97 protein-coding genes (1 of these 97 running past the window's edge) are annotated in these 115,343 nt (G+C 62.4%); 60 read left to right on the forward strand and 37 right to left on the reverse strand.

What is annotated here, in order from left to right:
• Window positions 1–104 precede the first annotated feature (104 nt).
• Entirely contained in the window at window positions 105–806 is a 702-nt protein-coding gene (locus tag QD172_RS08295) for an ACP phosphodiesterase (protein WP_279855451.1), read from the reverse strand.
• Window positions 807–876: 70 nt separating this feature from the next.
• Here QD172_RS08295 and selD point away from each other — a divergent pair, with 70 nt between their 5' ends.
• Complete coding sequence (gene selD, locus QD172_RS08300; RefSeq protein WP_279855452.1) at window positions 877–3,276, forward strand: selenide, water dikinase SelD; 2,400 nt, start codon at window positions 877–879, stop codon at window positions 3,274–3,276.
• 190 nt (window positions 3,277–3,466) lie between these two features.
• On the opposite strand, the gene QD172_RS08305 is transcribed toward selD, so the two are convergent.
• Window positions 3,467–4,189, reverse strand: a complete 723-nt coding sequence (locus QD172_RS08305) for a DUF3581 family protein (RefSeq protein WP_077376644.1) — start codon at window positions 4,187–4,189, stop codon at window positions 3,467–3,469.
• A gap of 291 nt (window positions 4,190–4,480) precedes the next feature.
• Here QD172_RS08305 and QD172_RS08310 point away from each other — a divergent pair, with 291 nt between their 5' ends.
• The 3 genes from QD172_RS08310 to puuE all read left to right on the forward strand — a co-directional run bounded on the left by QD172_RS08310 (window position 4,481) and on the right by puuE (window position 10,212).
• Complete coding sequence (locus tag QD172_RS08310) at window positions 4,481–6,319, forward strand: VRR-NUC domain-containing protein (protein ID WP_279855453.1); 1,839 nt, start codon at window positions 4,481–4,483, stop codon at window positions 6,317–6,319.
• Window positions 6,316–9,138, forward strand: a complete 2,823-nt coding sequence (locus QD172_RS08315) for an ATP-dependent DNA helicase (protein WP_279855454.1) — start codon at window positions 6,316–6,318, stop codon at window positions 9,136–9,138. The genes QD172_RS08310 and QD172_RS08315 overlap by 4 nt, the downstream gene beginning before the upstream one ends.
• A 120-nt stretch (window positions 9,139–9,258) precedes the next feature.
• Window positions 9,259–10,212 carry an allantoinase PuuE gene (gene puuE / locus QD172_RS08320; RefSeq protein WP_191236971.1) on the forward strand — a complete coding sequence of 318 codons (954 nt, stop codon included), beginning with the start codon at window positions 9,259–9,261 and terminating at the stop codon, window positions 10,210–10,212.
• 113 nt (window positions 10,213–10,325) lie between these two features.
• On the opposite strand, the gene QD172_RS08325 is transcribed toward puuE, so the two are convergent.
• The 6 genes from QD172_RS08325 to QD172_RS08350 all read right to left on the reverse strand — a co-directional run bounded on the left by QD172_RS08325 (window position 10,326) and on the right by QD172_RS08350 (window position 16,307).
• Complete coding sequence (locus tag QD172_RS08325) at window positions 10,326–11,603, reverse strand: amidase family protein (RefSeq protein WP_279855455.1); 1,278 nt, start codon at window positions 11,601–11,603, stop codon at window positions 10,326–10,328.
• A gap of 64 nt (window positions 11,604–11,667) precedes the next feature.
• Window positions 11,668–12,486, reverse strand: a complete 819-nt coding sequence (locus QD172_RS08330) for an amino acid ABC transporter ATP-binding protein (RefSeq protein WP_136937856.1) — start codon at window positions 12,484–12,486, stop codon at window positions 11,668–11,670.
• Window positions 12,470–13,123 carry an amino acid ABC transporter permease gene (locus QD172_RS08335; protein WP_279855456.1) on the reverse strand — a complete coding sequence of 218 codons (654 nt, stop codon included), beginning with the start codon at window positions 13,121–13,123 and terminating at the stop codon, window positions 12,470–12,472. Before QD172_RS08335 ends, QD172_RS08330 begins: the two co-directional genes overlap by 17 nt.
• Complete coding sequence (locus QD172_RS08340) at window positions 13,120–13,845, reverse strand: amino acid ABC transporter permease (protein WP_279855457.1); 726 nt, start codon at window positions 13,843–13,845, stop codon at window positions 13,120–13,122. The genes QD172_RS08335 and QD172_RS08340 overlap by 4 nt, the downstream gene beginning before the upstream one ends.
• A 47-nt stretch (window positions 13,846–13,892) precedes the next feature.
• Window positions 13,893–14,747, reverse strand: a complete 855-nt coding sequence (locus tag QD172_RS08345; RefSeq protein WP_176493257.1) for a transporter substrate-binding domain-containing protein — start codon at window positions 14,745–14,747, stop codon at window positions 13,893–13,895.
• A gap of 645 nt (window positions 14,748–15,392) precedes the next feature.
• Entirely contained in the window at window positions 15,393–16,307 is a 915-nt protein-coding gene (locus tag QD172_RS08350) for a MurR/RpiR family transcriptional regulator (protein ID WP_205632693.1), read from the reverse strand.
• A 424-nt stretch (window positions 16,308–16,731) separates the two neighbouring features.
• Here QD172_RS08350 and QD172_RS08355 point away from each other — a divergent pair, with 424 nt between their 5' ends.
• The gene (locus tag QD172_RS08355; RefSeq protein WP_279855458.1) at window positions 16,732–17,088 is read left to right on the forward strand and encodes a hypothetical protein; all 357 of its coding nucleotides are present in this window, start codon (window positions 16,732–16,734) and stop codon (window positions 17,086–17,088) included.
• The gene (locus QD172_RS08360; RefSeq protein WP_279855459.1) at window positions 17,085–17,660 is read left to right on the forward strand and encodes a hypothetical protein; all 576 of its coding nucleotides are present in this window, start codon (window positions 17,085–17,087) and stop codon (window positions 17,658–17,660) included. The genes QD172_RS08355 and QD172_RS08360 overlap by 4 nt, the downstream gene beginning before the upstream one ends.
• A gap of 140 nt (window positions 17,661–17,800) precedes the next feature.
• Here QD172_RS08360 and QD172_RS08365 read toward each other — a convergent pair whose 3' ends face one another.
• Window positions 17,801–18,478, reverse strand: a complete 678-nt coding sequence (locus tag QD172_RS08365) for a TetR family transcriptional regulator C-terminal domain-containing protein (RefSeq protein WP_279855460.1) — start codon at window positions 18,476–18,478, stop codon at window positions 17,801–17,803.
• A gap of 340 nt (window positions 18,479–18,818) precedes the next feature.
• Here QD172_RS08365 and QD172_RS08370 point away from each other — a divergent pair, with 340 nt between their 5' ends.
• From QD172_RS08370 to QD172_RS08410, 9 genes are all read left to right on the forward strand, one after another.
• Window positions 18,819–20,375, forward strand: a complete 1,557-nt coding sequence (locus QD172_RS08370; RefSeq protein WP_279855461.1) for an FAD binding domain-containing protein — start codon at window positions 18,819–18,821, stop codon at window positions 20,373–20,375.
• On the forward strand, window positions 20,353–22,767 hold the full coding sequence (gene xdhB, locus QD172_RS08375; protein ID WP_279855462.1) for a xanthine dehydrogenase molybdopterin binding subunit: 2,415 nt from the start codon (window positions 20,353–20,355) through the stop codon (window positions 22,765–22,767). Before QD172_RS08370 ends, xdhB begins: the two co-directional genes overlap by 23 nt.
• The gene (gene xdhC / locus QD172_RS08380) at window positions 22,764–23,762 is read left to right on the forward strand and encodes a xanthine dehydrogenase accessory protein XdhC (protein ID WP_279855463.1); all 999 of its coding nucleotides are present in this window, start codon (window positions 22,764–22,766) and stop codon (window positions 23,760–23,762) included. Before xdhB ends, xdhC begins: the two co-directional genes overlap by 4 nt.
• Window positions 23,759–25,303 (forward strand): guanine deaminase, encoded by a 1,545-nt coding sequence (gene guaD / locus QD172_RS08385; RefSeq protein WP_279855464.1) that lies wholly within the window; start codon window positions 23,759–23,761, stop codon window positions 25,301–25,303. Before xdhC ends, guaD begins: the two co-directional genes overlap by 4 nt.
• Before the next feature lie 186 nt (window positions 25,304–25,489).
• Window positions 25,490–26,149: an oxygen-insensitive NAD(P)H nitroreductase gene (nfsB, locus tag QD172_RS08390; RefSeq protein WP_077376681.1), complete on the forward strand. Its 660-nt coding sequence runs from the start codon at window positions 25,490–25,492 to the stop codon at window positions 26,147–26,149.
• A gap of 173 nt (window positions 26,150–26,322) precedes the next feature.
• Entirely contained in the window at window positions 26,323–26,631 is a 309-nt protein-coding gene (locus QD172_RS08395) for a putative quinol monooxygenase (protein WP_084208749.1), read from the forward strand.
• Window positions 26,632–26,904: 273 nt separating this feature from the next.
• Window positions 26,905–28,335 (forward strand): solute carrier family 23 protein, encoded by a 1,431-nt coding sequence (locus tag QD172_RS08400; RefSeq protein ID WP_279855466.1) that lies wholly within the window; start codon window positions 26,905–26,907, stop codon window positions 28,333–28,335.
• A gap of 351 nt (window positions 28,336–28,686) precedes the next feature.
• A complete protein-coding gene (ushA, locus tag QD172_RS08405; protein ID WP_279855467.1) occupies window positions 28,687–30,402 on the forward strand; it encodes a bifunctional UDP-sugar hydrolase/5'-nucleotidase UshA in 1,716 nt (571 codons plus the stop codon).
• A 190-nt stretch (window positions 30,403–30,592) separates the two neighbouring features.
• Window positions 30,593–31,045, forward strand: a complete 453-nt coding sequence (locus QD172_RS08410; protein WP_077376692.1) for an Lrp/AsnC family transcriptional regulator — start codon at window positions 30,593–30,595, stop codon at window positions 31,043–31,045.
• A gap of 20 nt (window positions 31,046–31,065) precedes the next feature.
• Here the strand turns inward: QD172_RS08410 and QD172_RS08415 are convergent, their stop codons facing one another.
• Window positions 31,066–32,013 (reverse strand): hypothetical protein, encoded by a 948-nt coding sequence (locus tag QD172_RS08415; RefSeq protein WP_279855468.1) that lies wholly within the window; start codon window positions 32,011–32,013, stop codon window positions 31,066–31,068.
• A gap of 726 nt (window positions 32,014–32,739) precedes the next feature.
• Here QD172_RS08415 and dctP point away from each other — a divergent pair.
• The 6 genes from dctP to QD172_RS08445 all read left to right on the forward strand — a co-directional run bounded on the left by dctP (window position 32,740) and on the right by QD172_RS08445 (window position 40,044).
• A complete protein-coding gene (gene dctP / locus QD172_RS08420; protein ID WP_077376697.1) occupies window positions 32,740–33,831 on the forward strand; it encodes a TRAP transporter substrate-binding protein DctP in 1,092 nt (363 codons plus the stop codon).
• A gap of 138 nt (window positions 33,832–33,969) precedes the next feature.
• Window positions 33,970–34,512: a TRAP transporter small permease subunit gene (locus QD172_RS08425; protein ID WP_279855469.1), complete on the forward strand. Its 543-nt coding sequence runs from the start codon at window positions 33,970–33,972 to the stop codon at window positions 34,510–34,512.
• Window positions 34,509–35,837 (forward strand): TRAP transporter large permease subunit, encoded by a 1,329-nt coding sequence (locus tag QD172_RS08430; RefSeq protein ID WP_136937865.1) that lies wholly within the window; start codon window positions 34,509–34,511, stop codon window positions 35,835–35,837. The genes QD172_RS08425 and QD172_RS08430 overlap by 4 nt, the downstream gene beginning before the upstream one ends.
• A 245-nt stretch (window positions 35,838–36,082) precedes the next feature.
• On the forward strand, window positions 36,083–36,922 hold the full coding sequence (locus QD172_RS08435; protein ID WP_054556070.1) for a sulfite exporter TauE/SafE family protein: 840 nt from the start codon (window positions 36,083–36,085) through the stop codon (window positions 36,920–36,922).
• Between the two features lie 79 nt (window positions 36,923–37,001).
• On the forward strand, window positions 37,002–38,702 hold the full coding sequence (locus tag QD172_RS08440; protein WP_279855470.1) for a gamma-glutamyltransferase family protein: 1,701 nt from the start codon (window positions 37,002–37,004) through the stop codon (window positions 38,700–38,702).
• A gap of 283 nt (window positions 38,703–38,985) precedes the next feature.
• Window positions 38,986–40,044, forward strand: coding sequence for a type II asparaginase (locus tag QD172_RS08445; RefSeq protein WP_219815816.1), 1,059 nt, complete (start codon window positions 38,986–38,988; stop codon window positions 40,042–40,044).
• A gap of 97 nt (window positions 40,045–40,141) precedes the next feature.
• On the opposite strand, the gene QD172_RS08450 is transcribed toward QD172_RS08445, so the two are convergent.
• Window positions 40,142–40,804, reverse strand: a complete 663-nt coding sequence (locus tag QD172_RS08450; protein ID WP_279855471.1) for an NAD(P)H-dependent oxidoreductase — start codon at window positions 40,802–40,804, stop codon at window positions 40,142–40,144.
• A 675-nt stretch (window positions 40,805–41,479) separates the two neighbouring features.
• Between QD172_RS08450 and QD172_RS08455 the strand changes: the two genes are divergently transcribed.
• From QD172_RS08455 to QD172_RS08475, 5 genes are all read left to right on the forward strand, one after another.
• Window positions 41,480–42,199: a hypothetical protein gene (locus QD172_RS08455; protein ID WP_279855472.1), complete on the forward strand. Its 720-nt coding sequence runs from the start codon at window positions 41,480–41,482 to the stop codon at window positions 42,197–42,199.
• 197 nt (window positions 42,200–42,396) lie between these two features.
• On the forward strand, window positions 42,397–42,816 hold the full coding sequence (locus QD172_RS08460) for a hypothetical protein (protein WP_279855473.1): 420 nt from the start codon (window positions 42,397–42,399) through the stop codon (window positions 42,814–42,816).
• Window positions 42,817–42,841: 25 nt separating this feature from the next.
• On the forward strand, window positions 42,842–43,051 hold the full coding sequence (locus QD172_RS08465; RefSeq protein WP_136937870.1) for a hypothetical protein: 210 nt from the start codon (window positions 42,842–42,844) through the stop codon (window positions 43,049–43,051).
• Between the two features lie 2 nt (window positions 43,052–43,053).
• A complete protein-coding gene (gene sodN, locus QD172_RS08470) occupies window positions 43,054–43,554 on the forward strand; it encodes a superoxide dismutase, Ni (RefSeq protein ID WP_176493247.1) in 501 nt (166 codons plus the stop codon).
• Window positions 43,555–43,612: 58 nt separating this feature from the next.
• The gene (locus QD172_RS08475) at window positions 43,613–43,909 is read left to right on the forward strand and encodes a S26 family signal peptidase (protein WP_279855474.1); all 297 of its coding nucleotides are present in this window, start codon (window positions 43,613–43,615) and stop codon (window positions 43,907–43,909) included.
• Between the two features lie 57 nt (window positions 43,910–43,966).
• Here QD172_RS08475 and QD172_RS08480 read toward each other — a convergent pair whose 3' ends face one another.
• The gene (locus tag QD172_RS08480) at window positions 43,967–44,194 is read right to left on the reverse strand and encodes a hypothetical protein (RefSeq protein ID WP_347882028.1); all 228 of its coding nucleotides are present in this window, start codon (window positions 44,192–44,194) and stop codon (window positions 43,967–43,969) included.
• Between the two features lie 216 nt (window positions 44,195–44,410).
• On the opposite strand from QD172_RS08480, the gene QD172_RS08485 reads away from it, so the two are divergent.
• Window positions 44,411–44,950 carry a GNAT family N-acetyltransferase gene (locus QD172_RS08485; protein ID WP_279855475.1) on the forward strand — a complete coding sequence of 180 codons (540 nt, stop codon included), beginning with the start codon at window positions 44,411–44,413 and terminating at the stop codon, window positions 44,948–44,950.
• Between the two features lie 83 nt (window positions 44,951–45,033).
• Here QD172_RS08485 and QD172_RS08490 read toward each other — a convergent pair whose 3' ends face one another.
• Window positions 45,034–47,130, reverse strand: coding sequence for an NADH:flavin oxidoreductase (locus tag QD172_RS08490; protein ID WP_279855476.1), 2,097 nt, complete (start codon window positions 47,128–47,130; stop codon window positions 45,034–45,036).
• Window positions 47,131–47,396: 266 nt separating this feature from the next.
• Here QD172_RS08490 and QD172_RS08495 point away from each other — a divergent pair, with 266 nt between their 5' ends.
• Complete coding sequence (locus QD172_RS08495) at window positions 47,397–48,041, forward strand: TetR/AcrR family transcriptional regulator (RefSeq protein WP_271303006.1); 645 nt, start codon at window positions 47,397–47,399, stop codon at window positions 48,039–48,041.
• Window positions 48,042–48,124: 83 nt separating this feature from the next.
• Here QD172_RS08495 and QD172_RS08500 read toward each other — a convergent pair whose 3' ends face one another.
• Together QD172_RS08500 and uraH are read right to left on the reverse strand one after the other, a co-directional pair.
• The gene (locus tag QD172_RS08500; RefSeq protein ID WP_279855477.1) at window positions 48,125–49,372 is read right to left on the reverse strand and encodes a urate hydroxylase PuuD; all 1,248 of its coding nucleotides are present in this window, start codon (window positions 49,370–49,372) and stop codon (window positions 48,125–48,127) included.
• A gap of 9 nt (window positions 49,373–49,381) precedes the next feature.
• On the reverse strand, window positions 49,382–49,738 hold the full coding sequence (gene uraH / locus QD172_RS08505) for a hydroxyisourate hydrolase (protein ID WP_279855478.1): 357 nt from the start codon (window positions 49,736–49,738) through the stop codon (window positions 49,382–49,384).
• Between the two features lie 293 nt (window positions 49,739–50,031).
• On the opposite strand from uraH, the gene uraD reads away from it, so the two are divergent.
• Window positions 50,032–50,565, forward strand: a complete 534-nt coding sequence (gene uraD, locus QD172_RS08510) for a 2-oxo-4-hydroxy-4-carboxy-5-ureidoimidazoline decarboxylase (protein ID WP_170877430.1) — start codon at window positions 50,032–50,034, stop codon at window positions 50,563–50,565.
• Window positions 50,566–50,599: 34 nt separating this feature from the next.
• On the opposite strand, the gene QD172_RS08515 is transcribed toward uraD, so the two are convergent.
• Together QD172_RS08515 and QD172_RS08520 are read right to left on the reverse strand one after the other, a co-directional pair.
• Window positions 50,600–51,934 carry an allantoate amidohydrolase gene (locus QD172_RS08515; protein WP_279855479.1) on the reverse strand — a complete coding sequence of 445 codons (1,335 nt, stop codon included), beginning with the start codon at window positions 51,932–51,934 and terminating at the stop codon, window positions 50,600–50,602.
• Window positions 51,931–53,190 (reverse strand): alanine--glyoxylate aminotransferase family protein, encoded by a 1,260-nt coding sequence (locus QD172_RS08520; protein ID WP_279855480.1) that lies wholly within the window; start codon window positions 53,188–53,190, stop codon window positions 51,931–51,933. The genes QD172_RS08515 and QD172_RS08520 overlap by 4 nt, the downstream gene beginning before the upstream one ends.
• Window positions 53,191–53,697: 507 nt before the next feature.
• Between QD172_RS08520 and QD172_RS08525 the strand changes: the two genes are divergently transcribed.
• Window positions 53,698–54,522 carry an inositol monophosphatase family protein gene (locus QD172_RS08525; RefSeq protein ID WP_279855481.1) on the forward strand — a complete coding sequence of 275 codons (825 nt, stop codon included), beginning with the start codon at window positions 53,698–53,700 and terminating at the stop codon, window positions 54,520–54,522.
• Between the two features lie 82 nt (window positions 54,523–54,604).
• Here QD172_RS08525 and QD172_RS08530 read toward each other — a convergent pair whose 3' ends face one another.
• From QD172_RS08530 to QD172_RS08540, 3 genes are all read right to left on the reverse strand, one after another.
• A complete protein-coding gene (locus tag QD172_RS08530) occupies window positions 54,605–55,612 on the reverse strand; it encodes a ParA family protein (protein ID WP_347882029.1) in 1,008 nt (335 codons plus the stop codon).
• Between the two features lie 76 nt (window positions 55,613–55,688).
• Window positions 55,689–56,354 (reverse strand): 7-cyano-7-deazaguanine/7-aminomethyl-7-deazaguanine transporter, encoded by a 666-nt coding sequence (locus QD172_RS08535; RefSeq protein ID WP_077376751.1) that lies wholly within the window; start codon window positions 56,352–56,354, stop codon window positions 55,689–55,691.
• A gap of 233 nt (window positions 56,355–56,587) precedes the next feature.
• The gene (locus QD172_RS08540; protein ID WP_136937883.1) at window positions 56,588–58,039 is read right to left on the reverse strand and encodes a sodium:alanine symporter family protein; all 1,452 of its coding nucleotides are present in this window, start codon (window positions 58,037–58,039) and stop codon (window positions 56,588–56,590) included.
• 511 nt (window positions 58,040–58,550) lie between these two features.
• Between QD172_RS08540 and QD172_RS08545 the strand changes: the two genes are divergently transcribed.
• On the forward strand, window positions 58,551–60,152 hold the full coding sequence (locus tag QD172_RS08545; RefSeq protein ID WP_279855482.1) for a Na+/H+ antiporter NhaC family protein: 1,602 nt from the start codon (window positions 58,551–58,553) through the stop codon (window positions 60,150–60,152).
• A gap of 120 nt (window positions 60,153–60,272) precedes the next feature.
• On the opposite strand, the gene QD172_RS08550 is transcribed toward QD172_RS08545, so the two are convergent.
• Complete coding sequence (locus QD172_RS08550; protein ID WP_279855483.1) at window positions 60,273–62,243, reverse strand: acetate--CoA ligase; 1,971 nt, start codon at window positions 62,241–62,243, stop codon at window positions 60,273–60,275.
• A gap of 506 nt (window positions 62,244–62,749) precedes the next feature.
• Between QD172_RS08550 and QD172_RS08555 the strand changes: the two genes are divergently transcribed.
• On the forward strand, window positions 62,750–63,064 hold the full coding sequence (locus QD172_RS08555) for a metalloregulator ArsR/SmtB family transcription factor (RefSeq protein ID WP_077376763.1): 315 nt from the start codon (window positions 62,750–62,752) through the stop codon (window positions 63,062–63,064).
• Between the two features lie 231 nt (window positions 63,065–63,295).
• On the opposite strand, the gene sohB is transcribed toward QD172_RS08555, so the two are convergent.
• Window positions 63,296–64,390 carry a protease SohB gene (gene sohB / locus QD172_RS08560; RefSeq protein WP_077376765.1) on the reverse strand — a complete coding sequence of 365 codons (1,095 nt, stop codon included), beginning with the start codon at window positions 64,388–64,390 and terminating at the stop codon, window positions 63,296–63,298.
• A 329-nt stretch (window positions 64,391–64,719) separates the two neighbouring features.
• On the opposite strand from sohB, the gene QD172_RS08565 reads away from it, so the two are divergent.
• Window positions 64,720–65,037, forward strand: coding sequence for an SCP2 sterol-binding domain-containing protein (locus tag QD172_RS08565; protein WP_077376768.1), 318 nt, complete (start codon window positions 64,720–64,722; stop codon window positions 65,035–65,037).
• 118 nt (window positions 65,038–65,155) lie between these two features.
• Here QD172_RS08565 and nudC read toward each other — a convergent pair whose 3' ends face one another.
• The 4 genes from nudC to QD172_RS08585 form a co-directional block, all read right to left on the reverse strand.
• Entirely contained in the window at window positions 65,156–65,929 is a 774-nt protein-coding gene (gene nudC, locus QD172_RS08570) for an NAD(+) diphosphatase (RefSeq protein WP_077376771.1), read from the reverse strand.
• The gene (gene dnaQ, locus QD172_RS08575; protein ID WP_077376774.1) at window positions 65,929–66,702 is read right to left on the reverse strand and encodes a DNA polymerase III subunit epsilon; all 774 of its coding nucleotides are present in this window, start codon (window positions 66,700–66,702) and stop codon (window positions 65,929–65,931) included. Before dnaQ ends, nudC begins: the two co-directional genes overlap by 1 nt.
• A gap of 156 nt (window positions 66,703–66,858) precedes the next feature.
• Window positions 66,859–67,359: a ribonuclease HI gene (gene rnhA / locus QD172_RS08580; protein ID WP_255303235.1), complete on the reverse strand. Its 501-nt coding sequence runs from the start codon at window positions 67,357–67,359 to the stop codon at window positions 66,859–66,861.
• A gap of 191 nt (window positions 67,360–67,550) precedes the next feature.
• The gene (locus QD172_RS08585; RefSeq protein WP_077376780.1) at window positions 67,551–68,396 is read right to left on the reverse strand and encodes a methyltransferase domain-containing protein; all 846 of its coding nucleotides are present in this window, start codon (window positions 68,394–68,396) and stop codon (window positions 67,551–67,553) included.
• A gap of 420 nt (window positions 68,397–68,816) precedes the next feature.
• Here QD172_RS08585 and gloB point away from each other — a divergent pair, with 420 nt between their 5' ends.
• From gloB to QD172_RS08635, 10 genes are all read left to right on the forward strand, one after another.
• Window positions 68,817–69,605, forward strand: a complete 789-nt coding sequence (gloB, locus tag QD172_RS08590) for a hydroxyacylglutathione hydrolase (protein WP_176493235.1) — start codon at window positions 68,817–68,819, stop codon at window positions 69,603–69,605.
• Between the two features lie 177 nt (window positions 69,606–69,782).
• Entirely contained in the window at window positions 69,783–71,201 is a 1,419-nt protein-coding gene (locus tag QD172_RS08595; protein ID WP_176493234.1) for a LysM peptidoglycan-binding domain-containing protein, read from the forward strand.
• Window positions 71,202–71,718: 517 nt separating this feature from the next.
• Window positions 71,719–73,485 carry an extracellular solute-binding protein gene (locus tag QD172_RS08600; protein WP_347882030.1) on the forward strand — a complete coding sequence of 589 codons (1,767 nt, stop codon included), beginning with the start codon at window positions 71,719–71,721 and terminating at the stop codon, window positions 73,483–73,485.
• Between the two features lie 170 nt (window positions 73,486–73,655).
• Complete coding sequence (locus QD172_RS08605; RefSeq protein ID WP_084208776.1) at window positions 73,656–74,744, forward strand: microcin C ABC transporter permease YejB; 1,089 nt, start codon at window positions 73,656–73,658, stop codon at window positions 74,742–74,744.
• Window position 74,745: 1 nt separating this feature from the next.
• A complete protein-coding gene (locus QD172_RS08610; RefSeq protein ID WP_279855487.1) occupies window positions 74,746–75,855 on the forward strand; it encodes an ABC transporter permease in 1,110 nt (369 codons plus the stop codon).
• A gap of 8 nt (window positions 75,856–75,863) precedes the next feature.
• Window positions 75,864–77,507 (forward strand): dipeptide ABC transporter ATP-binding protein, encoded by a 1,644-nt coding sequence (locus tag QD172_RS08615; protein ID WP_279855694.1) that lies wholly within the window; start codon window positions 75,864–75,866, stop codon window positions 77,505–77,507.
• A 286-nt stretch (window positions 77,508–77,793) separates the two neighbouring features.
• Window positions 77,794–79,104 carry an imelysin family protein gene (locus QD172_RS08620; RefSeq protein WP_136937889.1) on the forward strand — a complete coding sequence of 437 codons (1,311 nt, stop codon included), beginning with the start codon at window positions 77,794–77,796 and terminating at the stop codon, window positions 79,102–79,104.
• A gap of 206 nt (window positions 79,105–79,310) precedes the next feature.
• Window positions 79,311–80,783: a di-heme oxidoredictase family protein gene (locus QD172_RS08625; protein ID WP_279855488.1), complete on the forward strand. Its 1,473-nt coding sequence runs from the start codon at window positions 79,311–79,313 to the stop codon at window positions 80,781–80,783.
• 86 nt (window positions 80,784–80,869) lie between these two features.
• The gene (locus QD172_RS08630; protein WP_279855489.1) at window positions 80,870–82,027 is read left to right on the forward strand and encodes an imelysin family protein; all 1,158 of its coding nucleotides are present in this window, start codon (window positions 80,870–80,872) and stop codon (window positions 82,025–82,027) included.
• Between the two features lie 37 nt (window positions 82,028–82,064).
• A complete protein-coding gene (locus QD172_RS08635; protein WP_279855490.1) occupies window positions 82,065–83,231 on the forward strand; it encodes a DUF1513 domain-containing protein in 1,167 nt (388 codons plus the stop codon).
• Window positions 83,232–83,365: 134 nt separating this feature from the next.
• On the opposite strand, the gene QD172_RS08640 is transcribed toward QD172_RS08635, so the two are convergent.
• The 3 genes from QD172_RS08640 to QD172_RS08650 form a co-directional block, all read right to left on the reverse strand.
• Window positions 83,366–85,429, reverse strand: coding sequence for a TonB-dependent siderophore receptor (locus tag QD172_RS08640; RefSeq protein WP_279855491.1), 2,064 nt, complete (start codon window positions 85,427–85,429; stop codon window positions 83,366–83,368).
• 359 nt (window positions 85,430–85,788) lie between these two features.
• Complete coding sequence (locus QD172_RS08645; protein WP_279855492.1) at window positions 85,789–87,546, reverse strand: multidrug ABC transporter permease/ATP-binding protein; 1,758 nt, start codon at window positions 87,544–87,546, stop codon at window positions 85,789–85,791.
• 260 nt (window positions 87,547–87,806) lie between these two features.
• Entirely contained in the window at window positions 87,807–90,224 is a 2,418-nt protein-coding gene (locus tag QD172_RS08650) for a DNA polymerase II (RefSeq protein WP_279855493.1), read from the reverse strand.
• A gap of 289 nt (window positions 90,225–90,513) precedes the next feature.
• Between QD172_RS08650 and QD172_RS08655 the strand changes: the two genes are divergently transcribed.
• From QD172_RS08655 to copD, 6 genes are all read left to right on the forward strand, one after another.
• A complete protein-coding gene (locus QD172_RS08655; RefSeq protein ID WP_279855494.1) occupies window positions 90,514–91,905 on the forward strand; it encodes a diguanylate cyclase in 1,392 nt (463 codons plus the stop codon).
• Between the two features lie 207 nt (window positions 91,906–92,112).
• Window positions 92,113–93,204, forward strand: coding sequence for a GlxA family transcriptional regulator (locus QD172_RS08660; protein WP_240499531.1), 1,092 nt, complete (start codon window positions 92,113–92,115; stop codon window positions 93,202–93,204).
• Between the two features lie 127 nt (window positions 93,205–93,331).
• Window positions 93,332–94,555, forward strand: a complete 1,224-nt coding sequence (locus QD172_RS08665; RefSeq protein ID WP_279855495.1) for a TauD/TfdA family dioxygenase — start codon at window positions 93,332–93,334, stop codon at window positions 94,553–94,555.
• Window positions 94,556–94,843: 288 nt separating this feature from the next.
• Complete coding sequence (locus QD172_RS08670) at window positions 94,844–95,650, forward strand: sulfite exporter TauE/SafE family protein (RefSeq protein WP_279855496.1); 807 nt, start codon at window positions 94,844–94,846, stop codon at window positions 95,648–95,650.
• A gap of 167 nt (window positions 95,651–95,817) precedes the next feature.
• On the forward strand, window positions 95,818–96,183 hold the full coding sequence (gene copC / locus QD172_RS08675; protein ID WP_136937901.1) for a copper homeostasis periplasmic binding protein CopC: 366 nt from the start codon (window positions 95,818–95,820) through the stop codon (window positions 96,181–96,183).
• Window positions 96,117–97,064 carry a copper homeostasis membrane protein CopD gene (gene copD, locus QD172_RS08680; RefSeq protein WP_141392086.1) on the forward strand — a complete coding sequence of 316 codons (948 nt, stop codon included), beginning with the start codon at window positions 96,117–96,119 and terminating at the stop codon, window positions 97,062–97,064. Before copC ends, copD begins: the two co-directional genes overlap by 67 nt.
• A 179-nt stretch (window positions 97,065–97,243) precedes the next feature.
• Here copD and QD172_RS08685 read toward each other — a convergent pair whose 3' ends face one another.
• The gene (locus QD172_RS08685; protein WP_279855498.1) at window positions 97,244–98,710 is read right to left on the reverse strand and encodes an aldehyde dehydrogenase family protein; all 1,467 of its coding nucleotides are present in this window, start codon (window positions 98,708–98,710) and stop codon (window positions 97,244–97,246) included.
• A 136-nt stretch (window positions 98,711–98,846) separates the two neighbouring features.
• Between QD172_RS08685 and QD172_RS08690 the strand changes: the two genes are divergently transcribed.
• Complete coding sequence (locus tag QD172_RS08690; RefSeq protein ID WP_052384432.1) at window positions 98,847–99,059, forward strand: DUF3820 family protein; 213 nt, start codon at window positions 98,847–98,849, stop codon at window positions 99,057–99,059.
• A 17-nt stretch (window positions 99,060–99,076) separates the two neighbouring features.
• On the opposite strand, the gene QD172_RS08695 is transcribed toward QD172_RS08690, so the two are convergent.
• Entirely contained in the window at window positions 99,077–100,165 is a 1,089-nt protein-coding gene (locus QD172_RS08695; protein WP_279855499.1) for an NAD-dependent epimerase/dehydratase family protein, read from the reverse strand.
• Window positions 100,166–100,223: 58 nt separating this feature from the next.
• Complete coding sequence (locus tag QD172_RS08700; protein WP_077376856.1) at window positions 100,224–100,607, reverse strand: hypothetical protein; 384 nt, start codon at window positions 100,605–100,607, stop codon at window positions 100,224–100,226.
• A 216-nt stretch (window positions 100,608–100,823) separates the two neighbouring features.
• Here QD172_RS08700 and QD172_RS08705 point away from each other — a divergent pair, with 216 nt between their 5' ends.
• From QD172_RS08705 to QD172_RS08725, 5 genes are all read left to right on the forward strand, one after another.
• A complete protein-coding gene (locus tag QD172_RS08705) occupies window positions 100,824–101,228 on the forward strand; it encodes a helix-turn-helix transcriptional regulator (protein WP_176503692.1) in 405 nt (134 codons plus the stop codon).
• Window positions 101,221–101,652 carry an arsenate reductase (glutaredoxin) gene (gene arsC / locus QD172_RS08710; RefSeq protein WP_279855500.1) on the forward strand — a complete coding sequence of 144 codons (432 nt, stop codon included), beginning with the start codon at window positions 101,221–101,223 and terminating at the stop codon, window positions 101,650–101,652. The genes QD172_RS08705 and arsC overlap by 8 nt, the downstream gene beginning before the upstream one ends.
• Before the next feature lie 51 nt (window positions 101,653–101,703).
• Window positions 101,704–102,438 carry an arsenical resistance protein ArsH gene (gene arsH, locus QD172_RS08715; protein WP_279855695.1) on the forward strand — a complete coding sequence of 245 codons (735 nt, stop codon included), beginning with the start codon at window positions 101,704–101,706 and terminating at the stop codon, window positions 102,436–102,438.
• Between the two features lie 61 nt (window positions 102,439–102,499).
• Window positions 102,500–103,813, forward strand: a complete 1,314-nt coding sequence (locus QD172_RS08720) for an arsenic transporter (RefSeq protein ID WP_279855501.1) — start codon at window positions 102,500–102,502, stop codon at window positions 103,811–103,813.
• A 262-nt stretch (window positions 103,814–104,075) separates the two neighbouring features.
• Window positions 104,076–104,945, forward strand: coding sequence for a DUF1989 domain-containing protein (locus tag QD172_RS08725; protein WP_271303039.1), 870 nt, complete (start codon window positions 104,076–104,078; stop codon window positions 104,943–104,945).
• 92 nt (window positions 104,946–105,037) lie between these two features.
• Here QD172_RS08725 and QD172_RS08730 read toward each other — a convergent pair whose 3' ends face one another.
• The 3 genes from QD172_RS08730 to QD172_RS08740 all read right to left on the reverse strand — a co-directional run bounded on the left by QD172_RS08730 (window position 105,038) and on the right by QD172_RS08740 (window position 109,051).
• Window positions 105,038–105,520, reverse strand: a complete 483-nt coding sequence (locus QD172_RS08730) for an HD domain-containing phosphohydrolase (RefSeq protein WP_279855502.1) — start codon at window positions 105,518–105,520, stop codon at window positions 105,038–105,040.
• Window positions 105,521–105,741: 221 nt separating this feature from the next.
• Entirely contained in the window at window positions 105,742–106,644 is a 903-nt protein-coding gene (locus QD172_RS08735; protein WP_077376882.1) for a LysR family transcriptional regulator, read from the reverse strand.
• A 226-nt stretch (window positions 106,645–106,870) separates the two neighbouring features.
• The gene (locus QD172_RS08740; RefSeq protein WP_279855503.1) at window positions 106,871–109,051 is read right to left on the reverse strand and encodes a TonB-dependent siderophore receptor; all 2,181 of its coding nucleotides are present in this window, start codon (window positions 109,049–109,051) and stop codon (window positions 106,871–106,873) included.
• A gap of 385 nt (window positions 109,052–109,436) precedes the next feature.
• Here QD172_RS08740 and QD172_RS08745 point away from each other — a divergent pair, with 385 nt between their 5' ends.
• Window positions 109,437–109,958 (forward strand): TetR/AcrR family transcriptional regulator, encoded by a 522-nt coding sequence (locus QD172_RS08745; protein WP_279855504.1) that lies wholly within the window; start codon window positions 109,437–109,439, stop codon window positions 109,956–109,958.
• Window positions 109,955–111,019: an alcohol dehydrogenase family protein gene (locus QD172_RS08750; protein WP_279855505.1), complete on the forward strand. Its 1,065-nt coding sequence runs from the start codon at window positions 109,955–109,957 to the stop codon at window positions 111,017–111,019. The genes QD172_RS08745 and QD172_RS08750 overlap by 4 nt, the downstream gene beginning before the upstream one ends.
• 114 nt (window positions 111,020–111,133) lie before the next feature.
• On the opposite strand, the gene yghU is transcribed toward QD172_RS08750, so the two are convergent.
• Window positions 111,134–111,997, reverse strand: a complete 864-nt coding sequence (gene yghU, locus QD172_RS08755; RefSeq protein WP_077376888.1) for a glutathione-dependent disulfide-bond oxidoreductase — start codon at window positions 111,995–111,997, stop codon at window positions 111,134–111,136.
• Between the two features lie 407 nt (window positions 111,998–112,404).
• Here yghU and QD172_RS08760 point away from each other — a divergent pair, with 407 nt between their 5' ends.
• The 3 genes from QD172_RS08760 (at window position 112,405) to QD172_RS08770 (ending at window position 114,547) form a co-directional block, all read left to right on the forward strand.
• Window positions 112,405–112,938 (forward strand): manganese efflux pump MntP family protein, encoded by a 534-nt coding sequence (locus QD172_RS08760; protein WP_347882032.1) that lies wholly within the window; start codon window positions 112,405–112,407, stop codon window positions 112,936–112,938.
• 183 nt (window positions 112,939–113,121) lie between these two features.
• The gene (locus tag QD172_RS08765; RefSeq protein WP_279855506.1) at window positions 113,122–113,661 is read left to right on the forward strand and encodes a redoxin domain-containing protein; all 540 of its coding nucleotides are present in this window, start codon (window positions 113,122–113,124) and stop codon (window positions 113,659–113,661) included.
• Between the two features lie 436 nt (window positions 113,662–114,097).
• Window positions 114,098–114,547, forward strand: coding sequence for a DUF3455 domain-containing protein (locus tag QD172_RS08770; RefSeq protein ID WP_240499534.1), 450 nt, complete (start codon window positions 114,098–114,100; stop codon window positions 114,545–114,547).
• A 284-nt stretch (window positions 114,548–114,831) separates the two neighbouring features.
• Here QD172_RS08770 and QD172_RS08775 read toward each other — a convergent pair whose 3' ends face one another.
• Window positions 114,832–115,343: the final stretch of a hypothetical protein gene (locus QD172_RS08775; RefSeq protein ID WP_279855508.1), read on the reverse strand. The gene runs 526 nt beyond the window's last position; 512 of the gene's 1,038 nt are visible here — the last part of the coding sequence; the start codon falls outside the window, past its right edge — the gene reads right to left on this strand; it ends in the stop codon at window positions 114,832–114,834.

Below are 115,343 nucleotides of genomic sequence, written 5' to 3' on the forward strand. Positions count from 1 at the left end.
GCATGGTCGCCACGGTGGACATCGAGACCGGCGAGCGCAGCGTGCTCTCGTATCTCCTGAGGCCCTTCACGCGCCTAGAGCTGCGCTGAGCGCAAGCCTGATCATCAGATAACGGGCATCTGGCGCAATGCCAGCATGTCCGGCCACAACCGCGCGAAGCTGTCCTCAAGCATCGCGCGGTTATCCGTCAGCCACGGCGTCATGTCCGCCAGCGGATTGGCGCCTGCTTCCAGATCCCCCATCTTGTGCCTACGCCTTCCGCTTCGCGTATCACTTTGCCTTCGTGAATCACTTTGCCTTCGTGAATCACTTTGCCTTCGTGAATCACTTTGCTGGCGAGGATCACTTGTCTGGCGTAACCGGCGTCTGGCCGTCATGCGCTCGCCGATGCTGGCAATGGTCGAGAGCGTGAACTCCAGCTCCTGATAGCGCCTGAGCGCATCGCGCACCTGAATCCACTCGATGAGGCTCGACAGGCGTGACGGCACCTCCTCACGCGCCAACAGGCGATAGAGGCGCTCGATATCGTCATCGTGCATCTCACCAGCCAGCAGGTGATCCCACATCATGTCGAAGGCGATGCCGGCCACACGACGTGACGCGGGCGGTACCTGAGTCAACAGCCAGCGAGTCTCGGGATGGGCATCGATCACCGCATCACAGCGGCGATGGAAACGGATGCCGGCTTCTATCTCAGGCGACCAGCCGCTCAGGTCACTGCCGCGCACGCCGTCGGCAATCAGGTTGCCAAACAGGAAGTTATCGCTGCCCGCCAGACTCAGGTGCGCATGACCGAGAAAGTTCAAGTTGCTAGACTCCTGATATCATTACTCATTATTCAATATCCCCGTCCTCTTCTGACTATCGAGACCTCTGATGCCATCTGCGTCCATACCTGCCAAGGCGCCCATCGTGCGCGATATCGTCCTGATCGGCGGGGGACATAGCCATGTTGGCGTGTTGATGCGTTTCGCCATGCAGCCTGAGCCTGGCGTACGCCTCACCGTCATCTGTCGCGACACCGACACGCCCTACTCCGGCATGCTACCCGGTTACGTGGCGGGGCATTACACCTTTGATGATGTGCATATCGACCTGCGTCGGCTGTGTCAGTTCGCCGGCGCACGCTTCTATCGAGATCAGGTAATCGATATCGACCGCGGCCAGCGCCGCGTGATCTGCGCCGAGCGCCCGGCGGTGGACTATGACCTGCTGTCGATCAATATCGGCTCCACGCCTCGCCTGTCCCACATCGACGGTATCGGTGATCCCGAAGCGGCTGATGCCCCCGTGGTGGCGGTCAAACCGATCAGCACCTTCCAGCAGCGCTGGCTGAGCCTGCTTGAGCGCGCAAAAAGCGCCGAGCGGCCTCTCGACATCGTGCTGGTCGGCGGCGGTGCCGGCGGGGTCGAGCTGCTGCTGGCCATCCAGCAGCGCCTCGCCGCCGAGTTGCCCGCTGCGCTCGCGCCGAACCTGACGCTGATCACCCGCGGACAGCGCCTGTTGCCGACGCATTCTCCTGAGGTCAGCGCTGCACTCGCCACCACCGTGCATGAACGCGGTATCCAGGTGCATTTCGGTGAGGAGATCACCGCTGTCGATGCTTCCACGGCGTCATCCCAGCGCCAGCTGATCAGTGCCAGCGGCAGCCACTATCCGGCCGACGAGGCCATCTGGGTGACACGCGCCGGAGGGGCACGCTGGCTGGAGAAGACAGGACTGAGCCTGGATGAGGATGGCTTTCTCAAGGTGCGCGATACCCTACAGACACTCGAGGATGATGCCATCTTCGCCGCGGGCGATATCGCGCATCAGGTCAATCATCCGCGTGAAAAGGCCGGCGTATTCGCCGTGCGCCAATCACGGCCGCTGGCTGACAACCTGCGCCGCGCCGTGCGCGGAGAGTCACTACATCCCTATATTCCGCAGTCCCGCTGGCTGGCCCTGATCAGCACCGGGGATCGTGATGCCATTGCCTCACGCGGCAATCTGGGGCTGGTGTCGCCGTGGCTGCGTCCGTGGCTGTGGCGCTGGAAGGACCATATCGACCGCCAGTTCATGGCACGCTTCAATGAACAGCCCAGCATGCAGGACGTCGCGGATACCGGCGGCCTTGCCGGGTTGCAACAGCGTATCAGCGCTGCCTGGCAGGCGCTCAAGGGCGGCGATGGCAGGCTCCACCCGCGCCTGACCGCCGAGCTGGATGAGCAGGAAGCGCATCAGGCCCTGTCCGCGCTGGCGATGCGCTGCGGCGGCTGTGGCGCCAAGGTCGGTGCCAGCGTGCTGTCGCGAGCGCTGCAGAGCCTTGCCCCGCGCGAGAACGCGGACGTGCTGGTCGGGCTGCATGCCCCGGATGATGCCGCCATCGTGCGAGTGCCCGAGGGTCAGGCACTGGTACACAGCGTCGACTTCTTCCGCGCCTTCATCGATGACCCTTACCTGTTCGGGCGCATCGCTGCCAATCACGCCCTGGGGGATCTCTACGCCATGGGCGCTACGCCCCACACCGCCACCGCCGTCGCCACGGTGCCGCAGGGGATCGAGCGCAAGGTCGAACCGCTGGTGCGCGAGCTGATGCAAGGCGCCACCGAGGTGCTCAACGAGGCAGGCTGTACGCTGGTCGGCGGACATACCGGCGAGGGTCAGGAGCTGGCGCTGGGCTTCGCCCTCAATGGCCTGGTGGTGGAGAATCTGGCCGGCGTCACCTGCAAAGGCGGCATGCAGCCAGGCGAGGTACTGATCCTCACCAAGGCCATCGGCACCGGCACCCTGCTGGCAGCGCACGCACGCCTGGAAGCGCGAGGCCGCTGGATCGACGCCGCACTGGACAGCATGCAGCAATCCAGTCAGCAGGCGGCAAATATCCTGCGCGCCCATCAGGCGAGCGCCTCCACCGATGTCACCGGCTTCGGCCTGCTCGGCCATCTGGTGGAGATGACCCGCGCCAGCGGCGTGGATGCCGAACTCGAGATCGACGCCCTGCCGATACTGGACGGCGCCGAGGACTGCGTCGCCCGCGGGGTGGTCAGCTCACTGCAACCGGCCAACCTGCGTCTCAAGCGGGCCCTGAAGGATCAGGCCGGCGTCATTGATCACCCGCGCTATCCGCTGCTGTTCGATCCACAGACCGCCGGCGGCCTGCTGGCCAGTGTGCCTCTCGATCAGGCCGAGTCCTGTGCTGCCGCGCTCAAGACCGCCGGCTATCACGCCAGCGCCGTCATCGGGCGCATCCTGCCACAGGGTGATGCGCTGGCGCCGATCAGCATCAAGCGCTGAACGCGGCGAGACAACTCACCGACGACGTCAGCCGCCCCCTTGCCGCCGGTCTTTTGCCCCCCACGACAAGACGCCCGTCAGATCTCTCTGGCGGGCGTCTTGATCTCTGTAGCACGCAAGTCCGAGAGCTAGCTCACTTCGGCCATCTCACCTTCGACTGGCTCCGTTCGGCCATCTCGGTTCGACCGGCTCAGGCTTCGGCTTCGCGCTTGAGCGCCTCGAAGCTTTCCACGAAGGCATCCATCGTCTCGGCACAGTAATCCCGCAGCCCACTGACGACCAGCTTCTTGGAGCCACTGCCGATGCACTGCTCGCCATCATGGATGCCGAATTCGAGCAGGGTATCGCCACGCTTGCCGTTGACCTCAAGCGAGGAGCGCACGAAGTCGAGATGCAGATCGGCGATATCGAGCCGTTCGAAACAGAAGCCCATGCTGTCATAGATCACCAGCGGGCGTGCCGGATTGAACATCACGCCCTTCTCCAGCATCAGCGGCTGCAGGAAGTGCGGGAAGTTGCGCCCGGAGAAGGCGATATACTGGCGAGTGAAATTGGCGACCACTTCCTCGTCATGGGTGGTATCACCGCTGCGCTCGACCGTCAGATAGACCTTGCCGGCTTCATCGCGCACCAGCAGGGACACGCCATTCTCGTCGGGTTCTTCCAGCGCTTCGAAGATCAAGGGCACATCATTGCCGACCATGCCGCAGAAACGGATGGTCATGCACTGTGAAAGGCCGAATTTCGCCAACAACAGGGAGAACAGCAGGTCGCCGGGCACACAGAAGCGTCGCGCATCCGGGTCATGAATGGGGTTGTAATCCCCCGCCATCTGCTTGGCGAAGCGACTGGCCTGCTCGGCGGTGATCCGCACGCGGCCATCTTCGACCCGGTGAAACTGATCAAGAAACATGGACTGCCTTCCTGCCCTGCTTGAATGATGATCGATGGCCCGTCCTGAACCATCGCGGAAATGCCTCCGAGGGGAGGAATCAAGGATGACACGCTTTCACGCCTGTCCAGCAGACGTGCCATGAGGCTGCCATGACACGTCGATCACGGGATTTTACCACTTGCTGACAGGCAGATGGTGACTCGTGACAGGCTTTGCAAGAGTTTGCAGCCCGACAGATGGCCATATACTGTATATAACCCCATGCTTTCGGGCAAACCGCTGCACTGCCCGCCACTTCGACAGGTCGCCATGCAAGCCGCTCCCCTCGACAATCCGCGCTACTACCTGGCCAACTTCGATACCCTGCTCGATTGGGTCTGCCAGTGCCACGCCGATCTGCTGACAGAGGCGGAGCGTGCCACGGTGGACGCCATCACGCGCCTGCCGGAGCCTTCACGGGCCCTGCTGGTCCGCCTGCTGATGCGCAAGGGCGATCATTTCGAGGTCACGCAGCTGCATTATGCCGAAATCGGTGACATCGAGGCCGCAAGCCAGCCTCTGATCACACCGATCGCCGACAGTGCCACGCCTGATGGGCTGTGCCGCCTGAACGCTGACCTGAGCCTGGAGGAAATGCTGTCACTTGTGACACTGCCGCGCTTGAAGGACGCCTTCCCCGAGCTGCCAAGAAGCACGCCCAAACGCCGGATGCCGGATGCCCTCAGCGAGCTGCTGGGCGATACCACGCCACGGTCACTGCCCGAGTGGCTGAATGACCCCACCGCCAACACGCTGAGTGTTGGGCTTGGTGAGCTGTCGCGACGCCTGAGCCTGATGTTCTTCGGCAACCTGCGCCAGACTCTGTCGGACTTCGTGCTCAGTGAACTGGGCCTGCTGCGCTGCGAGGCGGTCGCGCTTTCCCCAGACTCGCGCGCCTTCACCCAGCGTTGGGAGGTGGATCGTTATCTGGCCCTGGAGCAGCTGCGTGAGGACTGGCAGGCGGCCAGGGAGCGTCTGAATCGTGAGACGGCGCATGCTGAACTGGAGCCGCATTGGCAGCGCATCATCTCGGCCCTGGACGAGCCGACATCGTCAGAAGCCGACGCGACAGAGGCGAATCGCGCCAATGCCTGGCTGGCCCAGCGGCGTGACCGGCTGCGTTTCTCGCTGGCGCGCGATGCCGAGCGTCAGGGCTGGCATCACGCAGCCGCACTGCAGTACGCCTGTCTCGAGGACTCCGCCTATGCGCCGCGTGCCATGCCGCGCCGAGTGAGAGCGCTGGAGCTTTCCGGCGATATCAGCGCAGCCCACGCGCTTGCCTGCGAGCGTCTGGCGCGTACTGATATCACGCTGGATGAGCAGCTGGCACTTGAGCGCGCCCTGCCTCGCCTGTGCCGTGGCCTTGGCTTGCCCGCGCCCAGACGCACCAAGGCGCCGGCCACGCCGCAGATCACCCTTACGGTGCCGGACCTTGCCACCTCGGCCGCCGCCGGCATCCATGGGGTCGAGCGTGCGGCCGCCCATGCACTGGCCACGCCCGAGGCACCGGTCTTCTATGTCGAGAATGGTCTGCTCCCCGCGCTCTTCACCCTGTTGTGCTGGGACGTGCTGTTCGCGCCCTTGCCGGGAGCCTTCTTCCACGCCTTTCATACCGGCCCGGCGGACCTCTACCGGCCTGACTTCGTCAACCGTCGCCAGGCCGCTTTCGAGGACTGCTTCGCGCGCCTGTCCGATGGCCGCTACCGAGAGACGATTCGTGAGCGTCATCAGCAGAAACAGGGTATTCAAGCGCCCTTCGTGCATTGGCCGCTGTTGAGCGAGGAGCTGCTGTCCCACGCACTGGACTGCATCCCCCCGGCACATCTGGAGGCCTGCTTCCGACACCTGCTGGCCAATCCCCGCGAGCATCGCGCTGGCCTGCCGGACCTGATCCAGTTCTTCCCCGAGAACAGCCGCGAACGTTACCGGATGATCGAGGTCAAGGCACCCACCGACCGCCTGCAGGACAACCAGCGCCAGTGGCTGGCCCTGTTCGCCCGCCATGCGATTCCGGCGCTGGAGTGCCGTGTCGAATGGCAGACCATAAACGCCTCTGATGCGTCCGCCGAGGACGAGGCCACGGCACGCAAGGCACCGACTGCGCGATGATCACGGCCGACACTTCAAGCAGCGCGACCGAGCGTTACAGAATCGCGGTACGCGAGCTGTGCGCCTTCGCCGCACGCGAGGGCGATCTGGATCTGCGCTTCACGCCCTCGCCCACCGCTCAACAGGGCATTCGCGGCCATCAGCGCATCGTGCGTCGGCGGGGCAAGGACTACGAAAGCGAGATATCGCTCTCCGGCTGCATCGGCAATCTCGAGATTCGCGGCCGCGCCGATGGCTATGATCCCAGGCGCAACTGTCTCGAGGAGATCAAGACCCACCGTGGTGACCTGTCCCGTCAGCCCGCGAATCACCGCGCCCTGCACTGGGCCCAGGCGCGTGTCTACGGTGCCCTGATGTGCCGCAGTCGCGATCTCGAGGGCATCACGCTGGCGCTGGTGTATCTGGATATCGCCGCGGACGCACCAGCCAGCGCTGCCAAGGATGAACCGGAATCCGGCGGCGACTCCATCGGGGCTTCACAGGATGAACAACGCCTGGAAGCCTGGTGGAGCCGCGAGGCGCTGGAAGCGGAGCTTGCACGTCTGGCCGCACGCTTCAGCGAGTTCGCCGCCAATGAACTGGCGCATCGCCGCGCCCGTGACAGCGCCCTTGGCACGCTTGCCTTCCCCTGGCCTGCCTGGCGCCCCGGTCAACGCCAGCTGGCCGAGCATGCCTACAAGGCGGTGATGACCGGACGCGAGCTGCTGGCCGAGGCGCCGACCGGTACCGGCAAGACGCTGGCGACGCTGTATCCTGCGCTGCGTGCGATGCCCAGAAACGGCACGGACAGACTCTTCTACCTCACCGCCCGCACTCCGGGCCGGGCCTTGGCGCTGGACGCGCTGACCACCCTGGTGCCAGAGGTGGTCGAGAACGCGGAATCACCGGACACGCCTGCCGCAGCGCTGCGCATTCTGGAACTCGGCGCGCGCAGCAAGACCTGTGAGCACCCGACTCTCGCCTGTCATGGTGAGTCCTGCCCGCTGGCACGCGGCTTCCATGATCGTCTGCCTGCGGCACGCTCTGCCGCGCTTGCCGACCACCAGCCACTGACGCTGGCGACGACACGCCGACACGCCCTGGCCCATGAGATCTGCCCCTACTTTCTCGCCCAGGAGCTCTCGCGCTGGGCGGATGTGATCATCGGGGATCACAACCACTACTTCGACAGTCATGCGCTGCTGTTCGCCCTGACCCAGGCCAATGACTGGCGCTCCGTGGTGCTCGTCGATGAAAGCCACAACCTCATCGAACGCGCCCGCGGCATGTACAGCACCGAACTCGACGCCCGACAGTTCCACTTTCTGCTCAAGCAGTTGAGTCGCACGGGCCATCCGGCCCCGCTGCGCTCGGCCTCCCGCACGCTGGCCCGGCAGTGGCGAGCGCTGGAGCAGCTCGGGCCGGAAAACGGCAGCTCAGGGAATCCAAGCAGCGGGAACGGCAGCACCGATGACGGCAGTCAACAGGCACGTCTTGCGCTGGAGACGTTGCCCGGCGACTTCCTCAAGGCGCTGACGCAATGGACGGGCGCGATGGGCGACTGGTTGGCGGAGCCTGACAAGGCCGCAACCCCTCCTGCGGCCAGACAACAGGCAGCGCGAGCCACGGCCACACAAGCCCCCGAACAGCTGGGCCTGATCGCAAGCGATACCACCACCCTGGCCTCAAGCACCACCCCGTCAGACTCCAGTCCGACATCCACCGCGGCCAGCCGCCGCGTGGAGCCTGACGTCGAGATGATGGAGGCCTATTTCGCGGCGCTGACGCTCACGCGACTCGCGGAAGGCTTTGGCGATCACTCGCTGTTCGAGGTCGAACTCGCCGCCACGAAACCACCGCGTCAGGCAACGCTCTCCAGCGGTTCAAGCTCACGCTCCGGCGCAGCATCGGCTGCAGGAGCAGAAGCAGAAGCAGCAGCCCGGCCTCGCAAGCCCCGAGGGCGCAGCGTGCGCCAGATTCAGCCGCGACTGCGCTGCGTCAGCCCGGCGCCGTGGCTGGCCCCCCGCCTGCGCGCCAGCCACGCCACCCTATTGTTCTCGGCCACGCTCAATCCGCCGGCCTATCATCACCGCCTGCTGGGACTGGCGGACAACGCAGTCTGGTTGAGTGTCGAGTCGCCGTTCAGGGCGACACAGGTACAGGTCAGTCGCCATCGACTCTCGACCCGCCTGCGGGACCGCGAGGCCTCCTGCCGGCCCATCGCCGAACTGATGGCCCGCCAATATCAGCAGCGCCCGGGCAACTATCTGGCCTTCTTCTCGAGCTTCGCCTATCTCGAGCAGGTCGCCAGCACCCTGCAACAGCTGACGCCGGAGATTCCCCAATGGCGCCAGACCCGTGCCATGACGGAAGCGGAGCGCACCACCTTCATTCAGCGCTTCACCCCCGACGGCCAGGGCATCGGTTTCGCGGTGCTGGGCGGTGCCTTCGGCGAAGGGATCGATCTCCCGGGGTCGCGTCTGATCGGGGCCTTCATCGCCACCCTGGGGCTTGCCGGCTTCAGCCCGGAGAATGAAGCGCTCAAGCAGCGTCTGGCGCAGTGGCTGGAAAGCGATGCAAGGCGGCGTGTCGAACGACATTCGACAGACGACGCCAAGGAGGAGCGTGGCGATGAGGCAGGTCCGCTGCCCCCTGTCATCCAGCCCTTGAAGGCTGACGACTGCACCTATCTGTACCCCGGGCTCACCAGAGTGGTGCAGGCTGCCGGCCGCGTGATTCGCAACGAGCAGGATCAGGGCGTGATCCACCTGATCGATGACCGCTTCCTGCGCCCGGAAGTCGCACGACTGCTGCCGCGCTGGTGGACGCCGACAGACTGACGCGAGCAGGATGACGCCAGGCGTGCCTTTGCCCCGAGATGGCACAAAGCCTGCACGTCAATGGGCAATAGAACAGTGCCTCATCCCCTTTCCGCTCCCCGGTCGCAAGGAAGCCGAACGATGCCAGACAACGACAACGCCCTGTGGGGCGACGAGTATCCGCGTGATCTGATCGGTTATGGTGCCAATCCCCCCCATGCCAACTGGCCGGGTGGTGCGAAGATCGCGGTGCAGTTCGTGCTCAACTATGAGGAAGGCGGCGAGAACTGCCTGCTGCACGGTGACAGCGAGAGCGAGAAGTTTCTCTCCGAGATCATCGGTGCCGAGGCCTACCCCGCGCGGCACATGAGCATGGAGTCGATCTACGAATATGGCTCGCGCAGTGGCGTGTGGCGGATTCTTGATGAATTCAAGCGCCGGGAGTTGCCGCTGACGGTCTTCGGCGTCGGCATGGCGCTGGCGCGGCATCCGGACCTGGTCGCACGCTTCCTGGAGGATGGCCATGAGATCGCCAGTCACGGCTGGCGCTGGATTCATTACCAGCACATGGATGAAGCCCATGAGCGCGCCCATCTGGAACGCGCGGTGGAAAGCTATCGCGAACTGGTCGGTCATGCGCCACAAGGCTGGTACACCGGGCGCGACAGCCCCAACACCCGCCGACTGGTGGTGGAGCACGGCGGCTTCACCTATGACAGCGATTACTACGGCGATGACCTGCCGCTATGGATGGAGGTGACCACCGCCAATGGCGAGCAGGTGCCGCATCTCGTCGTCCCCTACACCCTGGACACCAATGACATGCGCTTCGCCAGCGCCCAGGGCTTCAACAACGGCGAAGATTTCTTCCAGTACCTGCGTGACGCCTTCGACGTACTCTATGCCGAGGGCGAGACAGCGCCCAAGATGCTCTCCATCGGGTTGCACTGTCGGATCGCCGGACGACCGGGACGCTTCGCGGCGCTGAAACGCTTCCTCGATTACGTCCAGTCCCACGACAGGGTATGGATCACCCGTCGCATCGATATCGCCGAGCACTGGCAGCGCGAGCATCCCTATACCCCCGCCAGCTGACATCGCAAAAAGAACGCCGCAGCCCTTTCGGGATGCGGCGTTTGTGGTTGAATCCAGCGAAGGTCAGCGATCGCACCTTCAAGGCTGCGCCAGTCAGTCTTCCAGCATGCTGGTCAGTTTTCCAACATGCAGGCCAATGCCAGCAGGCTCTCATCACGGCCCGGCAGGCCCAGCAACGAGACGCCCCAGGGCGGTGGTGCAGCCTCCTCAGGCAGGCGCGCTGCGTCATCGGTCAGCCACGGCAGACTCAATTGCGGTGCGCCATTCAAGCCGGCCAGTGCGGTGAGTCCCATCAAGCGATGACGATAGGCCTCCATCTCCTCGAGGCTTGCGCCCAGCAGCGGTGAGGCGCCCGGCGTGGTGGGCAGCACGAACACCGCCTCGCTGGTGGCCTCCGCCTGGGCATGGGCAGCCGCACTGCCATCGTCGCAGGCACTCTCGCCGCCCTCATGACTGGCTGTCAGCTGCTGGCGATACCAGCGGCGCACGGTGTCTGCCTTGGCTTCTGCTGCCTGCTCGTCAGTATCGCTGAGCGTCATGCACCATTTGAGGCGCGCCGCGATATCCGGATTCAGCTGCGGCCAGCGAGAGTCGGGGCCCTGCTCCGGTGTACTCAACCATGCCTGGTGCGTACGACGAATCTCGCAGCCCTGCAGAATCCGAAAGGCCTCACTGGCCCTCGCCATGAAGGCCTGGCTCAACATTCGCCGCTCGCAGCGAAAACCGAGTGATTCAAGACGACGCGCCAGCGGCCCCAGCAGTCGCTGATAAGACCCCGCCACCAGCCCTTCCGGCACCAGCAGGATGAGTCTCGCCGGCAAACGAGTCGCTGTCGTTGACGGCATCAACACCTCACTGACCTGCGTCAGCGTCGCGAGATCCCGCGTCATCCAGCCAATGGTATCGAAGCGCGGCGCCAGCGGCTTGAGGCCTGACATGTCAATGCGGCCATGGGTCGGCCGCAGCCCGTAGAGCCCACAGTAGCTGGACGGCACGCGAATGGAGCCACCGGTATCGGTTCCCAGCCCGATCTCCGCCTCACCGCGCGCCACCGCTACTGCAGAGCCTACGCTTGAGCCTCCCGGCAACCTCAGCGGCGCACGCGGGTTCTGCGGCGTGCCGTAATGGGCATTGGTGCCGTTGAGGCTGTAGGCCAGCTCATCGGTCGTGGTGCGCGCCCGATAATCGGCCCCCGCCTTCTGAAGCGCCAACACGCTGGGCGCCGTCCCCCGCTCGATGGGAGCGCTCGCCAGCAGGTCAGGATTGCCCTGTCCGGTGCGCTCGCCCTTGATCGCGAACAGATCCTTCACCACCAGTCGCTTGCCCTCAAGAGACCCCTCTCCCTTCGGCCCGGAGAAATGCGCCGGGGCAACATAGATACGCTTGTCCATCGGGACCGACTCCTTTCGACTCATCAGGGGGTTCGCCTTCGTGGCGTGGCGCGGTGCGGTGTGATCACAGCACCGCGCCAAGGAACTGGCGCAGCTCTTCCGTGGCTGGATTGGCAAACAGCGTCGCGGGGTCGCCTGATTCATGCACACGCCCCTGGTGCATGAAGATCACGCGATCCCCCACATCGCGGGCGAAATTCATCTCGTGGGTCACCAGAATCAACGTCATGCCCTCACGCTTGAGCTGCTCCAGCACCTTGAGCACATCGCCGACCAGCTCCGGGTCCAGCGCCGAGGTGATCTCGTCACACAGCAACACCTTGGGGTGCATCGCCAGGGCGCGCGCGATCGCCACCCGCTGCTGCTGGCCACCGGAGAGCTGGCTCGGCCAGGCATCGAATTTCTCCCCCAGCCCGACCTTGGCCAGCATCTCGCGGGCCTCGCGCTCCGCGACATCCCGTGCAACGCCCTTGACCAGCATCGGCGCCAGCATCACGTTCTCGCCGACGCGCTTGTGGGGGAACAGATTGAAGCTCTGGAACACCATGCCGACATCCTGCGCCAGAGCGGCGGCGTCCATCTCGCTACCGTCCAGCAGATTGCCGGCGACGTGGATGCTACCGCCGTCATGCTGTTCCAGCTGGTTGATACAGCGCAGCAAGGTGCTCTTGCCGGAGCCGCTGCGACCGATGATCGAGACCACCTCGCCCGGGCGCACTTCAAGATCGATGCCCTTGAGCACCGTCAGATCGCCGAAGGACTTGGTGAGCGCCGACAGGCTGACCAGCGGCGCCTTTGCCTTCTCGGAGACGGCAGCACTCTCGGTGACCGAGGAATCGGATGAGACGGTGTCCAGCGGGGAAACTTCAGCGAGCAGTGACATTGAGACGTGCCTCCAGGTGGCGAGCCAGCCGCGAGAGCGGATAGCACATGGCGAAATACAGCAACGCGACCAGCGCAAAGACGGTGAAGGGTTCCAGGGTGGCGTTGTTGAGCATGGTGCCGGCCTTGGTCAGTTCGACGAAGCCGATCACCGAGGCAAGCGCGGTGCCCTTGATGATCTGCACCGAGAAACCGACGGTCGGTGAGATGGCCATGCGCAGCGCCTGCGGCAGGATGATGTGACGCATGGTCTTCAGATAACCGAGCCCCAGCACTCGCGCCCCTTCCCACTGCCCCTTGGGCACCGCCTCGACACAGCCACGCCAGATGTCGTGCAGGAAGGCACTGCTGAACAGCGTCAGCGCGACCGCCGCCGCCGTCCAGGCCGAGACATCCAGCCCGAAGACCGCCACGCCGAAGAAGGCCAGGAACAGCTGCATCAACAGCGGCGTGCCCTGGAACAGCTCCGTATAGAGGCGACAGAAGAGTGCCGCCCCCGGCCAGCGGGTCAGGCGCAGAAAGGTCAGCGCCAGCCCGACCAGACTGCCGCCGATGAAGGCGATCAGAGACAGCGCCAGCGTCCAGCGCGCCGCCAGCAGCAGGTTGCGCAGGATGTCCCACAGCGTGAAGTCGATCATGAGTGGGCCTCTCTCAGCACATGGGAAGACAGACGCCGGCGCGGGGCTGGCGTCAGGTGGCGAAAGCCGAACAGACGACGCCCGATGCGGTTGAGCAAGGCGCGCATCGCGATGGCCAGCAGCAGGTACATGCCTGCCGTCACCACGTAGCTCTCGAAACTCAGGAAGGTACGTGACTGGATGAAGTTGGCCGCGAAGGTCAGGTCCGCCACGCTGATCTGGGAGACCACGGCGGAGCCCAGCATCACGATCACACACTGGCTGGTCAGCGCCGGATACATGCGTTCCAGCGCCGGCATCAGCACCACATGGCGATAGCGCTGCCAGGGCGTGAGACCCAGCGCACGCCCTGCCTCCCACTGGCCGCGACCGGTGGCATCGACACCGGCACGCAGAATCTCGCTGCTGTAGGCCCCCAGGTTGAGTGTCATCGCGATCACCGCGGCCATCTCGGCGCTGAGTGACAGCCCCAGCGCCGGCAGGCCGAAGAAGATGAAGAACAGCTGGACGATGAAGGGCGTGTTGCGCAGCAGCTCCACCAGCATGCCCAGCAGCCGGCTGAAGACGCTGCTCGGCGCACGATGGCGCTGCCAGACACACATCACCGCACCGAGTATCCCCAGCGTGGTGGTCAGAATGGTCAACCAGACCGTCGTCATCAGCCCGGCCAGCAGGTCGGGCAGATACGGCAGCAGGCGCGAGAAATCCGGGAGATAGTTCATCGATCAAGCCTCACGGGAAAAGGGAGTCAGGCGTGCGACAGCTCGATTCAGGCATCCAGTGACGGCAGCGGCGCCTTGAACCAGGTCTCGGAGAGCGCGTTGAGCGTGCCGTCCTCGATCCCCTGGGCGATCAGCTCGTTCACGCGTGCCTTGAGCGCCGGCGTGTCATGCCGCATGCCCACATAGCAGGGAGAGTTCTTGAGCGGCAGTACACTGACCGGCACGCGGGAGGGATTGCGTTCGGCGATGGCGGCGGTGACCAGGTTGCCGGTGGCGATCATCTCGACCTGCCCCGACAGGAAGGCTGACAAGGTCGTGTTGTTGTCTTCGAAGCGCTTCACGGTGGTCGATTCCGGCACCACCTTGCTGAGCTCCATGTCTTCCACCGAGCCACGTGTCACGCCGATGGTCTTCTCGCTCAGCCCTTGGGCGGAGTCCACCTCACTGCCCTTCTCACCGAACACGCCGAGGAAGAACGGTGCATAGGCATCGGAGAAATCGATGGCCTTCTCACGCTCCGGATTCTTGCCCAGACTCGAGATCACCAGATCGACCTTGCGGGTCTGCAGATAGGGGATGCGATTGGCCGAAGTGACCGGCACCAGCTCCAGCTTCACGTTCATCTCATCCGCCAGATAACGCGCCATGTCGATATCGTAGCCGCGTGGTTCAAGGTCCGGCCCGACTGAGCCGAACGGCGGGAAATCCTGTGGTACGGCCACCTTCAGCACTCCGCTGTCGGTGATATCGCTCAGCGCATCCGCACGGGCCGTCAGGGCCGTGGCGGCCAGCGTGCCCCAGACGGCCAGCAGAATCCCCTTGCGCAACCAGTTGCCAAGACGTTGCGTGTTGCCTGTGCGTGATGCGTGCTTGAAGGCCTTGCTCTCGTGACGCTTGCTCATCGGTCGACTCCGGTGTCAGTCAATTCCGAGCGCTGAGGAGAACGATTCATCATGCGCTCGGCGCCCTGGGGCGTTTCATTGTTGTTGGTGGTTATCGCAGTGGTGGTTCGCGAGGGCTTGTCTGGCAAGCCCTCTTCAACAAGCCCTGTCTGGTGGGCCCTATCGGACGAGTCCTGTCCGCTGACTCCTCGTCGAATTGGCGGGCAACGTGAAACTCAAATCCTGACCAATGAAACAAGTGATTCCCTTATCCATCTTTGCAACGAGTGTGCCAACGCCACGCCAGCAGGGCCCGAACGTGCACGAGGCGCTCGCCTGACAATGGTTCAGGTGATGAAGTGCAGGCGTGAAGACAGGCCAGATGACGGGCCAGATGACGGGCCTCAAGAGAGCCTGGGGCGGGCTAGAGGGCGGGCTAGAGGCCAGGCTGGAATACCAGCGGGAAGGCAGTGCGAGGGAGAGAAGTTGCGTTGCACGCCCTCGATGACGCTTCTTGGAACGCACAGTGTCCGGGCGTCATCGACATGAAAAGGGACACTGTTGGTGCAATCAGGCAGCCCATGCGCCCTGCGGGTGCGCGCAACCCGCAGGGCGAGAAGCATCGTGATGGGATAGGCGGCAGCGCAGGCATCCGCCAGGACACTGCTAACCGTCTCCCAGTTCCTCGAGTGACTCGAAGGTGTCCGTCACCCGGCGAATCTGGCTGCGACCAGCGACGAGGTCGTCATGCAGCAGGCGTGTGGCCAGCAGGTTGATCTGGCTCATGGCGGCGGCATAGCTGTCGAAGGCGCTGACACTGTCCAGCGGGCAGCGCAGCACATGCTCGATACCGGCAGGGATCTCGCTCAGGCTGTCATCGCAAACCAGCAGTACCGTGCAGGGAGCCTGGCCCAGCCACCCCAGCAGCCGTGCCAGCCCCTGCGGGCGCCGGCGCATGGCGAATATCACCACGGCGTCATTGGCGCTCAGCCGCGCGACCTCCTCCCCGAGTGACTGGCCCGGCTGGGGCAGGACCGCCACCTGCCCTCTCAATTGCAGAAGTTGCTGGCGCAGATGCAGTGCCAGCGGATAGGCGTTACGAAAGCCGATGATCTGCAAGCGTTCGGCATTGGCCAGGGTGCGGCCCAGCGCTTCCATGTCGAGCATGTCCAGCGCCGCCAGTGCCTGACGCAGGTTGCGACACTCCTGCTCATAGTGGCGCTGATGGTGGTCTGGCGTGGGCGTGCTCGAGACGACAGGCACGCCCGCATGACGCAGGCTGCGCGCCTGATCACGTGCCTCCCGGAAGTCCTGATAGCCGAGGCGGCGAAACAGGCGACTGACGGTAGCCTTGGAGACATGTGTCAGCCGTGAGAGCTCGGCGGCATTGTAGAGCGCCAGCTCATCCTGATGCGCGAGCAGAAAACGCGCGATACGCTGCTCGTTGGGGGTCAATCGCTCAAGGTGGTGAGTCAGGCGCTGATGCAGGCTCTGGCCTGCCAGCGACGCTGCCGCAGCGCGAGAAGGCATCTCGGAGTCAGTGGCTGAAGCACTGGAGTCATCACGCGTGGCTTGAGTCATGGCGAAGGGTCTCTCTGGTGTCATGGCACCCCGTGGGCCGCCACTCAGGGTCTGATATGGCAACGGGGGACTGGCGTCGCGCCCGGGGCTAAAGGATGCCCCAGACGTCATTGTGCCTCATCACAGTGCAAGCGTCGGGCCAGCGGCAAGGTGACAGTGCATCAATTGCCCTCTCGGGTGGCGGTTGACCCGGGAATTCGGCCCATCACATGAGCTGCAGGGCGGGCGATGACAGGCACGGCCTCAGCACGTGTTCACCAAGTGGTTGTTTTGGCGTAATTCTCCCTGGAGCGGCATGCAGATCGCTAAACATAAAGTGGGCACCCAGCGGGCACAGGCAATGCACCACCCGACAGGACACCCACCGAACACCAAGATGGCAAATTTACCGATCAAGCGCTCGCGTGGCGCAAGGAGTTGTCTCATGGCCACCTCTACGATGACCACTCTGCTCGATACCTGTCGGGCCATGACTCACAAGCTTGCCGCACAGACCTTCACTCCTCTGACAGTGGGCGCAGAGAAAGCCGCTGATACCCCCGCTCGCGCCTCACAACTGCTGGGCGTGATGGCAATGGGCTACGAAGCTCCGCCCCTGCTGATGTCCTCGCAGGTGAGCGACACCCGTGCGGTCGGTGATATCGACGCATCACGCGTCGCCCAGCAACAGGCCGTCTTTGACCCGAACATCAACCACAAGGTGCACGCGGATTGGGAAGCCGAGCATCGTCATCAGACCCTGTTGCGTCACAGCATGGTCCGTCGGGGCATGCTGGCATGAGTGTCTATACCATCGGCATGGAATGCGGCATGCACATCCCGCTGGAAAACTGCGCAGTGAACGCCGAACCCGTGATGCGCGTGACTTTCGACATCAACGCCGGACTGCATGCCGGCGAGCGCCTGGCGCTCGAGCGGGGCGCCATCCAGTCACTCGCCGACAGTGACAACGCGCTGCTGGCAAGCCTGGAAACCCAGCTGCCACGTCGCAGCCTCCTGTGGACCTCACGCGGCATCCTGGAAATCGGCCGTGGCTGGCGCTGGCAGACCTCCCCCGCCAGCCCCAAGGCGCCCTGGCTGGACGCCGTGCACCACAGCTGGCCAAGCCATGCGCCACGCTGGCTGCTCAAGGCGCCGGTGGTCATCGTGTGTGCAGATGCCCTGCCGATTGCCAACCGCACCCGACATCAACGTGATCTTGCCAGACTCTGGCTCATTGCCGATGCCGCACTGATCTATCTGGCGCAGGACGCCCGCGATGGCTGGCAGATGCATCAGCATTGTGAGCCGGAGCAACGCAACGGCGCCCACCTGACGAGCAAGGCCGCAAGTGCACTTGAGCTGGCCAGCTGAGCCTCCTGTTCCGGCTCCCCCTTCCCTCATCTCGACGACATTCCGATGACACGCACCAGCAGACACGACAACGCCCGCGCCGGGAACACCGGAGCGGGCGTTGTCGTGTCTGCCATGACCCATCTGGCCGAACCGATGGCTCAGCGCGGACAGAGACCATCACACAGCGTGCTGGCCACGAAGTCCGCCAGCTGTTCCCAGTCCTCATCCGTGCGCGGCGCACCGCCCAGCTGGTCGATCTGGGCGGCGAAGTCCGCGTAGTGCTGCGTGGTGGACCAGATCAGATAGATGACCCACATCGGCTCCGCCTCGCGCAGCTTGCCAGCTGCCATCCACGCCTTCATCACCTCGCAGCGCGCCTGGACCCACTGGCGCAACTCTCCACTGAGATAGGCACGCAGAAACGGCGCGCCGCTGATCACCTCCGCCGCGAACAGGCGCGATGCCTGTGGGGCCTGGCGTGCAAGCTTGAGCTTGACGCGCACCAGCGCCTCCAGCACCTCGCGCGGGTCATCATCGGCCGTGATGTCCTCAAGTGACGCATTCCAGCGCGTCAGCGTCTGCTCCAGCAGATGCACATAGAGCTTTTCCTTGGAACCGAAGTAATACAGCAGATTGGCCTTGGGCAACTCGGCCACGTCCGCGATCTGCTTGAGTGTGCTGCCACGATAGCCGTGACAGGCAAAGACACACTCGGCAGCTTCCATGATTCGACTTTCCGCCTGCTCACGGGGAGAGCTGGTCGGTGTCGGACTGAATTCCGCACTTCGGGAACGACGAACTTCGGCATACAGGGAAGAAGGAGAATCTGCAGGCATCAGCATCACTCATCAAATAGACGTTATCGTTCGAGCATCTTGACCACAGCACCGGAACATGACCTTCGATTTCGGCCTCACGTCACGATGCTGTGGTCAGAATGCTCACCCCAGGCAGGCGCGATACGCTCGATGCGTCGCTCTCCTGACGCGCACTTGCGCCACCCACGCAAAAATACCACACCATGGGCTGACCATTTGGTCAGATTCTTGCTAGAAATACAACATGAGCTGTTACATTGACACTCGAAGACGCCAATCGGGCCCGTAATGCCCAGATTCGGCTGTGCCATACGCCTGAAGGCACCACAATGACAAGACGACCTGACGGGATGCCTGCATGATCGACTTCACCTTGAACGGACACGCGCGTCAGCTGCCCGCGCCTGCACCGGGAACGACAACGCTTGAAGCCCTTCGCACCTCTCTGGGGCATACCGGCACCAAGGAAGGCTGCGCGTCCGGTGACTGCGGCGCCTGCACGATTGCCTTGCAGGTGCCGGGCCAGCCCATGACGACGGTCAATGCCTGCCTGATGCCCGCCCACCAGCTGCAGGATTGCGAGTTGATCACCATCGAGGGACTGGGGTACGAGACCGCCACCTCCTCGCTCTCCCCGGTGCAGCAAGCGCTGGTGACGACCCACGCCAGCCAATGTGGCTTCTGTACCCCGGGCATCGCCATGAGCCTGGCGGTGCTGCACGCCGATCATCAGCTGCGCACCGCAGAGGGCGAGAGTCTCGATGCCGCGCGGCGCGATCAGATGATCGACCATGCGCTGGGCGGCAATCTGTGCCGCTGCACAGGCTATCGACCGATACGCGAGGCTGCCCATCGCCTGCTGCAGGGAGAATTCGGGCCGGCCACCCTGCTGTCATCCGGGCAGGCAGCTTGTCAGCCCGCCACTGGCGAGGCGAATTCAGCGTCCCGTCGCGAGCGAGATAGCGAACTGAAAGGCTCAAGCACCTTCCATCGTCCCACCCGTCTCGAAGAGCTGCTGGCGCTGCGCGCCGCACATCCCCAGGCGCCCTTGATCGCGGGGGGCACGGATCTGATGCTCGAATACACGCAACGCCTGCGTGACTTCCCGGCACTGATCGATACCACGCGTGTCGCGGCCCTTGGCACCATCGAGGAAGGGGAACACGCCGGCCAGGCAGGCTGGTGGATCGGCGCTGCGGTGACCTACCGCCAGCTGATGCCACTGCTGCGTGAACATTATCCCGAGGGCGCGGAGCTGCTCACTCGCCTGGGCAGTGAACAGATCCGCAATCGCGGCACGCTGGGCGGCAACATCGGCAACGCCTCACCCATCGGGGACATGCCGCCGCTGTTGATCGCGCTGGAGGCCTATCTCCAGCTGATGAGTGTCGATGGGGAGCGCATCCTCAAGCTTGAGGACTTCTTCCTCGACTACAAGCGCACCCAATTGATGCCGGACGAGATCATCCATTCCCTCTTCCTGCCGCGGCCGGTTCACAATCAGCGGCTGGCGGTCCACAAGCTTTCCAAACGGCGGGATGATGACATCTCCACGCTGCTGGGGGTCTTCGCCTGGCGGCGCGATGCCAGTGGCCATGCTCAGCACTGGCGAGTCGCCTTCGGCGGCATGGCCGGCATTCCGGCACGTGCACCGCATCTCGAGGCACTCCTGAGCCGTGAAACGCTGGAATCACTCACGCCCGCCCAGCTCGACACCCTCACTCGCCACAGGATCGAGCAGGCCATCCAGGCCGATTTCTCGCCTCTCTCGGACGTGCGTGGCTCCCGCGAGTATCGTCTGCTGGCTGCCAGCCATCTGGTCCCCCGAGTGGCGCAGCGAATCCACAATGAACGTCACGCGACTGCCCCCCTCATGCCACTGGAGAGCCTCGATGCGTACCTTGCACAGTCTTGAGTCCGACCCCAGTGCCACTCCGGCCACGAACGCTTCGCCGTCACATCAGCATGAGAGCGCCGAGCGTCACGTCAGTGGCACGGCACGCTACGTCGACGACCTGCCACTCCCCGCAGGCACGCTGCACCTGGCCATCGGCATGAGCGAGGTCGCGCATGCCACTCTGGATTCCCTGGCTCTTGATGCGGTGCGGGCCGCCCCCGGCGTCGTCTGTGTGCTCAGCGCTTCAGACATCCCCGGCCACCGCGATGTCGGCCCGGTCTTCCCCGGCGACCCGCTGCTGGTCAGTGATCGCATCAGTCACCATGGTCAGGCGCTGTTCGTGGTTGCCGCCGAGAGCGAGCGGGCGGCGCGTCAGGCGGCGCGACTGGCCAAGGTGGCGGTGACCCCCTTGCCACTGACGCTTGATCCCTGCCAGGCCGCCAGTCGCGGTGATCTGGTGCGCCCGACCCATACCCAGGCACGTCTGGCCAACGGCCGGGCAGCGACACGCGAAAGCGTCAGCGAACGACTTGCCAGATCCGCCTGGCAATTGGACGGCGAGCTTGAGAGCGGTGGACAGGAACACTTCTATCTGGAGAGCCAGGCAGCGCTGGCCTTGCCGGGTGAAGACGACGAGATGCTGGTGCACAGCTCGTCCCAGCACCCCAGTGAAGTCCAGAAGCTGATCGCCGAGGTGCTGGGCGTGCCCTTCCATGCCATCACGGTGGAAACCCGTCGCATGGGAGGCGGCTTCGGCGGCAAGGAAACCCAGGCCGCGCCGGTGGCATGTCTGGCAGCCCTGATGGCGCGTCGTACGGGGCGGGCCGCCAGACTGCGACTGCCCCGCAATGACGACATGCGCCTGACCGGCAAGCGCCATCCCTTCCATCACCGCTACCAGTTCGGTGTCGATGACAGCGGGCGCATCGACACCGCCATCATCGAGCTGACCGGCGACTGCGGCCACTCGCCGGATCTGTCGGATGCCATCGTCGATCGCGCCATGTTCCATGCCGACAACGCCTATTACCTCGGCAATGCCCATGTGCGCGGTATCCGTGCCCGCACCAACGTGGCGTCCAACACCGCCTTCCGCGGCTTCGGTGGTCCGCAGGGCATGCTCGCCATCGAGGCGGCCATGGAGGATATCGCAAGGCGTCTGGGGCGCGACCCGCTGGAGATCCGCAAGCGCAACCTCTACTGCGAAGGCCGTGAGACCACGCATTATGGCCAGCACGTCAATCAGTACCCACTGCTCACCACGCTGATCGACCAGCTCGAGGCGCAGGGCGACTACTGGGCGCGTCGTGCCGAGATTCGCGCCTTCAATGCCGCCAATCCGGTGGTGAAGAAGGGGCTGGCGCTGACGCCGGTGAAGTTCGGCATCTCCTTTACCGCCAAGCACCTCAATCAGGCCGGCGCCCTGGTGCATGTCTATACCGATGGCAGCGTGCAGGTAAATCATGGCGGCACCGAGATGGGCCAGGGCCTGCACACCAAGATCACCCAGGTCGCGGCCCGTGAGCTGGGCCTGAGCGTGGACAGGGTGCGCATCACCGCCACGCGCACCGACAAGGTACCCAACACCTCACCGACCGCGGCAAGTTCGGGAGCGGACCTCAACGGCATGGCCACACGTGATGCCTGCCTGCGCCTCAAGGCGCGCCTGCTCGACTTCGCCGCCGAACATCTCGCCCAGCCACGCACCAGCCTGAGCCTCGACAATGGCGAACTGCATGGCCCGAGCGGCGTACTGATGACATGGGGGGAGCTGATCCAGGCGGCGTATCTGGAACGCATCTCGCTCTCCGAGAAGGGCTTCTATGCCACCCCGGACATCCACTACGACCGCGAAAGTGGCACCGGACACCCCTTCTACTACTACGCCTTCGGCGCGGCGCTGTGTGAAGTGGTCGTCGATACCTTGAGCGGCGAATACCGCCTAGAAAGCGCCGAGATCCTGCACGACGTGGGAGATTCGCTCAATCCGGCCATCGACATCGGTCAGATAGAAGGCGGCTTCGTGCAGGGCATGGGCTGGCTGACGACGGAGGAACTCAAGTGGAACGAGGAGGGTCGCCTGCTGACCGATGGCCCGGCCACCTACAAGATACCCGCCATCAGCGACGTACCCGACGGCGCGATCACGGTACGCCTGCTGGAAGGACATCCCAACTCGGCCGCCAGCATCTATCGCTCCAAGGCGGTGGGTGAGCCCCCCTTCATGCTCGCCATCAGCGTGTGGGCGGCGCTGCGCGATGCGCTGGCCTCGTTGACCGACTACCGCCGCGCAGTGCGCCTGGATACCCCGGCCACGCCGGAGCGCGTGATGCTGGCGGCGCGTGAGCAGCGTGATTGGCAGGAGCAGCACGCCACTGCCGGCGCAGAGCCAACGCAGGTGCCGTCATGAGTGCAATCAAGAGTGCAATCAAGAGTGCCGCGACCAGCCGCTGGTATCAGGCGCTCGCCGAGGCACAGGCAGCGCTGACGGCCCATGCCCTGGCCACCGTGGTGACGGTGGCGGGCTCCGCCCCGCGAGGTGCCGGCAGCAAGATGCTGATCACCCCGGATACGCTGCACGACAGCCTCGGCGGCGGTCGGCTGGAGCAGCTGGTGGTGGAGCGCGCTCGAGCGATGCTGGCGCAGGGACAGTCGGGCTGTCATCTCGAGGAGATCGCGCTGGGCCAGCATGCTCAGCAATGCTGTGGCGGCCACGTGCAGGTGTTGATCGAGCTGTACCCGGCGCTTGCGCCACGACTGACCCTGTTCGGCGCCGGCCATGTCGGTCAGGCCATCGTCCACCTGCTGGCGCCGCTGGACTGGCAGATCGACTGGCGGGATTCACGCGCCGAGCAGCTCGAGTCCGCCACGATTCCTGCGGGCAGTGAGGGCCGTGTGCAGCGCCAGACATTCAATATCCTGACGGACCTGCCGCTCTCGAAAGCGGCACCGGCCTCCGACTCGCTGCCAGTAAGGGCGGGCAGTCATGTGCTGGTATTGACCCATGATCACGTCGAGGACCAGGCGCTGGTGGCGGCTCTTGCACCGCGTGATGACCTGGCCTCGCTGGGGCTGATAGGCTCCAGCAGCAAGTGGGCGCGCTTTCGCCAGCGCCTGCGCGGCGATCTCGACGAGCACGAGGTCGCCCGCATTCGCTGCCCGATCGGTGTGCCGGGGATTCCGGGCAAACGCCCCGAGGAGATCGCGATCGCGGTGGTGGCCGAACTGCTTCAGTTGCAGGCCAGCCAAGCCGCTCAACAGACCGACGACGCGAACTCCCGGACCTCGTCACACCCCCCATCACTGGACGGCAATGGCCTGACGCGCAAGGGTGCCCGCCAGCTGCGCGCCCGCCTTGCCCCTGACGCGATGCACCAGACAGAACCGACACGGAAGGCCGAATGATGACTGACCAAGACACCCCGCTATCTGTGGCCTGCCACCTGGATGACCGCCGACTGACGGCGGCGCTGCGCTCGGCCGCAAAGGCGCCAGAAAGCGTCAGCCTGTTGCGTGGCGCCCTGCTGCACTTCCTGGATGAGCCTCTGGACGACCCGCAAGGAACACTTGCGTCAGGCGAGCGGGACCCCGCCATCGAGTACTACGCGGATGCCCTGCTGGTGATGCACGCCGGCAAGGTGGTGGCGCTGGGCGACTGCTCCGCCCTTGTCGCGCACAGCGACATGCACGAGCTTGTCCGCCTGAGCCCGCCGCACAGCGTCACCGGTCTGATGATGCCAGGCTTCATCGATACCCACGTGCACTTCCCGCAGCTGGATATCATCGCAAGCTATGGTCACTGCCTGATCGACTGGCTGAATACCTACACCTTCCCCGCCGAGCAGCGCTTTGCCGACCCCGCGCACGCCGCCGAGGTCGCCGAGATCTTCCTTGATGAGCTGCTGCGTCATGGCTCCACCAGTGCCCAGGTGTTTGCCACCTCGCATGCCAGCAGTGCCGATGCCCTGTTCCGGGCCGCGCGGAGCCGCGACATGCGTGTGCATGCCGGTCGCGTGATGATGGATCGCAATGCGCCGCCGGCACTGCTCGATTCAGGCGTCATCGCGCTCAAGGACGATGAGCGGCTGATCGCGGACTGGCACGGGCGTGATCGCCTCGGCTATGTGCTGACCCCGCGCTTCGCCCCGACCTCGACGCCTGAGCAACTCAAGGCCGCCGGCCAACTGCTCAAGTGCCAGCCGGACCTGCACTTGCAGACCCATCTGGCCGAGAACCTCGATGAGGTGAAGTGGGTGGCGGAACTGTTCCCCGAGGCTCGGGATTATCTGGCGGTCTATGAGGATGTCGGCCTGAGTCACGAGCGCACCACCTTCGCCCACGGCATCCACCTGGACGATGGCATGCGCCAGCGCATCGCGGATCGTGGCGCCAGCATCGCCTTCTGTCCGACCTCCAACCTGTTCCTCGGCAGCGGGCTGTTCGATCGCGCCAGCGCCCGCCATCAGGGAATCAACATCAGCATCGCCACCGATGTCGGCGGTGGCTCCAGCCTGTGTCAGCTGGAGAGCCTCAAGGCAGCCTATCAGGTCGGTCAGTTGCACGGTGCGGTCGCCCATGATGTAGCGGGGCTTGCGTCACGTGCCAACCAGCCACTGACGCCCTGGCAGGGCTTCTATCAATTGACGCTGGGCAATGCGCGCGCCATGCGGCTGGAGGACAAGGTCGGCAACCTGCGTCCGGGGATGGAGGCGGACTTGATCGTGCTCGACCCCACGGCGACTCACTTGCTGGCGCGGCGTACCCGCTGGGGACAGCCACAGCAGGTACCGCTGGGGGAGGTGCTGTTCGCCCTGATGATGCTCGGGGATGACCGCGCGATTCGCGAGGTGCATGTGGCGGGCCGCTGCCGCAAACGGCACGGCATGCTGCTGAGTGATCACACCGCTGCGAAGACACGCCCACAGGCGGAAGCATTAATGCCCTGAGGGCATCGCAGGTGTGACAACATGCTGACAAATGGTGCCAATTTATAGAATTGGTGCCATTTTTTCATCATAAAGGTGCGTGAGACATGGATACTCAACGCTGAGTCCACTCGTTATGATGGCGCCATCTTCTCCCAACGTCCTGGGCACCCTCAGAGGTGCCGACGCATTACGAGGTCCGTCATCATGACTCCCACTGCCATCATGCAACGTCGTTATTCCACCAAGGCCTTCGATCCGGCGCGCAAGATCAGCGCCGCCGACTGGCAGGAACTGGAAAACGTGATGCGCCTGAGCGCTTCCAGCGTCAATTCCCAGCCGTGGCACTTCCTGGTGCTGGAGTCTGACGATGCCAAGCAGCGCTTCGCACGTGCCGGTACGGATGACAAGTACGCCTTCAACTCGCCGAAGATCACCAATGCGTCTCACGTCGTGCTGTTCTGCACCCGCACTACCCTGGACGACGACTACCTGAACCATCTGCTGGATACCGAAGCCTCTGATGGTCGCTTCAAGAAGGATGACGAGTTCAGCGCCATGATGGACGGCGCGCGTCGTCTGTTCATCGACCTGCATCGTCATGATCTCAAGGACATGCAGCACTGGATGGACAAGCAGGTTTACCTCAACTACGGCAGCCTGCTGTATGCCGCCTCCAGCCTGAACATCGACACCGTGCCGCTGGAAGGTATCGACCCGGTGGCGCTGGACGCCGAATTCGGGCTGCGCGAGAAAGGCTTCAACGCCCTGGTCGCCGTGAGCCTTGGCTATCGCGCCGCTGACGACTTCAATGCGGAACTGCCCAAGTCCCGTCTGCCGGCAGACGAACTCTTCACTCGCCTGTAAGCGCAGGGGTCATCGAGCGGCGGGCAGCGCATTCCCCCACGGGGCTCCGTGCCTGCCGCATTGCATCCGCCCATCGGACATGACACCGTTTCTGCTCATGTCCCATCGTCTGCCGGTCACGTGGGGCATCCGCTTCACGCGTCATCATTTTCGTTCACGAAAGGATTCATGCCATGTCTCTCAAGCTTATCGCGACTCTGACCTTCCCCGCCGACCAGCAGGAAAAGGCCCGTGACATTCTCGCCGACCTGGTCGAGAAGAGTCAGTCCGACAAGGGCTGTCTGCAATATGAACTCTTCGCGGTAGACAAGCAGGTCGAGGAAGGCGAGCCGGTACCGGAAGGCGACTTCGTGGTACTGGAGGAATGGTGGGATGAAGAAGCGCTGGAAGCCCACGTGGCATCCGAGCACTTCCAGGGCTTCCTGGGGGCCTTCGCGGAAGGCGAGATCGGCCTCAAGATCCAGCGTCTGCTGACAGTCTGACGCCAGCCGCTTGACCCTGCACCCGCTTGCCCGGGCCACAGGGACGTCAATTCCAGGACCCCGCCGAGTCACGCTCGGCGGGGTCCTGCGTTATCCGGCCAGTCATCGAGTGCCTCGGCGACAAGACGTCGTGACAGCAAAAGACACCTGATATTGGTTCACTTCTTGCTTATAATTGCCCGCCCGCGAATCGCATGGCGTGATCACGCATCGTCATCCTCGATCATCAGCCCATTCCTCCCGCATTTGCCGCGAGCCGACAAGGAGCGTCCCATGACCCAAGCTTCCTCCCAGCACAAGGGGATCGACGAGCCACTGCTCGGCCTCGAGAGCTGCCCCTCCGTTCCCATCTCGGCGCTCGCCGGGGCCCAGCATCTGCTGGCTAGTCTGGCGGGCATCATTGCACCGACATTGATCATCACCAGTGCGCTATCGCTCGAGGCCTACACCGCCAGTCTGCTGTCGATGGCGCTGGTGGTCTCCGGGATCGCCACCTGGATTCAATCCCAGCGCCTGGGGCCATTCGGTTCGGGGCTGTTGAGCATCCAGGGCACCAGCTTCAGTTTCGTGTCGGCCTTGATCACCGCCGGCCTGATCGCGCGCAGCCAGAATGCCAGTGACGAACAGGTGCTGGCAGTACTGTTCGGCACCTGTCTGGCCGGCAGCCTGATCGAGATGGCATTGGGCACGGTGCTGCCATGGCTCAAGCGCGTCATCACACCGGTGGTGACGGGCGTGGTGGTGATGCTGATCGGGTTGAGTCTGATCGAGGTCGGCATGACGGATATCGGTGGCGGCTTCGGTGCCGCGGACTTCGGCGCCCCCGCCAATCTGGCGCTGGCCGGCTGCGTGCTGATCACGGTACTGGCCTGTCAGGTCTCGCGTCACCCGTGGCTGAGAATCGCCTCCATCTTCATCGGCATGGCCGTCGGCTGCATCATCGCGGCGCTGGGCGGCATGTACGATGCGCCACAACTGGCGGATGCCGCACTGATCGCTCTGCCGCATCCGGCGACGTTGAATACCGGCTTCGACTTCTCGCTGGCCGCCTTCCTGCCAGTGGCCTTCATCTTCATTATCACCGCCATCGAGACCGTCGGTGATCTCACCGGCAGCGCACGCGCCTCGGGGCTCGCCGTGGACGACGACACGCATCAGAAGCGTCTGCGTGGCGGCGTGCTCGGGGATGGCCTGAATTCCGCACTCGGCGCGCTGGCCGGCACCTTCCCCAACACCACCTTCAGTCAGAACACCGGCGTGATCCAGCTGACCGGTATCGCCAGCCGCCATGTGGGCCGCTACGTGGCGGGCTTCCTGCTGTTGCTGGGCCTGTCGCCCTTCATCGCCACCCTGCTCACGCAGATGCCGCGCCCGGTGCTCGGTGCCACCACCACGCTGATGTTCGCGCTGATCGCCGTCTCCGGCATCCGCATCCTGATGGCGCAGCCCATCGGGCGTCGCGAGATGATGATCATCGCGCTGGCCCTGGGGCTTGGTCTGGGCGTCGGCATGGTACCGGATGTGCTGAACGCGATTCCGGGGGCCTTCGCAGATGCCTTGCGCTCGCCGATCACCATGGGCGGCCTGACCGCCATCCTCGCCGAGTTGCTGCTGCCGAAGATGGAAGATGCCGAGGTGTTCAATCCCAGAGCGAGTGAGCGTGAGTCCACCGACAGCATCAGCGCGGAGCAGGAACACGCCTGAGCCGCAGGCGCCGCAATGAGACATGAAAAAACCGGCGCATCATTGGCCGGTTTTTTCATGTCGGTCGCCTCTTGAGGCCAGTCGCGCTTCTACAGGTCAGCCACACTTCTTCACGCCATTCGCTGACGTAGGCAAGCGGCGCACAGCTCGCACTTCCTGAGCAGGTCATCCAATCTCCACAATGGCAAGACAGACTCTTACAGCGGTGTGCCTTGCCATCGGTTACCCTTCACCCACTAGACATAAGCGCTTTCTCATCAACAGTCTTGCAATCGGCACCCTGACAATCAGCACTTTCAGGCTGGAAGGCGCCATAGCGCCTCGGAGCCAGACACAAGGAACGTATCGCTCATGCTGAACACTCGACTCACCTCATCAAACGCGCCGGGCTTGCGCACATCCCCCCGCTCGCGCCTGGCGCTGAAGACCCTGCTAGGGGCTGCATTGCTGAGCACGCTCAGCGCCTGCGCCAGCCATCAGGACCATGAATGGCAGGCAGACACGTCCTATCACCTGACGGTGCTGCACACCAATGATCATCACGGTCGCTTCTGGCGCAGCAGCGATGGCGAATACGGCATGTCGGCGCGCAAGACGCTGGTCGACCGTATCCGCGCCGAAGTGGAATCCGAGGGTGGCAGCGTGCTGCTGCTGTCCGGCGGAGACATCAATACCGGCGTGCCGGAGTCCGATCTGCAGCAGGCCGAACCCGACTTCAAGGGCATGAACCGCATCGGCTATGACGCCATGGCGGTGGGCAATCATGAATTCGACAACCCGCTGGACGTGCTGCTCAAGCAGCGCGACTGGGCCGATTTCCCGATGCTGGCCGCCAACATCTACGACAAGGCCACCGGCGAGCGTCTGTTCGCGCCCTACAGGATCTTCGATGAAGACGGCGTCCATATCGCGGTGATCGGCCTGACCACCGAAGACACCGTGCGCATCGGCAACCCGGAATACTTCAGCAATCTCGAGTTTCGCGATCCCAAGGAAGAGGCACGCAAGGTCATCGAGCAACTGAACGAGCACGAGCAGCCGGACCTGATCTTCGCCGTCACCCACATGGGGCATTATCAGAATGCCGAGCATGGCATCAACGCGCCGGGCGACGTCACGCTTGCGCGCTACCTGCCCACCGGTGCGCTGGACATGATCGTCGGCGGTCACTCTCAGGAGCCGGTGTGCATGGAGGGCGTCAACCGGATGGCGGACTTTGCGCCCGGCGATGATTGCCAGCCGGACCGTCAGAACGGCACCTACATCGTGCAGGCACACGAGTGGGGCAAGTACGTGGGGCGTGCCGATTATGAGTTCCGCAATGGCGAGCTGACCATGCTCAACTATCAGTTGATCCCGGTGAACCTCAAGAAGACCGTCGAAGTGAACGGCGAGCGTCACAAGGTGCTGGTCAAGGAGGAAATCGCCGAGGACAGTGAGCTGCTCGAGTTCCTGCGCCCCTATCAGGAGAAGGGTCAGGCGCAGCTCAATGTCACCGTCGCGCAGAGCAACGGCAAGCTGGAGGGGGATCGCGACGTGGTGCGCTTTGCCCAGACCAATCTGGGCCGCCTGATCGCCACCGCCGCCATGCAGGCCGGCAAGGCAGACTTCGGCGTGATGAACTCAGGTGGCGTGCGCGCCTCATTGCCTGAAGGAGAGATCACCTACAAGGATGTGCTGACCGTACTGCCCTTCGGCAACACCGTGGGGGTCGTCAGCATGTCGGGCAGCGAGGTGCTCGACTACCTAAATGCCGTGGCGACCCAGCCGGTGGACTCCGGCGCCTATGCCCAGTTCGCCGGTATCAGCATGCAGGTCGACCGGGCCGAGGGCAGCGTCTCTGACGTGATGATCCAGGGCCAGCCCCTGGACAGAAGCGCGCAATATCGCTTTACCGTCCCGAGCTTCAATGCCGCCGGCGGGGATGGCTATCCGAAGGTCACTGACCTGCCGGGCTACCTGGATACCGGCTTCGTCGATGCCGATGTGCTCAAGGCCTACCTTGCCGAGCAGAGCCCGATCGATGTCTCGGCGTACGCCCCGAAGGGCGAGATCGTCTATCAGTGACGCTCAACGCGTTCGCGACGCGATGTGATCGAATGAGATAGACCACTACGGGACGCCAAGGCGTCCCGTAGTCGTTTCCAGAGCCGGGATATCCTCACCAGAGGCTGACGTCGGACTATACAAGTGCGGATCGCACAGGTTTGATAAGCCTTGCGAACCACCACCACAAAGACCGTCGAGACCCTGGCCCATGAACCTCAACCGCACCGACAGCGAACTGCTCAACCTGCTGATCAAGGACGGCCGCATGTCCTATGCCGACATCGCCCGCAAGCTGGGCATCTCGCGTGCCCATGCCCGCTCACGGGTCCAGGCATTGGTCGAGAGTGGCGTGATCGAGCAGTTCACCGCCGTCATCAACCCGGACAAGCTCGGCAAGGGCATCTCCACCTTCGTGGACCTGACCGTCGCGCCCAGCGCCATCGAGCGCATCGCCGAGGAGCTTTCCGCCTGTGTCGAGGTGGTCAGCCTCTACATCATGAGCGACCTGAAAAGCCTGCACATCCACACCCTCACCGACAGCTACGAAGCCTTCGACAGCTTCGTGCGCGAACATATCTTCAATCGTGACGAGATACTCTCCGTCGACTGCAAGTCGCTGATGACACGCGTCAAGCACCGTCGTGGTGGCGCACGGCTATAAGCACGCGCCGGGGTCGCGAATCAATGCATGCGACCCAACCCACGCAGCAAGCGCATGGTGACCCACAGAAAGCCCAGCGGGAACAGCACCGTCTGGGTGATGAACAGCATGGTGAGGTCGATCACCTTGTCGGTCATGGCATCAAAGCCCTCGGTGACACTGGTGATCGGCCCACCGACCCAGCCTTCCATGCTGCCCTTGAACTGCTGCCACCAGCTGCGCTCTTCGTGCTCGCCTCCCACCTGCTTGTCCGCCACTTCCGCCAGCTGCTGCTGCGTCACGCTCAGCTGCGCCATCTGCGCATCTCGGCTGTCATCGAGAAAGGCCTGACCTGCCGCACCACTGGCCAGCGCGACACTGAGCACGGCAAAGCGCAGCGCGATGCCCCATAGCGCCAGGCGCACGAGTGCCTGCTGCCACCAGGGAGGGACGCGCCCTGCTTCGCTGTCTGTCCGCCTGCCCTCGGCCAGCAGGCCTAACACCGCCAGCAGGCAGGCCACGGTGGTCATGCTCTTGATGATCACGGAACCGGAGATGCCCAGCAGCAATTTCTGCAGCGCCAGCGAGCCGGTCGCCGCGAACATCACCCACGAGAAGCGCTCGATCATGTCATTGGCGGGGTCCAGCGCCTCCCCGGGCGAGACCTGAAATACCTGCAGGTCGATGGTCGAGGACTGCAGCACCGAGATGGTCGCGTTCAGGCCCTTGGCGATGGCGAAGGCACTGAAGGCCTGCCCCAGGGTGGCATCGATGACATCGCGTGCCCACTGCTGGGGCAACTCCCACCAGGCAAGCACTGCTATTACCAGCAGGATGGCGATCAGGAAGGCGCGGGGTATTCGCGCGTCAGTGGGTGCGCCGGGGGCGGCAGGCAGGCGCACGCCAGCATGTCTCGCGAAAGGCGTGGAGGAGACGGCAGACGTGGCCGGCGTGGGAGAAGCGGAATCGTCAGAATCATGAGGTGACATGCAAGGCTCCAACAGGGCAAAGCCGCATGATGCCACCGGGCTTGCTGACTGTCGTCATCGCCCGGCAATCACCGGCCCCATTCATGTCCCTGTCGGCTCGCTCCGCCCAGCTCTCTCTTCTCCCTGCCCCCGTCCCTATCAGCGCCCGTCCCTATCAGCCCACGCACCGCTCAGCCCTCTCGTGCCAAGCCCTTTCCTGACAGCCTCGCTCAGAGGTAATGCACCGCGATGACTCAAGCGCACCGTAATGCGGCAAGCATGACAATTGGTCATCACCACCCCACATTCGCGAGCCAGATGTCACCTTCCGTGATGCTATCGATGAACAAATGCCGCGATTGGCGTGATCTTCTGACATTTGTCAGGCACTGAACTCCGCACATCAGCGGCTCCACGGTCTCACATGTGCAACTCCGGAGACGCATGCGCGCATTCTCAACGGAAAGCAGCGCCCTCTGCCTGTACATATTTCATTGAAATAATTGGAAAAATTTCTCAGGTGGCGAAATGGCACACGGCTTGCAGAGTCATCCTCGTAGCGCGATGACAAATGACAGCCTCAAAACTGACAAATGAAAGACATCGCTACTCAAGAGCATGCAGAAACACCGACACAACAAGATCGCTGACCTCGATGTCAGCACGCCGTACAGGCTCCCCTTGCCGCATCCGCACATCCACCGCCGCAGGGGCACTACTGGTCATCCGTCCGCAGGAGAACCTCCCATGACATTCGATCGTCGCAAGTTCCTGGGTGCCGCTCTGGCAACCTCAACCGCTGGACTCGTGATGGGTGCGCCCGCCATCGTGCGCGCGGAATCCAGCAAGACCTATCAATGGAAGATGACCAATGCCTACGGCCCGGGATCGCCCTTCTATGTCGAGGGCCCCGGTAGCCCGACCGACTTCTGCCGCAAGGTGGAAGCCATGTCGGGCGGGCGCATGAAGATCCAGCACTTCGCGGCCGGTGAGCTGATACCGGCACTGGAAGGCTTCAATGCCGTCGCCAGTGGCGTGGTGGAGATGAACGCCGGCAATGCCTATTTCTGGGCCGGCAAGATTCCCGCTGCCCAGTACTTCACTACCGTCCCCTTCGGCATGAATACCCAGGGCATGAATGCCTGGCTGTATCACGGTGGCGGCCTGGAGCTGTGGCATGAGCTGTACGCCCCCAAGGGACTGATCGCCTTCCCGATGGGCAATACCGGCGTGCAGATGACCGGCTGGTTCCGCAAGCCGATCAACACGGTGGAGGACTTGAAAGGCCTGAAGATGCGTATCCCGGGGCTTGCCGGCAAGGTCTATGCCGAGCTGGGCGTCGCCGTGCGCCTGTTGCCGGGCGGCGAGATATTCCCGGCGCTGGAACGCGGTGTCATCGATGCCGCCGAATTCGTCGGCCCCTATCAGGACCGCCGTCTGGGGCTTCAGAAGGCTGCCAAGTACTACTACACCACCGGCTGGCATGAGCCGACCAACGTCACAGAACTGATGATCAACAAGGCCGCCTGGGAGAGTCTGCCGGAAGACCTGCAGGCCATCGTCAAGGCCGCCGCTCAGGCGTGCAATGTCGAGAGCCAGGCCTGGTGTGAGTCGGTGAACGCTGAAGCGCTCAATGATCTGGTGGAAAACGAGGGCGTCACCGCTCAGCCATTGCCCGATTCCGTGGTGGCGCGCCTGAAGGAAGTCACCGAGAAGACGCTGACCGACATGGCGGCCGCCGATCCGGACACTGCACGTGTGCACGAGTCGTTCATGGCCTTCCGCGATCAACACAAGGAATGGGCCGCCGTCAGCGAGAAGACCTTCCTGGCACTCTGACGGCTGACATCGAACCTCCCCCGTGGCGGTACCTGTGGCTCACGCCCCCAGTGCCAGAACGGATCACCGCTGGTGTCATCCCTGCTCCCCCTGTCTACGCCACGGCCTGTCCCGTCGTGGCGTTCGTGAGGTCATGTCATGCTGCATGTCATCCACTGTCTCGAGGGCATCATCGAGCGGCTGGGCATCATTGCCCGTTACTCGCTGTTGGCACTCGTGGTGCTGGTCGCCAGTAACGTGCTGTTGCGTTACTTCTTCAGCATCAGTCCCGTGCCACTCCAGGAATTCGAGTGGCACCTGATTTCCCCCATCGCGCTGCTGGGCATTTCCTATGCCCTCAAGCATCGCGCCGACGTTCGCGTCGATGTCTTCTATGATCGATTTTCCCCCAAGGGGCGTGCGCTGGTGGATCTGCTCGGCGCCCTGATGACCATCGCCATCGGCACGGCCATTGCCTGGCTCGGCCTGAGCTATACCGAGCAGTCGTATCAGCTGATGGAAGGCTCACCCGACCCCGGCGGCCTGCCCTATCGCTACCTGCTCAAGGCCTTCATCCCCATCGGTTTCGCCGCGCTTGCCCTGCAGGGCGTGGCGGATTGCCTGCGCGCCTTGCTGACATTGACAAACCGCATGCCCGACGCCTCTTCCATCACGTCATCCAACACCAAGGTGCCTTCATGAGTCCGAATGAGTGGATTGCCCTCAGCATGATCGGCGGCTTCCTGATCCTGATGCTGATCGGGATTCCGGTCGCGATCTCATTGGCGGTGGCCGGTTTCGTGGCGGGTCTGGCAGGCTTCGGCCCGCTGCTGTTCAGCCTGATGCCGGCACGTCTCTATGGTGTGGTCACCAATTACACGTTGCTGGCGATACCGCTGTTCGTGTTCATGGGGGTCATGCTCGAGAAATCGCGGGTCGCCGAGGACATGCTCGAGACCATCGGGCGCGCCATGGGTGGCGTGAACGGCGGCATGGGCATCGCGATCATTCTGGTCGGCGTACTGATGGGCGCCTCCACCGGGATCGTCGGTGCGACTGTGGTCACCGTCGGCATGCTGACATTGCCGACCCTGCTGCGCCGCGGCTATCACCCGGGCGTGGCCTCGGCCACCATCTGCGCCTCCGGCACCCTGGGGCAGATCATTCCGCCGAGCCTCGTGTTGATCCTGCTGTCGGAGATTCTCGGCGAATCCGTCGGTACCCTGTTCGCCGCCGCCTTCGTGCCGGGCCTGGCGATCGCGGTCATCTACATCGTCTACCTGCTGGTGCTGGGCTGGTGGAAGCCGGAACTCGTCCCGGCCATTCCAGAAGAGGAACGCGCCGCCGCTGGCGGCATGAAGGAATTGCTGAGGGATCTGGCGCGCAGCGTGATTCCGCCGCTGATGCTGGTCTTCGCGGTACTGGGCTCGATTCTGGGTGGCGTGGCCGCCCCCACCGAGGCGGCCTCGATGGGCGCACTGGGCAGTCTCGTGATCGCACTGCTGGCGCGGCGCCTCGACTTCCCGATGCTCAAGGCTTGCCTGCACTCGACCCTGACCATCACCGCCATGGTCTATTTCATCCTGTTGTGCGCGCAGCCATTCTCGCTGGCCTTCCGCGGTCTGGGCGGCGAGAACATGGTGCATGACCTGTTCAATCTGCTGCCGGGGGGAGAACTGGGCGCTCTCATCTTCCTGATGGTGATACTGTTCGTGCTCGGCTTTTTCCTGGAGTGGATCGAGATCAGCTATATCGCACTGCCGATGTTCCTGCCGGTCTTCATCGGCTATGGCACCGACATGGTATGGCTGGGCGTACTGGTGGCGATGAATCTGCAGATGTCATTCCTGACGCCTCCCTTCGGCTGGGCATTGTTCTTCCTCAAGGGGGTCGCGCCACCGGAAGTCACGACACGCCACCTGTATCTCGGCGTACTCCCCTTCGTGGGACTGCAGGCCATGGCCGTCGTGCTGCTGTTCTGCTTCCCGGGTCTTGCCACCTGGCTGCCGGACGCCATCGGCTGGTAACCCGGTCACGATGGCCAGCCTGACAGGCGACTTGACGCCACCAACGGGGCCTGGCCATCACAAGGGCATTGAAAAGATAATTCAGCAACGCGTAATGTCTTGGCTCGCCAACCCGCTCGCACTCCCTCGGAGACAGCGCGAGAGAAAGCGCTCCAGGGAGATGCCTCGACTGCCGATGTCGTCTGTCGGCAACTTTCACCAGCAATGAATGACCCCGCGCCATACGGGTACTACAAGGAAACACCATGGAACTGTTCTCAGCCTATCCACTGCACTGGATTCTCGGTCTGATCGCCGCACTCATCGTCACCGGCATGATTGCCGGCGTGATGGCCGGCTTGCTGGGGGTCGGCGGCGGTATCGTCATCGTGCCCGTGCTCTTTCACCTCTTCAGCCTGCTGGGTGTCGATGAGGCGGTCCGCATGCACCAGGCGGTCGGCACCTCGCTTGCGACCATCATTCCCACCTCGATCATGTCGGCCAGGGCCCACTACGCCAAGGGCAATCTTGACCCGGCGATACTCAAGCGTCTGCTGCCGGGCGTGATCATCGGCGTCATCATCGGCGGCCTGCTGTCCAACCTGTTCAGCGGCGCGGTCCTGATGGGGCTGTTTGCCACCGTCGCCTTCCTCGTGGCGCTCAACATGTTCCGTCGTCAGTCCACCGTGCTGGGCACTGGCCTGCCGGGCCCGCTGGGCAGTGGCGCGCTGGGTACCTTCATCGGTGGCGTCTCGACCCTGATGGGCATCGGCGGCGGCACCCTGAGCGTGCCGACCCTCAGCACCCTCGGCACTCCGATGCACCTGGCCGTGGGCACGGGCGCAGCGCTCGGGCTGGTGATCAGCCTGCCGGGCACCGCCAGCTTCCTGCTCAATGGCATCGGGGAGCCGAACCTGCTGCCGGGCTCCATCGGCTACGTCAATCTGCTCGGTTTCGCCGCCATCGTGCCGGCGACCATGCTGTGTGCGCCGATCGGTGCCAAGCTGGCCCATGCGATGGATGCCGCCAAGCTCAAGAAGGTCTTCGCCATCTTCCTGATGTTCACGGCACTGCGCATGTTCTACGACCTGTTCACCGGCAGCTGATCTCCGCCCTCAGCGCAATGACAACGGCGCAATGACAACGGCGCAATAACAACAGCGACATCCACAGGAGCAAGACGCCATGATGCATACCCGACGAGGATTCGGCGGGGCCTGCGCTGCCCCCCATCATCTGGCAGCAGAGGCCGGCCGTGACATCCTGCGTGACGGCGGCAATGCCATCGAGGCGATGGTCGCGATGGCCGCGACCATCGCCGTGGTCTATCCGCACATGAATGGTATCGGCGGCGATGGCTTCTGGCTGATCAAGCGACCCGGCCTCGCCCCCATCGCGATCGATGCCTGTGGGCCGGCCGCGGCGCTGGCCAGCCGAGAGTTCTACGCCGCGCAAGGCTACGGTGTCGCCGATGACGAGACAGGCGCTCCCCTGGTGAATGGCGACAGCATCCCCACCCGTGGGCCGCTGTCCGCCTTGACGGTGGCCGGGACCATCGGCGGCTGGCAGGAGGCACTGGCCTTCTCGGCAGACACCTCCGACGCCGAGCGCGCGCCATTGCCTCTCGCGACGCTGTTGCGCCAGGCCATCCGCCATGCCAATGACGGGGTCGCGGTCAGCGCCAGCCAGCAAGCCTTGAGCGAGAAGCACCTGGCCGTGCTGTCACGGCAACCCGGGTTTGCGCAGCGCTATCTGGGTCAGAGCGAGTCAGGGGAGCCGACGGCGCTCGAGGAAGGCGCCCGCCTGCGTCAGCCGGCGCTTGCCATGACCCTCGCCCGCCTGGCGGATGCCGGGCTGGACGATTTCTACCGAGGCGAGCTGGCGGCGCACATGGCGCAGGAACTGCAGTCCGCCGGCAGTCCGCTGCGCCTGGAGGACCTCAACGGCTATCGCGCCCAACGCGTCACCCCGCTCAAGGTACGCCTGCGCGACAGTGAGGTGTACAACCTGCCCGCCCCGACCCAGGGACTGGCGACGCTGATGATTCTGGGGCTTTACGACGAATTGAGCGCCAGGCACGGCATCAGTGAAGCGGAGGGCAATACACCGCGTCACCTGCATGCGCTGATCGAGGCCACCAAACGCGCCTTCCTGGTGCGCGACAGCCTGATCACCTCACCAGACTGCCTCGAGGGCGGGCTGGAAAGCGGCATCGCGACGCAACAGGCGCATCTTTCACAGGATGCCCTGACTCAGCAGGCGGCAATGATCGACATGCAGGCCGCCCTGGAATGGCCCCACGAGCCCGCCGAGGGCGACACCATCTGGATGGGCGCCACGGACAGCGAGGGCACTACCGTCAGCTTCATCCAGAGCGTCTACTGGGAGTTCGGCAGTGGCATGGTACTGCCGAGCAGTGGCGTGATGTGGCAGAACCGCGGGCTGGCGTTCGATCTGGCGCCCGACAGACTGCGCAGCCTGGCGCCGGGCCGCAAGCCCTTCCACACCCTCAATCCCTCACTGGCGTGTTTCGATGATGGCCGCGTGATGGCCTTCGGCACCATGGGGGGGGAAGGTCAGCCACAGACTCAGGCGGCTGTCTTCACGCGCATCGCCCGCCACGGCATGTCATTGCAGGCCGCGATCAGTGCTCCACGCTGGCTGCTGGGTCGCACCTGGGGCGATGTCAGCACCAGCCTCAAGCTCGAATCGCGCCTTGAAGGTGACGTGGCGGAGGCACTCAGGGAGCTGGGGCATGAAGTAGAGGTGCTGGAAGACGCCTATAGCGATACGCTGGGTCACGCCGGTGCGGTGATGCGTCACCCCGATGGCCAGGTCGAGGCGGCACACGATCCGCGCAGTGATGGTGGTGCAGCGCTGACCTGATGAAATCCGGCCAGCTCAGCGTCACGAGCTGGCCGGGATATTGCTGCCCAGATTGATGCTGGCAATAGTACGGTTCACCCCCCTCCCTCCCCCCGTCAGACCCCGGGGGGCAGGGATGAGACCTCGTCATGACATTAAACTTTCCTTATTCATGATTGAGGAAACCATGAGGCAAACCGCCTGCCTCTGCACAGACGCATCGGATGTTCATTGGCCAGCACGGTATCGACAGGCCATTGGCATCGATAACTCCGACAACAACGACAAAGAGCGACTCACCACAATGACCACAGCTTCCTTCATGACTCCTCGCCGCCTTGTAGCTGCCATCTCGATCGCCGCCTGTTCACTGGCCTATGGCATTCAGGCCAATGCGGCGGATCACCCGGGCGTCAAGATCTACGCGACCGGCGGCACGATAGCGGGCAGTTCAGCCTCCTCCACGGACACCACCAACTACAAATCCGGCAGCATCGGCGTGCAGGCACTGCTGGATGCCGTACCGGAACTGGCAGACGTGGCAGAGGTGACGGGCGAGCAGATCGCCAATACCGGCAGCAGCAACATCGATCAGGAAATCCTGCTAAAGCTGTCGAAATCGATCAATGAGGCGCTGGCCACCGATGCCACACATGGCGTGGTGATCACGCATGGGACCGATACGCTGGAGGAGACCGGCTTCTTCCTGGATCTCACGGTCGAAAGCGACAAACCGGTGGTGATGGTGGGTGCCATGCGTCCGGCGACCGCCATCAGTGCCGATGGCCCCTTCAATCTGCTGGAGGCGGTCACGCTGGCCGCCGATGAAGGCGCGGAGGGTCGTGGGGCGATGATCGTGCTCAACGACCGCATCGGTTCGGCGTATTACACCACCAAGACCAATGCCATCATGATGGACACCTTCAAGGCGACCGAGCAGGGCTATCTGGGCGCCTTCATCAGCGGCAAGCCGCACTTCTACTACACACCGGCGACCCCGACCGACAAGCCACACTTTGACGTGACGTCCCTCGATGGCCTGCCAAAGGTCGATATCATCTACGCCCATCAGGACATGGACCCGGCGCTGTTCACCGCGGCACTCGACAATGGCGCCAAGGGTATCGTGATAGCCGGCAGCGGCAATGGCTCCATTCCGGACACTCTGAAGCCATTGGTGAAGCAGGCGATGGAAGAGGGTCTGCCAGTCGTTCGCAGCACGCGTACCGGCAACGGCATCGTGACGGCCAAGGAAGAGGGTATCGGCAGCGGCGCACTCAACCCTCAGAAAGCGCGCATTCTGCTCTCGCTGGCGCTGACCGAAACCGATGACATGGACACCTTGCGCGCCTACTTCGAGTAAGCCATCCGCCAGATCGCATGACGCGGCGTGAGAGTGACCCGCAAAGCAACAAGGGACTGCCACGGCAGTCCCTTGTTGCTTTTCCACACTCAGTGATTCATTCAGGCGCGTTGCGCTGCGAGGGGCTGCGCGTGAACGCGCCGGGGCGTTTTTCACCCTCTTCACTCTCGTGATAGCGCTTGGCCGCATTCGCCCACCAGGCAAGTTGTTCGAAGGCCCGCTCGAGATAGCCGCTCCATTTCTGGGCATCTTGAGTCTCGGTGTAGCTGCCGTCCTCATCGAGCACGTCCTGGGCCCGGGGCACGTGGATCATCGCCGAGACCGGCAGGCAGCCCAGCTCCGAGAGGAAGGTGCGCATGTTGACCGCCGCCCGCACGCCACCCCACTGTCCTGCGGAATAGGTCGCGATCACCGACGGCTTGTAGGAGTAGAGCGAGCTGCCGAAGTGATTCAGGAGATTCGCCAGTGCCGGACTCATGGAATGGTTGTACTCGGGGCTGACCATCACATAGCCATCCGCCGACTCAATTTCCTGGGCGAGATTGAGCAAGTCCTGCGGGGCATTGCGTTGTGCATAGGAAAACAGCGGCTTGAAGGGGTCCGAGAGGTCATAATCGAGGGGGTCGATCAACACCGCTTCATGACCACTTTCCTCAAGCTTGGCCATGCAACATCTGGCGACCCGCTCTCCCAGACGTGCGGGGGATGGGGGGGAACTTGTCCGTACCGACCCCAGAAAGACCAGAATCTTGAGCGCCATTGTCAACTCCTTCAAGTGTGTCATGTAAGGTGATTCTGGCAGCGCATCACCCCTGAATCACGCATTCCCACCATGCTCCATTGCCATCTCGGCCGATTGGCAGATTGACCGCAACCCCCTTGGTGGCATCTCGTGAGCGGAAGCGACACATCAGACTCGATGTCTTCGCCATTTTGGCCCGTCACCCAGGGCTAACCTCGCGAACTCGTGATCCCTTTCGACGAATTCCTCAATAAGAAACGATACGCCATATCACCGTTTCCTCAGCACATCTCCGCCAGCAATGAGCCTTGGGTAGCGTTATGGCATATTCGAGGTTGCGCCATTTCCTTGCTGACGATGGACGACGATCCCCCCGCCACTGGCAAGGCGGAAAGATGGCTCACGATGGATGACCGCGTCCGCCGAACCACCCAGAATCATGCCATCAACCCAATTTTCGCGACATTTTTGCCAATGATATCGCCAAATATCCGACCATACCCTCTTCGCGCTTCAGTCCTGGCGTGATCCCGCAGGGCAAAGTCTCGCGCAGACCGACATCCGGCTTCCCCCATCATGAACCTGTCATGGCGACGCAACAAACATGCACTAAAACTAATAAAGTGCTAGCTTTACCATCCCACAAGCATGAGATATCTCATCCACCTCAGGAAACGAGGAGTCAGCAAGGGAATGAAAGACAGTCACGACGTCGCCGTCATCACACAGTTCACCTCTTCTTTCACGCATCAGACCCATCGAGAGACGGTGTCATTCTTCGGTCGTCGCCATCCACTCTTCCAGCAGGTCCTCAAGCTGCGTGACCAACACCATGGTGTCGCCAAGGCATATCTCAAGAAGCACACGGACCACGATGACGTGATCGACAGCAACAGTCAGCATATCTGCCTGATGGACACACAGCACGATACCTTGCTGGGCAGCATTCGCATCACACCTGGCGGTCTCGAGTCGCGCACCCTCTTTGACGACAGTGATGTCGTTTCCATCCCAGAAGGTGCCATCTATGAATTCAGCCGTCTGGTGATGGCCCCGGAGGCCAAACGTTTCGCCCATGGCAATCTGTTGATGGCTGCAGCGGCACGCCATGTGAAATCCAGAAATGGTGATGGGATTCTGGCGTTGTGCAAGCGCGCCAACATGAAGATCTTCAAGCGCTTCGGTCTGTTGCCGCTTCACGATGCCACGCTAAGGACAGACAAGCATCTGGGAGAGCTCTACATGGTCTACGCCAGCATGGAGACCATCATGCACACGGCCAGACAGCGCTATGCCTCAGCCCCGACAGCGCCGCTGACACCTGAATGTCCGACACCCTCTGCCTCACCCGGGTCTGATGGCGGCAGCGACCGTCTTCCCAAATCGTCCCCGGCGACTGCCAGTCGTCAATGAGCCCTTCCATTCAAGCTCGGTGCTGCGCTGACATCACCTGCCTGGCCCTGCCAGCCTGAGACGTATCACAGGACGTCTCTGACGGATTCTCCCTGAGCCCTTGCAGCAGTCGAGGTATTGCACCATCATTGAATGATAATGATTATCATAATCATGCAGATTGGCATACTGACGACACCTGGTCACAGGAGGGCCTCATGGACCAATGGAAGCGTGAAACCCGCTCAGGCAATGCGTTGTTCGAACAGGGCGACTACGTCATGGCAGAGCAGCACTATCTCAGTGCCTGCCACCTGGCAGACATCTTTCTGATGCCCGGTGCAGACCCGGAAGGCGGCGTCGCGGCGCTGGTGGTGAGCTATCAGAACCTGGCGGAGCTCTATCGCACCCAAGGGCAGCACCCGCAGGCGATGAGCGCCCTGCAGGCTGCCCATGCCCGCCTCTCCCATGCGCTTTCCGCCCCGGGCCTGTGCCATGCCCACCAGCAAGCCTTGCTGCGCGGCAGTGGCCAGGTGCGAATGGACATCATGAATACCGTGCAATGGCTGGGCGTCTCTCGTCAGCGGACTTATCGGCCAACCCCCGCGCGTCATGCGGCGACGCGGGTCCATCACTGATCCTCACCCCCACAGGAGATATGGCATGAAGAAACCCCTCATCGCGAGTGGACTGCTGCTGTTGACCGCCGCCAATACGGCACTGGCCCACCCGGGACATGACCACAGTGACTGGAGCAGCCCCCTCGTTCACACCCTGTTCTATGGCGCCATCGCAGCCGTCATCGGAACCGCGTTCTTTGTCATTCGTCAGTCGCGTCACAAACGTCAGACCACTCAGCAAAAGGAGGATTGAACATGCTTCATGCCCTGCTCCGCACCGTTGACCGACTGGTCTCTCTCCCTGCGGCCTCCGCGCACTGTGATATCCCCTGCAAGATCTATGACCCGTCCGCTGCGCAGATCGCCGCACTCAGCGTGATCCGCTTCATGGACCTCATCAATGAGCTGGGCCAGAAGGACAGCCTGACGCTGGCAGACCAGGCCTTGCTCGCCCGTCTGGTGGAGCAGAAGGAAAGCCACGCCGAGAAAGCCAAGCATGAGATCCGCATCATCTGGGGCGACTACATCAAGCAGCCGCAGCGTGACGCCTATCCGGACATCGATGCACTGGTCCACAGCATCATGCTGGCCGGCTCTGCCTGCAAACAGGGCATCGAGCGCGACAAGGGCGAGAAACTGCTGACCCTCATCAATGAATTCGCCGCGGCGTTCTGGGATACCAAGGGACTCACCACCTTTACCGCCACCTGCCCGTATCCGCCGTCTGAAACTGTCGTCTATCCGAAGCTGGATTGAGGCAACGACATGACGCACCAAAGAACTGATGAAGAGTGAATTGATCAAGAGTGAACGGATGCCCATCGGACTCTATCGCGTCAATGGACTCAGCATGTCTCCCGGCCTTGCGCCGGGAGATTATGTCGTCACGCTGAAACGCTGGAGATCGCGCTATCGCGTCGGGGATATCGTGGTGGCACGGCACCCCCACTTCGGCCGCATCATCAAGCGCATCCGCGCGATACAACCAGACGGCATGCTCTGGCTGGAAGGTACCCATCCTGACAGTACCTCGACTGAAAAGATGGGCTTGCTGTCTTGTCGACGGGTCAAAGGGCGAGTGATCCACACCTTCTCTCAAGACAATACGTGAGCCTTTCTTTGTCCCTTGCCATGGCTCCCCGGTGATATCCCACCTCTCTTCTCACCCTCACACCACCTTCATCAGCCTCAGCGCGTCATAGATTGCCGCGTGGGTATTGCGGGTCGCGACGGCGTCGCCGATGCGGTAGAGCTGGAACTTGCCGTCTGCTGAGCGCTCGGTGTGCTCTGGACTTGGGCCGTCTACAGGCTGGGCGAGTCCTGCGATCAAGGCGTCGTAGTCCACTGCCCCGCCATTGCGCGAGTGGGGTTTGAGTTCGAAGTAGAGATCTTCCATCGGGCGGGCGCCGTAGTTGACGACTACCTGATCGACGAGTCACTGTGCCCTTGCCTTGCGCCATGGCAGTTTGATCTAGTCATCTCGGATTGGCTATCGATTGCATGAGGTTCAATCATACTCAAGAACATGTGATCGTCGACTCATAGCGACAGAACTATATTCGTAGCTCGACAAGCTAACACAAAGTTCCTTATTGAAGCGCAGAGATATCCTATGTGTATCAACAACAAGACAACGCCTGTAAATATCCAGAACGCTACAATAAATGATTGCTTTAAAGTCGCCATACTACACGTCAAGACATGGCAACATGCATACCGCGGCATGCTCCCAGAGAGCTACCTCAATTCTTTATCCGTATCAGACCGTGAAATCATGTGGCGTCGTATGATTGAGCAGCAATCAGCTCAGTTGCTGGTCGCCCGCATTGCTGAACAGATTATTGGATTTGTCGCCTTTGGAGCCTCAAGAGATAAAGATGCTTCCATCGACCGAGCTGAAATCTGGGCGATTTATGTTGCACCTGAATCATGGTCCATGGGGATAGGCCATTCTCTGTGGGCCAGTGCTCAGCAGGAAATAATCGCCAAAGGTTATACCTCAGCCAGTCTATGGTTACTTGCAGATAATGAAAAAGCACTGAGATTCTACGAGCGAATTGGCTTCACACTAGAACCCAGCTCGCGAAAGTCATTTGAGCTGGGAGGGGTTCAGGTAGAGGAAATTCGCTGCATACGCCCACGGTTGATATAACCTTGCGACCTAAGAGTCAGGCATCAGCCTTGGACAAGCTCAAGTAACGGTTGAGTGATGTCTGGATCTGAGCATGTCAAAACTCACACCACCTTCATCAGCCTCAGCGCGTCATAGATCGCCGCATGGGTATTGCGGGTCGCGACGGCGTCGCCGATGCGGTAGAGCTGGAACTTGCCGTCTGCTGAGCGCTCGGTGTGTTCAGGGCTTGGGCCGTCTACAGGCTGGGCGAGTCCTTCGATCAAGGCGTCATAGTCCACTGCCCCGCCATTGCGCGAGTAAGGTTTGAGTTCGAAGTAGAGATCTTCCATCGGGCGGGCGCCGTAGTTGACGACTACCTGATCGACGATTCGCTGATCCGCGTAGGCACCGGTGCCCTTGCCTTGCGCTACGGCGTCATCCAGATAATCACTGCCGATCTGGGCGATCAACTGGCCCTCCTCATCGCGCGTGACACCGCCGAGGCGATAGGTCGGCGTGAAGGTGACGGCGAGACGTTGCAGGCTGCGCATGTAGGGCACCAGGTTCATGGCCATGATTTCCGGCGCGAAGGTGCGGTCTGGCGTCATCATCTCGAGCCTGGCTCCGGTGTTGGCGATCATCTCGGCGGCCTGGAGTGCGGCGTGGTCTCCCGCATCATCGAATAGCAGCACGTTGCGGCCAGGCGTGACATGGCCGGAGAGAATGTCCCAGCTGGAGACGACCAGCTCACTGCCGACCTGCGGCATGTCTTCCTCGGGGTAGCCGCCCGTGGCGACGATGACGACATCCGGCTGCTCCGCCAGCACGTCCTCGGCCTCGGCGAAGACGTTGTAGCGAATCTCGACGCCCAGCGCCTCGCAGCGACTGATGCGCCAATCGATGATGCCGATCATCTCGCGACGCCGCTCGCTCTGTGCGGTCAGGCGGATCTGGCCACCGGGTTGATCCGCCGCTTCCAGCACCACCACCTGATGGCCGCGCTCACCGGCGACACGTGCGGCCTCAAGCCCTGCCGGCCCCGCTCCGATGATCACCACCTTCCTGGCGACCTCGGCCGGTACGATGTCATGCGGCTGCTCCAGCTCACGCCCGGTGGCGGCGTTATGGATGCAGTAGGCGGAGCCACCCTGATAGATGCGATCGAGACAATAATTGGCCCCGACACAGGGGCGAATATCCTCTTCCTTGCCGGCCAACAGCTTGCGCACGATATGCGGGTCCGCCATGTGGGCACGCGTCATGCCGACCATGTCGACCTTGCCGGTGGCGATGGCATGGCGCGCGGTGGCGATGTCCTGAATCTTGGCACCATGGAAGGTCGGGAAATCCATCGCCTCACGAATCTGTCCGGCAAAGTCGAGATGCGGCGCACTGGCCATGCCCTGAATCGGGATGACATCGGTGAGGCCTGCATCAGTATCGATATGGCCGCGTACCACATTGAGAAAATCCACCTGTCCGCTATCGCGCAGCAGGCGCGAGACCGCAAGGCCATCACTGGCATCCAGACCGCCACTCAGGCATTCATCCCCGGTGTAGCGCACCCCGACGATGAACTCGTTGCCCACCCGGGCACGAATCACGCTCAACACTTCCATGGTGAAGCGCAGTCGATTCTCGAGACTGCCGCCGTAAGGCCCCTCCAGGGTGTTGGTCAGTGGTGACCAGAACTGATCCATCAGATGCCCGTAGGCCTGCAGCTCGATACCATCAAGACCCGCCGCTTTCATGCGTTCTGCGGCGTCCGCATAGTCCTGGATCAGGCGCGTGATGTCCCAGTCCTCGACCCGCTTGGGAAAGGCGCGATGAGCCGCCTCGCGACGATGCGACGCCGACACGGCAGGTAGCCAGTCGGCCTTGTCCCAGCGCGTTCGACGCCCCAGGTGGGTGAGCTGGATCATCACTGCGGTACCGTGCTCATGGCAGGCATCGGTCAGCTCACTCAGCCAGGGCACCACCTCATCACGCCAGGCGAGAATATTGTTGAATACCGGCGGACTATCCCGGGCGACCGAGGCGGAGCCTGCTGTCATGGTCAAGGCGATACCGGCGCGCGCACGCTCCTCGTGATAGGCGCGATAACGTGCCTTGGGCATGCCATCTTCGGGATAGGCGGGCTCGTGGGAGGTCATCATCAAGCGATTCTTGAGGGTGAGGTGCTTGAGCGTGAAAGGTGTGAGCAGCGGATCCTGAGCCATGCGGCCTCCTGAACGTCAGGTCATAAGACATCACAAACAGAGATGCCTTGATCGTGTACACATGTGTACATGAGCTGACTATAGCCCTAGAATCCAGATCGTGCGTCGCTGGAAATGGCATTTTTGTCCCGCTGGCGCAGACAGAATCATCCCTGTCGCAAACAGCATGCTCGAGCCACGCCACTCACCCCCGTACGGGTGTCACGCTTGGATCTTCGAGCCGACGACTGCATCCCCCGCCTGTCAGCCCCTTCAGGAGCCCCCCCATGTCAGAGACCACCGCCACACGACCCGAGAGTGCGAGCGCCAGAACGGAAGGACGTGGCAAGGCCGAGGATTGGCTGGAGGCCGCCTATCAGCAGCTGTTGCTCGGAGGCGTGGACTCGGTTCGCGTTCTGACGCTGGCCAAGACATTGGGGCTGTCTCGCACCAGTTTCTATTGGAGCTTCAAGGACCGCGATGCCCTGCTCGCCGCCTTGCTCGCCCGTTGGGATGCCCACAATACCGCCAGGCTGATCGGGCGCTGCGAGCAATACGCCGCCACGGTGGTGGAGGCCATGCTCAATGTCTTCGACTGCTGGCTGGATGAGTCGCTGTTCGACTCTCGCTTCGAGCTGGCGATCCGCAACTGGGGCTTGCAGAACGAGGACGTTGCCGCCGTCGTCGACCAGGCGGATCAGACACGCATTCAGGCACTGACCGCGATGCTGATGCGTCATGGCCAGTCTGAATCCCAGGCCGATGTCCGAGCGCGCACCATCTACCTGACCCAGATCGGCTACCTTTCGATGCGCACCCGGGAAAGCGTCGCGGAGCGCATCGGGCGCGTCGCTGACTATGTGGAAATCTTCGTGGGTGAACCCTGCCAGCCACATGAACTGGCGCGCTTCGCGGCGCGTCACCCAGGCTGAAACGGCAAAGCCCCCGCCAGTAAGATATCGGCGAGGGCTTATCGAGGGCGACAGCATAGCAATGATGGAAAGGGGATGGTTGACTACTGTGTCGCCTGCCACCAGTCGTCCAGCATCTGACGCTCGGCATCGGTCATCTGGGTCATGTTGGCCAGCGGCATGCTCTTGTCGACCACCGTGCGCTGGTGGATGCGCAGTGCCTGACGCTGGATGTCCTCCCAGCCATTGAAGGCGACCCCTGCGGCCGGCGCGGTAAGCCCGATCAGCGTCGGCGAATCACTGTGACAGCCGGCGCAGCGTTGCTCGACGATATGGCGGACCTTCTCGCGCAGAGCCTCATTCTCTCCCATCACCGCATTGTCAGCGGTGTTGCTGGCCGCCACGGACGGTGAAGACGCGGCGTTTCCGGCCGTTGCCGGAGCGGGCTGAGCGCGTGGTGCACACAGCACGATCACGCCGATCAGCGCCGCTACGGCTCCCACCGGTACCCAACGTCGCTTGACGCCCTTGTGGTGATCCACCGTGGCGATGCGAATCAGCCCCCCCGTCACCAGCAGCAGCAGGATGACGCCGAGACGATAGTCATTGGCGTACAACAGCGGGTAATGGTTGCTGATCATCATCAGGACCGCCGGCAGCGTGATGAAGGTGTTGTGCACCGAGCGCTGCTTGGCGCGCTGACCGTGGATCGGGTCTGGGGTCTCGCCACGCTGCGCGGCGGCAAGCAGCGCCTTCTGACCCGGGATGATCACGTTGAAGACATTGCCCGCCATGATGCTGCCCATCAGCGCGCCCATCAGCAGGAAGGCAGCACGCCCGGAGAACAGCTCCGTCGCGAACCAAGCCGCCAGCGTCAGCCAGACACCGACCGCGACGAACAGCGCCGCAGCGCTGCGCTTGAGGGGGCTGCGACACAGCGCCTCGTAGCCCAGCCAGCCTGCGAGGAGCAGTCCCAGTGCGCTACCGACGGCCATGCTGCCGCTCATCTCGAACACGCGCGGATCAATCAGATAGGCCTGCGGCTGCAGCAGATAGATCAGCGTGAACAGCCCCATCCCGGACAGCCAGGTGACGTAGGCCTCCCACTTGAACCAGTGGATCTCGCTGGGCAGCGTCTCACTGACGCCGTCATGGCGAAACAGATGGTAGAGGCCACCGCCGTGCACTGCCCAGAGCTCGCCCCCCGGACGACCATCGAGGGCATGACGGGCAGGCTCGCGGCGATTGTCGAGCCAGATGAAGAAGAACGAGGCGCCAATCCAGGCGATACCCGCCATGACATGCAGCCAACGTGTCAGCAGCATTGCCCAATCGAGGAGATATGCGCTCATGCCGGCTCCTTAGCTGCCGCGGTAGACGCTGTAGGCCCACGGAGTGACCAGCAGCGGAATGTGATAGTGGCCGTTGGCCTCCAGCGTGAACTCGACCGGCACCCGCCCGAGCATGCCCTTGCCCACCGGACGCCCCGCAAAGTATTCCCCTATCTGGAACGTCAGGCGGTAGACGCCGGAGTGATCGTCGTCACTCGATGGCGCGTTCTCCAGCAATGGCGCCTCGACACGGCCATCCTGATTGGTGATGCTTCGGGCAATCTGCTGGAAGTTGCCCTGCGCATCCTGGCGCTCCAGGAGAATGGTGACGCCACTGGCGGCGATGCCTTCAGCCTGGTTGAGCACATGCGTGGTAAGTCTGGGCACGGTCATTTCCTTGTGATGGGTAGCGTGTGACATTGACGCGTTGTCCGTGATGCAGCCGCTGATCCGATCAATGATGCATGGCGCTCGGCATGTCACGGCTCAGGGCTTTGGTGGCATTGCACCGCAGGAGTGCACTCGCCTAATCTGACCTGACGGTCAAGGTGCAGGGGACACGTCTCCCCGGCAGACGCACTGCCTCAAGGGCGAGTCCCGGCTTGTCTGGCGGCGGCATGTGCCTTGCAAGCAATGGATTCTTCACGTCTTTTTCTCTTTTCTTCTCTGGAGCAAGGCACATGCCAATCGAAACCCCGATGGAATATCTGGCAATGCTGGACACCCTCAACGCCCTGCCACCAGAAGCGCTTGCTCGTCGCTTGAGCGGCCTCTATGAGCACTCCGACTGGGTAGTGGAACGCGCCGCTGCAGAGCGCCCCTTTGCCAGTACCGAAGCCCTGCTGAGCGCCTGTGCCGAGGCGGTACGCCGAGCAAGCGAGACCGAGCGCCGCCAGTTGATCGACGCCCACCCGGAATTGGCGGCCGGCAAGCTTGAGAGTCTGACGCCCGCCTCTCAAGGCGAACAGCGTGGCGCGGGGCTGGACCAGCTCGATGACGCCACCCGCGAACGCTTCCTCAAGGCCAACGCCGACTATCAGGCCCGTCACGGAATCCCCTTCATCATCTGCGTGAAGGGCCATAGCGCCTCAAGCATCCTCGCCGAACTGGAACGACGCCTGCCGCAATCCACCGAGACGGAATTTCAGGAAGCCCTGAATCAGATCGATGCCATTGCCGCAGTGCGACTGCCGGGCCTGCTGGACGCGAGCTAGGCAGCCGCCCATGCCATCTTCTGGCCGCCGATGATCAACATGAATATCTGGCGGCCACTGCCTCGATGCTGGCAATCAAGGCCGCCAGTGCTCTGGCGACATCCGCCTCCGTCACCGCCTCCGCAGGGTGGTGACTGATGCCCCGCTCACAGCGCAGGAACAGCATGCCCACCGGGCACAGGTGACTCACCGCCATGGCGTCATGGCCGGCACCGCTGGGCAGCCGGAAAGGCGCCTGTCCGGTGGCGGCGATACCGAGATCCACTGCCTGCATCAACCCTTCATCACAGGCGACGGCATTCGCGGCATGGGTCTGCTCACAGCGGAAGGTGACGCCGCGACGCTCGGCGATCTGGTGGGCCTGTTGCAGCAGTTCCTCCAGCGCCCGGTCACGTTGTGCATCGTCCAGGGCACGGATATCCAGACTCAACGCCGCGGCGCCGGGAATGACATTCACCGCACCGGGACGCAACTCGCAACACCCCACGGTGGCCACCAGTGAGTGATCCGGCATGTCAGCGCGCTTGCCTGTCTGGACCTCACGCGCCAGGGTCTCGACGGCCAGTGTCCACTCTGCCGCGGCACACAGCGCATCCTGACGCAGTGCCATCGGTGTGGTGCCGGCATGGCCGGCCTGACCGGCGAAGTTGACGGCAAAGCGACGCGCGCCAGCGATACCCGTCACGGTACCCAGTGCCAGATTCTCGGCTTCCAGCACCGGCCCCTGCTCGATGTGCACTTCCAGATAGCCCAGCGGCGGAGTCGCTTGCAGGCTGGCACTGGCCGCCGATTGCCCCGAGAGCCCGAAGGCGGTCAGCGCCTCCCCCAGGCTGATACCCTCCTCATCTTCCAGAAGCTCCCATCCCGGTTGCCAGCTGCCCGCGACGGCATGGCTGCCGAGCAGGGTCGCGCCGAAGCGCGTGCCTTCCTCATCGCCAAAGCCGACCACCTCGAGCGCAAACGGCAAGCCGGCACCCTCCCGTTCAGCACGCTGCTGGAAGTGGGTCAGCGCCGCGACGCCCAGAAGCACGCCCAGAATCCCGTCATAACGACCGGCGTCCGGTACGCTGTCCAGATGGGAGCCGATCACCAGCCGCGGCGCCTCGCTCTCGCTGGAGAGCGTTTTCGGGCACCATCGCCCCCACTGATTGCCCGCCCCGTCCTGCCAGCTGTGAAGTCCTGCCGCCTTGAGCCAGGCCGCCGTGGTGGCATTGGCCGCCGCATGCTCAGGCGTCAGATAACGGCGATCGATCCCGCTGTCACTGCGTGAAATCGCCGCCAGGGCATCGCAGGCTGCCAGCACGTCCGCCGCGGTTTCCAGCGAGGCGATGCCCGCTGTCGTGCGCGCTCGGGACACATCAATGGTCATGGCCGCTCTCCCGCCGGCTGGTCCTGATGCTCTTGATAAAAGTCCAGCGCCGCGCCGACACCACCGCCGGCGACACACTGGACGCCACCGCGTCGCAGAGTCTGCTCCAGCGCCGCCAGCGTGGTGAGTACCGTGTCGCGACGCGCGTTGTAGCCCATCACGCCGAGGCGCCAGACCTTGCCGTGCAGCGGCCCGAAGCTGGTGCCTATCTCGATGCCGAAATCCTCCAGCATGCTGCGACGCAACCCCTCGCCATCCAGGCCATCCGGAATCCTCACCGCGCTGACGTTGTTCATGCGATGCGCCTGGTCACCGAACAGCGCAAGCCCCAGCCCCTTGAGTCCCTCGACCATCGCCTGACCGTGCAACGCATGTCGCGCGATGGCGTTGTCCATGCCCTCGTTGACCAGCAGTCGCGCACACTCGCGCGCGCCATACAGCATGCTGGTGGCCTCCGTGTGGTGATTGAGGCGCAGCGCTCCCCAGTAATCGAGCACCATGGAAAGATCGAAATAGTTGGAGCGAATACGCGCGCCCGGCTCCGCCAGTCGATCGTCCCCACTGCTGATCCCGGCCTCGACGTGCCGGCGTGCATGCACCACCTCCACCGCACGCGGCGACAGCGTCAGCGGCGAACTGCCAGACGGACCGGCGAGACATTTCTGCAAGCCTGCGGTGACGGCGTCCAGCCCCCACTCGTCCGTCTTGAGCGGATTGCCCGCCAGCGAGGCCGTGGCATCGCTGTAGAACAGCACGCCTTCGCGGCGACAGATGGCACCGATCTCCTCGAGCGGTTGGCACATGGTGGTCGAGGTATCGCCCTGTACCAGCGCGAGAAGCGTTGGCTGCACCTCGCGAATGGCGGCTTCGATCTGCTCGGGACGAAAGACCTCGCCCCACTCACATTCCAGCGTGTGCACCTGGGCACCGCAGCGCTCGGCAATCTCGCGCAGCAGATGACCGAAACGGCCGAAGATCGGCACCAGTACACGCTCCCCCGGCTGGATCAACGAGACCAGCACCGCCTCGATCCCGGCCCGCGATGTGCCATCGATCAACAGGGTCGCCGCGTTCCGGGTCTCGAAGACGCCGCGATAGAGCTGCATCGTCTCGTTCATGTAATGCGTCATCGCGGGGTCGTACTGGCCGATCAATGGCGCTGACAGCGCACGCAACACACGTGGGTCCGCGTTGATCGGGCCCGGGCCCATCAGGAGGCGCTGCGGGGGATGAATCTGGTCAGGAATCGGGGTCACGTTCGCTCCTTGTGCATCAGGGCATTGAATGCGGGAAGGTTCGGCGGCTTGCCGAACGCCATGACCAGACTACTGCAACAAGTGCGCCAGAAATCAGAAAATGAAACGGATGTTGAATCCCCAGATCCCACCGGCCTGTCCTGACGAAGCCCCGGTCAGACACGTCATGCCGGCCAGGGACAGGCTCTCCGCTACTGGCCGGGGCTGGCCGGGTCTTCGTCAGGGCCCCAAGCGGGATGCTTCAGGAAGCGTGACGAGAAAACGCCCCCTCAAGATAACGGGATAATTGCTGAAGCGGTCCTCGCCACCTCCCGTTGGCAGTGCACGCCTTGCAGGGAAAGCACCATGAAGGGGCATGCAACGCCTGAATCGGATGCCTGAGCACACCCTTCGTGCGCCCGTCCCCTCCCTCAAGGCTGAACTCACCACATGAGTCTGTTATACAGGAGGTCACCGGAGGGATGAGCGTCAACTCATCTGACCTGATCATCGCTGCTGGAGAGCCACATGACGCTGGAACAACGCCTGGAACGTGCAACGCAATTGGCCAGAGACGCGGGAGAACGCATGGTGAAAGCGCGCGAGGAGCAAGGGTTCGCGCACCACTACAAGAAAGGCGATGAGCTGGTCACGGACATCGATGTGGCGATCGACACCTTCCTTGCCGAGGCGCTCGAGGCCGAATTCCCTGAAGATGCACGCCTGACCGAGGAGCTATCGCCCGAGCGCGACGTCATCGGCACCAAGGGAGGCCTGTGGGTGATCGACCCCATCGACGGCACCTTAAACTTTGCTCACGGGCTGCGCCATGTGGCCGTCTCCATCGCCTGGTGCGAGCGTGGCAAGATCCAGATGGGAGTGGTTCACGCGCCCTTCCTCGGCGAGACCTTCACCGCCATTCGCGGCAAGGGAGCCTGGATGAATGGCGAGAGCATCACGGTCAGCGAGACCGAAGACATGAGCCGCGCACTGGTCGCGACCGGCTTCCCCTATAACCGGGACAGCCGTCCTCCCCTGCTCAAACGTCTCTCCGCCATGTTGCTGGTGTGTCAGGATGTCCGGCGCAATGGCAGCGCCGCGCTGGATCTTTGCGATGTCGCCTGCGGCCGCCTGGATGCCTACTATGAGAGCGTCTCTCCCTGGGACTTTGCGGCGGGCCTGCTGATTGCCCGCGAAGCCGGCGCACGTACCGGTCACCTCTATCGTTGCCCAGACGGCATCCCCGAGGAGCTGTATGGCGAGAATATCGTGGTAGCTTCACCGGCCCTGCATGCACCGCTCAAGCGCCTACTGGAAGATGCCGATGCCAGTTCCGGCCTGCCCGGGCTTTGAGTCACCCTCCCCCAGAATGCAAGAAGCCCCGCAAGTGCGGGGCTTCTTGCATTCTGGGCATCCCTCAGCGAGACGCTGGGCATCAATCGCCGAGGTTGCCGCCCTTCTTGCTGCGCTTGGCTCCCGACTTCCCAGAGGGCTTGCCGGAAGACTTGTCAGAAGGCTTGCCAGAGGGCTTGCCAGACGATTTCGCGGTGGACGACTTGGCTGTCCTGGCCTTGGAGTCGGTGCTGACCTCCGGCTTGTCCGAGGGCTGAGCGGACTGATTGACAGTGGACGTGCCAGCGGTCGTGCTCGTCTCAGGCGTGCTCGCGTCTACGTCTGCCTTCCCCTCACCAGCTGCCGGCTCCTTGAGCAGCCCGAGGCGCTGGCCGACTTCCTTCCACAACTCTCGGTAGCTTGCCGCCGGAGCACTGTTGCGCGAGAAGACCGGCACCGGCTTGCGCTCGATTCCCATGCGCTCGACGATGCTGGAGTAAGGAATATGCCCACTGAGCTGCAGCGGATGGTCCTGCTTGAGGGACTCCATCACATCCTTGTGCAAGGTCTTGCGACGATCGACCAGCGTGAAGAATGGCCAGACAGGCACATCGAGATCGATCTCGGCCAGATAGGCATTGAGCTGCTCCAGCGTGCGCAGTGACAACACCGTCGGAATCATCGGGACCAGCAGCGTATCAGCGGCCGCGAAGACCTGCTCGGAGAGAGTCGAGATACTCGGGGGGCAATCCAGGATGACGAGGTCGTAGTCGTCACGCACCGGCTTCAATACCTTGCGCAGGCGAGAGCGCTTCTCTTCCTCGAGAATGTGATCGAGATTGCGATAGGAGAACTCGGCCGGCAGGACATCCAGATTGCGATAGTCGGTCGCCCGGATCACGCGTGACAGGTCCTGCTTGCCGCTGATCAGCTTCTCGACGCCGCCCTTGAGCTTGGGCTTGGTCCGCACATAGAAAGTCGCGGCGGCTTGAGGGTCCAGATCCCACAACAGCACTCTGAGACCACTGTTGGCAGCGACATACGCGAGGTTGATGGCAGAAGCCGTCTTGCCGACACCGCCCTTGATGCTGTACACCGCCGCGATTTTCATTGCAGATCAACTCCCTGTTTTTCTCAAGGCTACCACATCGTGGCGGCAATTCGAGTACAGGGAGATGTCGGACTGATCAGGCGCCTTCACGCCCGGCGATGAAGCCTCTCGCCAGCAGTTGACGCGTCAACCAGCCAAGCAACAGACCGTACATCGGGAGGAAGAGCAGCAGCGAAATGATCAACTTGATGGCGTAGTCCACCCAGGCGATCTCGACCCAATGTGCCGCCATGAAGACGTCCGGGCCATTGCGAAATGCCACCGAAAAGAAGGCGAAGGTATCGGCGAGATTGCCGAAGAGCGTCGATGCCATGGGCGCGACCCACCAGTGAGCATTGCGACGCAGACGATCAAAGACCTGAATATCCAGCAGCTGGCCGATCACATAGGCGATGAAGCTCGCCAGCGCAATGCGTGCCACGACCAGATTGAACTCGCCCAACGCCTCGATCCCGGCAAGGCTGCCGCCATGGAAGATCACCGAGATCATGTAGCTGACCAGCAATGCCGGCAGCATGACCAGCGCGATGATGCGGCGAGCATGTACCTTGCCGAACAGCCGGACGGTCAGGTCCGTGGCCAGGAAGATGAACGGGAAGCTGAAGGCACCCCAGGTGGTATGGAAGCCGAACAGTGTCATCGGCAACTGCACCAGGTAGTTGCTGGCCGTGATGATCAGGATATGAAACAGGGACAGTGCGACGAGCGCACGACGCGATTGACTCGCGGTGAGTAGGAGCATCTGAGGTCCTTTTTGGTTCCAGGCCAACAGCAGGGGTGAGGGAACCCTGACAGACGGCATAACAGCTGACGATAGACGGTATCTCGCGCGATATCTCGCCGTCGAGAACCAGAATGGCCGCGCATCGTATCACGATGCGCGGCCATTGGCATGTCAACTCACGGAGATTCTGACCGGGTGGTCAGGGAGAGGTGGACGCCTCATTCCGCACCGCGGGCTTTCATGGGTGACGCTCATTTCTTCCAGATGGCGGGGTCGACCTTGCCCTTGAGCTCCGGGAACTTCTCGGGGTCGAAGGTCGGCTCCTGACCGGCCTTGTGCTGACGGTCGTAGTCCTTGAAGATCCGGAAGGCCAGCGGCGACAGCAGCAGGATGGCGATCAGGTTGATCAGCGCCATCGCCCCCATCGACAGGTCAGCGAAGTTCCAGATGTTCTTGAGACTGGCGACTGCGCCCAGCATCACCATGCCCAGCACCGCAAAGCGATAGAGCATGATGACCGGCTTGGCGTTCTTCTTGCCCGAGATGTACTCGATGTTGGACTCGCCATAGGAGTAGTTCGCCACCAGCGAGGTGAAGGCGAACAGCAGAATGGCGATCGCCACGAAGCCACCCCCCCAGCTGCCGACCTGCGAGGTCAACGCCGCCTGGGTGATCTGGATACCATCATTGCCGCCATCGTTGCCCAGCGTGCCGCTCATGATGATGATGGCAGCGGTTGCGGTGCAGATGACCAGAGTATCGATGAAGACGCCCAGCATCTGGACGAAGCCCTGGGAGGCCGGGTGCCGGGTGGTCGCCATCGCCGCGGCATTCGGCGCAGAGCCCATGCCGGCTTCATTGGAGAACAGGCCGCGCTTGATGCCGTTCATCATCGCCTGCGCGATGGTGTAGCCCAGTGCACCACCTGCTGCCTGCTCAAGACCGAAGGCGCTGCGGAAGATGGTGCCCAGTGCCGCCGGAAGCTCGGTGATGTTGATCGCCACGACGAAGATGGCCAGCAGCAGATAGAGCAGCGCCATGATCGGCACGATCAGCTCGGCGGTCCGCGTGATGCGCTTCATGCCACCGAAGATGATCGGCACCATCACCACGACCAGAATCACGCCCATGATCCACGGCGGCACGCTGAAGGCCTGCTCCATGGCCAGCGCGATGGAGTTGGACTGCACGGAGTTGAAGGCCAGACCGAAGGCGATGATCAGACACACGGAGAACAGGATCGCCATCCAGCGCTGTCCCAGGCCCTTCTCGATGTAGTAGGCCGGGCCACCACGGAAGGTATTGTCATCGTGTGACACCTTGTAGGCCTGGGCCAGGGTGGACTCGATGAAACTGGTGGACATGCCCACCAGTGCCGTCATCCACATCCAGAAGATGGCACCCGGGCCACCCAGGGAAATCGCCACGGCGACACCGGCCAGGTTACCGGTACCGACACGTGCCGCCAGGGAGGTGGCCAGCGCCTGGAAGGAGGAGATCCCGCCTTCGCTACCCTGACGTGAGGTGGCCAGCAGTTTCCACATGTGCCCGAAGTAGCGGAACTGGATGCCCTTGGTCATGACCGTGAAGAAAAGACCCGCTCCGATGAGCAGGTAGATCAATACGCTGCCCCACAGCAGGCCATTGCCTGCATCGATCAACGCCAGAATCGGCGCTGGAATGATGGACGTTGTTTCCGACATGTCGGTCTCGCTTTGGCGGGTTTTTGATCTTGTCGACGCTGCCAGGCGGCGTGAAAAGCCATGGCCTTCCTGCCGCTGGCAGCGAGCAACCACTACGAAAGGGTTGCTCGACATGCTTTGGTGAGCGCCATTCTTCATATCCGACACGGATTAGCAAGAAGAGCATACTGAACATTGGCGTTTCACAGCGGGATTCTAGTGGGGAACCGGCGAAATGTCGGTCTTTTTCACTGCATCCTAGACTTTAGATGCACAAGGCAATGTTTCGCTGTCTGGTCCTCTCGGGCATAATGCGCCCCCTTCCCACCTGCAGGCATCGGTCAGCCTGATGCTGCAGGACGTGTTCGGCGCATCAGCGACGCCCTCCCCCAGTTGCGACACCACGACTGCGGCCGGTCGGATGCGCCACATCAGGACGGTGCTCTTCCCTGACGCCCACGCACCCTAACAGCCATTACGGCACCCGGCAGCGCGCATTGTCCCGGCGCCTGCCTTTGAAAACAGGTGATACATGGAACTGACCAGCTACGCGGCGTCCCCGCTTTCGCTGCTCGCCCCGATCATAGCCATCGGTCTCGCAATACTGACACGTCGCGTCATGCTCTCCCTTGGGCTGGGTATTGTCTCTGGCGCTCTGCTGCTGAATGATTTCTCACCGCTCACCACGCTGGATTATCTCTGGCGCCAGCTGGTCGCGGTCTTCGTCGAGCTGCCGGACAGCGGTCATCTGGCCGATGTCACGCTCAACAGCTGGAATGTCTATATCCTGCTGTTTCTGCTCGCTCTCGGGGCGATGGTCGGTGTCATCACTCTGGCCGGCGGCACGCGCGCCTTCGGCAACTGGGCGCGTGAACGGGTCACTACCCGTCGCGGGTCGCAGCTGATGACCGTCCTGCTGGGAGTCTTCATCTTCATCGATGACTACTTCAACAGCCTGGCGGTCGGCAACATCTGCCGCCCCCTGACGGATCGCCAGGGCCTGTCGCGGGCTCGTCTGGCCTATCTGATCGACTCCACCGCCGCACCGGTGTGCGTGCTGACCCCCATCTCCAGCTGGGGCGCCTACATCATCAGCTTGATCGCCGGAATCCTGGCCACGCACCACATCACCGATGTCAGCCCCTTCGGTGCCTTCCTGGAGCTTTCCGCGCTCAACTATTACGCGATTGCGGCGCTGGTGCTGGTGATCGCCTCGGCCTGGTTCGACATCAACTTCGGTGCCATGCGCCGACATGCCATCGCCGCGCGTGATGGCGAGCTGTTTGACGCCAGCCGTGGCAATCCTCCCGGCAACACCCATGTCGAAGAGTCGGAACGTGGCCGCCCCGTGGATCTGCTGATTCCGATCATCGTGCTGGTGATCGCCACCTTCTTCATGATCGTGCAGACCGGCGCCAGTGCGCTGGCCGCCAAGGGCGAGGCATTCGGCCTGGTGCGTGCCTTCGAGCTGACCGATGTCGCAGGATCGCTGATCATCGGCGGTGCCATCGGCCTGCTCGCCGCCGTGATGATGCTGCTGCGTCACCGCATGGGCACTGGCCGCAGCATCGGTGCCATCGTCCAGGGCGCGCGCTCGATGCTGCCGGCCGTCTATATCCTGGTGTTCGCCTGGATGCTGACCGGCATCATCGGCTCACTCGGCACGGGCGAATACCTGGCGACGCTGGTAGATGGCGTGGTCTCCCCCACCTGGCTTCCGATGTTGCTGTTCATGCTGTCCGGTCTGATGGCCTTCGCCACCGGCACCAGCTGGGGCACCTTTGGCATCATGCTGCCGATCGCCGGAGACATGGCGGCAGCCACCGAGATCGCGATGATGCTGCCGATGATGGGTGCCGTACTGGCGGGCTCGGTCTTCGGTGACCACTGCTCACCGATTTCCGACACCACCATCCTGTCCTCGACGGGCGCGAGCTGCCATCACATCGATCACGTCATGACGCAGTTGCCCTACGCGCTGCTGGGCGCCTGCATCTCGTTGCTGGCGTACCTGGTGATGGGCCTGACCGACAGCACGCTGTTCGGCTGGCTGAGTCTGGCAGGGCTGCTGGTGGTCAGCATCGCCTGGCTTGCCCGTCGGGAACGCGCCAACCCCGTGGTCGCACGCACCTGATGGACTGATCGCTCCACGCAAGAACACAAGGCCCCCGCCATGATTCATGACGGGGGCCTTGTGTTTGCGGCAGGCGCGATCTGCGCCCAAGCGTTCACTCACCGGCAATGCTCACGTCACTCAAGCACTGCGCGCCTGCCCGGCCAGACCGACGCCTGCCTCGCTCAATGCCTCACGCACATCCTCCAGGCTCGCCGGGTCATCGATGGTCGAGGGAATCTGGTACTGCTCTCCCGCGGCGATCTGACGGATCATCTTGCGCAGAATCTTGCCGGAGCGTGTCTTGGGCAGCCGCTCGACGATCAGTACGTCCTTGAGCGAGGCGATCGCCCCTATCTCATCGCGCACACGCTGCGCCAGCGCCTGACGAAGAGCAGATTCGTCACCGCGCCAGGCATCCTTGATGATCACCAGTCCCAGCGGCATCTCGCCCTTGAGCGAATCCTCGATGCCGATCACCGCACACTCCGCCACTGCCTCATGTGAGCCGAGGACCTGTTCCATTTCCCCGGTGGACAGGCGATGCCCTGCCACATTGATGACGTCATCGATGCGCCCCATCACGAAGAGGTAGCCGTCCTCGTCAAGATAGCCGCCGTCTCCCGTCAGATAGTAGCCGGGGTACGCCGCCAGGTAGGCGGCGTGGAAGCGCGCGGGATTGTGATAGAGCCCCGTGAGACACCCGGGCGGCAGCGGCTGCTGAATGACCACGTTGCCCTGCACTCCGGGTTCGACCTCATCCCCCAGGCCATCGAGCACCTGCACATTGAAACCGGGCAACGGCCAGGTCGCACTGCCCGCGCGTGCCTCGACCGGCGCTCGGGGACCACTCGCCTGGCGAGTGATCATGTCGAGACCGAGCAGATTTCCCGCGACCGGCCAGCCGGTTTCCGTCTGCCACCAGTGATCCACGATCGGCACTGGCAGCAGGTCATTCAACCAGTGATAGGTGGGAGGATCGAGTCGCTCCCCCGCCAGGAACAGGCTGCGCAGACTGGACAGGTCACGCCCGGCCATCAGGCTGGCGTCGGGGTCTTCCTTCTTGATGGCTCTGAAGGCGGTCGGTGCCGTGAAGAAGCAGTTGATCCGATACTCCTCGATCAAGCGCCAGAAGGCTCCGGCATCCGGCGTCCTGACCGGCTTGCCTTCATACATGACCGTCGAGGCTCCCATCAGCAACGGGCCATAGACGATATAGGAATGCCCCACGACCCAGCCGATATCGGAGGCTGCCATGAAGGTGTCCCCCGGGCGGGTCCCGTAGAGAATTTCCATGGAGTAATGCAGTGCCACGGCGTAGCCGGCGTGATCGCGCACCACACCCTTGGGCGTCCCGGTGGTGCCTGAGGTATAGAGGATATAAAGCGGCTCGCTTCCCAGCATGCTGACCGCTTCCGTGGCCTGAGCATGCGCCAGACATTCCTGCCAATCGTGGTCTCGCGGCCCCAGGGTGGCTCGTTGCTGCTCACGCTGCAGGATCAGGCAGGCCTCTGGCGTATGCGTCGCAAGTTCGATCGCCTCATCCAGCCACGGCTTGTAGGGAATGACACGGTCGACCTCGATGCCACAGGAGGCCGCCAGGATGACCTTGGGCGTCGCATCATCGATCCGTACGGCCAGCTCCTTGGGGGAGAATCCTCCGAAGACCACGGAATGCACCGCTCCCAGGCGTGCGCAGGCCAGCATCGCCATCGCGGCCTCCGCCACCATCGGCATGTAGATGATCACGCGATCACCCTTCTCGACCCCCTTGTCACGCAGGGCACCCGCCAGCCTGGCCACTTCGTCGCGAAGCTCTCGATAGGTGTACTGGCACTTGCTGTCAGTGACGGGAGAGTCCCAGTAGAGCGCCACCTGATCCCCGCGGCCATTGGCCACGTGATGGTCCAGCGCGGCATGACAGATATTCATCTCGCCATCAATGAACCAACGGGCGTGCTCCTGGGCATCCCAGGCCAGGATGGTCGATGGATCACGGAACCAGACGATGCGCCTGGCCTGCTCAGCCCAGAAGTCCTCTGGCGCTTGATTGGCACGCGAGACAAGTGATTCGTAGTGCTCGCGTGCGGATCGCTTGGCGGTCTCAGGCATGGCTTACCTCGTTGACGATGCTGGCACGGGGTTCATGGCATGGCGTTGCCATCAGAAAGCAGTATCACGCCTTACGCGCCTTCGACTCAGGACTGCGCCTGGAAGATGCCGGCAGCTGGCGACCCCAAGTGTCCTACCACGTTGATGGCAGGTGACGCGCTTGCGCACTATCAGAACCTTAGGCCAAAACCCGACCGTGTGAATGTCAGATGAGGCATCCAACCCTGGTCAGTTCGTCGTATGACGTCATCGACACGCAGTGAAACGAACGACCGTATGTCGACCAGCGTCAGGAAAAGGAAAAGTCCACCCCTGATCAGGCCACCCTCGATGATTTATCGTTTAATATTGCCTTGGACGTAGCACGCGGAGTTATTGATGATTCACTAAAACAAGGATACTTCATGCCTGACACCACAAGGACGGCCAATCTGATGATGGAATCCCCCAGACAGCACCGGAGCTCACCAATGAATGCCAAGGTCTCAACCGCGAGGAAACCCGCCATGCCTGCGCAAGATGATGTCATCACGCTACACCAGGCAGGTGATCGCGTGATCGAGGAAGCCACTGCCCTGTTGAAGGCGATGGGCAATGAAAATCGCTTGCGAATTCTCTGCCTGCTCAGTGAAAGCGAAATGTCGGTCAGTGAACTGAATTCACGTCTCGAACTTTCCCAGTCAGCCCTGTCGCAGCATCTGGCCATTCTGCGTCGCGAAGGCATGGTGCGGACTCGCCGGGCGTCACAGACCATCTACTACTCACTGCTGGGCCCCAACGCTGCAGGCGTGATCCGCACGCTTCAACAACTCTATCGCTGAAAAAGGGCGCCAGTCGAAGACTGACGCCCTTGAGGGAAGCCATCGGATCATCCGGTCACGCCATGTCACGACGTGATGCCATGACCAGGCTGAGCCAGACCCGCAACATCACCGGGTCTCTCGCACCTTCCTCGCTCCTCGTTTGACGGATGGCCAGGGAATGGCCGCCATTGCCCGCAGACTTGCATTCGAGCAGAGCCTTCCGCCTGCAGATCACGATTCGCGAAGTTCTCAGTGCTGCTGCCAGCGTGACTCGACATTGCGCTCCAGCACGCGGTCAAGCACACGATCCAGACTCAGCGTCACCCCCTTCCCGAATCGATCCATCATGCGACGCGGCTTTTCAAGACTGACTTCAAATATCTTGAGATCCTGCTTGAGATAGCCGGCCAGCAGCGCCTGACTTGTGCCTACCTCATCGATCAGACCGATCGCGATTGCCTCGCTGCCATACCAGATGTCCCCTTGTGACACAGCCTCCACATCCAGTTGCGGACGACGGCTACCGACGTGCTGCTTGAACAGGTCATGGGTGCGGGCCAGGTCAGACAGGAACTTTTCACGCCCTTCTTCCGTATTCTCCCCCAGCATCGTCAGCGTTCGCTTGTAACGCCCAGCCGTCAGGATCTCCACATCGACATCGTGCTTCTTGAGAAGACGGTGCACATTGGGCACCTGTGCCACGACGCCGATGGACCCTATCACGGCAAACGGCGCTGCCACGACGTGATCAGCGGCACACGCCATCATGTACCCGCCACTCGCGGCCACCTTGTCGACGGTAATTGTCAGACGCGCGCCAGCCGCACGCAGACGATCCAGCTGTGCGGCGGCCAGACCGTAGGCGTGCACCAGGCCACCACCAGATTCCAGTCGCAGTACCACTTCATCCTTGTCGGTCAGCACGCCTTCCAGCGCGGTGACTTGCTCGGCGAGGCTTTCCACTCCCGTCGCCTTAATATCGCCGACGAAGTCGAGCACGAACACCCGACGCCCGGCAGTGGAGTCCTGTTCCTGAACGTCATCGGAAGGCTTGCGCTTCGCCTTGGCCTTGAGCGCCTTCTTGAGAGACTTGGCCTCCTGCTTCTCCTTCTTGGCACGTGCCTTGGCATTGGCGGTGCGCTCGGCATCTTCCAACCCGGCCTGTCCCAATTCCCGCTGGAGGTGCTGCATGCGCTCATGCCAGGGGCGAATCTTGAGGCGAGCCTCGCGCTCACCACTGTCCCCGTGACGGGCACGCACGATCATGAGGATGATCGCCCCAATGGCCACCACCACCGTGACTGCCTCGGCGAGAAAGAGGCCATATTCCGATAACCATTGCATGCACTTGCTCCTGAACGACATGGGTGTCGTCGGACACCGCGACCTGCACGGATCTGTCTGACGGACAACGACTTTAGCGGCCACCAGGCCAGCTGTGAGATTCCTGCTACATGGGGGCAAATGACCCTCTCTGCAAGGCGAGCACGGCGCTGCGAGACAGGGTGGCACAACGCGGGTTGATCCGGTCAGCGCAAGGGCCGCTGCAACGGAGGAGATCATCTTCGGCGCTTGATTGGAACGATCGTTTGAAATAGTCTGATGCACAGCCTTGAAAGTGCTGAACCCCATATCCACTTTCCCAGCCTTCACCATTGAAAAGGAATATTGCCATGGCAGACGCCAACGCCGTCATCGAGATGCTGAAAAGTCGCTTCAACCCGGACGCCGCCAAGGGCATGAACGACGTCTTCCAGTTCAACATCACCGACAGTGATGACTACTACATGGTCGTCAAGGATGGCACCCTGGACGTGGGCGAAGGGGAGCACGACGATCCGTCCGTCACGCTGTCCACTGACAGCGATACCCTCAAGGGCGTGATGAAGGGCGAAGTCGACGGCATGCAGGCCTTCATGACGGGCCGCCTGAAAGCGACCGGCAACATCATGCTGGCCACCAAGCTGACCTCTCTCTTCCCGAACAAGTGACGGCAGAACAGCGGATGTGACCTCTGCTGATCGGTATCGCTCGATGAGCGATACCGCCAATGAAAACGCCCCTGCCATTGGCAGGGGCGTTTTCATTGGCAGCCCGGAGTGCCAGGCGTCAGCGGCCGCTGGCCACCGAGCGCAGGAAGTTGTCGATCAAGGCATGCGAGATCGAGAACTTCGGCGGCAAGCCAGGCAAGGATTCAGGTGTGAACCACTGGGCATCCTCTATCTCATGGCCATCAATGGCGATCTCCCCGCCCGCATATTCGGCGTAGTATCCCAACATGAAGGAGTGAGGAAATGGCCAGGATTGGCTCTGGAAGTAACTCACGCGCCCGACCTCGACACCCACTTCTTCCAGGACCTCGCGCCTCACCGCTTCCTCGGCGCTTTCCCCGGCTTCGATGAAACCGGCCAGGGTCGAGTACATGCCGGGCCCGAAACGCGGACTGCGTGCCAGCAGCAACTCACGCCCACGCGTGATCAGCGTGATGATGCAGGGTGAGATTCGCGGATAGCTGCGATGCTGGCAGCCGGTACAGTGCATCGCGAACTCATGTTCCAGACGTTTCATTCGCTTGCCACAACGTCCACAGAAACGATGGTCCCGCGCCCACTTGAGCACCTGCAGGGCACTTGAGAGCAGCGGGAACTGCTCTCTGGGCAGTGAATGCAACCATTGCCGAGCGCCTGGCCACTCGGAAGACCCATTCTCGCCAAGCACGGCGATCGGCGCCCCCTGCCACTCTCCCAGTGCAATCGCGCCGGATGGCCAGTCGCATGGCGGTTGAATGATGCCGCCATCGGGCGCCGGGGCGACCCCGTCGCGCCCGATGCGAATCAGGTACCCCTGACGCTGGTTCACTCGTGACAGATCACGTATCAGCATCAGACAGCGCCTCCCGGGTTGCCTCTGCCGTCGAGGCTGCCCAGCGCGTCGATCGCCACCTTGTCAAAGGCACATTCTGTCTTGGCACGAATTTCCTCGCACCAGGCAGCATGGCGCTCAAGCTCCAGCGCCGAGAGCCCGGGCGTGACCAGACGCGGGCGGTCCGCCCGAAGGCGACGCACCCCGACAATGCCGCCCTCTCCCTCATCGCCATCGTCTATGTCGTCCAGCCCGAGCGCCGTCTGCCCGCCGGTCATCGCCAGATAGACGTCGCCGAGGATCTCCGCATCCAGCAAGGCACCGTGCAGCACGCGGTGCCCATTGTCGATATCGTAGCGCTTGCACAGCGCATCCAGGTTATTGCGCTGACCGGGGTGCTTCTCACGGGCGAGCTTCAGGGTATCGAGGATCGCGCAGTGTTCCGCCACCGGCCCCAGCGGCTGGCTACGCCGTGGATTGATCAGGCCGAATTCATGATCAATGAAGCCGACGTCAAAGGGCGCGTTGTGAATGACGAGCTGGGCGCCCTTGATGAACTCCCAGAAGGCATCCGCCACGTCCGCGAAGACCGGCTCATTGGCGACCCGTTCATCGGTGATGCCGTGGACGCCGATCGCCTCTTCATCGATCAATCGTTCCGGATTGATGTACTGGTGATAAGTGCGCCCCGTCAAACGGCGATTGATCATCTCCACCGCACCGATCTCGATCAGACGGTGGCCTTCCTTCGGGTCGATACCGGTCGTTTCGGTATCGAGAATAATCTGACGCATCTCAGACCTCTTGGTGAACGGGACCTGGTGAACGGGTCCGGGTGAACTTGGCTCTGAAGACACTGGTCCTGATGTATCCGACGCTGGTGCTTCTGACGCTGAGGTTTGTGACTCGGTGGCACCTGACTCTGAGCTGCCGGGCCAGTGGCCGCGTGCTCAACGGCGTGACTGCATCTCATCGATCGCTTCATTGGCAAGGCTATCGGCACGTTCATTGCCTTCGTCGCCACTGTGGCCCTTGACCCAGCGCCACTCGATATCATGACGCTGACTCTGTTCCAGCAACGCCTTCCACAGCGCCTCATTCTTGACCGGTTGCTTGGCAGCCGTCTTCCAGCCGCGCTTGACCCAGCCATGGACCCACTTGGTGATGCCATTCTTGACGTATTCGGAGTCCGTCCACAGCACCACGTCACAGCGCCGGGTCAACGCCTTCAGGGCCTCGATGGCGGCCATCAGCTCCATGCGATTGTTGGTGGTGTCCTGTTCGCTGCCCTTGAGTTCCTTGCGATGCTTGCCACTGACGAGAATGGCTCCCCACCCTCCCGGGCCGGGATTTCCCCGGCAGGCACCATCGGTGTGGATGATCACCCGAGGGCTGGGGGCGGCTGAGGAGGCATCATTGGCGAGATCGGACGAGGAGACACTGTGACTCACAGGGGAACACTCTTGGAGAAAGGACAGGACACAGGCAATGACACGACGCGACGTCACTTCGACGCGGGCTTGCTGCCAGGGCGACATTCTAACCGCTCATGCCGGATAGCGGCAAAGCGACCTGTGTGTCCTTACAGTCCATGTCAGCCCACCTGGCGACACGGACGGCGTGTCGGCATGCCCTGCACGGCTCACACCTTGCCCGAGTCATCCGACGAACGGGAGTCATGATTGTCGCGTGAATGCAGGCGGGTCACCTGCCCGATGGCGACACCGGGAATCGCCACGCGTGAGCGCTTGGCATTCAGAGGCTGCACGTACCCGACATTGCGACGGGCCCGTATCAGCATCAGGCTGCCCAGAGGCAGGTTGTAACGGCGTCCCATCCGCTCGAGCCAACCATGGCGCAGGCGCAAGCCAGGCAGGTGAAACCCCGCGTAGTCGATACGCTCGATCTCGAAGTCCACGAAGGCCAACCAGTCCCTGAGCGCCGCCGGGGTGCGCCAGCTGCCTTCCCAGGGAGTGATGTGCCGCCGCCGGGGGTCGAGGCGCAGCAGCCCTTCCCCGGACATCGGCTGCCAGGCGACGATGATCAGACAACCGCTGGAGCGCAGGACACGCGCCGCTTCGCGCAAGAGGCGATGAGGCTCCGGTGCGACCTCCAGCAGATGATGGATCATCACCATGTCCATGCTTTCATCTGGCAGGGCCAGCTGAGTGAGCGGGCAGATGAGGGTCGATGGCGACTGGGCCAGGGCGGGCTCCGGCGCCCAATGGATGGCATGCCGGATGGGAGACAAGGAGAGCAGGTCATTGTCTCCCGGCCCCAGACACAGACTGTGGAAGCCGAAGCAACGCTCGAACAGTGGCGTCAACATCTCGCGCTCGGCGATGAGAATGTCCTTGCCGTCCGCCCCTTCAAGAAAGGCGCGCATCGCTCGCACGTGGGCGCCCAGCAGCCGCGCGTGCTGTCGGCGACGCGCTTCCGGGGTGAGTTGCGCAGCGGAATCCGCCCCGCGTGAGCGACTTTTCCACATCCCTGCATCTCCCGTCTCTTTCATGGGGGAGCGCCCCACGCGCAAGCAAGATGTCACACACTTCTACATTCTCACACCACAAGAGGTTTGACACTTACCCGCTTGCTCGGCAGGCTTTACGCCTTTGCATGGCGATACGCCAGCCGCTTGCGCGCTGCCAACGCCAGACACCCCGGAAAAGAGCGGCGATGAACGCCCCGGGCTGTCCGATGAGAAATCGCATCGTCGATGCCACGCCAAAACCTCCGTGAGCAATGGCCTCGACATCACTTGAAGACATCGTATCCACCATATGCCTGGCGAAGGCTTGCGCCAATCGCCAGCGGGACGGAACTGCCAAGTTCTTTCATTCGGTCACGTCACCGGCAGCCTCCCCCGTCACGCAATGGGATACCGACACGACAAGAGTACCTGACCACCATGATGAGCGTTACGCCCATAGCGGCCTTTCAGGACAACTATATCTGGCTGATCCAGAGCGACGACAGCGACACGGTTGCCGTCGTCGATCCGGGTGATGCCACGCCGGTGATCGAGGTTCTGGAAACCCGCGGCCTGACTCTGGACACGATTCTGATCACTCACCACCATCAGGATCACACCGGCGGCCTCCCCGAGCTGATCAAGCGCTACCGCCCTCGCGTGGTCGGCCCGCACAACCCGGCCATCGAGGGAATCGATGTGCGTGTCGCCGATGGTGACAGCGTGCGCGTGCAGGGACGCTTGTTCGATGTCCTGGAAGTGCCCGGCCACACACTGGACCACATCGCGTTCGTGAGTGCCGGCATGCCGGGGCTGCTGTTCTGCGGGGACACCCTCTTCAGTGCGGGCTGTGGCCGTCTGTTCGAAGGCACACCAGAGCAGATGCACCAGTCACTCACGCGCCTGGCATCACTCCCGGAAGACACCCTCGTCTTCCCGGCTCACGAGTACACCCTGGCCAACCTGGCATTTTCCCGCGCGGCGGAGCCTGACAACACGCAACGCGATCAGGTGATCGCCGAGTGTGAGCGCGCCCGCGAGACCGGCCGCCCGACCCTCCCGAGTCGCATCGCGCGTGAAAGACAGATCAACCCCTTCCTGCGCAGCGATGACCCCACCTTGCAACAACGCTTGCTCCAGCAAGGGCGCCTCACTGCCTCAGAGGACCAGCCCCTCACGTCACTGGCAGCCTTCACGGCACTGCGCCAGTGGAAGGACAGCTTCTAGACCCGCTGACCGCGCGCCTGCCCACGACCTGAAGATGGGCAGGCGTCTCGCGTGACAGCGGGTCGGGTTCTCGTGATCCCGATCAGCCCCCGCAGTCACAGTTTGCGCCGGAATGTCCGGCATGCTGAGCCCGTGTCGTGCCCATCCGACGCTGGCTCGCCAAAGAGTACTCCGTCAATGCATCAGCAAGACCTCCGTACCGACGACACCTCTGTCATCAAGACATCTGCCGCCGACACGCCGGCCCGCCTGCCACTGACTGCTGAACGTCTGCGTTACCTGATTCGCCTCGCCTCCCTCGGAGCCGGCCTGTGCCTGCCGCTGATGGCGACTCCTGCCAATGCAAGCTCCCGGGCGCTCGACGACCTGACACCCACCAGCGTGCATCAGAGCGCTCCTCTGAATTTCATGCAAGCCATCGATGCGGTGCCTGCGCGCTACGATGATGTGTGGGAGCGCCTGCGTGCCGGCTATCAGCTGCAGCAGGACACCGGACGCCCTCGAGTACGCAAATGGATCGACTGGTATGAAGAGCACCCGGAGCACGTGGAGCGTATCGCCGAACAGGCTCGCCCCTGGCTGCGTTATGTGACGCGTCGCACCGAGGCGCGCGGCCTTCCGGCCGAACTTGCCCTGCTGCCTTTCATCGAGAGTGCCTATGATCCGGATGCCGCCCACCCCGGCGGCGCCACCGGCATGTGGCAGTTCATGCCCCAGACCGGCGATGCCATGGGCCTGACCCGCAACCGCTGGTACGACGGCCGCAAGGACGTCCTGATGGCCACCGATGCCGCACTGGATTATCTGCAGTCCCAGGGCGAGCGCTGGTACGACGGAGACTGGGAACTTGCGCTGGCCGCCTACAACGCCGGCGCCGGCACCGTGAACCGCGCGCGCCGACGTGCCGGCTCAGGGGATGAGGATTACTGGAACATCAAGCTGCCCAGCGAGACCATGGAGTACGTGCCCAAGCTGCTGGCGCTGGCTGCGGTGATCCGTGAACCCGAAGAGTACGGTCTGAATCTGCCGGCGATTCCGGACACCCCGGAAATCGCCGCTGTCGATACCCGGGGCCAGCTTGACCTTTCCGTTGCCGCCAGACTGGCTGGCATCAGCGAAAGCGAGCTGCGCACCCTGAATCCCGCGTACAAGCGGTGGGCGACAAGTCCGGGAGACAGCTCGCTGGTGATTCCGGCCACGGCACGTGACACCTTCCTCAGCAAGCTTGAGACCCTGCCGCAAGAGACCCGCGAAAGCTGGGCGGAGTACCGTGTCCAGCGTGGCGACAGCCTGTCGGTCATCGCCCGGCGCAGTGGACTGACACTGGCGGAGCTCAAGCAGAAGAATCGCCTGAGCGGCAACACCATCCGGGTCGGTCAGCCTCTATTGGTGCCTGACGCCACTCGCGGCGTGGCAGCGGCGCAACTCGCAGAAGCCAACGGCCTCAAGAAGGTGCGCGTCAAGCGTGGCGATTCGCTGTCGGTGATTGCGGCGCGTCACAATGTCACCACCCGCCAGATCGCGCGTTGGAACAAGCTCTCTTCCGCCGATTATCTGCGTCCGGGCCAGATGCTGACGCTCTACAGCGCCAACTGAGCGCCATCGCCTACGCAGCGCGTACGCAACATCAAGACGCCCCCGCCATGCTCCATGGCGGGGGCGTCTTGATATCAGGCACCTGTCAGCCTGGACTCCTCCAGCACTCGGTGGCCGACACTCGGTGACCGACACTCGGTGGCCGACACCCGGTGACCGACACCGCGAGGCAACAACAGACACTGAAACGCCGGCACTGACACCAGTCAGTCGCCCTCGTCGTGGCCGAACAATGGTCGATAACGGGGAACTTCGATACTCTTGGCGAGGTCGATGCTTGCGGACCCCCTGGCAGTGAGTTGACTTGCCTGCCTTGTGTCCACCAGTGCCGCCCGACATTGTCACCTGGCCCTTCGCGCCATGATCCCCCATTCAAGGATGTCCTTTGATGCAGGCTGCTTCTCTTATCCCTCGGCATGCACGCCTACTTCGTGCACTGTGCCTCGGGGCTCTGATTCTCTCCGCCATTGCACCGGCGCATGCATCCTCATCGCGGACCACTGATCAGAAGACTCCCGTGGCCCCCCTGGACGTGCCGACCGTGCACGGACTGGCCATCTATGGCGAACCGGCACATCCGGCAGGCTTCACGCACTTCCCCTACGTGAATCCTGACGCCCCCATCGGCGGACGCATGACTCGCGCCGCCATCGGCAGCTTCGACTCCACCAACCCCTTCATCCTCAAGGGCAACTCGGTGGCAGGGCTCAATTATTTCGGCGGGTTGATCTATGACACCCTGCTCACCCAGTCTGCCGATGAACCCTTCACTGAATATGGCCTGCTGGCCAGCGGGATCCGACTGGCAGAAGACCGCAGTGCCATCGAGTTCGATATCGATCCCCGCGCACGCTTTCATGATGGGGAACCCGTCACCGCCGAGGATGTCGTCTTCACCTATCGTCTGCTGATGAAGGATGGCCTGCCCTTCTTCAAGAGCTACTACCACGATGTCACTCGCGTCAGCCTGATCGACACCGATACCGTTCGCTTTGACATGGCCCCCGACGCCGCCCGCGAGCTGCCCTTGATCATCGGTCAGCTGCCGGTACTGCCCGAGCATTACTGGAAGACACGTGATTTCACCCGCGCCACGCTGGAACTGCCGCTTGGCTCAGGGCCGTACCGCATGGCCTCGCTGGATGCCGGACGCCAGGTACGCTATGAGCGTGTCGCGGATTACTGGGGCAAGGACCTGCCCGTCAACAAGGGGCGCCATAACATCCAGACACTGGTCTATGACTATTACCGCGACCAGAGCGTGTCGCTGGAGGCCTTCAAGGCCGGCAGCATTGACCTGCATGTAGAGAGCAGCGCCAAGAACTGGGCGACGGTCTATGACACGCCTGCGCTCAGAGACGGGCGTCTGAAGAAGCTGGAGGTCCCGGACAGCAATCCTGCCGGCATGCAGGGCTTCGTGCTCAATGAACGCCGCGCGCGCTTCCAGGACCCGCGGGTACGCGAAGCCCTGGCACTGGTCTTCGATTTCGACTGGGTCAACCGCAATCTCTTCTACGGCGCCTACCAGCAGACCCACAGCTATTTCGAGAATTCGGACATGGCCGCGAATGGCCTGCCTGAAGGACGGGAACTGGCCCTGCTTGAGCCGTTCAAGGACCAGTTGCCCGCCGCCGTCTTCCGCGACCCGCTGCCCATCGATGAGCCCACGGAACTGCGCCCGCGGCTGCGCAAGGCACTCAACCTGCTTCGGGACGCTGGCTATCGCGTCGCGGATGGCCAGCTGGTCAATCACGAGACGGGCAAGCCGCTGACACTGGAAGTCCTCAACTACGACACCCAGTTCGAACGGGTCATCCAGCCGTGGATTCGCAATCTGGCACGCATCGGCATCCAGGCGCGTATCCGCACCGTCGACGTCAACCAGTACATCAATCGTCGGCGAAGCTTCGATTTCGATGTCGTGGTCGGCAGTTACCCCCAGTCCAACAGTCCCGGCAGCGAACAGCGCGAGTACTGGACGAGTGACTACGCCGATGTCGCCGGCTCGCGCAACCTGATCGGCCTGAAGAGTCCGGTCATCGATGCACTCACCGATGCCCTGATCCAGGCCCAGACCCGCGAAGATCTGCTGAGCGCCACACGAGCACTGGATCGCGTGCTGCGCTGGGGCTTCCATGTCGTGCCGCAGTGGCATCTCGCGGCGACTCGCATCGCGCTGTGGGACAAGTTCGGCTATCCGCAGCCGTTCCCGGAGTATCTGCTGAGCCTGGACAGCTGGTGGATCGTCCCTGGGGCTGAGGCTGATGACGAGTCAGACGACTGAAACACTCGCGTGAAGATGGCCAACTGCCGCGCATCCCTCGGCATTGGCCAGCACGACCGACATGGGGCGTCTGCAAGGCTCGCCCCGGCGATTGCTCAACCATGAATGAACACGATGCCATCCGGACCGCCCCGCACAGGGCGGCCGCATGATACGCAGGGAGATTGCTCTTGGGTGCCTATATTCTGCGCCGAGTCCTGTTGATGATTCCGACACTGCTTGGAATCCTGTTGCTGAATTTCCTGATCGTCCAGGCGGCTCCTGGCGGGCCCATCGAGCAGCTGATGTCGCGTCTTGACGGCCTCAGCGCCGGGGCCAGCACACGGCTGAACAGTGGGGGTGGCGATGGCGTCACCAGCGGCTCCGGCACCAGTTCCACCTATCGCGGAGCCTCGGGAGTCGACCCGGCCCTAATCGCCGAGCTGGAGCAGCAATTCGGCTTCGACAAGCCCGCCTGGGAGCGCTTCCGCGACATGGTGGTCGACTACGCGCAGTTCGATTTCGGCGATAGCTTCTTCCGCGACCGCCCGGTGATCGACCTGATGCTGGAGCGACTCCCCGTCTCGATTTCCCTGGGCCTGTGGACGACGCTGCTGGTCTATCTGGTGTCGATTCCACTGGGCATTCGCAAGGCACTGGTGCATGGCTCACGCTTCGATGTCTGGACCTCGGGTGTCGTCATCGTCGGCTACGCGATTCCGGGCTTCCTGTTCGCGATCCTGTTGATCGTGGTGTTCGCCGGCGGCAGCTATCTCGACTGGTTCCCGCTCAGGGGGCTGACCTCCCCGGATTTCGAGGAGCTCTCGACGCTTGGCAAGGTCCTCGATTATTTCCATCACATCGCCCTTCCCGTGCTGGCCTCCGCCATCGGCAGCTTCGCCACCCTGACGATGCTGACCAAGAACAGCTTCCTGGATGAGATCCACAAGCAGTACGTGCTGACGGCACGCGCCAAGGGGGCCAGCGAGAACCGCATTCTCTACGGACATGTCTTCCGCAACGCCATGCTGATCATCATCGCGGGGCTGCCGGCGGCGCTGGTCGGCATCTTCTTCACCGGCTCGCTGCTGATCGAGGTCATCTTCTCTCTCGATGGCCTGGGCCTGCTGGGCTTCGAGGCGGTACTGCAGCGCGACTATCCGCTGATCTTCGGCACCCTGTACCTGTACACCCTGATTGGCCTGATCCTGAAACTGGTATCAGACCTGATGTATGTGTGGATCGACCCGCGCATCGACTTCGCGACCCGGGAGGCTTGAGATGCGTCACGACACACCCCTTCAAGGGGAGACCAACGTCGTCCAGGACGTGCCGGAACGCCTGCACCGCTCGCGCCTGTCGCCCATCACGCGGCGGCGTATCACGGCGTTTCGTGACAACCGGCGCGCCTGGTGGTCACTGCTGATCTTCGGCGTGCTGTTCATTCTGTCGCTCGGGGCGGAACTGATCGCCAATGACCGCCCACTGCTGGTCTCCTATCAGGACGAGCTCTACCTGCCGATGCTCAAGGAGTATCCGGAAACGACCTTCGGCGGCTTCCTGCCGACCGCCACGGATTATCGCGATCCCTATGTGATCGACGCCATCGCGGCGCAGGGCTTCATGCTCAACACTCTGATCCCGTATTCCTATGACACCCTGGATCTCAACCTGGGGTCTCCCGCGCCTTCGGCTCCCAATACCCGTCATTGGCTTGGCACGGATGATCAGGGACGGGACGTGCTGGCGCGGGTGATCTACGGCTTCCGCCTGTCGGTCCTCTTCGCTCTGGTGCTGACCGCCGGTTCCATCGTGCTGGGCGTGCTGATCGGTGGCGTTCAGGGCTATTTCGGCGGCAAGGTCGATCTGATCGGGCAGCGCTTGATCGAGATCTGGTCTGGACTGCCGGTGCTGTTCCTGTTGATCATCCTGGCCAGCATCGTGGAACCCAATCTCTGGTGGCTGACCGGCATCATGCTGCTGTTCTCGTGGCTGGGGATCGTCGATATCGTGCGCGCCGAATTCCTGCGTGCGCGAAATCTGGAGTATGTGCGCGCGGCCCGCGCCATGGGCCTGCCCTCACGTCTCATCATGTGGCGTCATGTACTGCCCAATGCGATGGTCGCCACCCTGACCTTCATCCCCTTCCTGTTCACGGGCGCCATCACGACCCTGACCGCGCTGGACTTCCTGGGCTTCGGGTTGCCGGCAGGCTCCCCGTCGCTGGGCGAACTGGTCGCGCAGGGCAAGAACAATCTCCAGGCCCCCTGGCTTGGCATGACGGCATTTCTCAGTCTCGGCATCATGCTGACCCTGCTGGTCTTCATCGGTGAAGGGCTGCGCGATGCCTTCGACCCACGTCATATCAGTGCCCGGGAGCAGGACGCATGAGTCAGTCAATGCATGAAGCCACGACAGCAGCCAACGCCGAGCCGCGCTCCCGGGATCACTGCGTGCTGCGGCTGGACGATCTCTGCATCCGCTTTGGCAAGACACCTGTCGTCAGACATCTGTCGCTGGAGGTGAAGCGCGGCGAATGTCTGGCCATCGTCGGCGAATCCGGCTCGGGCAAGTCAGTAAGCCTGCTGGCAAGTCTCGGCCTGCTGCCGGGGCATGCCCATGTCACCGGCACGCGGGAGTTCACCACGCTCGAGGGAGAGAGGCTGGATCTGTCAGCCCTGACGAGCCGCCAATGGCAACGCGTGCGCGGCAACCGGATCGGCTTCGTGTTCCAGGAACCGATGACATCCCTCAACCCCCTGGCCCGAGTCGGCGACCAGATCAGCGAGAGCCTGCGGCTGCATCAGGGCCTGCGTGGCCATGCGGCACGCCAGCGAGTGATCGAGCTGCTCAAGCAGGTTCAGCTGCCTCGCCCGGAAGAACTCCTTGAGGCCTGGCCGCATCAGCTCTCTGGCGGTCAGCGCCAACGCGTGATGATCGCCATGGCGATGGCCAATCAGCCGCCTTTGATGATCGCCGACGAGCCCACCACGGCGCTGGACGTCACGGTGCAGCAGGACATCCTCGCTCTGCTCGACAGACTGCGGCGAGACCAGGGCATGGCCATGATCCTGATCAGCCATGACCTCAATCTGGTCCGCCGCCATGCAGACCGGGTCATCGTGATGCGGGAAGGCGAATGCATCGAGCAAGGGCCGGTGTCAGAGGTCTTCGATTCTCCCAGCCACCCGTATACCCGCGAACTGCTGGCCGCCGAGCCTGAAGGGGTGGCCGCGCCACTCGACCCTGAGGATGCGGGCACGCCCGTTCTGGAAGCACGTGATCTGGAGGTGCGCTTCTCGCGTCCTCGCAAGCTGTTCCAGAAACGTCCAGCGGATTTCATCGCGCTTCAGCCGCTGGATCTGACCCTCGCGCGCGGGGAGACCCTCGGGATCGTGGGCGAGTCGGGCTCCGGCAAGACCACCCTCGCCCTGGCGCTCTTGAAGCTGCAGGCCGCACGCGGTGAGATTCGTCTGGAGAATGCCCGTATCGATACGCTGGATCGCAACGCCCTGCGTCACAAGCGACGCCAGATGCAGATCGTCTTCCAGGACCCCTATGGCTCGCTCTCGCCGCGCATGCCCGTCACGGACATCATCAGTGAAGGCCTGCGCTTTCATCAGCCTGAGCTCTCAGAGGACGAGGTACGCCAGCGCGTGACGCAGGTCATGCGCGAGGTCGAGCTGCCTGCCGAGTGCGCCGATCGCTATCCTCACGAGTTCTCCGGCGGGCAACGCCAACGCATCTCGCTGGCCCGCGCCCTGATTCTCGAACCTCACCTGCTGGTGCTGGATGAACCCACCTCGGCGCTGGATCGCAGCGTCCAGAAGCAACTCATCGCCCTGCTGCGCGACCTGCAGGCGCGTCATGGCCTCAGCTACCTGTTCATCAGTCATGATCTGGCCGTGGTGAGGGCCCTGGCCCACCGCGTGATGGTGTTGCGCGAAGGCAAGCTGGTGGAGAGCGGGACGACTACCGAAGTGCTGGGCAATCCGAGGGAGGACTACACGCAGGCCCTGATCCAGGCGGCAGGACTGACGTGACAGTCCCGCTTGCCACTCAAGGGCGCGCCCGCCACCAAGGCAGCGGAGGCCTCGTCCCTCATGTGGCGAGTCTCGAGAAGACAGGCATCCTGCATTGCACGGAACGCACTGCTGAGTTGCCTGACTGACTCTGGACGATTGCAAATAATAAAGGTTCTCAATATGATTCCGTCAGAGGTGGGCCACGCGACACCGAGCACGACATGACACCTGTCACCGTCGCGTCGAGCCTTCACGACATCGCGTCACGCGATCTGCATAATAAAAGACTGTTCAAGGGAACCTCATGTCCGCACATTTCCGCCCTATCGCTCGCAAGCCGCTGGCTGCCGCCATCGCGCTCTCCGTGGCACTGATCGGCTCTGCCGCCCAGGCGCATGAAGGCCATGCACACGATGATCGCAAGGTGAGCGCTGAAGCCGTCGTTGACCAGTACGCCAACGTGGCCCATGCCACCTACAGCGATGCCCTGGCCAGCGCCAATGCCCTGCGCGCCGCCAACGCCGCGCTGATCGAAGCTCCGTCCGAGGCGACGCTTGCCGCGGCTCGCACTGCCTGGAAACAGGCGCGCGTGGCGTACCAGCAGAGTGAAGTCTTCCGCTTCGGCAATGCCATCGTCGATGACTGGGAAGGTCAGCTGAATGCCTGGCCGCTGGATGAAGGCCTGATCGACTACGTCGAAGGCGACGGCTATCAGGCGGAACTGGGCAACCCGGGCGCCAGCGCCAACATCATCGCCAATGACAGCGTGCAGATCGGTGCCGACAAGATCGACACTACCGAGATCACCCCGGAGCTGCTGGCCTCCCTGAACGAGCTGGGCGGATTCGAGGCCAACGTGGCCAGCGGCTACCACGCCATCGAATTCCTGCTCTGGGGCCAGGACATGCATGGCTTCGAGTCTGGCGCAGGCGAGCGTCCGGCGTCGGACTATGCCAAGGGAGAGGACTGCACCGGCGGCAACTGTGACCGCCGTGGCGCCTACCTGCTGGCGGCCAATGACCTGCTGATCAATGACCTGGAATACATGGTCGGCCAGTGGGCACAGGGCGACAAGGACAACTATCGCGCCGAGCTGACCTCCCTGCCGGCCGGTGAAGGCCTCGAGAAGATGCTGTTCGGCATGGGCTCCCTGTCACTGGGCGAGCTGGCCGGTGAGCGCATGAAGGTCGCGCTGGAAGCCAATTCCTTCGAGGACGAGCACGACTGCTTCTCCGACAACACCCACTACTCGCACTTCTACAATGCCAAGGGCATCCAGAACGTCTATGAAGGCACGTACGTGACGCTGGATGGCCGTACCTTCGAAGGCCCGTCATTGCACGCACTCGTCGCCCAGAATGACCCGGAGCTGGCCGAGAAGATGCACGAGGCGCTGGACACCACCATGGGCCAGCTGCAGGTGATGGTGGATACGGCAGACGCCGAAGACGGCATGAAGTTTGATCAGATGATCGCCCCGGGCAATGCCGAGGGTGCCGAGATCATCAATGCCAGCATCGAAGACCTGGTCGCGCAGACGCGCCTGATCGAAGAGATTGCCAACGACGTCGGCATCAGCGGACTGAAGGCCGATACCGCAGATCACGAATTCTAGGCACTCACCCGAGATTGCCAGGCCATGGGCGGTGATGAAACCGCCCATGGCCGCGCAGCCCCCTCGCCCGAACCTGTCTCGTACAGGTTCGGGCGTTGATGCTTTCGTGCCAGCATTTTATGCGCGCCTGCTAATTCTTCAGAGTGCCTTGCCCGAAGGCCACTGATGGACTCGCAGCCTGACCGCGCAAGCCAGGACCTACATCGATGCCACACGTCATCCCGAAACACCCGATCCTTCACGCGTTGTCGCTTGCCATCGCACTGACCGCCCTGCCCCAGGGCGTAGCACAGGCCACCCAGACACCGCTGACCGTCAGCGCCTATCTGGCCGCATTGCCACTGCAGGACACCGCGAAGAGTGGTGGCGAGGGCAGCGTGCGCAAGCACGATACCAATGCCTATTCCCTGCCGGCCAAGAACCTGAGCTTCGATCAACGTCTGTCCTTCAGCGTCGGCAACAGCTTCTTCAAGAGCCCATGGGTGATCGCGCCCGCCAGCACCACCGCTCGCGATGGCCTCGGTCCGCTGTTCAACACCAATGCCTGCCAGAACTGCCACGTCAAGGATGGACGCGGCAGTCTGCCGGCCGAGGGCGACCCCTCGGTGGGCCTCTTCCTGCGCCTGGGCATGCCGGACAGCCACGAGGACAGCTGGAGCGATGAGGAGCGTGAATTCCGCCGCATCGCTGGAGTGATGCCGCACCCCGTCTATGGCACTCAGCTGCAGAATGCCGCGGTGCCCGGTATCGAGCGCGAAGGCCGCATGCAGGTCGTCCATGAAGAGATGCCCGTCCCGTTGGCGGATGGAGAGGTCGTTCTGCTGCGCAAACCGCGCTATTCCCTGGTCGAGGCTGGCTTCGGCGACCCTGGCCCCATTGCACTCTCACCGCGCCTTGCCCCGGGCATGGTAGGCCTCGGGCTGCTCGAGGCGGTCAGCGAGGAGACCTTGCTCGAGTGGGCCGACCCGCAGGATGCGGATGGCGATGGCATCAGCGGTCGCGCCAATACCGTCTGGTCACTGACCGAGCAGCACGAGGTCATGGGGCGTTTTGGCTGGAAGGCCGGCCAACCCGACGTTCGCCAGCAAAGCGCCAAGGCGTTCGCCGGCGACATGGGCCTGACATCGAATCTGGTCAGCTCCACCGATTGCACGCCGGTCCAGAAATGCGCAGACCTGCCCAACGGGGGCACCATCGAGGTGGAAGACAACGTCATGGACAATGTGGCGTTCTATTCGCGCAATCTCGCCGTGCCGACACGACGTGACCTCGATGACCCGACGGTGCGCGAAGGCGAGCAACTGTTCCGGGAGCTTGAATGCGCCAGCTGCCACCGACCACGCCTGACGACCGCGTCCGGTGGTGTGGCCGCCCAACTGGCTGACCAGACGATCTGGCCCTACAGCGACATGCTGCTGCATGACATGGGCGATGGCCTGTCAGATGATCGCCGCGAATTCGAGGCTACCGGCAATGAGTGGCGCACACCGCCACTCTGGGGGATCGGCCTGGCGCAGACGGTCAATCCCGCGACGGGCTTCCTGCATGATGGACGCGCCCGCACCCTGCTTGAAGCCGTGCTCTGGCATGGCGGGGAAGCCAGGGCCAGTCGAGACAAGGTCGTGGCGTTGCCGACTGACCAGCGGCAGGCGCTGCTGCGCTTCCTGGAATCGCTCTGATCTCCACTCAGCCCCTACCCGCCAGCCGACTCTGGCACGCCCCCGACTTTCGCCTGGCGTGCCGTTCTGACAAGGAATCCCGCGACATGTCCCGTGACACCTTCACCACTGCTGCCATCCCGATGAAACCTTTCACGCGCAAGCCCTCGCCCCTGGCGCTGATGACCTCCGCCATGACCCTGCTGGGTACCGCACTGCTGTCGACGAGCACACTGGCGGCATCGGACTCTTCTAGCGCCAACACCACCAGCGCGGACGCCGTCAGCCAGTTTGCCGCTGACACTTTGAGCGAAGCCCACCAGCAGCTCGCCAACCGCCTGACGCAGCTCTCGCAGCACAGCCAGGCGTTCTGCTCCGCCGAGGGTGACGTGACGCTCGAGACGCTCAAGGAGGATTGGCGCAGCGCCATGCTGGGTCTGAATCAGGTCAACTGGGTCGAGATGGGCCCCATCCTGCAGAATTCTCGCCAATGGCAGCTGTATTTCTGGCCGGACAAGAAGGACCTGGTGTCAGGCAAGACACGTGCCCTGCTCGCTGGCGATGCCCCGATCACGGCCGATGGCTTGGCGGAGCAATCCATCGTCATGCAGGGGCTGGGCAGTGTGGAATTTCAACTGTTCGATGCCCGCTATGCCGACTCGCCCCTCACCGCCAACACGCGGCGGTGTGAGCTGATGACGGCCAACACCGCCTACGCCGCCAGCACCGGCAAGACGCTGCTCGAAGAGTGGCAGCAGTTCGCACCACAACTGGCCGATGGCACTGGCGCCTTCAGCGATCCACGTGACGCCGTGCTTTCCCTGGTACGCGCGATGACCGTTCAGCTTGAGGCCATCAAGGACCGCAAGCTGCGCCGCCCGATCGGGCTCGACAACGGCGGCACGGCCAACCCCTACGCGGCAGAGTCCTGGCGTGGCGGCATGGGGCTTGCCAACATCGGGGCGACGCTTGCGATGATGGAGACGCTCTGGCTCGGCAATGACGAGGTCGCAGGCATTCAGGGCTACCTGAATCAGCAGGTCGACCCGCGCATGGTGGCCTCCACCACCGGAGACTTTGCCGATGCGCGTGACGCCTTCGCCGCCCTGCCGGCGGATCTCGCTGGCATCTTGCGCGACGACCCGCGCAATGGCGATCTGCAGCAGGCCATGATCCACCTCGAGACCCTGCAGGCCGGCTTCGCTGACACGCTCAACCCGGCACTCGGGCTGTCTCTGGGCTTCAACAGCACCGATGGCGATTGATTCGGGAGTGGAGCGCGTGAACAAAGCAGGACACAGCATGCTGGATACCCAACCAGCGGAGGCACGTCAGCGCCGCCGTCTGCTCAAGGCGCTGGCGTGCACGCCTCTGATGGGGCTCTCCGGCGGCAGGGTCCTGGCGGGTGGCAACAATGCCGCCAGTGCTCGAGGCCATGTGCCAGCCGGGGTGGCCATCTCGGCCTGTGACGATGACACGGGGCAGCACTTTGCCAGCTGTACCAGTTACCAGGGACAGGAGCGCTGGCGTCAGCCCATCAAGGAACGCGCCCATGGCGCCACCCGCCATCCTCACAAGCCCTGGGCGCTGATCTTCGCCCGGCGCCCCGGCACCGAAATCAATGTCTTCGATCTCGAGACCGGTGAGCGGATCACGCGCATCGAAGCCGCGCCGGACCGCCACTTCTATGGGCATGGCGTGTTCAGCCCGGATGGCGGTCTGCTCTACACCACCGAGAACGCCATCACCTCCGGGGAAGGCCGTATCGGGATCTACGACATGCATCGCGACTTCGCGCGACTTGGCGAGTTCGCCAGTGGCGGGATCGGCCCGCATGAGGTCCGTCTTCATCCGGACGGTCGGCAGCTGATCATCGCCAATGGCGGAATTCTCACGCGCCCGGAGACCGGTCGCGTGAAGCTCAATCTGGAGTCGATGCAGTCCAATCTGACGCTGCTGGATCGCGTCTCGGGCGAGATTCACTGGCAAGGCGAACCATCGCATCATCAGCTGTCATTGCGTCATCTGGATGTCAGCCGCGATGGCACCATCGTCGCGGGGTATCAGTATCAGGGACCTGCCTCGGACCATCACCCCCTGGTGGTGATGAAACGCCCCGCCAGCGAGACCTTGCAGGAATTGCCGCTACCGCTGGAATACGTCCCTCAGTTCAAGCAGTACATCGCGAGCATCGCCATCGCCCCCGAGGGCCACCTGGCGGTGGCCACTGCCCCCAGGGGCAACCTGATCACGCTGTGGAACCTCGAGACCGGCGAGCTTGAGACGACACTGGACTTCGCCGACTGTGCGGGGGCGCTGGCAGTACCGGCCACTCAGGAGACTCCCGCGGGGTTCGTGGTCAGCAATGGTCGCGGAGAATGGCTGCTGATCGATGAGGACGGGCTGCCGGCGCTGGGGCCGGTGCGCCTGGCCAATACCCACTGGGACAACCATCTGGCGTTGATGTAGACGGCGCATCACGGGATGACCACTGCTCCAGGTCGCGGGAGAGTGTGGCACGCGGCAGGAAACGACGACGCCCCGCAGGCGGATGCCTGCGGGGCGTCGTCGTTCAAAAGGACATGATGCAAAGGCGCAAGGAATCAGAAGCGATAGCTCAGACTGCCGATGATGCTGCGGGATTCCCCGTAGTAGCACCAGTAGCTGCAGCTGGCGACATATTCCTCGTCAGTGAGGTTGCTGACATTGACCTGAGCGCTCAGCTCGCGGGTGAAGTCATGCCCGACCATCGCATCGAACAGCAGATAGTCGGGCACTGTGGCATCGCCATCTACCGATTCGCCGACATAACGGGCACCCGCCCCAAGACGCAGCCCCTCCAGGGCACCACGCTCGAAGGCGTAATCCAGCCAGCTGGAGGCCTGGTGGCGCGGTATCAGCGGGGCACGCACATCGTCTTCCAGACGCGCATCGGTATAGGTATACGCCGAGGTCAGCTTGAGATGGTCCGTCAGATAACCGACCATTTCCAGCTCGAAGCCACGCGACTGACGCTCGCCCTCCTGCACCTGGATTCCGCCGGTGGTGACCAGCGTATTGTCTTCGGTGAGATCAAAGACAGCCGCCGTCACGTAGCCATCCCAGCCGGCGGGCTGGTACTTGGCGCCCAGCTCCCACTGGCGTCCTTCGCGAGGCTCATAGAGCGAACCGCGATCATCGGTCGCGCTGATCGGCTCGAAGGATTCGGTATAGCTCAGATAGGGGTTGAGACCGAAATCACTCAGGTACATCACCCCGCCCGACCAGCTGATCTCGTCATCATCGGAGCGCTCACGTGACCCCGTCGTCTGATTGACGTTCTCGGTCTCGGCCTGGTCGTAGCGCACCCCCGCCAGCAGTACCCACATGTCGTCGATGCGCAGCTGATCCTGCACGTAGAGGCCGATCTGCTCCTTGTCGATATCGCGCCGCGTGACCTGGTCATCGCTCAAGGCGGTGTAATTGCCGTATTGCGGGTCAAACAGATCGATCGGATCGCCGAAGGCATAGTCATCCGCTTCCTTGCCCGACAGGCTCAGATTCTGATAATCCACGCCCAGCAGCAAGGTGTTCTCGGTGCGCTCGCCATACCACTTGCCGATGGCCCGATTGTCGACGGTATAGCTGTCGATGGTGCCCTCGCGGTACAGCAGCCCCCGCTGTCCTTCGCGCGCCGAGGACTGATAGAGGATGTAGCTGCTGATCAGGTCGAGATCCAGCTGGCTATAGCGGAAATCCTGCTCCAGCGCCCAGGTGTCGTTCAGCTGGTGGCGCAGCTCATAGCCCAGGGAGGTCTGGGTACGCTCATCCTTGTCATACCCCGGCTCACTGTAGTTGGTCTGCGGGTCCACCTTGCCGAACGGCGTATCATCATGGGTGCCATAGGCCAGCTTGAAGGCGTTGGTGGGGACGCCATCATCCTTCTGGAGGCTGGCGAGCAGCGTCAGCTGGGTTGCCTCCGAGATGTCCCAGGTCAGACTCGGCGCGAAGTAGTAGCGCTCGTTCTCGGTATGATCCAGATCCCCATCACGTTCGCGGTAAAGCCCGACCAGACGATAGCGCACATCCCCGTACTCGCTCAGATACCCACTGGTATCAAGCCCCGTCTGGCGCAGACCGCGATTGCCGACCTGAATCTGAATCTCGCTCTGCGGCTCATCGGTGGGGCGCTTGCTGATGGCGTTGATCAACCCGCCGGGAGGCGCCTCACCATAGAGAATGGAGGAAGGTCCCTTGAACAGATCGACCCGCTCCAGGCCCCAGGTCTCCGGCAACCACTGATAGAAGCCTTCACGGTAGATGCGCAAGCCATCCTGATAGGTGGATTGATCAAAGCCACGCACCTTGAACCAGTCGGTATTGTTGTCGGACCCATAATGGCCAGACAGGACGCCGGCACGGTAACGGAAGGTTTCATCGAGCTGCTGGACGTTGCGCGTGTCGAGCTCTTCGCGATTGACCGTCGAGACCGGACGCGGCGTCTCCACCAGTGGCGCATCGACTTTCAGTGCCGTGCCGACCACGACCATGGTGTCATCGGTCTCGGCGGCCAGCGCGCTGGCCGACTGTGACAGGAGCCCTGCCGCGATACAGAGCCGTATGGCATGCGACAGAGGGGCGAGTGCCGGCCGGACAGGTGTCTGCCGTGATGTTGGATGTCTGGACATATCGTGTTCCCTTGCAACGATCGTTGTGTGGTCAATCTCCCCTTCCGTCTCGTGGCGTCTCTCACTGGCACGCTCATGGCGAATACGGAATGGAATCAGGATGATTCGTATTCATCTAATGTAAACCGTGGTGACACACCGTTCTGCATGCACCAGCATGCAATCCCGAGAATGGCGCGTCTGACCGACTGCAACACCCCGAGGGGCGATTTACGCTGCAGCCGGGCATCATCCCTGATACATCACATGAGACCGCCTCCGGGGCTCACGTCCTGCCACTGCTTGTCTGGTGATGTCGGAGGAAATGAGCGCCCGCGGCATCCCGCGGCCGCCCCCGCCGCCAGCCCGAACGGGTTGTTTCAGGCCTCATCCAGACGCGCGACGGCATCCTGGCTGATGCGATCACGCTGGGCGCCCGACAACTCCTGCAACGTGCCGGTGCGCATCTCGAACAACCTGTCTGCCTGCGCGAAATAATGATCATCGTGACTGATGGCGAAGACCGTCTTGCCCATCTCGCGCAGACGCGGCAACAGATCGCGATAGAAGATACGGCGGAACTGCGGGTCCTGATCTGCCGCCCATTCATCCAGCAACACGATGTCGCGACGCTCTGCCACGGCCATCAACAGCGCCAGTCGCTTGCGCTGCCCTTGAGACAGCTCGGTGTTGATCACACGGTTCTCCTCGAGCACCAGCTTCTCGCGCATCTGCAGGTAGTCGATCCACTGTGCGATCAATGCCGGATCTGCCGGCTCACCGGTCGGACCCAGCAGGCGATCGAACTGATGGAAATCAGTGAAGACCGCCGAGAACTGCTGACGCCAGGCTTCCCGCTCGTCTTCTCCTATCGGGTGCCCGTCCCGCAGAAGTGAGCCTGATGTCGGCCGATAGAGGCCGGTCAAGAGCTTGGCCAGGGTCGACTTGCCGCTGCCATTGCCACCGATCAGGAAGACCAGCTCTCCGCGCCTGAGGGTAAGATCCAGCGGGCCGACGCAGAAGGCCTGCGCGTCGTTGTGCGCAATGTCCTGTCCCAGGGTCTCGCGGCCGGCGTAGCGGAAGCAGACACCCTGCAGACTCAGGGTCTGCCAGTCAGACCCGGCCGACGTGTCTGCGGCTGACGCATGTCCCTGCGGCGGTGCATCTTGAGGAGACGCGAAATCGGCGTTGACCGGTGCCAATGCCAGCTTGCGCAGCTTGGCAAAGGCCACATCCGCCCCCAGCAGAGTCGGCAATGCCCCCACGGCCTGGATCAAGGGCGTGCGCAGAAACAGCAGCGTCAGGGAAAAGGTCGCGGCGACCTCACCGCTGGCCCAGCCCAGACCATTGGCCAGATAGAAGACGATGCCGATGGCGCCCAGCATCATGATGTTGGAGAAGTTGACGGCGCTCAGGTGGTAGGTATCCGCGCGCACGACGTGATGGCGATACTCTTGGGCATTGACGCTGTAGCGGGTGTCGAAATAGTCACGCGCACGGGGTCGATTGAGCGCCAGCTCCTTGCGCCCATCGATGACCGCCTCATAGTCGGCGTACAGGCGACTCTCCGCTTCACGCACCTCGGCCAGGTGGCGATAGACTCGCGTGACCAGCCAGCTGCCCCCCATGATGGTCAAGGTCACCCAGATGGCGGTGACCAGCATCATGCCGGGGGATAGCCAGCCAAGATAGAACACGGCTCCGAGGGTCAGCACGATGCCCTGAACCAGTTCCGGCAGGCGCACGAACGCCAGAGTGATGTTGCGGATGTCACTGGACAGACTCGCCAGCAGATTGGCACTGCCCAGCTGCTCGAGCCGCTCGATATCGGTATCGAGGATCTGCTTGACCAGACGCCCGCGCAGTCCGTGCACGAAATGATGCCCCAGCGTCGTCAACGCCAGTTGTGCCCCCAAGGTGATCGCCAGCAACAGCAGAATCAGTCCGAGAAACTCCGGAAGCACCCCGACATGGGCCGCAAGCCCCTCGTCCAGGGGGACGGTGGCAGATTGCGCGATGAGTCGCTGGTTGATAAAGGCAATGACACCGATTCCCAGCCCTGCACTCACAAGGCTCAGAAAGATCACACCAATAAAGGACCAGCGATAATGGGCAAGAACCACTTTCAGTAACGTCACACCTGCTCCCGGGCACCATGGCAATCAGACCGCCACCAGAAGGCGGCGACGCAGCTCATGTGACTGCGCCGACAGGAATCTTACGGCGCGCATACTTTAATGCAAGAAATAATGAGAAATATTATCACTACGAAATGACAGCGGTAGGTGCCGTCGTGCGATCCCGCTCTCTGCACCTGTCCCCGCGAGGACTGCCCCCGCGAGGACCGCCCCCGCTCATGGCGCTCGGCGGTCACGGACCACTCAAGTGGCCGTGAGTCTCACCATAGCGTCATCTGGCGATCCAGCAGGCGATCGAAATCATCCTTCACGAACGGAAGAATGCCATCGGCAACGGGCTTGAGCTGACGACTCAGATAATGCTCCACATCGATGGGAGAGCGCAGGTACTCGACAGGCTCCGGCCCGGCAGTGGTCATCACGTAGCGAATCCAGCCGCCACGCTGGTAACGCAACGGCAGGCCGCGCCTGCGATTCTCGTCATCCGCCAGACGCGCTGCCCGCACATGCGGGGGCACGTTGCGCTGATAGTCATCCAGACGTCGCCGCAGGCGCTTGCGATAGATCAGCGCATCCACGTCAGAGTGGCTGTCAGTCCCTTGAGCATGGCGCTGCAGAGACTCCTGCACGTAGCGCTTGAGATACTCCTGGTAGGGGCTTCCCTCGAAGATGCGGCGATAGAGGCCTTGCTGGAATACCTTGGCCAGCGGCGTCCAGTCGGAGCGCACGGACTCGAGCCCCTTGAACACCAGCTCGCTCTCACCTCCCTCCCCCATCTGCCGGAGGCCTGCATAGCGCTTCTTGCTGCCCTCCTCTGCTCCCCGGATGGTGGGCATCAGAAAACGCTGATAATGGGTCTCGAACTGGAGTTCCAGAGCACTGGCGAGCCCCAGACTGTCCTTGAGATGTCGCTGCCACCAGGCGGTGACATGGGCGGCCAGTTCACGGCCGATCTCACCGGCCTCCTCCTCCGTGTGCGCCTCGCCAAGCCAGACGAAGGTGGAGTCGGTGTCACCGTAGATCACGGTGTAGCCGCGCGCCTCGATCAACGCCACCGTCTGCTGGATGATCTGATGGCCACGCCGTGTGATCGAGGAGGCCAGACGCGGGTCGAAGAATCGGCAACCGCGTGAGCCCAGCACGCCATAGAAGGCGTTCATGATGATCTTGAGCGCTTGCGTCAGCGGCACATCGCCTGCCGCCCGGGCGGCGTCCCGCGCCTGCCATATCTCCGCGACGATGGCGGGCAGACAATGCTTGTCACGCGAGAACCGCGCACCGAGAAACCCCGGGACGCTTTGGCCCAACGACACATCATCCGACTCACGCAACCCTTCGATGAGCCCCAGCGGGTCGATCAGGAAGGTCCGGATGATCGAGGGATACAGACTCTTGAAATCCAGCACCAGTACCGAGTCGTAGAGTCCGGGCTGGGAGTCCATCACGAAGCCGCCGGGACTGTCCTCCCCCACCACATCTCCCAGATTGGGCGCGACCTTGCCGAGTCGATGCAGGCGCGGCAGATAAAGGTGGGTGAAGGCCGCCACCGAGCCACCGCTGCGGTCGGCTTCAAGTCCGGTGACACTGGCCCGCGCCAGCAGAAATTCCATCAGCCGCGTCCGCTCGAAGATGCGCGTGACCAGCTCGCAATCCTTGAGGTTGTAGCGCGCCAACGACGGCTTGTCCTCGGCGAACATGCGCAGGATCTCGTCCAGACGGGAATAGGGATCATCGATGGCCTTGCCTTCCTGCAACAGCTCACGCGAGACATTCTCGAGGCTGAACGACTCGAAATGCCAGAAGGCCGACTTGAGCGCCTCGATGCCGTCCACCACCCACCGGCCGGGAATCTCGGCGAAATAATGCTCCGCCTGACGCGAATGCGCTCGCCACTGCATCGTGCTGCCATCGCGCCCCAGGCGCAGAGGCAGATTCTCGGCCTCCGAGAGCCGCACCAACATGCGCAGATCGAACTGGATGACATTCCAGCCGATGATGACGTCCGGATCGTGGCGTGCCACCCAGTCGATCAGGCACTGCAGCAATTCACGCCGGCTGTCCCGATACTCGAGCCCGAAATCGCATCGGGCAGTCGTCTCACCGTTCGCCGGGCCCAGCATGTAGACCTGACGCTGGCCGCAGCCTTCAAGCGCGATGGAATACAGGTTGCCCCGGGCATCGGTCTCGATGTCCAGCGATGCCCAGCGCAGGGGGGGACGGAAGCTGTCAAGCGGCATGAGGCGTGCATTGTGCAGACTGCCATCGGCGTGACGCTCACCACGCGCCGTGACGCCCGCCGTGATGAAACGCTCCATCAGATAGCGATCAGGCGGACGGACATCCGCCTCATAGACGTCGACACCGATCGCTTTCAAACGACGTGCCAGCTGCCCCAACGTGCGGTATTCGCGACAGTAAAGCCCTACCACCGGACGATGATGAAAGTCTTCCAGTGCCAACGGACGCAACTCGGCCCCGGGCTGGAAGCGGACCAGAGTCTGCGCCAGCACCTGCTGTTCAGCTGGCAGGAAAGCGACCACCTCCTGGGGCTGAGTCTGGACTCGCATCCCGCCATCCTCGGTGCGAATCCAGACGCTGATCACGACACCTTCCGGCGTATCCCGCCAGTGTCGCGTGATCACGAAGCCCTGATGAGCCGTGGTGGGAGTCGCTTTCACGCCTGTGTCCGGCTCGAGGACATCCTGGCGAGTGGACGGTTGGGGGGAACCTGACGATACGGCCTCTGGCACTGCAATACCCTTACGTTGAATATACGAATGCCGAGCGGGATGAGATCAAGACGCGACTGCATCCCCATACGTTAAGATGAATTCAGTAACGTGCAACAGCCGTCGCGACGCCACTGCTTGATGACGGTAACGTCCGTGCCTTCCCAGCGATGTGAATGACGACTGCGGCAAGGAATGCCCCTCCCAAGATACCGGCACGACTCAAGGAGCATGCGTCATGCAACGCTTTGAGATGATTCAAACCCTGCTGGGCCAGATGCTTGGCCAGATCGACGATATCATCTTGCTTGCGGATGATCAGCGACACATCACCTACATGAACGACAGCGCGGTAAAGGCATTCGGCTATCCGCGTGACGTGCTGATCGGCCAGCAGACACGCATACTGTATGCCTCCAACGATGAATTCGAGCGCCAGGGCACGCGACAATTCCGCACCGATGCCCTGCCCCCCAGGGAGGGGCGGGTCATTCGCTATCGACGTCAGGATGGCAGCTTCTTCTATGGCGAGACACTCGGCGGCCCCATCAAGGACCCGTCCAGCGACAACACCTTCATGTTCGGCCTGATTCGCGATGTCTCTCGTCGCGTGACAGCAGAGCACACCCTGCACCGACTCCACGCCATCACCTCTTCGCGCCAGCTGTCCTTCAATGATCGCATTGATGAACTCCTGAAACTGGGATGTGCCCACTTTGGCCTGCCCATCGGTATCTTCAGCCGCATCACGGATGGCGATTACGTCGTCCAGCGTGCCTGCCATCCGGAAGACCTGCTGGCACCGGGACTGAGTTTCTCTCTCAGCGATACCTACTGTGATCACGTCTACAAGGCCGATAGCGTACAAGCCTTCCACCATGTGGCAAGCAGCGAGATCAGAAACCATCCCTGCTACTCCAACTTCAATCTGGAAGCCTACATCGGCGCGCCGGTGATCGTGGATGGTGAACGCTACGGTACCTTCAACTTCTCGAGCCCCGATCCGGTGAAACCCTTCACTTCGCAGGATATCGAGCTGGTGCGTCTCATCGCACTGTGGGCCGGACATGAAGTCGCGCGAGCCAATGACATCAATGCTCTGAAGGAAGCCCATCAGGCGCTCGAGAAGGTCGCGATCACTGACCCGCTGACCGGCCTTTACAACCGACGTCATGCTCAGAAAGTGCTGGAGGAGAGCATCACCGCGCTGTCGACTTCCCAGGTCGACCAACCATTGTGCGTCGCATTGCTGGACTTCGATCACTTCAAGAAGATCAACGACAACTACGGCCATGACGCCGGTGACCTTGCCTTGCAGCAGCTGAGTGTCCTCGCCGAGGACATTCTGCTGCCCGGGGATACTCTCGCCCGCTGGGGAGGTGAGGAATTTCTGGCCATCCTGCCCAATTCACTGCTCAGCGACTCTGCCACACGCATCAATACGCTGCGTCAGCGCATGAAGGACAGTGTCGTGGAGCACGCTGGACAACGCCTGCCACTGTCATTGAGCATCGGACTTACCTGTCTTGCACCCAGCGAGCGTGCCACGCGCGAGCAGCTCATCGCTCGCGCGGACGAGGCCATGTACGCCGCCAAGGAAGATGGGCGGAACTGCCTCAGAATGGTGTGACAGAACGTCTTGCTGCCTGCCTTCACGCCATACGGGCCCGAGATCACACTCGGGCCTCTTGTTTCTCGCCAACCGCCCTCCCCCTGATGACCCGCTAGCGATCGAGCGGGGATTGGCTGACGCCTCGCACTCTGCCAGCGAACAGGCTAATGTCATGGGCTTCGACTCGATGCCAAGCCACCCGACGCCTTCATTGCCAGAGCGTTCATGTCATCACACGACTCCCATGCCTCCTCCCCTGATTCCCGCAGCGCCGTCGGCCTGGCGGAAGATGGCGTTCTGTCAGCGCAGCCCACCGGCATCGCGCCCCTGACGGCAGCGCTCGCCTCGCCGACTCAGCACGAGCGCCACCAACTGGGCATCTTCCTGCTGCCGGGCTTCGCGATGGTCGCGCTGTTCTCGATGATCGAACCGCTGCGCATCGCCAATCGCCTGCGCGGGACGCGCCTGTATCAGTGGACACTCGCCAGTCAGGATGGCGCACCGGTCAAGGCCTCCAACGGCATGGTTCTGCCGGTGGACACGGCACGTGACGAGCTCCCCTCGGTGGACAAGCTAGTCGTATGTACCAGCTTTGCCCCGGAAGCCTATCTGGAAGATCGTACTCTCCAATGGCTTGAGCAGCGCTCCCGCAGCGGCTGCCAGCTCGGGGGCGTGGACACCGGCTGCTTCGTGCTGGCACGTGCAGGCCTGCTGACGGGCAAGACGGTCACATTGCACTGGGAGAGCCTGCCGGAATTCACCCAACGCTTCGATGAGGTGGATGCCGTGGAGTCTCTCTATGAAATCAGTGATGACGGTTTCTTCTGCGCCGGAGGCAGCGCCCCGCTGGACATGAGTCTGGAGCTGATCCGCCGCCAGCATGGCCAGACGCTCTATCAGGCGGTGCGCGAACAGTTGATTCTCGATCAGGGACGACTGCCCGCCAGCCGGCAGCGCGGCCTCAGTCAACAATCGGCAGACCTGGCAGATCCGCTGCTCAGACGTGCCATCACGCGCATGGAAAACACCCTGGAGGCGCCACTCAGCATCGAGGCACTGGCCGAGGAGCTCGGGCTCTCATGGCGTCAGTTGGAGCGGCGCTTCCAGCAAGGGCTGGGATGCACGCCTCAGGCCTATCAGGGAGAACGTCGCCTGCTGCATGCGCGCACTCTGCTTCATGACACCCGCCACGGCATCACCGATATCGCCCTGGCCTGCGGATTCACATCGCACTCGAGCTTCACCCGCGCCTTTCGTCGCCGCTTCGGGATCACCCCGACTCAGGCACGACGCCAGCCACCGCGTCCCGTCTCATGAGCTGACACGCCACGCGCGCACCAGATGTCGAATTGGGCACAGATGGCGTCGAATTGGGCACAGAAGACACCTGCATGGACTGCCATTCTGTCGGGGAACTGATCACCGACAGAAGGAAGGACTCTCCATGGCGCTCCCGATGACACCCGACTACGACAGCTGGCCGATTGACGAGACTCTCGTGAAGGTCACCCACGAAGCGCGCTATCTCAGCGTGAGCTGGAGCGACGGGCGCGTCAGTCGTTTCCACAGTGTCTGGTTGCGCGAGAACGCCGCGGATGACACCACCATCAATCCAGCGACGCGCGAACGCATACTGGATCTCTCCCAGCTGCCAGCATGGCCGGAGATCGCCAAGGCCAGCATCGATGAGGATGGTGCGCTCAGCGTGCTGTTCACGCCGGAAGACCGCCGCCTGCGCTTCCACCCGGGCTTCCTGCGTGCCAATGATTACGACAACCAGAGTGTCTTGCCGCCAGAACTGCCGCCGCTTGCTCTCTGGCATGGTGAACAGCTGGAACAGCCCCCGACCATCGACGCCGCCCGCCTGGCCAGTGCCGAGCATGGCAGCCAGCAGGAGTCCGAGATCCTCAATCCGGCCCTGCACGAGCTGCTCGGCAAGGGACTGGTGCGTCTGCGTAATCTGCCGGCGGAGTCCGGCGCCCTGGAGAAGGTCGCCGAGCGCATCGGCTCGATCCGCACCACCAACTTCGGTCACCTCTTCAATGTCCGCGCGATCCAGAACCCGGACTCCAACGCCTACACCTCCATCGCGCTGCCACCGCATGTAGACTTGCCGACCCGGGAATACCAGCCGGGCCTGCAGTGTCTGCATTGCATCGAGAACAGCGTGGAAGGCGGCATGGCGGTGATGATGGATGGCTTCGCCATCGCCACGGCACTGAAGGAAGAACACCCAGAGGCCTATGAGACCCTCACCACGGTGCACTGGCGTTACGCCAATACCTCGCGCAATACCGATCACGTCTGGCATTCACCAATGATCGTGCTGGGCCAGGCGGGAGAGCTGCTGGAAGTGCGGATCGCCGACTTCCTGCGGGGCCCGATGATGGCACCGTTCGAGCAGACCGAAATCGCCTACGATGCCCTGATGACAATGCAGCGCATGCTGCGTGAGCCGCGCTTCGCCCTGCGCTTCACCTACGCGCCAGGTGACCTTGTCATCTTCGACAATCGCCGCCTGCTGCACGCCCGCGATGCCTTCGAAGGCGACAGCGGCAGCCGCTGGCTGCAGGGCTGCTACCTGGAGCGTGACGAGGTGCGCTCTCGCTACCGCATGCTCAAGCGTGCCGAGCGCGCGGAGCGGGTCGAGGCCTCTTCACCGGCCTGATTCAACCTCTGGCATGACGCAGAAGACTGAAGCCCCTCAAGCCCATGACGGCCAGAGGGGCTTTTCATTACTGGCATTTCTTTCCTGACGTTGCATCACCAGTTCATTCGTCAGCGGAGACTTTGCAGACAATGGCACCCTGGATGAGTCCACACATATCCCAAAGGCAATACTGTGCAGCGCCGCCTGCTCAAGGTAGCCTTGCACGCCTGTCAGGCAGGTCATGCATCATGTCGTCTGCCTGAGACCCTATCCATCTTTATTGGCTATCTGCACAGGATGCCTGCAATGCCCGCCAATCCCGCCGATATTCCCTACCTCGCAAGCCTGCTCGATGGCCTCGCGCAGTATTTCCCGCTCTCGCTGCCCATCGTCTTCGCGTTGATCCTGCTGGCTGCTGCCACCTCCGCGCTGTCTGCGGCTGTCGGGGTTGGCGGTGGAACGTTGCTGATCATGTTCATGGCGCAGTTGATGCCTGCTACCGCCTTGATTCCGGTGCATGGCATGGTGCAGCTGGGTTCCAACGGCGGGCGCATGGCGATGACCTGGCGCCATATCGACATGCGCCGGCTGCTGGCCTTTCTGCCGGGTGTGGCGCTGGGTGCGCTGGTCGCGGCCTGGGTGTTGATCCGCTTGCCTGAGGGGGTGCTGGAGCTTTCCATCGCGCTGTTCGTGCTGTTCACCTGCTGGGGGCCGCCGCTGCCCAAGCGGGCATTGAGCCGCACAGGCACCTTGATCGCCGGTGCCATCACGACGTTCCTTTCGAGTCTGATCGGGGCCAGCGGCCCACTGGTCGCGAGCTTCATCAAGCAAGGCGGCGGCGAGCGTCACACCAAGGTGGCGACCTTCGCGGCCTGCATGGTCGCGCAGCATCTGACCAAGGCGTTCATCTTCGGCATGGCAGGGTTTCTCTTCCATGAGTGGTTGCCCCTGATCGTGCTGATGATCGGTGCGGGCCTGATCGGTACCCGCCTCGGACTGCGTTTTCTGGATCGTGTCTCCAACCGGCACTTCGATGGCCTGTTCAAATGGGCGCTGTCATTGCTGGCACTCAGGCTTGCCTGGCTGGGTAGCGTCTCTCTGATCAGTCATTGATCCGCCACCAGGCGGAACTCGGGGTGCGACATTATTGCGGGGGACACCACAGTGCTGGCTGAGGTAACGTGCCCCTTCTGCAAGTGCATACCTCTGGCCAGAGGGTGTGAATCCCCATGGCTGGACCATGCACAAGTCAACGCGACCGAAGTCCAGAGGACATCAAGATGACGCATGCAAGACATTGGCTCACCACACTCGTCGCTGGCAGCCTGCTGTTCAGTGGCCAGGCATTCGCTCACGCCCATGTCAGCAGTGCCAATCCCGCGGACGGCGCCAGAATCGCCTCGCCGACTAGCATCAGCCTCACCTTCAGCGAAGGGCTGGAGTTGCCCTTCAGTGGCCTGGGTCTCAGCAGAGTCGATGGCAACCCCGTCTCCCTGGGGGATGCCACTCTCGACAATGGCGGCAAGACGTTGAACGCTCCGGTCAGCAAGACGCTCGAGGCAGGAAAATATGCCGTCAAATGGCATGTGCTTTCCACCGATGGTCACAAGACCGAAGGCCAGTATCAGTTCACCGTCACGCCGTGATCGGCCCCGATAACGCCCTTGCCGCGAGCCGCTTCGTCCTTGACGGAGCGGTCGTGTTCCTTTGGGGCGTCAGCGGATTCCTGCTGACATCGTCATCGCGCGAGCTGCGCCTCTGGCTTGAGGAGCGCTGGTCGGGGGCCTTGCGCCTGGCACTGGCATTGGCCGTGATCGCCACTGCCTGCCAACTGCCACTCCAGACTGCCATCATCGGGGCTGGCTGGGGAGATCTCTCCAATGTCTCCCTGGCATGGAGCGTCATGACCCAGACGACCTCGGGGCTTGCCTGGGCAGGCAAGGCAGGCATCCTGTCGATGGCACTGCTGGCGCTGATGGTGATTCCCGCACATCGCCTGGTGGTCCTGGCGCTTGCGAGCATGGCAATGTTGGCAAGCCTTGCGTTCTCCGGTCACGCCGCCATGCACGGTGGCTGGCTGGGAGGTATTCACCGCGCCAATCAATGGCTGCACCTACTCAGTGGTGGCTTCTGGATCGGAGCGTTGTTCCCGGTGGTGTCCACCCTGCGTGCATTGCATGCCGAAACTTTGTGCCAAGCCGCCAGAGCTGCCTTGATACGCTTCTCCCGCATGGGCCACCTCGCGGTCGCTCTGGTGGTCGTGACGGGGGCCCTCAATACCGGGCTGATTCTCGGGACACCCCCGCTGGACTGGTCACACCCTTATCAAGGACTGCTGGCCATCAAGATCGGGCTGGTGCTCAGCATGGTCAGTATCGCCCTCTTCAATCGCTATTGGCTTGTGCCGAAGCTTTCCGGCCAGGGCGGCACCACACGAGCCCTTGAGTGGATGACGCGACTGGAAGTGATGTTGGCGGCGCTGGTACTGGGGCTGGTCGTGACGCTTTCCGCCCTCGATCCCTACTGATGATCGCAGCTTGCGTCTCTGTCCTCTCTACAGCGCCGCCCTTGCTGTCAAGATCCCTAGGCCTTCTTGCCTGCATCATCACCATGACGTGTCTGCATTACTCACCATCAAAAACGCCCCGCTCAGCCAGCAGGCTGAGCGGGGCGTTGTTTGTCATGCGCAACTACAGATAAGAGGGATCAGAACGGATACTGGCGGGGCTCGACCTGCAGACTGACCCATTGATCGGTGGTGAATTCCTCCAGCACCCAGTCGCCATTGAAGCGCCCAAGGCCTGAATTCTTCTCGCCGCCGAAGGGCGCGCGTGGATCATCATTCACCGGCATGTCATTGACGTGCACCATGCCCGCCTCGACCTGACGCGCGAAGCGCTCGCCGCGTGCGATATCCGCGGTGAAGACGGAGGCTGAGAGACCATATTCGGTGCCATTGGCAAGTTCCAGCGCATGCGCTTCATCACGGGCTTTCTGGATGCCGACCACCGGGCCGAAGATCTCGTTCTGCGCCAGACTCATGTCATTGGTGACATCGGTGAACACATGCGGCGGCACCAGCTGACCCTGCGCCTCGCCCTCAAGCATCACCTTGGCGCCCTCGCCCTTGGCCGTCTCGATCATCTCGAGCAGACCATCACGCTGCTTGGCATTGATGATCGGCCCGATGACGGTATCGACCTGAGCGGGGTTGCCGACCTTCAGCTCACGGGCACGCGCCACGAAGCGATCGACGAAGGCGTCATGGACCGACGCATCGACGATGATGCGGTTGATGGCCATGCAGATCTGCCCTTGATGCAGGAACTTGCCGACCAGCGCGGCGTCCACCGCCTGCTCGATGTCCGCATCGTCAAGCACCACGAAGGGGCTGTTGCCGCCTAGCTCCAAGGCAACCTGCTTGAGATGATCACCACCGACGGCGCGCCTGCCGATGCCCTTGCCCACCTGGGTGGAACCAGTGAAGGAGATCAGCCTCGGTACCTCGTGATCCACGAAGGCATCGCCGATCTCGCTGCCGGCACCGACCACCACGCTCAGGACACCGGCAGGCAGCCCCGCCTCCTCGAATAGCCTGGCCAGCAGCAGGCCGCCGGTCAGCGGAGTGTCACTCGCCGGCTTGATGACGACGCTGTTGCCGAGTGCCAGTGCCGGCGCCAGGGAACGCTGGGTCAGATGCAGCGGGAAATTCCACGGGCTGATGATGCCGATGACACCCAGCGGCTTGCGGAAGACACGGCTCTCCTTGCCCGGTACCTGAGCCTCCATCGTCATCCCGGCCACGCGATTGGCCATCGCGGCGGATTCCAGCGTGATTGCACGGGCTGCCGCCAGTTCCGCCTGAGCCTTGAGGCGGGTACTGCCCGACTCACGAATCAACCAGCCGAGCAACTCCTCGCGTCGCTCGTCCATCAGCTCCACCACCTTGTGCATCACGCCAGCGCGCTCGCTTGCCGGTGTCAGAGCCCAGTCAGGCTGGACATCACGCGCCCTGCGATAGCTGGCATCGAGATCCTCGGCATTGGCCATGGGAATCGAGAGCAGCAAGCTCTGATCGAAGGGGTCCATCACCTCAAGCGTCCTGCCGGCTCGGCCGTTACGCCATTCTCCGGCGAGGGGTAGCTGCTCGAGATTCTGATAGTCGCGGGACATGAGTCACTCCGTGTCATGAGTATGATCAGAACATGGCGGTGCCGGAGCAAAACCCAACCGTTGCATCACAGCTGTGCCAGAATGGCACCTGCAACTGACCAGACCGTCCTTAACCGAGTGGAATGAGAGTCACTGGATGAGCCCCGAAGACCTGCAGAAACTGACGACCCGCCAGATGCCCTATGGCAAGTACGCCGGACGATTGATTGCCGACCTGCCCGGCGATTACCTGGGCTGGTTTGCGCGCAAGGGATTTCCGCAGGGCGAGATAGGTCGCTTGCTGGCGCTGATGCACGAGATAGATCACAACGGGTTGAATGCCCTGCTGGAGCCGCTGCGACGTCGCTGACATGCAGAAGATGAGGTTCACGACAGGCGGCCGCTGGCCTCCAGTTGATCGAACATGTCGTGCAGCGTCGTCTCGAGAGGCCGGTAGACCAGCCCCAGCTGCTCACGGCTGCGGGTATTGTCGAACACGAAGGCATGCCCCACGTTGCGTGAGACGACCTTGCGGGTCACCGCCCTGTTGGCCAGCGGACCCGCCAGCCACACCAGCCATCTGGGCAGCTGGCGAGTGGGAATCGCATATTGCGGGCCGGCGTGATGACTCAACAGGCGCCCCAGCGCGATGAAGCTTGAGGAGTGCCCGGCGACCAGATGACGCCCGGTGGCCGTGGGTAAAAATCCCGCCGCCAGATGCGCCTCGGCGACATCCCGCACATCCACCACGCCCATGCCGTAATCCGGTGCGCCTACCCTGAGCGTGCCGTCACAGAGCTGCGTCATCAGGCTGAAGGATTCGCCGTGCGTGTCATCGCTGATCGCGGGGCCGAGCACCAGCGAGGGATTGATCACCACCAGCCGCCAGCGCGACTGCTGCTCGGCAATCTGCCAGGCGGCCTGTTCCGCCAGCGTCTTGGAGTGGGAGTAGGCCTGGTGTGTCAGCGACGCCGTGGTGTTCCAGACACTCTCGTCGAAACAGCCACGCGGGGTGTCCAGCACGTCGGCATTGTCACTGTAGATGGCAGCACAACTGCTGGTCAGCACCACGCGTTCGACACTGCTCTGACGATTGGCTTCCTGGAGCACGTTACGCGTGCCCTCCACTGCTGGCCGCACCAGATCTCGCTGTGCATCCTCGACACTGACGACAAAAGGCGAGGCGGTGTGAAAGACCACACGACATCCCGCCATCGCCTCGGCGTAAGAGCCCTGCTCGAGCAGATCACTGGCGAAGACGCGCAGCTTGCCCGACATGCTGTCTTCCAGTGCCTTGAGTGCCGCCAGACGCTCGGTGTTACCTGGATCACGCACGGCGGCATGCACTGTCAGACCCTCCTGCAGCAAGCGACGGATCAGCTGTCCCGCCACATACCCCGTCGCTCCTGTCACCAGAACGGGTTGCGACCTGTCCAAATGAGCCAATGCGGCTAGCGTATTGTCATTGAGCGGCATGAGAGGCCTCAGGGAAGGGGAAAACAGCGGGAATCGCTCTCTGCCTGGGAGACCCCTCTCAGGCGGACAGCTTGACGAACCAGGTCCACAGGCCGCCGAGAATCAGCGACTCGGCAGCAAAGCGGAACAGATGACGCATGTCGATGCCATCCAGCATCAACCCCATCAGGCGTGCCGTCATGATGCCGGCGATACCCGCCACGGCGAGTGTCACCAGCACCGGCAGCACTCCCAGACCGATCGGCGGATACATCAGCAGGTACCCTACCGCGATGACCCAGCCCCAGCGAATCCGACGCGAGATCGCCGCACCCGTTTGTCTGGGCACGGTCAAGGGCGTGTCATCCGGGCCCTTGAAGCGATTGACCAGCTCCGGCACTGCCGCAAGCAGCACACCCGCCGCCAGCACGAAGCCCCCCAGAATCTGCAATACCATCATCATCGTGCCATCTTCCCTTGTCCGGTAATCAATGGCGCACATGCTACCAAGACTGTGCGGGCTTTGTCTGACCGGAATACGCGCCCTCACAAATCCTCGAGAATGGCCAAGGGCTATCTGCACCCATTCTTTCCTCCGGGCATCTTCCCATATGCGGCACGCTGATCTATCATCGCACCATCGTCATTTCGACAAGTCTCGACATATGGACAAGATGATATGAATGATACTGACAGCCTGCCCGACCCGCAGGCCACGCTGGACACCTTCGCGGCGCTATCCCAGGCCACGCGTCTGGACACGTTTCGCCTTCTGGTACGCCATGAACCAGAGGGACTACCGGCCGGCGAGATCGCCCGTCGTCTCGAGGTGCCGCACAACACGCTCTCGACCCATCTGGGCGTGTTGAGTCGCGCGGGGCTGATCCACTCCCAGCGCGAGGGCCGTTCGCTGATCTACCGCGCCAACCTCGAGCACATGCTCGCCACCGTGCAGTTTCTGGTACGCGACTGCTGCGCGGGCTCCTCGGTGGTCTGCGATCCGTTGCTTGCCTCTCTCACCCTGCCCAGCTGCGGTGACGCCCACACTCCCGGTACGTCGCAGGAGCCCGGAAACGATGACTGAATCCACTCGCTCTTCCCATACGATCACGATCTACCACAACCCGGCCTGCGGCACGTCACGCAATGTGCTGGCCATGCTCAAGGCTTCCGGTGAGACACCGGAAGTCATCGAGTATCTGGTCACACCCCCGACGCGCGAGACGCTGGAAGCATTGATCGACGCCATGGGCGGTGGACCGCGCCCGCTGCTGCGCCGCAAGGGTACGCCGTATGACGAGCTCAATCTGGATGACCCGTCCATGAGCGATGCCGAGCTGATCGACGCCATGATGGCCCACCCGATCCTGATCAATCGCCCCATCGTGGTGACGCCCGAAGCCACGCGCCTGTGCCGCCCGTCGGAGACGGTACTGGAGCTTCTGGACAATCCGGTCGCGCACTACACCAAGGAAGACGGCGACGTCGTCCACGCCCCAAGGACTTGACCCATGAACGCACACACTTCCAGAACCTCTCACCTGCCGACAGGCGACACCATGACAGACGCGATGAAAGCGGCATTGGCCGACCTGCCCAATATCGACGCCGAACACTGGCGCCCGCTGGAGATCGACCGTCTGGTCGGGCCGGATGCCCCGCGTCACGCGCCGCGCATTCTGGTGCTGTACGGCTCCCTGCGTGAGCGTTCCTTCTCGCGCTTCGCCGCCGAGGAAGCGGCGCGCCTACTGCGTGCCTTCGGTGCCGAGGTGCGCCTTTACTCGCCGGCCGGCCTGCCGCTGCCGGATGACTGCGATGCCGATCACCCCAAGGTACAGGAGCTGCGCGAGCTGGCTCAGTGGTCCGAGGGCATGCTCTGGGCCAGCCCTGAACGTCATGGCGCGATGACCTCGATCATGAAGGCGCAGATCGACTGGATTCCGCTGTCACTGGGCGGCGTACGTCCTACCCAGGGCAAGACGCTGGCCATCCTTCAGGTCAGCGGCGGCAGCCAGAGCTTCAACAGCGTCAACCAGATGCGCATTCTGGGCCGCTGGATGCGCATGCTGACCATCCCCAACCAGTCATCCGTGCCCAAGGCCTTCAATGAATTCGATGAAAACGGCCGCATGCGCATGTCACCGCTGTATCTGCGCATCGTCGATGTCTGTGAAGAGCTGATGAAGTTCACCTGGATGAACCGCGAGCGCAGTGACTATCTGACCGAGCGCTATTCCGAGCGTGTCGAGAGTGCCGAAGAGGTCTCGAAACGCGTCAATCAGAGCACGATCTGACGCTGTCCGTGTTCGCACACGTCGTGCTTCTCTTGCTCTTCCCCCTCGACAAGGAGACGTCATGCTTGCCTTGGCAATCTTCGTCATCACGCTGGCACTGGTGATCTGGCAGCCACGTGGGCTGGGCATCGGCACCAGTGCACTGGGCGGCGCCGTGATCGCACTGGTCTGCGGCGTGGTCACGCTGCCGGACGTACTGGTGGTGTGGGACATCGTCTGGGACGCCACCTTCACCTTCGTGGCGCTGATCATCATCTCGCTGATTCTCGATGAAGCGGGCTTCTTCAGCTGGGCGGCACTGCATGTCGCACGCTGGGGCGGCGGCAACGGACGCAGGCTGTTCCCGCTCATCGTGCTGCTAGGCGCGGTGATCGCGGCCTTCTTCGCCAATGATGGCGCGGCCCTTTTGCTGACACCGATCGTGATCGCGATTCTGGTACGCCTGGAATTCTCGGCGGCTGCCTCGCTGGCCTTCATCATCGCCACCGGGTTCGTGGCGGATTCCACCAGCCTGCCGCTGGTGATCTCGAATCTGGTCAACATCGTCAGTGCCAACTACTTCGATATCTCCTTCACGCATTACGCCGCGGTGATGGTACCGGTGGATCTGATCGCACTGGCCGCCACGCTGATCGTGCTGTGGCTGATGTTCCGCAAGGAACTACCGTCACACTATGCGCTGGAGAAACTCGAGGCACCGTCGAGCGCCATCAAGGACCCCCAGGTCTTCCGCGCGGCCTTCCCGCTGCTGGGGGTGCTGCTGGTGTCCTACTTCGTGACCGCGCCCTTGGGCATTCCGCTCGCCGTCGTCACCGGCAGCGCCGCGCTGATGCTGCTGGCCATCGCCGGGCGTTGGCTGGGCAGCGGTGATGCCGTGATCGAACTCGGCCCGGTGCTACGCGGCGCGCCGTGGCAGATCGTGCTGTTCTCGGTGGGCATGTATCTGGTGGTCTACGGGCTGGGCAATGCCGGCCTGACCGACCACGCCAGTGACATTCTCGCCTGGCTTGCCAGCCAAGGCAGTCTGGTCGCGACCCTCGGCACCGGTGTGCTGGCTGCCGTCACCGCCTCGGTGATGAACAACATGCCGGCCACGCTGATCGGCGCGCTGGCCATCGACCACCTCACTGCGCAGCAGGTCAGTGACGCGACACGCGAGCTGATGGTCTACGCCAACGTGATCGGCAATGATCTGGGCCCCAAGTTCACCCCGATCGGCAGTCTCGCCACACTGCTGTGGCTGCATGTGCTCGATCAGAAAGGCCATCACATCAGTTGGGGGCAGTACATCAAGGTCGGTCTGGTGCTGACCCCGCCGGTGCTGATCGCCACCCTGCTCGGCCTGTGGGCCTGGCTTGGTGTGCTCAACGGCTGATCAGATCTGCAGTCAGCCAAGAGACACCCTTGGCCTGAGAGCAACATTGGACTCAGGGATGAAACAGAACTGGCGCAGGTAGCAATCCCTGCGCCAGTTCTGTTTCATCCTCCCGAAGGTTTCATCTGCACCGAAAAATGTACTGAAGCGCCTGACGTGGCAATCTGACAGTGGACGTCGTCCTTGCTCAATTTCATTATCCGACAATGCCGCCATCGATCCTCAATGAGAGACCAGACCTGACAACCCCGGGAGTCCTGTCATGAGTGATGTACCTGCCGCCTATCAAGCCAGCAAGGGATCGATTCTGGACATCGATCGCGACTTCTACGACAGCCTCACCGAAGGCAAGGCCGAGCGCACACTGGTCGCGACCCATACCGTGCCGCTGCGCGATGGCCTGGCATGGGAAGTGCCGGCGGGCCACGTGCTGCGCATCAAGATCACCGAAGGTTCACAGGTCGGCGATTTCAACATGTGGAACCTGCACAATCCGCGTGAGCGCATGTGGGCGTCTCGCACTCGCCAGCTGCAGCGCGCGCATGTCAGCACCTATGATCGCCTGTGGTCGACACTGCCCTATTTACGTCCGATGGCGACCATCATCGATGACACCCTCGCCGACTATGGCGTCGATGCGGAAGGCGGTCGCGTGCATGACCTGCTGGGCACGCGCTGCGATCCCTACGTCAATCGCCTGCTGACCGGCGAGGACTTCGATCACCACTGCCACTCCAATCTGGTCCGCGCGGTGGCGCCCTGGGGCCTGACCGAATTCGATATCCACGATGTGCTCAACATCTTCCAGTGCACCGGCCTCAACAATGAAGACAAGTACTTCATGAAGGCCTGCCCGGCTCGCAAGGGCGATTACCTGGAGTTCTTTGCCGAGACGGACCTGCTGTGCGCGATGTCCTGCTGCCCGGGTGGCGATCTGTCTGTGGACCTGTGGGGCCCTGATGCGCGTGACCCGCTCGAGACCTGCAACCCGCTCGGTGTGGAGATCTACCGTCTGGAAGGTGATGTTCTCGCAGACTGGGAGTCGCCCAAGATCGCGGCCTATGCCGGCAATCATGGCCGCCGCAATCCAACTACTGACTGGGCCGCCATCAAGCGTGAGCGCTGCAGTTGATGACGCATTGCTCGCATGGCACTTAACTTCAAAGGCCCCTGTCGATGTTCATGACAGGGGCCTTTGAATGTCCCGGAGAGACATCACCACGCTCAATCACTTCGTGTCTGATCAAGCAACTGATGATGCACCGCGAGCAGTTCCTTCCAGAGGGGTGAGAGGCGACCGATCAACTGCGGGTCGAACTGACGCCCGGCCTGGGCAACGAACAAGGCGATCAATCTGTCCAGCGGCCATCCCGCCTTGTAGGCCCGAGGAGACGCCAATGCATCAAAGACATCCATGAGCCCGACCACTCGGCAATGCAAGGGCAGTGCCTTCGTCATGATCTGGCCAGGGTAGCCAGAGCCATCCCAGCATTCGTGATGCCCTACCGCAATCTCGATACTCAGCGTACGCAGCGGCTCCTCTAGCGTGTCGAGCAGCCTGGCATAGAGCGAGGCCGAAAGCCCTGCCACCCGCCAGGAATGCGCCAGGGTGTCAGCGTCATGTCGGTACAGCCGTTCCAACAGGTCAAGCGCCTCCGGCGCGAGCGTCGCTACACCGTAGGGCGGTTGATAAAGGTAATTCGGCAAGTGGCGCATTCAGACTGACAACGCACTGGCCAATGCAGCGATCAGGTTCATGAGCGACTCCCTGTCAGATTGATCCCACCTGGAAACTCCGTGACTTGCCGCCAGCACATCGCGCACGCAATGTGTGAATCCCCAGCGGTTTCCCACTGAAGGCCGACATTAACGGGAGCATCGTGCTCCTAATCAACTCAGTATGACTCACTTGGTAATTAAGCACACAATCAGGCATTGCGCTCATCAAACCAGGTGACCAGATGTTCGATCAGACGCATGGTACGTAGCGGACGATGGCGCTCACGATGGTAGATCAATGACAACGGCACATCCGCCGGCTGCCAATCCTGCAGGATTTCCTTGAGCTCTCCGCTTGCGATGGCGTCATCACAGTAGAGTCTGGGCACGCGAATGATGCCGTTGCCGGCCAGGGCACCACTGACCAGCACATGCCCGTTGCGACACTGCAACTGGGCACTGATATCCACCTGTGTCTCGCTTTTCGGGTCATGTCGGGCGCGAAAGCTCCAGCGCGCGACCGAGCCCACCAGGCAGCGGTGAGCCTGCAGGCCACCGGGAGTTTGCGGTGAGCCATGCCGCGAAAGATAGTCAGGACTCGCCACGACCACATAGGACAGAGTCGCCAGCGGACGGGCAATGAAATCGGCATCCTCGAGTGCACCCATGCGCAGGGCGATATCGAAGTCATCGCGAATCAGGTTCACGCGATGACTGCTGAAATCCAGTTCGATCTCGACCTCCGGCCAGGCCTGCATGAAGGCGTGAACGGCTGGCCCCAGCAGACGCTCGCCGATTGGGCCCCCGACACTGTTGAGCCGAATCCGACCGCGCATGGCGTTACGCTCTTCACGCACCAGCGTCACGATCTGCGCCATGTCGCCCAGCGCACTACGACATTGCGCGTGGAGAAGATGACCACTCTCGGTGAGCCGCAACGAGCGAGTGGAACGCTGCATCAAAGTCACGCCCAGCAGCTTCTCCAGCGCGGTGACCTGCTTGGACACCTGTGAACGCGATACGCCCAACGTCTCGGCGGCCCGGGTGAAACTGCCGTGATCCGCTGTCATGACAAAGGCACGGATATCGGCAAGGGGAAGCGAGTCGAGCATGTGAAGCTCTCCGGACAGTAGTGACATCGAATGAAGGAAGAGACCCTCGAGACGTCAGTCTATCAGCCAATCCGATTGAATCAGCGGCAGGACCCGATACGTCAGGCCCCGATGTCGAGTCGTCGCAACGCATCAGGGGCGCATTGGAGCGCCCCTGGTCCATGACAGTTGCCTGTCGTCCCCTCTTCATAAAGAGCAATCAGCTCATAAAGAGCAATCAGCGGTGTTACCAGCCCACGCTGGCCGACAGGGTAATTTCCATCGGATCGCCCACCAGTACGCGCGTGTCACCGCCACTGCCGTAGTAATAGGCGGTATCGAACAGATTCTTCGCATTGAGCTTGAATTCTGTGTCTGGCCCGAAGATGTCGTGACGCCAGCCGACGAAGGCATCCGCCACGGTGTAGGCATCCATCGAGAAGCTGTTGTCGTCGTCACCTTCACGCTCACCGACGTAGCGCACGCCACCGCCGACACGCCACTCGCCGTAGGACGGATCAATCGCCAGATCATGTGCCAGATAGAGGCTGGCCGCGTTGAGCGCCGCATTCGGCAGACGATTGCCCTCGGTGCCTTCGGTATCCTCCAGCACTTCGGTATCGGTGTAGGCATAGCTGAACAGCAAGGAAGTACGATCCGTCAGGGCGCCTTCGAGGCTGAACTCCAGGCCTTGCGAGCCGGCTTCACCGATGGTGCGCGTGGTGCCGTTGTCCGTCACCGCCACGTTTTCCTTGCGGATCTGGTAGAGCGCCACAGACGTCGCCAGACGCGGATTCCACTGACGCTTGTAGCCGATCTCATAGCCCTTGCCGAGCTCAGGGTCGAGGCTCTCGCCACTGTCGCTGTCGCTGCCGTTGGGCACAAAGGATTCGCTGTAGCTGAGGTACGCGGAGCTGGCATCGTCGATGCGATACAGCAGGTTCGCGGAGGGCAGGAACAGGTCATCGCTGTAATCGGGGTCAGACACGAAGTCCTCGCCCTGCCCGCTCTGCTGATCAAACCAGGTGTAGCGCCCGCCAAGGCCCAGAATCCACTTGTCACTCAGATACCAGCGGTCGCTGACATAGACCCCGATGGCCTGACTCTCGTCGAGACGATTGCTGCGCGAGGTGTTGATGTCGTCGGAGGTCACCTGGGCCAGCTGGCCGTGATTCACGTCGGTGACGGTGGAGACCGTGACGGAATCGCCGAAATAGCGCTCATCCAGATAGTCGCGGGTGGTCTCATAATCGGCACCGATGACCAGCTGGTGACGCTGCCCCGCTATCTCGACATCACCCATGGCGTCCAGCGCCGTGTAGTGCTCGCTGCGTTCATAGCCCTGGTTCTCTTCGGCGCGCACGGTCACATCACCGCTATCGCTGACATTCGTGACGTTGGCGCGCGCATCGCTGTACTGACGACGCGTCCAGCCATAGGTCAGCTTCATGTCCCAGTTGTCGGTGACTTCCTGCTTCCACCAGGCATTGACGGACTCGTCATGGCCATAGACGCGGTTCCAGGATTCATCGAAACGCGTGCCACGCGTGACGTTGGCGGCGCTGCCGTTGTAGAAGACGGTGCCACGATCGATATCCAGCTCGTAGTCCTGATACTCGTAGCTGATCTGGGCGCTGCTGTGCTCGCCCTCCCAACGCAAGGACGGGGCGATGGTGGTGCGGCGATCATTGCCGTACTCGCGCCAGGAGTCTTCATCCTCATGCGAGAGGATGAAGCGATAGGCCAGGCCGGTATCCTCGATGGGACCGGTGGTGTCCAGGGTGGTATTGCCACCGCCGAAGGAGCTGACTTCGCCACTGATCTCGGTGTGAGTCTCGTACTGCGGACGCTTGGTGACCATGTTGATCACGCCGCCGGGGTTCTGTTGCCCCTGGAAAAGCGATGACGGCCCCTTGAGGACCTCGACGCGGTCCACCGTCGCCGTGGTGTAGGTACGGCGCGGCTGACGGATGCCATCGATCAGCATCGAGCCATCGCTGTTGCTGCCGAAGCCTCGCTTGACGAAGCCATCCTCGGTGCCCCCCAGCGTATTGCCCAGCTGAATGCCAGCCACCGGCTGCAGCGCCTCTTCCAGGTCATCGAGATTGAAGTCGTGCATGACCTGCCGGGTCACCACATTGATGGTGCGGGCCTGCTCGAGAAACTCCACCGACTGCTTGTTGGCAAGGCTTGAGGCCTCTGCACGGTAACTGCCCGGCGCCACTTCCGATTCCCGCTGGCCGGTGACCACCATCACCGAGCTTGCGACTGCCGAGGCGTCCTGTGCCGACTCACCTGCCGCCAGTGTGGTACTCGGCAATGCCATGAGGCTGAAGACCAGACAGGAAAATGGCCCCTTGCTCTTGCTGACGGTGCTCTTGCTGACGGTATTCTTGTTGACGACGTGGTTGCGAGAATGACTTGGCACCTGGAACCCTTCTATGTGATGTGCCAGCGTCCTGCTGAATCAACATCTCGCCCTGTATTCGACAGAGCATGGCCATGACTGACGCCCCCTGCGCCAGCAAATTGAGCGCGAATGATAATCTTTACCATAAAGTGTCGCAACGTTATCTCGAGAATCCAGCCAGCAGGTGGCCGAAATCATCGCCATTAGTCGTGATGAAAGCAGTCGCTTGCGCTCTGGGGACAGGATGTCGTTCCTCATTGAGGACCGCTCGTGGGTCGCCGAGCCATCAAAGGGGGTGACGAGCGGGACAATGCTGCAGGACATTGACACAGGGAGAATGAACGCTCTACCCTGCAGAGGTAGAACAAACGCTCTCCCTGAAATCTTCGACGATGGTCCTTCCATGATTCAGCACGACATCGCCGCTCGCCTGGAAGCCCTCTTCAGCCAGCGTGGCTTCGCAGAACCCAGTGTGTCAGAGCTCAAGGCTGCCTCTGGCGTGAGCCTACGCACCCTCTACCGACATTTTCCTTCCAAGGAAAGCATGGTGATCGGGGCCTTGCAGCATCGCCATGAGCGCTACCTCGCCTTTCTTGAGGACGAGGTGCCCAGCGATGGCGCCGCTGCGCTCAGTCATCTTTACCAACGACTGGGACATTGGATGAAGCACGAAGCCCCCAATGGCTGCATGTCGATCAATGCGTTGGCGGCCTTCCCTGACAACCGTGACGTCAGTGATGCCGTCACCCGTCACAAGCGGGAAACCCTCCATTGGCTTGGCACGCGCAGTCGCCGCGAAGATCTCGCCAACGAATTGTTCCTGATTCATGAAGGGGCATCCTCGGCCTGGCTGGTACTGGGCGACACAGCGATCGAAGCGGCACTTTCCACCACCCTCACCCTCCTGGGAAAACCTCGCAAATGAGCGCTGAATCCACACGCCATGACAGCATGCACGGTATCTATCTGACCGGCCACGGCGGCCCGGAGGTGCTGGAAGTGCGCGACGATATCCCCCGTCCGGTTCCCGGCCCCCGCGACGTACTGGTGCGCGTCGGGGCTGCTGGCGTCAACAACACCGACATCAACACACGCCTGGCGTGGTACTCCAAGGGCGATGGCGAGGCCGAGGATGCCAGCTGGTCCGGTCAACCGATCCATTTCCCGCGCATCCAGGGCGCCGATATCTGCGGCGAGATCGTCGCGGTCGGGTCAGACGTCAGTCCAGCGCGTATCGGTGAGCGTGTGCTGATAGAGCCCTGTCTGCAGGAGCACGATGGCAAGCCATTGGCTTCGGCCTGGTATATCGGTGCTGAGTGCGATGGCGGCTTCGCCGAATACACCAAGGTGGCAGCACGCCATGCACACCCCATCAAGAGCGCACTGAGCGATGTGGAACTGGCCTCATTCCCATGTTCCTACTCCACCGCCGAGAACCTGCTGACACGCACGCAGCTTGCCAAGGGGGAACGCGTGTTGATCACCGGCGCCTCAGGGGGCGTCGGCTCTGCAGCCGTTCAGCTCGCCAAGGCACGTGGTGCTCATGTGATCGCCATCACCAGCGCTGCCAAGGCAGAGTCGCTGCGCAAGCTGGGGGCCGATGACATCGTATTGCGTGATCAGGTCGTGGCGGACGTGCTCGACGGTCATGGGGTCGACGTGGTGATGGATCTGGTAGGCGGCCCGCAATGGCCGCAGCTGCTGGATGTCCTGAAGCACAAGGGCCGTTACGCCGTGGCAGGTGCCATCGGTGGCGAGATCGTGGAGCTCGACCTGCGCACGCTCTATCTCAAGGACTTGAGCTTCTTCGGCTGCACCGTGCTGGAACCGGAAGTCTTCCCCAATCTCGTGCGCCATATCGAGCAAGGCAACATCAAGCCACTGGTCGCCGAGACCTTCGCACTGGCCGACATCGCCACTGCCCAGGCCGTCTTCCAGCAGAAAGGTCATGTGGGCAAGGTCGTGCTCAAGGTTTGCCAGGACTGAGTCAGTTTCCTCAGGGACTGATGGCCAGAATGCAAAAGGGCTACCCGATGGGTAGCCCTTTTCATTGCCAGACAGCGGCAACTTCACAAGACATTAGACATTGTGTCTTGAGGGTCAGTCGGCGCGCTTGTCTTCGGTATTGGTGTCGAAGTCACTCGCCGAGTGGCGTTCGATCAGCTGCTCATGCGGCTCCCCCCAGAAACGATTGACCATGCGACCACGCTTGACCGCAGGACGCTCGGCAATCGACTTGGCCCAGCGCTGCACATGGGGGTAGTCCTGCACGGAAAGGAACTCGGCAGCGTCGTAGAGCTTGCCCTCGGCAAGCGCGCCGTACCAGGCATAGATGGCGATGTCCGCGATGCTGTATTCATCACCCGCGATGTAGGCATTGTCAGCCAACTGACGATCCAGCACGTCCAATTGACGCTTGGTCTCCATCGCGAAACGGTTGATCGGATACTCCATCTTCTCCGGGGCGTAGGCATAGAAGTGGCCAAAGCCTCCACCCAGATACGGCGCAGAGCCCATCTGCCAGAACAGCCAGTTCATGACCTCTACCCGCTTGGCCGGCTCCTTGGGGATGAGCGCGCCGAACTTGTCCGCAAGATGCAGCAGGATGGAACCGGACTCGAAGACACGCACAGGCGTGTCGCCACTTCTATCCATCAGCGCGGGAATCTTCGAATTGGGATTGATCGCGACGAAGTCACTGCCGAACTGATCGCCATCACCGATGCGGATCGGCCAGGCATCATATTCCGCACCGGAATGTCCGAGCGCCAGCAGCTCCTCGAACATGATGGTGGCCTTCACACCGTTCGGTGTCGCCATGGAGTAGAGCTGGAAGGGATGCTCCCCGACCGGCAGCTCCTGGTCATGCGTCGGTCCGGCAATAGGCCGATTGGTGCTGGCAAACTTGCCGCCACTTTCACTTTCCCATGTCCAGACCTTGGGTGGCTGATAGCTGTCGCTCATACCCTTGACTCCTTGGCATCCTGTTGAAGCTTCAAGACTTCGATGGCGTCAGAAACGTCGCTGTTGTGGCGCTCTGACTCGGTAGCCCAGTTATGACGGTCAGACGCTTGTGACACAAGGGGATGAAACGACGAAAGTTTGTTGCTAACATGCCACCAGTTTTTGGGGAGTAGCCCGCTCTCGTTACCCAACGAGAGTCTCGGTTGTCAACATGGTCGGCAGGCATTGCCGTGGCACCGAGGACCCACCTATCCAGATCATGCCCATGATCGGTCAGGACAAGGTTCGGCGAGACCAATGACAGTCAGACGCTTCCGGCCGGTGGTGTCTCGCTGTTATTGACTCGTAACCGGCCTGGAACTTCCTGACACATGCCTTTGCTATCGACATTCCTGCTCGCCTTTTCCATGTCCTGCGACGCCTTCGCTGCTGCCTTATGCAAGGGTGCGGCCATTCGACGGCCGTCCCTGAAAGATGCCCTGCGCATCGGCCTCATCTTTGGCGTCATCGAAGCCATCACCCCCATGATCGGGTGGCTGATCGGTCGCTCATTGGCCGTCTACGTCGAACAGTGGGACCACTGGATCGCCTTCGCTCTGCTGTTGCTGCTCGGTCTCCACATGATTCATGAGGGGCTCTCCAAGGACGAGGAAGATGAGGATTGCAGCACGCCGCAATCGTTGCCCCGCCTGATGCTGACTGGCCTTTCCACCAGCATCGATGCCATGGCCGTCGGTGCCGGGCTTGCCTTTGCTGGCGTGAATATCATCACCACTGCGCTGGCGATCGGCACCGCCACCTTCGTGATGGCCACCACCGGTGTGATGCTCGGGGGCGTATTGGGCAAGATGGTCGGCAAGCGCGCGGAAATCATCGGTGGCCTGGTGTTGATCGGCATCGGCACGACCATCCTGCTGGAACACACCGGCTATCTTGGCTAAGGCTTTCCCCAGCAGGCCAGAGCCCCCAGCAAGGGGGCTCTGGCCCGACCAGTCCCTGCCCCTGGCGATGGATGCATCTCCGCGTTCCGCCAAGGGTCCCTTGAAAACCCTGACAATGGCGTCATTCAAGAGGGACATGTGGCGTATCGCACATCTTGATATCCAACAGGGGAGCCAGATTGCATGTATACACGCAAGCTTCATCCAGGTAGTGAATTTCCGGCCATCCAGGTCCCGCGCAACGATGGCGAAACCCTGACGCTCGGCAAGCCCCAGGGCGAGCATGATTGGCAACTGGTGGTCATCTATCGCGGCAAGCATTGCCCGATCTGCACCAAGTTCCTCAACAAGCTGACGGAATATCGTGAGCGCTTCAGCGCACAAGGCGTGGATCTCGTCGCCGTCTCTGCCGACAGCCAGCAGCAGCTGAACGAGCACCTCGAATCTCTGGATCTCAATTTCCCGATTGCCGGTGGCCTGACGGTAGAGCAGATGGAAACGCTGGGGCTGTTCATCTCCACGCCACGAAGCGAGAAGGAAACCGATCACGATTTCCCGGAGCCGGCCTTCTTCATCGTCAATGGCGAAGGCAAGGTCCAGATCGAAGAAGTCGCCAATGCGCCCTTCGTACGTCCTGACCTGGACACGCTCATCGGGGGTATCGAGTTCATCCGCAAGCCGGACAACCACTATCCGATTCGCGGCACCCGCGATTACGGCTGAACCTTTCAGGGTTCAGGTCGCGCAGGAAAGCCGCCCCGCAGCCTTGGTGCTGCGGGGCGGCTTTGTATCAGGGCCTTCAAACCTGCCCTGTATCGTTGATCACTCTTTCCTCTTTCTTTCGGCTTCCTTTCGGCTTCCTTTCACCACTCCCTCCTTCCCCCTCCCTTCTTTGATCATCCCGCTCTTACCTCAATCTGTCCTTGCCTCACTTCGCCTGACAAGCCAGAAACGCACCTCGAATAGAAAGCACGAAAAAATCTTGATCCCGTGACATCCAGACGGGAAAGGCCAGCGTTATGAGCAGTGCAAGGGAGACAACGACACACCTGCAACCGCTAGCTGAACCTTATCTGTCTACGGAGTCGTCAAGATGAAAACAATCGCCTGTATCTCTGGTATTTTCGCTGCCCTCGCATTGAGCCCGATGGCTCAAGCCATGGAAGTTCCCGAAAGCGTCACGGTGCCGAAAGGCAATGACGTCGCCATGGAAACTGTTGGCGTCGGCAAGATCAAATGGGCCTGTGAAGCAAAGGATGATGGCACCATGGGCTGGGTCTTCAAGGGGCCGGATGCTGCGCTGAATGATGCTGATGGCAAGCAGGTCGGCAAATACTATGGTCCGCCCGCCACCTGGGAATCCATGGATGGCTCCAAGATCACCGGCACACAGCTGGCGGTAGAGCCCAACGGCAAAGGCAATATTCCGCTGCAGCTGGTCGAGGCCAATCCGGCCGAAGGTGAAGGGCATATGCAGGGCGTCACCTATGTGCAGCGCCTCAATACCCAGGGCGGTGCCGCTCCTGACATGGCCTGTGATGATGCCCACAAGGACAAGGTCGAAATCGTGATGTACCAGGCCGATTATCTGTTCTACAAGGCCATGTAATCTTGAGCCAGAGATAAAGAAGATTCACCACTCGATGTCGTGTGACAGAGCGCATTGACACAGGGAAGGTGAGATCATGAAAAGCCCCGACATGCAGAAGCATGTCGGGGCTTTTTCGTCATCAATCCCGACAGGAGATGGATGATTCCGGCTGGATTTTTTGATCAGTCCCGTCTGGCGACAACGGCGCCATGGCGAAGACAGACAGTCTGGCATTCAAGTGCAAAAGCCGTGAGTCTGATTCTCCCGGGCAGTGAGAAAGCTTCTGAGCCGGCGAGCTGCCGTCAGACCAGCGCCAGCATCGTATAGGGCGCTTCACAGGAATGGCGCTCGTCGCGTTCATCCACACTGCCCAGCTCGTGGTTGCGATCATTGTCATAGACCACGAAGAGCCGTTCGCGATCCAGTACCGCAAGCCCTTCTGCCTTGTGCTCGAACTCCAACACATGGCCATCCTCATGCGTCACCAGCGTCGGAGGTTTCCCGGCGTGGAAGTCCGCCAGCGACAGCACCCACAGATATCCCCCGATCACCTCCTCACTGCCCTGCTCGGTCTCGAAGCTGGTCACCAGATAGAGGCGTGCGTGATAGGGGTCATATTCCAGGCTAGAAAGACCACACTCGTGATCCACGCCGTCATACTCGGCCGGGTCGAAGGCATAGACGTCGTGAAGCTCCTCAATGAACTCGATGTTGTCGCTGTCGGTCATGGCATAGCGCGCCCCGATGACCCGACGCACATACGCGAAATCATCATGCGAATTGCCTTGTTCCCGCACCCCGAACAGGATCAACC

Source organism: Cobetia sp. 10Alg 146, from assembly GCF_029846385.1.
Classification (GTDB): Bacteria; Pseudomonadota; Gammaproteobacteria; order Pseudomonadales; family Halomonadaceae; genus Cobetia; species Cobetia marina.

Bases quoted from the DNA above. Each gene is read 5' to 3' on its own strand.
- QD172_RS08435 (WP_054556070.1), top strand. From the start codon at position 36,083: ATGGAACTGTTCTCAGCCTATCCACTGCACTGGATTCTCGGTCTGATC.
- dnaQ (WP_077376774.1), bottom strand. From the start codon at position 66,702: ATGCGTCAGATTATTCTCGATACCGAAACGACCGGTATCGACCCGAAG.
- QD172_RS08550 (WP_279855483.1), bottom strand. From the start codon at position 62,243: ATGCCTGAGACCGCCAAGCGATCCGCACGCGAGCACTACGAATCACTT.
- nfsB (WP_077376681.1), top strand. From the start codon at position 25,490: ATGACTCCCACTGCCATCATGCAACGTCGTTATTCCACCAAGGCCTTC.
- QD172_RS08315 (WP_279855454.1), top strand. From the start codon at position 6,316: ATGATCACGGCCGACACTTCAAGCAGCGCGACCGAGCGTTACAGAATC.
- QD172_RS08635 (WP_279855490.1), top strand. From the start codon at position 82,065: ATGCTGGATACCCAACCAGCGGAGGCACGTCAGCGCCGCCGTCTGCTC.
- QD172_RS08460 (WP_279855473.1), top strand. From the start codon at position 42,397: ATGGACCAATGGAAGCGTGAAACCCGCTCAGGCAATGCGTTGTTCGAA.
- QD172_RS08585 (WP_077376780.1), bottom strand. From the start codon at position 68,396: ATGTGGAAAAGTCGCTCACGCGGGGCGGATTCCGCTGCGCAACTCACC.
- QD172_RS08610 (WP_279855487.1), top strand. From the start codon at position 74,746: ATGCGTCACGACACACCCCTTCAAGGGGAGACCAACGTCGTCCAGGAC.
- dctP (WP_077376697.1), top strand. From the start codon at position 32,740: ATGACATTCGATCGTCGCAAGTTCCTGGGTGCCGCTCTGGCAACCTCA.
- QD172_RS08545 (WP_279855482.1), top strand. From the start codon at position 58,551: ATGGAACTGACCAGCTACGCGGCGTCCCCGCTTTCGCTGCTCGCCCCG.
- QD172_RS08770 (WP_240499534.1), top strand. From the start codon at position 114,098: ATGGAAGTTCCCGAAAGCGTCACGGTGCCGAAAGGCAATGACGTCGCC.
- uraD (WP_170877430.1), top strand. From the start codon at position 50,032: ATGCCAATCGAAACCCCGATGGAATATCTGGCAATGCTGGACACCCTC.
- QD172_RS08360 (WP_279855459.1), top strand. From the start codon at position 17,085: ATGAGTGTCTATACCATCGGCATGGAATGCGGCATGCACATCCCGCTG.
- QD172_RS08530 (WP_347882029.1), bottom strand. From the start codon at position 55,612: ATGAAAATCGCGGCGGTGTACAGCATCAAGGGCGGTGTCGGCAAGACG.
- QD172_RS08495 (WP_271303006.1), top strand. From the start codon at position 47,397: ATGTCAGAGACCACCGCCACACGACCCGAGAGTGCGAGCGCCAGAACG.
- QD172_RS08760 (WP_347882032.1), top strand. From the start codon at position 112,405: ATGTCCTGCGACGCCTTCGCTGCTGCCTTATGCAAGGGTGCGGCCATT.
- copD (WP_141392086.1), top strand. From the start codon at position 96,117: ATGGCATGTGCTTTCCACCGATGGTCACAAGACCGAAGGCCAGTATCA.
- QD172_RS08720 (WP_279855501.1), top strand. From the start codon at position 102,500: ATGCTTGCCTTGGCAATCTTCGTCATCACGCTGGCACTGGTGATCTGG.
- QD172_RS08615 (WP_279855694.1), top strand. From the start codon at position 75,864: ATGCATGAAGCCACGACAGCAGCCAACGCCGAGCCGCGCTCCCGGGAT.
- sohB (WP_077376765.1), bottom strand. From the start codon at position 64,390: ATGCAATGGTTATCGGAATATGGCCTCTTTCTCGCCGAGGCAGTCACG.
- QD172_RS08665 (WP_279855495.1), top strand. From the start codon at position 93,332: ATGGCGCTCCCGATGACACCCGACTACGACAGCTGGCCGATTGACGAG.
- QD172_RS08475 (WP_279855474.1), top strand. From the start codon at position 43,613: ATGCCCATCGGACTCTATCGCGTCAATGGACTCAGCATGTCTCCCGGC.
- QD172_RS08540 (WP_136937883.1), bottom strand. From the start codon at position 58,039: ATGTCGGAAACAACGTCCATCATTCCAGCGCCGATTCTGGCGTTGATC.
- QD172_RS08670 (WP_279855496.1), top strand. From the start codon at position 94,844: ATGCCCGCCAATCCCGCCGATATTCCCTACCTCGCAAGCCTGCTCGAT.
- QD172_RS08565 (WP_077376768.1), top strand. From the start codon at position 64,720: ATGGCAGACGCCAACGCCGTCATCGAGATGCTGAAAAGTCGCTTCAAC.
- QD172_RS08425 (WP_279855469.1), top strand. From the start codon at position 33,970: ATGCTGCATGTCATCCACTGTCTCGAGGGCATCATCGAGCGGCTGGGC.
- QD172_RS08305 (WP_077376644.1), bottom strand. From the start codon at position 4,189: ATGTTTCTTGATCAGTTTCACCGGGTCGAAGATGGCCGCGTGCGGATC.
- QD172_RS08640 (WP_279855491.1), bottom strand. From the start codon at position 85,429: ATGTCCAGACATCCAACATCACGGCAGACACCTGTCCGGCCGGCACTC.
- QD172_RS08350 (WP_205632693.1), bottom strand. From the start codon at position 16,307: ATGACTCAAGCCACGCGTGATGACTCCAGTGCTTCAGCCACTGACTCC.
- QD172_RS08595 (WP_176493234.1), top strand. From the start codon at position 69,783: ATGCATCAGCAAGACCTCCGTACCGACGACACCTCTGTCATCAAGACA.
- QD172_RS08410 (WP_077376692.1), top strand. From the start codon at position 30,593: ATGAACCTCAACCGCACCGACAGCGAACTGCTCAACCTGCTGATCAAG.
- QD172_RS08480 (WP_347882028.1), bottom strand. From the start codon at position 44,194: ATGGAAGATCTCTACTTCGAACTCAAACCCCACTCGCGCAATGGCGGG.
- nudC (WP_077376771.1), bottom strand. From the start codon at position 65,929: ATGCTGATACGTGATCTGTCACGAGTGAACCAGCGTCAGGGGTACCTG.
- QD172_RS08735 (WP_077376882.1), bottom strand. From the start codon at position 106,644: ATGCTCGACTCGCTTCCCCTTGCCGATATCCGTGCCTTTGTCATGACA.
- QD172_RS08440 (WP_279855470.1), top strand. From the start codon at position 37,002: ATGATGCATACCCGACGAGGATTCGGCGGGGCCTGCGCTGCCCCCCAT.
- QD172_RS08330 (WP_136937856.1), bottom strand. From the start codon at position 12,486: ATGTCACTGCTCGCTGAAGTTTCCCCGCTGGACACCGTCTCATCCGAT.
- copC (WP_136937901.1), top strand. From the start codon at position 95,818: ATGACGCATGCAAGACATTGGCTCACCACACTCGTCGCTGGCAGCCTG.
- QD172_RS08310 (WP_279855453.1), top strand. From the start codon at position 4,481: ATGCAAGCCGCTCCCCTCGACAATCCGCGCTACTACCTGGCCAACTTC.
- QD172_RS08705 (WP_176503692.1), top strand. From the start codon at position 100,824: ATGAATGATACTGACAGCCTGCCCGACCCGCAGGCCACGCTGGACACC.
- QD172_RS08535 (WP_077376751.1), bottom strand. From the start codon at position 56,354: ATGCTCCTACTCACCGCGAGTCAATCGCGTCGTGCGCTCGTCGCACTG.
- QD172_RS08700 (WP_077376856.1), bottom strand. From the start codon at position 100,607: ATGATGATGGTATTGCAGATTCTGGGGGGCTTCGTGCTGGCGGCGGGT.
- QD172_RS08340 (WP_279855457.1), bottom strand. From the start codon at position 13,845: ATGAACTATCTCCCGGATTTCTCGCGCCTGCTGCCGTATCTGCCCGAC.
- QD172_RS08685 (WP_279855498.1), bottom strand. From the start codon at position 98,710: ATGTCCCGCGACTATCAGAATCTCGAGCAGCTACCCCTCGCCGGAGAA.
- QD172_RS08555 (WP_077376763.1), top strand. From the start codon at position 62,750: ATGCCTGCGCAAGATGATGTCATCACGCTACACCAGGCAGGTGATCGC.
- QD172_RS08465 (WP_136937870.1), top strand. From the start codon at position 42,842: ATGAAGAAACCCCTCATCGCGAGTGGACTGCTGCTGTTGACCGCCGCC.
- QD172_RS08415 (WP_279855468.1), bottom strand. From the start codon at position 32,013: ATGTCACCTCATGATTCTGACGATTCCGCTTCTCCCACGCCGGCCACG.
- QD172_RS08490 (WP_279855476.1), bottom strand. From the start codon at position 47,130: ATGGCTCAGGATCCGCTGCTCACACCTTTCACGCTCAAGCACCTCACC.
- QD172_RS08335 (WP_279855456.1), bottom strand. From the start codon at position 13,123: ATGATCGACTTCACGCTGTGGGACATCCTGCGCAACCTGCTGCTGGCG.
- QD172_RS08620 (WP_136937889.1), top strand. From the start codon at position 77,794: ATGTCCGCACATTTCCGCCCTATCGCTCGCAAGCCGCTGGCTGCCGCC.
- QD172_RS08395 (WP_084208749.1), top strand. From the start codon at position 26,323: ATGTCTCTCAAGCTTATCGCGACTCTGACCTTCCCCGCCGACCAGCAG.
- xdhB (WP_279855462.1), top strand. From the start codon at position 20,353: ATGCGTACCTTGCACAGTCTTGAGTCCGACCCCAGTGCCACTCCGGCC.
- QD172_RS08325 (WP_279855455.1), bottom strand. From the start codon at position 11,603: ATGGACAAGCGTATCTATGTTGCCCCGGCGCATTTCTCCGGGCCGAAG.
- QD172_RS08765 (WP_279855506.1), top strand. From the start codon at position 113,122: ATGTATACACGCAAGCTTCATCCAGGTAGTGAATTTCCGGCCATCCAG.
- arsC (WP_279855500.1), top strand. From the start codon at position 101,221: ATGACTGAATCCACTCGCTCTTCCCATACGATCACGATCTACCACAAC.
- QD172_RS08400 (WP_279855466.1), top strand. From the start codon at position 26,905: ATGACCCAAGCTTCCTCCCAGCACAAGGGGATCGACGAGCCACTGCTC.
- QD172_RS08515 (WP_279855479.1), bottom strand. From the start codon at position 51,934: ATGACCATTGATGTGTCCCGAGCGCGCACGACAGCGGGCATCGCCTCG.
- QD172_RS08625 (WP_279855488.1), top strand. From the start codon at position 79,311: ATGCCACACGTCATCCCGAAACACCCGATCCTTCACGCGTTGTCGCTT.
- QD172_RS08525 (WP_279855481.1), top strand. From the start codon at position 53,698: ATGACGCTGGAACAACGCCTGGAACGTGCAACGCAATTGGCCAGAGAC.
- QD172_RS08345 (WP_176493257.1), bottom strand. From the start codon at position 14,747: ATGAGCAAGCGTCACGAGAGCAAGGCCTTCAAGCACGCATCACGCACA.
- ushA (WP_279855467.1), top strand. From the start codon at position 28,687: ATGCTGAACACTCGACTCACCTCATCAAACGCGCCGGGCTTGCGCACA.
- QD172_RS08660 (WP_240499531.1), top strand. From the start codon at position 92,113: ATGTCATCACACGACTCCCATGCCTCCTCCCCTGATTCCCGCAGCGCC.
- QD172_RS08750 (WP_279855505.1), top strand. From the start codon at position 109,955: ATGAGCGCTGAATCCACACGCCATGACAGCATGCACGGTATCTATCTG.
- QD172_RS08455 (WP_279855472.1), top strand. From the start codon at position 41,480: ATGAAAGACAGTCACGACGTCGCCGTCATCACACAGTTCACCTCTTCT.
- arsH (WP_279855695.1), top strand. From the start codon at position 101,704: ATGACAGACGCGATGAAAGCGGCATTGGCCGACCTGCCCAATATCGAC.
- QD172_RS08485 (WP_279855475.1), top strand. From the start codon at position 44,411: ATGTGTATCAACAACAAGACAACGCCTGTAAATATCCAGAACGCTACA.
- QD172_RS08630 (WP_279855489.1), top strand. From the start codon at position 80,870: ATGTCCCGTGACACCTTCACCACTGCTGCCATCCCGATGAAACCTTTC.
- QD172_RS08445 (WP_219815816.1), top strand. From the start codon at position 38,986: ATGACCACAGCTTCCTTCATGACTCCTCGCCGCCTTGTAGCTGCCATC.
- QD172_RS08500 (WP_279855477.1), bottom strand. From the start codon at position 49,372: ATGAGCGCATATCTCCTCGATTGGGCAATGCTGCTGACACGTTGGCTG.
- QD172_RS08370 (WP_279855461.1), top strand. From the start codon at position 18,819: ATGATCGACTTCACCTTGAACGGACACGCGCGTCAGCTGCCCGCGCCT.
- gloB (WP_176493235.1), top strand. From the start codon at position 68,817: ATGATGAGCGTTACGCCCATAGCGGCCTTTCAGGACAACTATATCTGG.
- yghU (WP_077376888.1), bottom strand. From the start codon at position 111,997: ATGAGCGACAGCTATCAGCCACCCAAGGTCTGGACATGGGAAAGTGAA.
- guaD (WP_279855464.1), top strand. From the start codon at position 23,759: ATGATGACTGACCAAGACACCCCGCTATCTGTGGCCTGCCACCTGGAT.
- QD172_RS08695 (WP_279855499.1), bottom strand. From the start codon at position 100,165: ATGCCGCTCAATGACAATACGCTAGCCGCATTGGCTCATTTGGACAGG.
- QD172_RS08430 (WP_136937865.1), top strand. From the start codon at position 34,509: ATGAGTCCGAATGAGTGGATTGCCCTCAGCATGATCGGCGGCTTCCTG.
- QD172_RS08745 (WP_279855504.1), top strand. From the start codon at position 109,437: ATGATTCAGCACGACATCGCCGCTCGCCTGGAAGCCCTCTTCAGCCAG.
- QD172_RS08725 (WP_271303039.1), top strand. From the start codon at position 104,076: ATGAGTGATGTACCTGCCGCCTATCAAGCCAGCAAGGGATCGATTCTG.
- puuE (WP_191236971.1), top strand. From the start codon at position 9,259: ATGCCAGACAACGACAACGCCCTGTGGGGCGACGAGTATCCGCGTGAT.
- QD172_RS08355 (WP_279855458.1), top strand. From the start codon at position 16,732: ATGGCCACCTCTACGATGACCACTCTGCTCGATACCTGTCGGGCCATG.
- QD172_RS08690 (WP_052384432.1), top strand. From the start codon at position 98,847: ATGAGCCCCGAAGACCTGCAGAAACTGACGACCCGCCAGATGCCCTAT.
- selD (WP_279855452.1), top strand. From the start codon at position 877: ATGCCATCTGCGTCCATACCTGCCAAGGCGCCCATCGTGCGCGATATC.
- QD172_RS08655 (WP_279855494.1), top strand. From the start codon at position 90,514: ATGCAACGCTTTGAGATGATTCAAACCCTGCTGGGCCAGATGCTTGGC.
- xdhC (WP_279855463.1), top strand. From the start codon at position 22,764: ATGAGTGCAATCAAGAGTGCAATCAAGAGTGCCGCGACCAGCCGCTGG.
- QD172_RS08450 (WP_279855471.1), bottom strand. From the start codon at position 40,804: ATGGCGCTCAAGATTCTGGTCTTTCTGGGGTCGGTACGGACAAGTTCC.
- QD172_RS08365 (WP_279855460.1), bottom strand. From the start codon at position 18,478: ATGCCTGCAGATTCTCCTTCTTCCCTGTATGCCGAAGTTCGTCGTTCC.
- sodN (WP_176493247.1), top strand. From the start codon at position 43,054: ATGCTTCATGCCCTGCTCCGCACCGTTGACCGACTGGTCTCTCTCCCT.